The sequence below is a fragment of the Rhizobium sp. SRDI969 genome, from assembly GCF_025152725.1.
In the GTDB taxonomy this organism is placed as follows: domain Bacteria; phylum Pseudomonadota; class Alphaproteobacteria; order Rhizobiales; family Rhizobiaceae; genus Rhizobium; species Rhizobium leguminosarum_I.
In genome coordinates this window covers 2,811,520-2,923,968 of the sequence record NZ_CP104035.1, presented here as the reverse complement: position 1 = coordinate 2,923,968, position 112,449 = coordinate 2,811,520, and the positions used below count along the sequence as shown (strand labels likewise).

The 112,449-nt window shown below is 60.9% G+C and carries 114 protein-coding genes, 1 tRNA gene, 1 other RNA gene and 3 pseudogenes (1 of these 119 only partly in view); 79 read left to right on the top strand and 40 right to left on the bottom strand.

Annotated features, from left to right (window positions below):
* The 8 genes from N2A41_RS14765 to N2A41_RS14730 form a co-directional block, all read left to right on the top strand.
* Positions 1-1,002, top strand: the 3' portion of a protein-coding gene (locus tag N2A41_RS14765; protein ID WP_260111055.1) for a DUF930 domain-containing protein. 93 nt of this gene lie to the left of the window's left edge; 1,002 of the gene's 1,095 nt are visible here — the last part of the coding sequence; its start codon lies beyond the left edge, outside the window; it ends in the stop codon at positions 1,000-1,002.
* Entirely contained in the window at positions 986-1,273 is a 288-nt protein-coding gene (locus N2A41_RS14760) for a hypothetical protein (protein WP_260111131.1), read from the top strand. The genes N2A41_RS14765 and N2A41_RS14760 overlap by 17 nt, the downstream gene beginning before the upstream one ends.
* Before the next feature lie 105 nt (positions 1,274-1,378).
* Positions 1,379-2,176, top strand: coding sequence for an APH(3') family aminoglycoside O-phosphotransferase (locus N2A41_RS14755; protein WP_260109102.1), 798 nt, complete (start codon positions 1,379-1,381; stop codon positions 2,174-2,176).
* A gap of 78 nt (positions 2,177-2,254) precedes the next feature.
* Positions 2,255-3,061: an AraC family transcriptional regulator gene (locus tag N2A41_RS14750; protein ID WP_260111054.1), complete on the top strand. Its 807-nt coding sequence runs from the start codon at positions 2,255-2,257 to the stop codon at positions 3,059-3,061.
* Between the two features lie 83 nt (positions 3,062-3,144).
* Entirely contained in the window at positions 3,145-4,044 is a 900-nt protein-coding gene (locus N2A41_RS14745; protein WP_260109101.1) for a DMT family transporter, read from the top strand.
* Positions 4,044-4,736: a B3/B4 domain-containing protein gene (locus N2A41_RS14740; protein WP_260109100.1), complete on the top strand. Its 693-nt coding sequence runs from the start codon at positions 4,044-4,046 to the stop codon at positions 4,734-4,736. Before N2A41_RS14745 ends, N2A41_RS14740 begins: the two co-directional genes overlap by 1 nt.
* Positions 4,737-4,833: 97 nt before the next feature.
* The gene (locus tag N2A41_RS14735; RefSeq protein WP_260109099.1) at positions 4,834-5,232 is read left to right on the top strand and encodes a DUF427 domain-containing protein; all 399 of its coding nucleotides are present in this window, start codon (positions 4,834-4,836) and stop codon (positions 5,230-5,232) included.
* Positions 5,233-5,311: 79 nt separating this feature from the next.
* Entirely contained in the window at positions 5,312-5,545 is a 234-nt protein-coding gene (locus tag N2A41_RS14730) for a DUF6894 family protein (protein ID WP_162119555.1), read from the top strand.
* Between the two features lie 167 nt (positions 5,546-5,712).
* Here N2A41_RS14730 and N2A41_RS14725 read toward each other — a convergent pair whose 3' ends face one another.
* Positions 5,713-5,958: a DUF6894 family protein gene (locus tag N2A41_RS14725; RefSeq protein ID WP_162119554.1), complete on the bottom strand. Its 246-nt coding sequence runs from the start codon at positions 5,956-5,958 to the stop codon at positions 5,713-5,715.
* Between the two features lie 132 nt (positions 5,959-6,090).
* Between N2A41_RS14725 and N2A41_RS14720 the strand changes: the two genes are divergently transcribed.
* On the top strand, positions 6,091-6,810 hold the full coding sequence (locus N2A41_RS14720; protein WP_260109098.1) for a Crp/Fnr family transcriptional regulator: 720 nt from the start codon (positions 6,091-6,093) through the stop codon (positions 6,808-6,810).
* 78 nt (positions 6,811-6,888) lie between these two features.
* Positions 6,889-7,821 carry a LysR family transcriptional regulator gene (locus tag N2A41_RS14715; RefSeq protein ID WP_162119552.1) on the top strand — a complete coding sequence of 311 codons (933 nt, stop codon included), beginning with the start codon at positions 6,889-6,891 and terminating at the stop codon, positions 7,819-7,821.
* A 139-nt stretch (positions 7,822-7,960) separates the two neighbouring features.
* Here N2A41_RS14715 and N2A41_RS14710 read toward each other — a convergent pair whose 3' ends face one another.
* Both N2A41_RS14710 and N2A41_RS14705 read right to left on the bottom strand, forming a co-directional pair.
* Positions 7,961-8,887: an NADP-dependent oxidoreductase gene (locus tag N2A41_RS14710; protein ID WP_260109097.1), complete on the bottom strand. Its 927-nt coding sequence runs from the start codon at positions 8,885-8,887 to the stop codon at positions 7,961-7,963.
* Positions 8,887-9,354, bottom strand: coding sequence for an ester cyclase (locus tag N2A41_RS14705; RefSeq protein WP_260109096.1), 468 nt, complete (start codon positions 9,352-9,354; stop codon positions 8,887-8,889). Before N2A41_RS14705 ends, N2A41_RS14710 begins: the two co-directional genes overlap by 1 nt.
* 238 nt (positions 9,355-9,592) lie before the next feature.
* Between N2A41_RS14705 and N2A41_RS14700 the strand changes: the two genes are divergently transcribed.
* From N2A41_RS14700 to N2A41_RS14675, 6 genes and pseudogenes are all read left to right on the top strand, one after another.
* Entirely contained in the window at positions 9,593-10,813 is a 1,221-nt protein-coding gene (locus tag N2A41_RS14700) for an MFS transporter (RefSeq protein ID WP_170254893.1), read from the top strand.
* Between the two features lie 74 nt (positions 10,814-10,887).
* Entirely contained in the window at positions 10,888-11,487 is a 600-nt protein-coding gene (locus tag N2A41_RS14695) for a DUF922 domain-containing Zn-dependent protease (protein ID WP_260109095.1), read from the top strand.
* A gap of 115 nt (positions 11,488-11,602) precedes the next feature.
* Positions 11,603-11,950 carry a DUF1428 domain-containing protein gene (locus tag N2A41_RS14690; protein WP_260109094.1) on the top strand — a complete coding sequence of 116 codons (348 nt, stop codon included), beginning with the start codon at positions 11,603-11,605 and terminating at the stop codon, positions 11,948-11,950.
* 12 nt (positions 11,951-11,962) lie between these two features.
* Positions 11,963-12,163 (top strand): annotated as a pseudogene (locus N2A41_RS14685) (YjbQ family protein); the annotation flags it as partial.
* Between the two features lie 118 nt (positions 12,164-12,281).
* Entirely contained in the window at positions 12,282-12,587 is a 306-nt protein-coding gene (locus N2A41_RS14680; protein ID WP_162119546.1) for a hypothetical protein, read from the top strand.
* Between the two features lie 176 nt (positions 12,588-12,763).
* Positions 12,764-13,123 carry a hypothetical protein gene (locus tag N2A41_RS14675; RefSeq protein WP_017965188.1) on the top strand — a complete coding sequence of 120 codons (360 nt, stop codon included), beginning with the start codon at positions 12,764-12,766 and terminating at the stop codon, positions 13,121-13,123.
* A 490-nt stretch (positions 13,124-13,613) separates the two neighbouring features.
* Here the strand turns inward: N2A41_RS14675 and N2A41_RS14670 are convergent, their stop codons facing one another.
* Positions 13,614-14,354: an SIMPL domain-containing protein gene (locus N2A41_RS14670; protein WP_170276370.1), complete on the bottom strand. Its 741-nt coding sequence runs from the start codon at positions 14,352-14,354 to the stop codon at positions 13,614-13,616.
* A 188-nt stretch (positions 14,355-14,542) separates the two neighbouring features.
* On the opposite strand from N2A41_RS14670, the pseudogene N2A41_RS14665 reads away from it, so the two are divergent.
* Positions 14,543-14,988, top strand: a pseudogene (locus N2A41_RS14665) (GNAT family N-acetyltransferase).
* A 97-nt stretch (positions 14,989-15,085) separates the two neighbouring features.
* Here N2A41_RS14665 and N2A41_RS14660 read toward each other — a convergent pair.
* Complete coding sequence (locus N2A41_RS14660; RefSeq protein WP_003541569.1) at positions 15,086-15,232, bottom strand: hypothetical protein; 147 nt, start codon at positions 15,230-15,232, stop codon at positions 15,086-15,088.
* Positions 15,233-15,487: 255 nt separating this feature from the next.
* Between N2A41_RS14660 and N2A41_RS14655 the strand changes: the two genes are divergently transcribed.
* On the top strand, positions 15,488-15,679 hold the full coding sequence (locus N2A41_RS14655; protein ID WP_260109093.1) for a hypothetical protein: 192 nt from the start codon (positions 15,488-15,490) through the stop codon (positions 15,677-15,679).
* 73 nt (positions 15,680-15,752) lie between these two features.
* Here N2A41_RS14655 and N2A41_RS14650 read toward each other — a convergent pair whose 3' ends face one another.
* Positions 15,753-15,947, bottom strand: coding sequence for a hypothetical protein (locus tag N2A41_RS14650; RefSeq protein ID WP_017965184.1), 195 nt, complete (start codon positions 15,945-15,947; stop codon positions 15,753-15,755).
* Positions 15,948-16,282: 335 nt separating this feature from the next.
* Between N2A41_RS14650 and N2A41_RS14645 the strand changes: the two genes are divergently transcribed.
* Positions 16,283-16,987, top strand: a complete 705-nt coding sequence (locus N2A41_RS14645; protein WP_260109092.1) for an FkbM family methyltransferase — start codon at positions 16,283-16,285, stop codon at positions 16,985-16,987.
* Positions 16,988-17,354: 367 nt separating this feature from the next.
* On the opposite strand, the gene N2A41_RS14640 is transcribed toward N2A41_RS14645, so the two are convergent.
* Positions 17,355-17,498: a hypothetical protein gene (locus N2A41_RS14640; RefSeq protein ID WP_260109091.1), complete on the bottom strand. Its 144-nt coding sequence runs from the start codon at positions 17,496-17,498 to the stop codon at positions 17,355-17,357.
* Positions 17,499-18,068: 570 nt separating this feature from the next.
* Here N2A41_RS14640 and N2A41_RS14635 point away from each other — a divergent pair.
* Entirely contained in the window at positions 18,069-18,863 is a 795-nt protein-coding gene (locus tag N2A41_RS14635) for a hypothetical protein (RefSeq protein WP_260109090.1), read from the top strand.
* A 138-nt stretch (positions 18,864-19,001) separates the two neighbouring features.
* Here the strand turns inward: N2A41_RS14635 and N2A41_RS14630 are convergent.
* A tRNA-Ile gene (locus N2A41_RS14630) sits at positions 19,002-19,077 on the bottom strand.
* A gap of 199 nt (positions 19,078-19,276) precedes the next feature.
* On the opposite strand from N2A41_RS14630, the gene N2A41_RS14625 reads away from it, so the two are divergent.
* Positions 19,277-19,645: a response regulator gene (locus tag N2A41_RS14625; protein ID WP_260109089.1), complete on the top strand. Its 369-nt coding sequence runs from the start codon at positions 19,277-19,279 to the stop codon at positions 19,643-19,645.
* Between the two features lie 99 nt (positions 19,646-19,744).
* Here N2A41_RS14625 and N2A41_RS14620 read toward each other — a convergent pair whose 3' ends face one another.
* The 3 genes from N2A41_RS14620 to N2A41_RS14610 form a co-directional block, all read right to left on the bottom strand.
* A complete protein-coding gene (locus N2A41_RS14620) occupies positions 19,745-19,948 on the bottom strand; it encodes a hypothetical protein (protein WP_017965177.1) in 204 nt (67 codons plus the stop codon).
* Positions 19,945-20,610 carry an acyl-homoserine-lactone synthase gene (locus N2A41_RS14615; protein ID WP_260109088.1) on the bottom strand — a complete coding sequence of 222 codons (666 nt, stop codon included), beginning with the start codon at positions 20,608-20,610 and terminating at the stop codon, positions 19,945-19,947. Before N2A41_RS14615 ends, N2A41_RS14620 begins: the two co-directional genes overlap by 4 nt.
* Before the next feature lie 95 nt (positions 20,611-20,705).
* Entirely contained in the window at positions 20,706-21,431 is a 726-nt protein-coding gene (locus N2A41_RS14610) for a LuxR family transcriptional regulator (protein ID WP_017961376.1), read from the bottom strand.
* A gap of 123 nt (positions 21,432-21,554) precedes the next feature.
* Between N2A41_RS14610 and N2A41_RS14605 the strand changes: the two genes are divergently transcribed.
* Entirely contained in the window at positions 21,555-21,749 is a 195-nt protein-coding gene (locus N2A41_RS14605) for a hypothetical protein (protein WP_017965174.1), read from the top strand.
* Positions 21,750-21,920: 171 nt separating this feature from the next.
* Here the strand turns inward: N2A41_RS14605 and N2A41_RS14600 are convergent, their stop codons facing one another.
* The 3 genes from N2A41_RS14600 to N2A41_RS14590 all read right to left on the bottom strand — a co-directional run bounded on the left by N2A41_RS14600 (position 21,921) and on the right by N2A41_RS14590 (position 22,766).
* The gene (locus N2A41_RS14600) at positions 21,921-22,136 is read right to left on the bottom strand and encodes a hypothetical protein (RefSeq protein ID WP_222386329.1); all 216 of its coding nucleotides are present in this window, start codon (positions 22,134-22,136) and stop codon (positions 21,921-21,923) included.
* A 158-nt stretch (positions 22,137-22,294) separates the two neighbouring features.
* Positions 22,295-22,534 (bottom strand): DUF2934 domain-containing protein, encoded by a 240-nt coding sequence (locus N2A41_RS14595; RefSeq protein WP_017965172.1) that lies wholly within the window; start codon positions 22,532-22,534, stop codon positions 22,295-22,297.
* A gap of 25 nt (positions 22,535-22,559) precedes the next feature.
* Positions 22,560-22,766, bottom strand: a complete 207-nt coding sequence (locus N2A41_RS14590) for a hypothetical protein (protein ID WP_017965171.1) — start codon at positions 22,764-22,766, stop codon at positions 22,560-22,562.
* Between the two features lie 359 nt (positions 22,767-23,125).
* Between N2A41_RS14590 and N2A41_RS14585 the strand changes: the two genes are divergently transcribed.
* Positions 23,126-23,509, top strand: a complete 384-nt coding sequence (locus tag N2A41_RS14585) for a hypothetical protein (RefSeq protein WP_222386328.1) — start codon at positions 23,126-23,128, stop codon at positions 23,507-23,509.
* Positions 23,510-23,729: 220 nt separating this feature from the next.
* Positions 23,730-24,143: a DUF4174 domain-containing protein gene (locus N2A41_RS14580; RefSeq protein WP_017965169.1), complete on the top strand. Its 414-nt coding sequence runs from the start codon at positions 23,730-23,732 to the stop codon at positions 24,141-24,143.
* Positions 24,144-24,205: 62 nt separating this feature from the next.
* On the opposite strand, the gene N2A41_RS14575 is transcribed toward N2A41_RS14580, so the two are convergent.
* Entirely contained in the window at positions 24,206-24,916 is a 711-nt protein-coding gene (locus N2A41_RS14575) for a GntR family transcriptional regulator (RefSeq protein WP_162115916.1), read from the bottom strand.
* Positions 24,917-25,182: 266 nt separating this feature from the next.
* Here N2A41_RS14575 and N2A41_RS14570 point away from each other — a divergent pair, with 266 nt between their 5' ends.
* The 8 genes from N2A41_RS14570 (at position 25,183) to N2A41_RS14535 (ending at position 32,369) form a co-directional block, all read left to right on the top strand.
* Positions 25,183-26,271 carry an ABC transporter ATP-binding protein gene (locus N2A41_RS14570; RefSeq protein ID WP_170255222.1) on the top strand — a complete coding sequence of 363 codons (1,089 nt, stop codon included), beginning with the start codon at positions 25,183-25,185 and terminating at the stop codon, positions 26,269-26,271.
* 53 nt (positions 26,272-26,324) lie between these two features.
* Positions 26,325-27,623 carry an ABC transporter substrate-binding protein gene (locus tag N2A41_RS14565; RefSeq protein ID WP_222386327.1) on the top strand — a complete coding sequence of 433 codons (1,299 nt, stop codon included), beginning with the start codon at positions 26,325-26,327 and terminating at the stop codon, positions 27,621-27,623.
* Between the two features lie 262 nt (positions 27,624-27,885).
* The gene (locus N2A41_RS14560; RefSeq protein ID WP_017965165.1) at positions 27,886-28,800 is read left to right on the top strand and encodes an ABC transporter permease; all 915 of its coding nucleotides are present in this window, start codon (positions 27,886-27,888) and stop codon (positions 28,798-28,800) included.
* 1 nt (position 28,801) lies between these two features.
* Positions 28,802-29,623 carry an ABC transporter permease gene (locus tag N2A41_RS14555; RefSeq protein WP_017965164.1) on the top strand — a complete coding sequence of 274 codons (822 nt, stop codon included), beginning with the start codon at positions 28,802-28,804 and terminating at the stop codon, positions 29,621-29,623.
* A gap of 1 nt (position 29,624) precedes the next feature.
* Positions 29,625-30,368, top strand: a complete 744-nt coding sequence (locus N2A41_RS14550; RefSeq protein WP_170276380.1) for an aspartate/glutamate racemase family protein — start codon at positions 29,625-29,627, stop codon at positions 30,366-30,368.
* 4 nt (positions 30,369-30,372) lie between these two features.
* The gene (locus N2A41_RS14545; protein ID WP_222386325.1) at positions 30,373-30,984 is read left to right on the top strand and encodes a flavin reductase family protein; all 612 of its coding nucleotides are present in this window, start codon (positions 30,373-30,375) and stop codon (positions 30,982-30,984) included.
* A gap of 130 nt (positions 30,985-31,114) precedes the next feature.
* The gene (locus N2A41_RS14540; protein ID WP_017965161.1) at positions 31,115-31,612 is read left to right on the top strand and encodes a heme-degrading domain-containing protein; all 498 of its coding nucleotides are present in this window, start codon (positions 31,115-31,117) and stop codon (positions 31,610-31,612) included.
* Between the two features lie 133 nt (positions 31,613-31,745).
* Positions 31,746-32,369 carry a DUF2799 domain-containing protein gene (locus tag N2A41_RS14535; protein WP_260109087.1) on the top strand — a complete coding sequence of 208 codons (624 nt, stop codon included), beginning with the start codon at positions 31,746-31,748 and terminating at the stop codon, positions 32,367-32,369.
* A gap of 9 nt (positions 32,370-32,378) precedes the next feature.
* Here N2A41_RS14535 and N2A41_RS14530 read toward each other — a convergent pair whose 3' ends face one another.
* The gene (locus N2A41_RS14530; protein ID WP_222386323.1) at positions 32,379-33,638 is read right to left on the bottom strand and encodes an AGE family epimerase/isomerase; all 1,260 of its coding nucleotides are present in this window, start codon (positions 33,636-33,638) and stop codon (positions 32,379-32,381) included.
* 273 nt (positions 33,639-33,911) lie between these two features.
* Between N2A41_RS14530 and metH the strand changes: the two genes are divergently transcribed.
* The 3 genes and pseudogenes from metH to N2A41_RS14515 all read left to right on the top strand — a co-directional run bounded on the left by metH (position 33,912) and on the right by N2A41_RS14515 (position 38,552).
* Complete coding sequence (gene metH / locus N2A41_RS14525) at positions 33,912-37,685, top strand: methionine synthase (RefSeq protein ID WP_222386322.1); 3,774 nt, start codon at positions 33,912-33,914, stop codon at positions 37,683-37,685.
* 308 nt (positions 37,686-37,993) lie between these two features.
* Positions 37,994-38,218 (top strand): annotated as a pseudogene (locus N2A41_RS14520) (type II toxin-antitoxin system Phd/YefM family antitoxin); the annotation flags it as partial.
* On the top strand, positions 38,163-38,552 hold the full coding sequence (locus tag N2A41_RS14515; RefSeq protein WP_260109086.1) for a type II toxin-antitoxin system VapC family toxin: 390 nt from the start codon (positions 38,163-38,165) through the stop codon (positions 38,550-38,552). The pseudogene N2A41_RS14520 and the gene N2A41_RS14515, both read left to right, overlap by 56 nt.
* 3 nt (positions 38,553-38,555) lie before the next feature.
* Here N2A41_RS14515 and N2A41_RS14510 read toward each other — a convergent pair whose 3' ends face one another.
* Positions 38,556-39,320 (bottom strand): GntR family transcriptional regulator, encoded by a 765-nt coding sequence (locus N2A41_RS14510; protein WP_260109085.1) that lies wholly within the window; start codon positions 39,318-39,320, stop codon positions 38,556-38,558.
* Positions 39,317-40,201, bottom strand: coding sequence for an N-acetylglucosamine kinase (locus tag N2A41_RS14505; protein ID WP_222386320.1), 885 nt, complete (start codon positions 40,199-40,201; stop codon positions 39,317-39,319). The genes N2A41_RS14510 and N2A41_RS14505 overlap by 4 nt, the downstream gene beginning before the upstream one ends.
* A gap of 527 nt (positions 40,202-40,728) precedes the next feature.
* Between N2A41_RS14505 and N2A41_RS14500 the strand changes: the two genes are divergently transcribed.
* The 5 genes from N2A41_RS14500 to N2A41_RS14480 all read left to right on the top strand — a co-directional run bounded on the left by N2A41_RS14500 (position 40,729) and on the right by N2A41_RS14480 (position 46,079).
* Positions 40,729-41,988, top strand: coding sequence for an ABC transporter substrate-binding protein (locus tag N2A41_RS14500; RefSeq protein ID WP_222386319.1), 1,260 nt, complete (start codon positions 40,729-40,731; stop codon positions 41,986-41,988).
* Positions 41,989-42,206: 218 nt separating this feature from the next.
* The gene (locus N2A41_RS14495) at positions 42,207-43,154 is read left to right on the top strand and encodes a carbohydrate ABC transporter permease (protein WP_017965152.1); all 948 of its coding nucleotides are present in this window, start codon (positions 42,207-42,209) and stop codon (positions 43,152-43,154) included.
* 9 nt (positions 43,155-43,163) lie between these two features.
* Positions 43,164-44,003, top strand: a complete 840-nt coding sequence (locus N2A41_RS14490; protein ID WP_017965151.1) for a carbohydrate ABC transporter permease — start codon at positions 43,164-43,166, stop codon at positions 44,001-44,003.
* 47 nt (positions 44,004-44,050) lie between these two features.
* Complete coding sequence (locus N2A41_RS14485) at positions 44,051-45,067, top strand: Gfo/Idh/MocA family protein (RefSeq protein ID WP_245268406.1); 1,017 nt, start codon at positions 44,051-44,053, stop codon at positions 45,065-45,067.
* A 10-nt stretch (positions 45,068-45,077) separates the two neighbouring features.
* On the top strand, positions 45,078-46,079 hold the full coding sequence (locus N2A41_RS14480; RefSeq protein ID WP_170276384.1) for an ABC transporter ATP-binding protein: 1,002 nt from the start codon (positions 45,078-45,080) through the stop codon (positions 46,077-46,079).
* A 69-nt stretch (positions 46,080-46,148) separates the two neighbouring features.
* Here the strand turns inward: N2A41_RS14480 and N2A41_RS14475 are convergent, their stop codons facing one another.
* The 5 genes from N2A41_RS14475 to N2A41_RS14455 all read right to left on the bottom strand — a co-directional run bounded on the left by N2A41_RS14475 (position 46,149) and on the right by N2A41_RS14455 (position 51,138).
* Positions 46,149-47,210, bottom strand: a complete 1,062-nt coding sequence (locus N2A41_RS14475; RefSeq protein ID WP_017965148.1) for an ABC transporter ATP-binding protein — start codon at positions 47,208-47,210, stop codon at positions 46,149-46,151.
* A gap of 12 nt (positions 47,211-47,222) precedes the next feature.
* Positions 47,223-48,011, bottom strand: a complete 789-nt coding sequence (locus tag N2A41_RS14470) for an ABC transporter permease (protein WP_170262233.1) — start codon at positions 48,009-48,011, stop codon at positions 47,223-47,225.
* Positions 48,008-48,901 (bottom strand): ABC transporter permease, encoded by an 894-nt coding sequence (locus N2A41_RS14465; RefSeq protein WP_260109084.1) that lies wholly within the window; start codon positions 48,899-48,901, stop codon positions 48,008-48,010. Before N2A41_RS14465 ends, N2A41_RS14470 begins: the two co-directional genes overlap by 4 nt.
* A gap of 70 nt (positions 48,902-48,971) precedes the next feature.
* Positions 48,972-50,075 (bottom strand): ABC transporter substrate-binding protein, encoded by a 1,104-nt coding sequence (locus tag N2A41_RS14460; protein WP_162115931.1) that lies wholly within the window; start codon positions 50,073-50,075, stop codon positions 48,972-48,974.
* 190 nt (positions 50,076-50,265) lie between these two features.
* A complete protein-coding gene (locus N2A41_RS14455; RefSeq protein ID WP_017965144.1) occupies positions 50,266-51,138 on the bottom strand; it encodes a MurR/RpiR family transcriptional regulator in 873 nt (290 codons plus the stop codon).
* A 179-nt stretch (positions 51,139-51,317) separates the two neighbouring features.
* On the opposite strand from N2A41_RS14455, the gene N2A41_RS14450 reads away from it, so the two are divergent.
* The 6 genes from N2A41_RS14450 (at position 51,318) to N2A41_RS14425 (ending at position 58,961) form a co-directional block, all read left to right on the top strand.
* Positions 51,318-52,088 carry an N-formylglutamate amidohydrolase gene (locus tag N2A41_RS14450; protein WP_170276632.1) on the top strand — a complete coding sequence of 257 codons (771 nt, stop codon included), beginning with the start codon at positions 51,318-51,320 and terminating at the stop codon, positions 52,086-52,088.
* 120 nt (positions 52,089-52,208) lie between these two features.
* The gene (locus N2A41_RS14445) at positions 52,209-53,759 is read left to right on the top strand and encodes an amino acid permease (protein WP_017965142.1); all 1,551 of its coding nucleotides are present in this window, start codon (positions 52,209-52,211) and stop codon (positions 53,757-53,759) included.
* Positions 53,760-53,912: 153 nt separating this feature from the next.
* On the top strand, positions 53,913-55,277 hold the full coding sequence (locus tag N2A41_RS14440) for a glutamine synthetase family protein (protein ID WP_130669022.1): 1,365 nt from the start codon (positions 53,913-53,915) through the stop codon (positions 55,275-55,277).
* A gap of 207 nt (positions 55,278-55,484) precedes the next feature.
* Entirely contained in the window at positions 55,485-56,870 is a 1,386-nt protein-coding gene (locus N2A41_RS14435) for an aldehyde dehydrogenase family protein (protein WP_170276386.1), read from the top strand.
* Entirely contained in the window at positions 56,867-58,018 is a 1,152-nt protein-coding gene (locus N2A41_RS14430) for an iron-containing alcohol dehydrogenase (protein ID WP_170276387.1), read from the top strand. Before N2A41_RS14435 ends, N2A41_RS14430 begins: the two co-directional genes overlap by 4 nt.
* Before the next feature lie 229 nt (positions 58,019-58,247).
* Positions 58,248-58,961: a ParA family protein gene (locus tag N2A41_RS14425; RefSeq protein WP_162115935.1), complete on the top strand. Its 714-nt coding sequence runs from the start codon at positions 58,248-58,250 to the stop codon at positions 58,959-58,961.
* A 73-nt stretch (positions 58,962-59,034) separates the two neighbouring features.
* Here N2A41_RS14425 and N2A41_RS14420 read toward each other — a convergent pair whose 3' ends face one another.
* Entirely contained in the window at positions 59,035-60,435 is a 1,401-nt protein-coding gene (locus N2A41_RS14420; RefSeq protein ID WP_260109083.1) for a L,D-transpeptidase, read from the bottom strand.
* A gap of 355 nt (positions 60,436-60,790) precedes the next feature.
* Here N2A41_RS14420 and N2A41_RS14415 point away from each other — a divergent pair, with 355 nt between their 5' ends.
* The 3 genes from N2A41_RS14415 to N2A41_RS14405 all read left to right on the top strand — a co-directional run bounded on the left by N2A41_RS14415 (position 60,791) and on the right by N2A41_RS14405 (position 62,457).
* Positions 60,791-61,630: an aldose 1-epimerase family protein gene (locus tag N2A41_RS14415; protein ID WP_260109082.1), complete on the top strand. Its 840-nt coding sequence runs from the start codon at positions 60,791-60,793 to the stop codon at positions 61,628-61,630.
* Between the two features lie 71 nt (positions 61,631-61,701).
* Positions 61,702-62,040 carry a TIGR01244 family sulfur transferase gene (locus tag N2A41_RS14410; protein WP_017965135.1) on the top strand — a complete coding sequence of 113 codons (339 nt, stop codon included), beginning with the start codon at positions 61,702-61,704 and terminating at the stop codon, positions 62,038-62,040.
* 72 nt (positions 62,041-62,112) lie between these two features.
* Positions 62,113-62,457 (top strand): RidA family protein, encoded by a 345-nt coding sequence (locus N2A41_RS14405; RefSeq protein WP_018446572.1) that lies wholly within the window; start codon positions 62,113-62,115, stop codon positions 62,455-62,457.
* A gap of 114 nt (positions 62,458-62,571) precedes the next feature.
* Here N2A41_RS14405 and N2A41_RS14400 read toward each other — a convergent pair.
* The 5 genes from N2A41_RS14400 to N2A41_RS14380 all read right to left on the bottom strand — a co-directional run bounded on the left by N2A41_RS14400 (position 62,572) and on the right by N2A41_RS14380 (position 68,523).
* A protein-coding gene (locus tag N2A41_RS14400; protein ID WP_222282285.1) for an IS630 family transposase occupies positions 62,572-63,518 on the bottom strand; the annotation gives its coding sequence in 2 pieces (ribosomal slippage) (positions 62,572-63,177 and positions 63,180-63,518; 945 coding nt in all).
* A gap of 141 nt (positions 63,519-63,659) precedes the next feature.
* On the bottom strand, positions 63,660-65,318 hold the full coding sequence (locus tag N2A41_RS14395) for a thiamine pyrophosphate-binding protein (RefSeq protein WP_260109081.1): 1,659 nt from the start codon (positions 65,316-65,318) through the stop codon (positions 63,660-63,662).
* A gap of 13 nt (positions 65,319-65,331) precedes the next feature.
* Positions 65,332-66,534: a CaiB/BaiF CoA transferase family protein gene (locus N2A41_RS14390; protein ID WP_260109080.1), complete on the bottom strand. Its 1,203-nt coding sequence runs from the start codon at positions 66,532-66,534 to the stop codon at positions 65,332-65,334.
* Positions 66,535-66,607: 73 nt separating this feature from the next.
* Complete coding sequence (locus N2A41_RS14385; protein WP_260109079.1) at positions 66,608-67,564, bottom strand: DMT family transporter; 957 nt, start codon at positions 67,562-67,564, stop codon at positions 66,608-66,610.
* A 29-nt stretch (positions 67,565-67,593) separates the two neighbouring features.
* Positions 67,594-68,523, bottom strand: a complete 930-nt coding sequence (locus N2A41_RS14380; protein WP_260109078.1) for an alpha/beta fold hydrolase — start codon at positions 68,521-68,523, stop codon at positions 67,594-67,596.
* A gap of 158 nt (positions 68,524-68,681) precedes the next feature.
* On the opposite strand from N2A41_RS14380, the gene N2A41_RS14375 reads away from it, so the two are divergent.
* The 4 genes from N2A41_RS14375 to metF all read left to right on the top strand — a co-directional run bounded on the left by N2A41_RS14375 (position 68,682) and on the right by metF (position 73,313).
* A complete protein-coding gene (locus N2A41_RS14375; protein WP_260109077.1) occupies positions 68,682-69,422 on the top strand; it encodes a ribonuclease T2 family protein in 741 nt (246 codons plus the stop codon).
* Positions 69,423-69,520: 98 nt separating this feature from the next.
* Positions 69,521-71,170, top strand: coding sequence for an energy-dependent translational throttle protein EttA (gene ettA / locus N2A41_RS14370; RefSeq protein ID WP_162115944.1), 1,650 nt, complete (start codon positions 69,521-69,523; stop codon positions 71,168-71,170).
* 210 nt (positions 71,171-71,380) lie between these two features.
* Positions 71,381-72,406, top strand: coding sequence for an ArsR/SmtB family transcription factor (locus N2A41_RS14365; RefSeq protein ID WP_018494816.1), 1,026 nt, complete (start codon positions 71,381-71,383; stop codon positions 72,404-72,406).
* A gap of 1 nt (position 72,407) precedes the next feature.
* Positions 72,408-73,313, top strand: a complete 906-nt coding sequence (gene metF, locus N2A41_RS14360; RefSeq protein ID WP_017965126.1) for a methylenetetrahydrofolate reductase [NAD(P)H] — start codon at positions 72,408-72,410, stop codon at positions 73,311-73,313.
* 481 nt (positions 73,314-73,794) lie between these two features.
* Here the strand turns inward: metF and N2A41_RS14355 are convergent, their stop codons facing one another.
* The 5 genes from N2A41_RS14355 to N2A41_RS14335 all read right to left on the bottom strand — a co-directional run bounded on the left by N2A41_RS14355 (position 73,795) and on the right by N2A41_RS14335 (position 78,973).
* Positions 73,795-74,700 (bottom strand): DMT family transporter, encoded by a 906-nt coding sequence (locus N2A41_RS14355; protein ID WP_260109076.1) that lies wholly within the window; start codon positions 74,698-74,700, stop codon positions 73,795-73,797.
* 133 nt (positions 74,701-74,833) lie between these two features.
* A complete protein-coding gene (locus tag N2A41_RS14350) occupies positions 74,834-76,051 on the bottom strand; it encodes a lytic murein transglycosylase (RefSeq protein ID WP_222279943.1) in 1,218 nt (405 codons plus the stop codon).
* A gap of 81 nt (positions 76,052-76,132) precedes the next feature.
* On the bottom strand, positions 76,133-76,930 hold the full coding sequence (locus N2A41_RS14345; RefSeq protein ID WP_162115947.1) for a glycoside hydrolase family 25 protein: 798 nt from the start codon (positions 76,928-76,930) through the stop codon (positions 76,133-76,135).
* 127 nt (positions 76,931-77,057) lie between these two features.
* Positions 77,058-77,732, bottom strand: coding sequence for a class I SAM-dependent methyltransferase (locus N2A41_RS14340; protein ID WP_222279944.1), 675 nt, complete (start codon positions 77,730-77,732; stop codon positions 77,058-77,060).
* A complete protein-coding gene (locus tag N2A41_RS14335) occupies positions 77,729-78,973 on the bottom strand; it encodes a DUF3419 family protein (RefSeq protein ID WP_222386306.1) in 1,245 nt (414 codons plus the stop codon). Before N2A41_RS14335 ends, N2A41_RS14340 begins: the two co-directional genes overlap by 4 nt.
* Before the next feature lie 239 nt (positions 78,974-79,212).
* Between N2A41_RS14335 and N2A41_RS14330 the strand changes: the two genes are divergently transcribed.
* The gene (locus N2A41_RS14330) at positions 79,213-80,643 is read left to right on the top strand and encodes a serine hydrolase domain-containing protein (RefSeq protein ID WP_222279946.1); all 1,431 of its coding nucleotides are present in this window, start codon (positions 79,213-79,215) and stop codon (positions 80,641-80,643) included.
* A gap of 29 nt (positions 80,644-80,672) precedes the next feature.
* On the opposite strand, the gene N2A41_RS14325 is transcribed toward N2A41_RS14330, so the two are convergent.
* The 3 genes from N2A41_RS14325 to N2A41_RS14315 all read right to left on the bottom strand — a co-directional run bounded on the left by N2A41_RS14325 (position 80,673) and on the right by N2A41_RS14315 (position 83,616).
* Positions 80,673-81,596, bottom strand: coding sequence for a lytic transglycosylase domain-containing protein (locus tag N2A41_RS14325; RefSeq protein WP_222279947.1), 924 nt, complete (start codon positions 81,594-81,596; stop codon positions 80,673-80,675).
* A 115-nt stretch (positions 81,597-81,711) separates the two neighbouring features.
* The gene (locus tag N2A41_RS14320; RefSeq protein ID WP_260109075.1) at positions 81,712-82,347 is read right to left on the bottom strand and encodes a LysE family translocator; all 636 of its coding nucleotides are present in this window, start codon (positions 82,345-82,347) and stop codon (positions 81,712-81,714) included.
* Between the two features lie 57 nt (positions 82,348-82,404).
* Complete coding sequence (locus N2A41_RS14315) at positions 82,405-83,616, bottom strand: pyrophosphate--fructose-6-phosphate 1-phosphotransferase (RefSeq protein WP_222279948.1); 1,212 nt, start codon at positions 83,614-83,616, stop codon at positions 82,405-82,407.
* Between the two features lie 409 nt (positions 83,617-84,025).
* Between N2A41_RS14315 and N2A41_RS14310 the strand changes: the two genes are divergently transcribed.
* From N2A41_RS14310 to murB, 18 genes are all read left to right on the top strand, one after another.
* On the top strand, positions 84,026-84,733 hold the full coding sequence (locus N2A41_RS14310; protein ID WP_222279949.1) for a J domain-containing protein: 708 nt from the start codon (positions 84,026-84,028) through the stop codon (positions 84,731-84,733).
* Positions 84,730-85,491, top strand: a complete 762-nt coding sequence (locus tag N2A41_RS14305; protein ID WP_162115953.1) for an N-acetylmuramoyl-L-alanine amidase — start codon at positions 84,730-84,732, stop codon at positions 85,489-85,491. The genes N2A41_RS14310 and N2A41_RS14305 overlap by 4 nt, the downstream gene beginning before the upstream one ends.
* Positions 85,492-85,752: 261 nt before the next feature.
* Positions 85,753-86,376 carry a lytic transglycosylase domain-containing protein gene (locus N2A41_RS14300; protein ID WP_222279951.1) on the top strand — a complete coding sequence of 208 codons (624 nt, stop codon included), beginning with the start codon at positions 85,753-85,755 and terminating at the stop codon, positions 86,374-86,376.
* 99 nt (positions 86,377-86,475) lie between these two features.
* Positions 86,476-87,717: an NAD(P)/FAD-dependent oxidoreductase gene (locus N2A41_RS14295; RefSeq protein ID WP_222279952.1), complete on the top strand. Its 1,242-nt coding sequence runs from the start codon at positions 86,476-86,478 to the stop codon at positions 87,715-87,717.
* Between the two features lie 11 nt (positions 87,718-87,728).
* Positions 87,729-88,904 (top strand): NAD(P)/FAD-dependent oxidoreductase, encoded by a 1,176-nt coding sequence (locus N2A41_RS14290; protein WP_222279953.1) that lies wholly within the window; start codon positions 87,729-87,731, stop codon positions 88,902-88,904.
* 156 nt (positions 88,905-89,060) lie between these two features.
* An RNA gene (gene rnpB / locus N2A41_RS14285) (RNase P RNA component class A) lies at positions 89,061-89,458 on the top strand.
* Positions 89,459-89,867: 409 nt separating this feature from the next.
* On the top strand, positions 89,868-90,305 hold the full coding sequence (gene mraZ, locus N2A41_RS14280; RefSeq protein WP_024320776.1) for a division/cell wall cluster transcriptional repressor MraZ: 438 nt from the start codon (positions 89,868-89,870) through the stop codon (positions 90,303-90,305).
* Between the two features lie 17 nt (positions 90,306-90,322).
* Complete coding sequence (gene rsmH, locus N2A41_RS14275; protein WP_222279954.1) at positions 90,323-91,348, top strand: 16S rRNA (cytosine(1402)-N(4))-methyltransferase RsmH; 1,026 nt, start codon at positions 90,323-90,325, stop codon at positions 91,346-91,348.
* 1 nt (position 91,349) lies between these two features.
* Entirely contained in the window at positions 91,350-91,871 is a 522-nt protein-coding gene (ftsL, locus tag N2A41_RS14270) for a cell division protein FtsL (protein ID WP_026154234.1), read from the top strand.
* Complete coding sequence (locus N2A41_RS14265; protein ID WP_222279955.1) at positions 91,871-93,631, top strand: peptidoglycan D,D-transpeptidase FtsI family protein; 1,761 nt, start codon at positions 91,871-91,873, stop codon at positions 93,629-93,631. Before ftsL ends, N2A41_RS14265 begins: the two co-directional genes overlap by 1 nt.
* A 6-nt stretch (positions 93,632-93,637) precedes the next feature.
* Positions 93,638-95,158, top strand: coding sequence for a UDP-N-acetylmuramoyl-L-alanyl-D-glutamate--2,6-diaminopimelate ligase (locus N2A41_RS14260; protein WP_222279956.1), 1,521 nt, complete (start codon positions 93,638-93,640; stop codon positions 95,156-95,158).
* The gene (locus N2A41_RS14255; protein ID WP_260109074.1) at positions 95,155-96,588 is read left to right on the top strand and encodes a UDP-N-acetylmuramoylalanyl-D-glutamyl-2,6-diaminopimelate--D-alanyl-D-alanine ligase; all 1,434 of its coding nucleotides are present in this window, start codon (positions 95,155-95,157) and stop codon (positions 96,586-96,588) included. Before N2A41_RS14260 ends, N2A41_RS14255 begins: the two co-directional genes overlap by 4 nt.
* Positions 96,589-96,610: 22 nt before the next feature.
* Positions 96,611-97,711, top strand: a complete 1,101-nt coding sequence (mraY, locus tag N2A41_RS14250) for a phospho-N-acetylmuramoyl-pentapeptide-transferase (protein ID WP_017965105.1) — start codon at positions 96,611-96,613, stop codon at positions 97,709-97,711.
* Positions 97,712-97,718: 7 nt separating this feature from the next.
* Positions 97,719-99,131: a UDP-N-acetylmuramoyl-L-alanine--D-glutamate ligase gene (gene murD, locus N2A41_RS14245; RefSeq protein ID WP_222279958.1), complete on the top strand. Its 1,413-nt coding sequence runs from the start codon at positions 97,719-97,721 to the stop codon at positions 99,129-99,131.
* 1 nt (position 99,132) lies between these two features.
* Positions 99,133-100,287: a putative lipid II flippase FtsW gene (ftsW, locus tag N2A41_RS14240; protein WP_017965103.1), complete on the top strand. Its 1,155-nt coding sequence runs from the start codon at positions 99,133-99,135 to the stop codon at positions 100,285-100,287.
* 6 nt (positions 100,288-100,293) lie between these two features.
* Positions 100,294-101,418 (top strand): undecaprenyldiphospho-muramoylpentapeptide beta-N-acetylglucosaminyltransferase, encoded by a 1,125-nt coding sequence (murG, locus tag N2A41_RS14235; RefSeq protein ID WP_222279959.1) that lies wholly within the window; start codon positions 100,294-100,296, stop codon positions 101,416-101,418.
* Positions 101,415-102,830, top strand: a complete 1,416-nt coding sequence (gene murC, locus N2A41_RS14230; RefSeq protein WP_017965101.1) for a UDP-N-acetylmuramate--L-alanine ligase — start codon at positions 101,415-101,417, stop codon at positions 102,828-102,830. The genes murG and murC overlap by 4 nt, the downstream gene beginning before the upstream one ends.
* On the top strand, positions 102,827-103,801 hold the full coding sequence (gene murB / locus N2A41_RS14225; RefSeq protein WP_222386303.1) for a UDP-N-acetylmuramate dehydrogenase: 975 nt from the start codon (positions 102,827-102,829) through the stop codon (positions 103,799-103,801). The genes murC and murB overlap by 4 nt, the downstream gene beginning before the upstream one ends.
* Before the next feature lie 3 nt (positions 103,802-103,804).
* Here the strand turns inward: murB and N2A41_RS14220 are convergent, their stop codons facing one another.
* On the bottom strand, positions 103,805-104,734 hold the full coding sequence (locus tag N2A41_RS14220; protein WP_222386302.1) for a UDP-glucose 4-epimerase family protein: 930 nt from the start codon (positions 104,732-104,734) through the stop codon (positions 103,805-103,807).
* 186 nt (positions 104,735-104,920) lie between these two features.
* On the bottom strand, positions 104,921-105,676 hold the full coding sequence (locus tag N2A41_RS14215) for an SDR family NAD(P)-dependent oxidoreductase (RefSeq protein ID WP_222386301.1): 756 nt from the start codon (positions 105,674-105,676) through the stop codon (positions 104,921-104,923).
* A 230-nt stretch (positions 105,677-105,906) separates the two neighbouring features.
* Here N2A41_RS14215 and N2A41_RS14210 point away from each other — a divergent pair, with 230 nt between their 5' ends.
* The 6 genes from N2A41_RS14210 (at position 105,907) to N2A41_RS14185 (ending at position 109,867) form a co-directional block, all read left to right on the top strand.
* Entirely contained in the window at positions 105,907-106,494 is a 588-nt protein-coding gene (locus N2A41_RS14210) for a L,D-transpeptidase (RefSeq protein WP_026237152.1), read from the top strand.
* 165 nt (positions 106,495-106,659) lie between these two features.
* Positions 106,660-106,779, top strand: coding sequence for a hypothetical protein (locus tag N2A41_RS14205; RefSeq protein WP_026171022.1), 120 nt, complete (start codon positions 106,660-106,662; stop codon positions 106,777-106,779).
* Positions 106,780-106,935: 156 nt separating this feature from the next.
* On the top strand, positions 106,936-107,520 hold the full coding sequence (locus tag N2A41_RS14200; RefSeq protein ID WP_222386300.1) for a hypothetical protein: 585 nt from the start codon (positions 106,936-106,938) through the stop codon (positions 107,518-107,520).
* Between the two features lie 49 nt (positions 107,521-107,569).
* Entirely contained in the window at positions 107,570-108,163 is a 594-nt protein-coding gene (locus tag N2A41_RS14195) for a protein-S-isoprenylcysteine O-methyltransferase (RefSeq protein ID WP_222386299.1), read from the top strand.
* Between the two features lie 10 nt (positions 108,164-108,173).
* Positions 108,174-108,959 carry a hypothetical protein gene (locus N2A41_RS14190; protein ID WP_222386298.1) on the top strand — a complete coding sequence of 262 codons (786 nt, stop codon included), beginning with the start codon at positions 108,174-108,176 and terminating at the stop codon, positions 108,957-108,959.
* Positions 108,956-109,867: an SDR family NAD(P)-dependent oxidoreductase gene (locus N2A41_RS14185; RefSeq protein WP_222386297.1), complete on the top strand. Its 912-nt coding sequence runs from the start codon at positions 108,956-108,958 to the stop codon at positions 109,865-109,867. Before N2A41_RS14190 ends, N2A41_RS14185 begins: the two co-directional genes overlap by 4 nt.
* Before the next feature lie 131 nt (positions 109,868-109,998).
* Here N2A41_RS14185 and N2A41_RS14180 read toward each other — a convergent pair whose 3' ends face one another.
* On the bottom strand, positions 109,999-111,312 hold the full coding sequence (locus N2A41_RS14180) for an MFS transporter (RefSeq protein ID WP_260109073.1): 1,314 nt from the start codon (positions 111,310-111,312) through the stop codon (positions 109,999-110,001).
* 220 nt (positions 111,313-111,532) lie between these two features.
* On the opposite strand from N2A41_RS14180, the gene aqpZ reads away from it, so the two are divergent.
* Positions 111,533-112,219, top strand: coding sequence for an aquaporin Z (gene aqpZ, locus N2A41_RS14175; RefSeq protein WP_162115966.1), 687 nt, complete (start codon positions 111,533-111,535; stop codon positions 112,217-112,219).
* Positions 112,220-112,449 lie beyond the last annotated feature (230 nt).

The following is a 112,449-nucleotide window of genomic DNA, read 5'->3' as shown; positions in this document are numbered from 1 at the left end:
CAGCGGCCTGAAATCCGCTGGGGCGTCGTCGCGTCCGTTGTTGCGCATATTCCTATCCTTGCTCTTCTGATTTTCGGGCTGCCGACGATCGAGCCGAAGCCTGTTGAAGACGAGAGCGTGAAGGTGGAGCTCGTTCCGCCGCCGGAGGACAAGAAACCGGAGCCCAAGGAAAAACCACCGGAGCCGAAGCCGCCGGAAGAGGCCAAGAAGGAACCACCTCCGCCTCCGCCGCCTCCACCACCGCCACCACCGGCCGGCAAGACTCCCGAGCAAGCCAAGCCGAAGCCTATGCCGACTCTGAGCCCTGTCATCGAGTTTGGCGACAGAAATAGCGGCCCCGAAAAGTCGTTGGCGGGAAACTCTCCTCAGGGCGAAACCAAACCCGCAACAACTCCGCCGCGGCACGATGCCGAACCGGCGCAGATGCCGACAAAGGCTGCTGCAGAAAAACCAAAAACTGAGGAGCCTCCTTCAAAGCCGGTGCCGGACGATGTGAAGCTTCCTGAGGTCGCGACGACTGAGGTTTCCCCAGAGCGTAATGGGCCGCCGACAGGCGTCTCTGGCGAAGCCAATACAAGTATCGAGCGGGCCAAGCCGCCGGAGCAGCAGACCGCTGAGAAACCGAAAGTGATAGCTAAAGATGATCTGCCCAAGGCAAAAACTCTGTTTTCACGGACGGAAGATGGCAGTTTGTTTGCGCAAACTGCGGTCAGCGGTCTTCCGCGCAAAGAGCGAGTGGCCACGCTTTGCGCCACCGAGCTTCAGGGCCAACTCGTTCACGGTTCGCCGCGTTATTTCCCATCCGCATTGCCTAGTTTTGGATTGCGAACCGGTACCATCCTTGATGTGAGAGATGCCGCCTTTGGCACAGTCAAGGGCTGGTACCAGGTTCGTTTCCGCTGCGAGGTGAATGAGGACGCGACGAAAGTCGTGTCGTTTGCCCACGAAGTTGGCGGATTGATCCCCCGCAGTCAGTATGCGAAATATGAAATTCGTGAATAGTCCTAGCAATCCTGGATTGCCTATCATTCGGGAACAAGCCACGCGCAAGGAACCGCACCTAGCCTCTCCCCATGGCCGTGATGATTCCGGTGAAGAAGAGGACAATGATATGTCGAATGAGATCGAGCGTTTTTTTGAGCGACAGGACGAAGCCGTGAGTGCGGTGTTCCTGGAAAACAAAGGCGATGAGCTGACCGATATTTTGGTGGCTGCTCTGGAAGAGGCTTTCGAAATCCTTCTCGAAGCCGCGCCCACCGAAACCGTTCATTGAGGTCGAAGAAGGCTCGCTCAGTCTGCCAATGTGTGCTGACCGATCGCGCCGCTTGCGGTCCCCGCCTTGTCGGGACAATGCGCCAGCATCAATGGCCTAGATATCATGTCGATTTTCCAAGAGGATCAACCACCATCAGCGGGCGCGCTTGATGCCCGTCTGGCCGGTTACCGGTTCGAACGCGATGCGCTCGGCCGTTCCGCCGCGCGCGTCTTCCGGCTGGAAGCTCTCGGGTTGTCGAAGCTTTATCTGAAGGTCGAAGAGGCTGGCGATTTCGGCGAACTCGCCGACGAGGCAGCCAGGCTTCGCTGGCTCAAGGCTTGCGGTCTGCCATGTCCCGATATCATCGAAGAGGACAGCGACGGTGTGCACAACCGGTTGCTGATCAGCGCGCTGTCCGGGAGTGACCTCGCCAGTGCATCTGTGCTGACGCGGCTTGCGCGGGTCGAGCTACTGGCTGCAGCACTTCTTGACCTGCATCGCCTGCCGATCGCATCCTGCTCCTTCGACCATCGGCTGGAGACGCGTATCGCGGCGGCGAAAGCACGGATGCAGGCCGGCATAGTCGACGAGACCGATTTCGATGAGACGCGGCTTGGAAAGAGTGCCGAAGCTCTGTTTGCCGAACTCCAAAGCGGGAGGCCGGACCGCGAGGATCTCGTCGTTACCCATGGTGATGCCTGCCTGCCGAATTTCATCGCTTCGGAAGACGGGTTCTCCGGCTATATCGACTGCAGTCGTCTCGGCGTCGCTGACCGCTATCAGGATATTGCACTCGCCTGCCGCAGCGTCGCCTATAATTTCGGCGAGGCGCTGGTGCAGCCCTTCCTCGATCGCTACGGCATGCCGGCCACGGATCTGGCGAGACTTGATTATTATCAGCTGCTCGACGAATTCTTCTAGGCAGCCAGTCTGGCCCCATGATTGCGTCATCTCACGGCGGCTGGCAGAGTGGCCGGCGATCGAACCTGCGGACAGATGATGGCGAAAAACCAGTTCAGGATGTTGCGCTCGGCGCTATCAGGCGTCGAAGCGGTGGAGGCGGAAACGCATCACAGCTTTCCGCGGCATACGCATAAGCAGTTCGGCATCGGCCTGATTTCCGCCGGGGCGCAGTCGTCGCTTAGCGGCCGCGGCATGGTGGAGGCTGAGGCCGGCGACATCATCACGGTCAATCCGAACGAGGTGCATGATGGCGCCCCGATCGGCGAGGTGCGGTCGTGGCGCATCCTCTATTTCGATCGCGGCATCGTCGGCGGCCTGTCGCAAGAGATCAGCGAAGGCGGGGGGAGGCGATCGGAAATCCCGCATCCGGTCATCCGCAATGCGGCGATCGCCGCCCGTTTCGAGACGCTGTTTGACGCGGTGACCCGCGGCCGAGCGGCGGATCGGCTGCTTCGCGAGGAACTGATTCTGCAACTCGTCGCCGATGTCATGCGGGAGCGCTGTGATGCCGAAGAGCGACCACCGGTGCCGGCGTCGATCCGTGCGGCCCGAGATCTGATCGATGACGATCCGCTTGCCGCCGTCTCCCTCGCCGATCTCTCCAGGGAAAGCGGGCTCAGCCGTTTCCAGGTGCTGCGCGGTTTTGCCAAGGCGACCGGATTGACGCCGCATGCCTATCTCGTCCAGGCCCGCATCCACATCGCTCGCCGGCTGATCGCTCAGGGCATGCCGCTCGCGGAAGCGGCCTTTGCCAGCGGCTTTGCCGATCAGAGCCACATGACGCGCGTCTTCGTGCGCAAATACGGCCTGTCGCCGCGCCTCTATGCCGGCGCCTTTCTCTGAGCGCCTACTTTGCACCTGCAATTTCGTTCAAGACCCTGATCTAATCCTGCTGTTTTCTCGGCGCATCCAACAGGAGGCGCTGAATGTCGAGGCAGGTTCAAGGTTATGTCTATCTGGCGCTGGCGATGCTGACTGTCGGAAGCACGGTGATCGCCAGCAAGCTGATCGCGTCGGGTCTGCCGCCGTTCAGCGCCACCGCGTTGCGCTTTGCCATCGCCTTTCCGGTCTTACTCCTGCTGATGTGGGCGACCGGCGCGCGGCTGCCGAGGTTTTCCCGACATGACCGGCTCATCCTCATCATCCAGGCCGGGGCGGGCAGCGTCGGTTATACGACACTGCTGATCTCCGGCCTCAGCCTGACCTCGGCGGCCGATGCCGGCGTCATCATCGGCACGCTGCCAGTGGTTTCGGCCGCAATCTCCATCCTGCTGCTTCGCGAACGCCCGCAGCGCGCCCTGCTTCTCGCGGTGTCGCTTGCGACATCAGGCGTGCTGTCGATCGCCTCCACGCCGGATGCGGCAGGCGGATCATTGGCCGGCAATGCGCTGATCTTCCTGGCCGTCGTCTGCGAAGGGCTATTCATCCTGCTGAACAAAAGATTGAAGACGGAGATAGCGCCGCTTGCGCAGTCGACGCTGATGGCCGGCATCGGTTTTATCGTCGCCGCCATCCCGGCCATGTTCGAAGTGCCTTTCGCACATGGTATTTCCGCAAGCGCTGTCGCCGCCGTCGTATATTATGCGCTGGTGCCGACCGTCGGCGGATTTCTGCTGTGGTATGCGGGGGCAGAAAGGGTGAGTGGCACGGAGGCCGCGCTCTTCACCGCGCTGGCGCCGATTTCCGCCGTCATGTTTGCGTTCATCATTCTTGGCGAGCCGGTCGGGCTCAACCAGATCGCCGGCATTGCCTGTGTGCTTGCGGCCGTGCTCGGGCTTGCCTTTGCCGGGAGCCGTAGAATGAAGCTTGCCAGGGGAGATAGGTGATGCAGTTCAGCCATTCCGATGCCATATGGCAGGCCTTTCCGGAGCTCCGCGCCGGTGTGCTGCATGTGGGAGGGATCCATGCGAATGCCGATGTCGAGGCGGCGATCGCAGACTTCAACGCGATCGCCGAGGCCCGGCTGACGCGAGCGCAGGAAGGCGAATTCCCCGAAATCCAGGCCTGGCGGCGCGGCTTTTCCCGTATGGGGCTGAAGCCGACGCAATACCGCTGCGCTTCCGAGGCGCTGCTGCGTCGCTTCCGCCACGAACATGCGCCGCCGCGCCTGCATCCGCTCATCGATCTCTGCAATGCGATTTCGCTCGCCTTTGCCATTCCGATCGCCGTCTTCGACACTGAAAAGATCGTTGGCGATCTCGAAGTCCGGCGAGCCAAAGGTGACGAGACCTATCTCACCTTCGCCGGCGAGAGCGAACATCCGGAGCCGAACGAAGTGATCTTCGCAGATGGCGGGGAGAACGCGCATGCGCGGCGCTGGACGAACCGGCAGAGTGGGTTTTCGGCGGTGCGGGAGACCACGCGCTCGGTGCTGATCGTTGCCGAGGCCCTGCACGCCTCGACCGGCGATGACATCGCCAGGCTGGTCGAAACAGTTGCGGATGCGCTTGCACGGCACTGGCCGGCGACGCCGAAAACGGCGATGCTAAGTCCGGTATCGCCGCGTTTCGAATTCTAAGGACGCAGCGTTTCAGGGATAGCTGCGTTCGGGGCCTTGGGCCGGCCGCATGCCCGCCCTATCTCTATGCGATCGATAGCTTCTGGAGACGAACCCGATGTCAGATAAGTCGATCAAGATTCCGGGGCCGGATCATCCGATCACCGTCGAGCACAATCCCTCCCGTGTCGTCGTCATGCTCGGTGGCAAGACGATTGCCGATACCCGCAATGCGCTGACGCTGCGCGAGGCCTCCTATCCGCCGGTGCAGTATATTCCGCGCAGGGATGTGGACATGTCGCTGCTTCAACGCACCGACCACAGCAGCCATTGCCCTTATAAGGGCGACGCCTCCTATTACAGCATCATTCCGGGCGGCGAGCGCTCGAAGAATGCCGTCTGGACCTATGAGGCGCCGAATGCCGCGGTCAGCAGCATCAAGGACCATCTCGCCTTCTATCCCGACCGTGTCGATGGCATCGAGGAGATGGCCTCTCCGGAAGCCGGCGCCTTCTGACGATACGCATGACACGGAAACCCGTTTCGGCGGAACTTGTGTGCTGCCAGCCCGTTAGGCTCATTTAGCGGGGTGCGTCGTGCCGAAATTCTACTTTCAACTTTTCGATCGTGATGGCGCCGGGACGACCGAGACGGCCTATGATTTTGAATCCATCGAAGCCGCGAAAGCGGAGGCACGGCGCGTGTTGGCTGAGATGGCCGCCGAAGGCCTGCCTGCTGCACCTCTGAACATGATGTCGGTGGAACTCTTCGATGAAAGCCGTACGCCGCTTGCGGAAATACGACTGATTCTCGAAGAAATTCCGAAGTAGCCGTGATCGGTTTGCTGGGCTGTGATCCCCCTCGATCCAGACCAAAGCATTCGGAAACTATGTCAAATTTAATTGCCCGCGGTGAAGGCGGGACTTAGCGTCGCGCTAATCGACCGAGTCGGATTGGTGCGTATGTGTAATCGGCGGCAACCTTTGAACGGCCGCCGCTATCGTAAGACGTCGAGCCATTCATTGCTGAAGACGAGACTGGCAACCGTGACCGGCTCGCCGCTTTCGTCGCGAACGGTGACGGCGATGGTCATGCGATCGCCCGCCGGCAGTTCGTCACGGGCCACATCCAGCAGGATGCGGGTCACTTCTTTCGGAATGTCTTCGCGAGATTTGAGCTCGGTGCCGTGCTCGTCGCGCGTGGGACCTTCGCCGTTGTGTAGATCGAAATAGTAGCGAGCCATGTTTCTTCCTGCGCGTCACAGGGAGAAATCACAGAGAAGACAATTGTTCCGAGGTTAGGCATTGATTCTTAAAGAAAATATGGGTCGCATCGAAATGATCGGGAGACTTTTCCTACATCGGCAGACAAGCCCGTGATCGAGCCGCTGCTGCTGAACCTTGCAAGTCGCGATGTGTTGTCGGCTGAGGAGGAAAGTCATCTCAGAGCGATCATCGTCAAGGAGAGGCACTTCCTTGCCGGAGAGGATCTCGTCTCCGAAGGAAGCCGTCCGACCTACAGCACGCTGCTGCTCGATGGTTTTGCGGCCCGCTACAGGGTGATGGCCGATGGCAGTCGTCAGATCACCGCGCTGCACGTCGCTGGCGATTTTGTCGATCTGCACGCTTTCCCAATCAAGAAGATGGATCATGGCGTCGTTGCGATGTCGTCCTGTCGCGTCGCTTTCGCCGATCACGCCGACCTCAGGGCGATCACCGAAAGCATGCCGCATCTGACCCGGCTGCTCTGGCTCGACACGCTGGTCGATGGCGCCATCCACCGCGAGTGGATCGTCGCCATGGGCCGGCGCTCCAAGCGCGCCCATATCGCCCATCTCGTCTGCGAGCTCTTCGTGCGGCTGCAGGTGGTGAAGCGGACGCGCGGCCCAAGCTTCCAGTTTCCTTTGACGCAGATCGAGATGGCCGACGTGCTCGGCGTCTCCGTCGTCCACCTGAACAAGACATTGCAGGCCCTAAGGCGCGAGGGCGTGTTCACCTGGGAGTACCGAACGATTACCATCGTCGACTGGGAACGCCTGCAGGAGATCGCCGAATTCGATCCCGGCTATCTCAGCATCTCCAGGGAGCCGCGCTAAACGTCAACGGCTCTTGCACATAAAGAGGGTTTTCAACATGCTGCCAGTCTATAGTAGTTGACGGGCATCATCCACATCATGAATAGTCTTCAAGCGGTCGATCTCAACCTCCTCGTCGCCTTCGACGCGATCATGGCGGAGCGCAGCGTCACCCGGGCTGGCGCCCGCATCGGCCGCACCCAGCCGGCAATGAGTGCAGCACTTGCCAGGTTACGGCAGCTTTTTCAGGATGAGCTCTTCGTGCGCAGCCCGAGCGGATTGGAGCCGACACCGCGGGCGCTCGATCTGGCCGAGCCGATCGGAAAATCTCTGCGGCATGCGCAAGAGGCGCTGGCTTTCAGTGGCGTCTTCGATCCGCGGTCGTCATCGGCTTCGTTCCGGCTCGGTCTTTCCGAACATCCAGCCTTCGTGCTTCTGCCGAAACTGCTGGCGGCGATCAGGCAGGCCGCGCCAAAAATCAGCGTCGACGTCAAGGGTTTCGTTGCCCGGGAAAGGGCGGTGGAGATGCTCGACGCCGGCGAGGTGGATGCGGCGGTCGGCGTGCCGGTCTCCTCGTCGCCACGCATCCTTTCCCGGCTGCTTTTCGAGGAGAGCTTCGTTTCGATCGTCCGCGCCGATCATCCCGCGGCAAGAGGTCTTGATCTCGAAACCTTCGTCGCTCTCGACCACCTGCTCGTATCACCGGAAGGCGATCGTTATGGCCATGTCGACCGGAAGCTTTCGGAATTCGGTCTGCGCCGCAGGCTCGGCCTGACGTTGCCGCAAATGTATGCGGCGCCGGCGATCGTCGCCGAGACCGATCTCGTCGCCACGCTGATGCGCGGCGTCGTCGAGGTCTCGGACAGCCGCGCCCGGCTGTCGATCCACAAGCCGCCGATCGAACTGCTGCCGGTCTCCTTTGCGCTGTCATGGCATCGCCGCAACGATTCCCATGTCGGGCAGCAGTGGTTCCGCGAACTGATCCGCTCCGTCGCGGCCGCGAAGCAGGATCAATCCGAGGAATTGCGCTGATCCCGCTTTTGGCATCAGCCGCCTCGTTTAGAGCATGATGCCGAAAAGTGTGAGCGGTTTTCGGACGACATCATGCTCTAACTCTTTCATTGAGAACAGATTCAGACTTTAGGCCGAACAGGCCTAAAATCATCCTGTTCTAGGGTCTCACCACGGTCTTGCCGCGGGCGCCGCCCTTCGAAAGGTACCGCAAAGCCTCGACCGTGTCCGCAAGGGCGAACTCCTGGCCGATGACGCTTTGGAGACGACGATCTGCGGCGAGTGCTGCCACTGCGGCCAGGCGGCCGGCATCGCTCTCATGAAAGAGAAACTGCGCATCGATGCCGCGCGCCTTCGGCCCTTCGGTGTCGAACGGTGCGGAAAGGCCGATGAGCTTGCCGCCGGGGCGGATGACGCCGAGCGAGCGCTCCAGCGTTTCGCCGCCGACCGTGTCGATCACCAGGTCGACGGCCCCAGCGACGGCAGTAAAATCCTGGTTGCGATAGTCGATCACCTGGTCGGCACCGAGCGAGCGGACGAGATCGAGATTGGCCGCAGAGGCTGTCGCCGTCACATGCGCGCCGGCACGCTTTGCGAGCTGAACGGCGAAGCTGCCGACGCCACCAGCGCCGGCATGGATGAGCACCGATTGGCCGGGCTGGATGGCTCCGGCCTCGAACAGCGCCTGCCAGGCGCTGGCCGCAGCCGTCGGCAGGCCGGCAAAGTTTAAGAACGGCAGATCGCGCGGAATTGGAACAACCAGTCGGGCGGGCACGGCCGCCAGTTCGGCGAAGGCGCCGCCGCTCGTTGGGTCTGTGCGCGCGATCACTCTTACACCTGGCCTGACGGTGGCGACGAGCGGACCTGTTGCCACCACCGTTCCAGCGAGATCGGTTCCGAGCGTATAGGGGAAGGCGAGGGGGAAGAAGTCCTTCAGATATCCGGCAAGCAGCTTGTTATCCATTGGATTGAGGGCGGCTGCCTCGACGCGGATGAGCACCTCGTCGAGGCCGGGTACCGGCTCCGGCACATCCTCGATCCGGATATCGTCGATTACACCGTGGGCATAGATACGGGCGGCCTTCATCACGCGCTCTCCGGATGCAGGGACACCGCCTTCGGCAGCCAAGCGCCGAGTTGGTGCAGCATGCCGAACCAGTCCTCGAGGTGCCAGGTATGGGAGATCCTGTCGCCTTCGAAGCGGTGGAATTCATGGAGCGCGATCTCGATCCGGCGGTTCGTGGCCGGAATGCCGAAGAGCGCGCCGCGCTGGGTGCCGACAATACGGGCGCGAACGCCGGCGCGATCGTTGAAACCGATCACTTCGTCGACAACGATCTCCACATCCGGCAGGGATTCGATGAAGCCGAGGATGATCGGCTTCAGCCCAGCTGGGCCGGGACCCTGGCCGGGGGCGAGCGGAATATCCTGCCAGCCCGATGTGACGGCTTCGTCGAGAAGATCGGGGTTCTTGCGGGTGAATGCGCCGTAGAAGGTTTCAAGCGTTGCATGCTGACCTGCAGTCAGTGCGCTTGCGGTTGTATCAAAGGTCATCGAGAGCCTCTTTGTTTATGACAAGAGGAGATTAGGGCATGCGGCTGTCATATCGGAAATCGATATCCGATATAAGCGATCATTGATAATTGATATGCTGACGAGGTGAGACCAGTACAAACCGGCGGCGGCTGCGCCTTGCGATTGACAAATCGCCCATTCGGGCAGAACACCGCTCCGACCTCTTAAAAACTCCTTATAAAGGCTGGCGCGACCGTAGCCGGCCGGTGACATCGCAATGGATATATCCCAAGGACCGGGGAGCGTTCTTCGCCACCCCGGCTATCTGAATTTCGCTGCCTCCCGCGTTTTTTCCTCGCTCTCCTTCCAGTCCATTGGCATCGCCATGGGATGGATGATCTACGACCAGACGCACAGCGCCTTTGCGCTCGGCCTCGTCGGCCTCTGCCAGTTCCTGCCGATGGTGGTGCTGACCTTCGTCGTCGGCCATGTCGCCGACCGGTTGGACCGGCGGCGCATCGGGCTTGTCTGCCAATTGATCGAGGCGGTGACGGCGCTGGTGCTGGCGATCGCTACCTGGCAGCAATGGCTGACGCCGGCCGGCATCCTCGCCGCCGTCACGGTGCTCGGCGCCGTCGTTGCCTTCGAGCGCCCGACCATGGCGGCGCTGTTGCCGAACATCGTGCCGGCCTCAATGCTGCAGAAGGCGGTTGCAACCTCGACCTCGATGATGCAGACGGCGCTGATCATCGGCCCCTCGCTCGGCGGCCTGCTTTACGGCCTCCATCCCGTCGCGCCCTTTGCAATTGCCGCGCTGCTTTTTGCCGTTGCGAGTTTCAACGTCATCTCCATCCGGATGCAATGGAGCCCTGCTAGGCGCGAGCCGGTGACGCTCGCTTCGGTCTTTGCCGGCGTCTCCTTCATCCGCAGCCGGCCGGTGATGCTCGGCACGATTTCGCTCGATCTCTTCGCGGTGCTGCTGGGCGGCGCGACCGCGCTGCTGCCAATGTTTGCCCGCGATATCCTGCAAGCCGGCCCCTGGGGGCTCGGCCTTTTGCGCGCCGCGCCGGCGATCGGCGCGCTCGTGATGTCGATCGTGCTTGCGCGCCGGCCGCTCGAAAGCAATGTCGGGCGCAAGATGCTTGCCGCCGTCGCCGTGTTCGGCGTCGCCACCATCGTCTTCTCGCTTTCGACCAATATTGCACTTTCCGTCGTAGCGCTGTTCGTCGTCGGCGCGTCCGACACGGTAAGCGTCGTCGTGCGCAGCTCGCTGGTGCAGCTGCTGACGCCGGACGAGATGCGCGGCCGAGTCAGTGCCGTCAACTCGCTGTTCATCGGTACCTCCAACCAGCTCGGCGAATTCGAATCCGGCATGATGGCGGCAGCCCTCGGGCCGGTCGCCACCGGCGTTGTCGGCGGGCTCGGTACGATTGTCGTCGTGCTCCTGTGGATGCGGCTCTTCCCGGATCTCACCAAGGTCAAGACGTTGCAGGGCTAGCGGATGCATGACGCGTTGAAAGCGGCGAGTGCTCCCGTTAGGTTCTCCCCAAACAACATTCGGCGGAGCCGTCCGTGACGACAAATTTTCTATCCTATGTGCTTGCGGCGTTTTTCATCTCCGTGCCGGCCGTGGCGCTGGCCGAGTGGCAGGCGGTCGAAGAGGTGCGGCCCTATTCGATATCAGGCACGTCGGGGGCCGGGCTCTATGCATCGATCGGCGAGCGTGGGCCGGAGGCGGGCGGCTTCGGCCGGGCAATCGCGCATACGACATTCAAGCTGACCTGGACCAGGAAATACGAAGCGCAGGGAAATGCCTGCGTTATCGTGACCAACCGGCCGAAGCTCATCATCACCTATACGCTGCCGAAACCATCTGCTGCGCTGCCAGCCGCCGTGAAGAGCAGCTGGGAGGCCTTCATATCAGGCGTGCAGGCGCATGAGCGGGTGCATGGCGAGACCATCAAGGAGATGGTCAATGAGATCGAGACGACGAGCGTCGGCCTCACCATTGCCGACGATCCCGATTGCAAGAAGATCAGGATCGAGCTGACCCGGCGGCTCGGCGAGATCTCCCAGAGACAGCGCCAGCGCGGCCGTGACTTCGACAAGATCGAAATGGGTGACGGCGGCAATATCCAGCAGCTCATCCTCAAGCTGGTCAACGGGCCCTGAATGCCAGGAGGCTGACAAGGGCGCGGCTAACCGCTCGGCAGCGAACTGGACCCGCTTGGCAAGTCTCCTATCTCTTCCGTGATAACCGGGCGCAGACACGCAAAGGAGGAGCGAGATGTCCTATGTCGATGGTTTCATCGTGGCGGTTCCGAAGGCGAATATCGAGGCCTACAAGGAATTCTCGACCTTCGCCGGCTCGATCTGGAAGGAATATGGCGCGCTCGAATATGTCGAATGTCTCGGCGACGACGTGCCCTATGGCGAGCTGACCTCCTTTCCCCGCGCCGTGCAGGCGAAGGAGGATGAGGTGGTGGTGTTTTCCTGGATCGTCTACGGCTCGCGCCAGGAGCGCGACGATATCAAGGTGATGGCCGATCCGAGGCTCAAGGGCGACCAGTGGCAGATGCCGTTTGACGGCAAGCGGATGATCTATGGCGGCTTCGAGACGCTGCTCAAGCTCTGATGCCCCAGGCAGCCCTGCCTTGGCTGGGTCGTGCATAGGGCCGAGGGGCCAGACGACATGCCGGCGCATATCAAGGCGGCGCTGACCCAGGTCTCGACGGGCATTCCCGTTGCGGAAGGGCGGCTGATGCTCGGCACATGGCAGGGCCTTTATCTTTTCGAACATCGCGACCGCCCGCACCGGCGCGAAATCGTCCTGCATCTCAGCCCGTGAGAGAGTTAATCCTTGTGAATGAAAACTGAATGGGTGGTTCGAACACCGTTCAGTTTGCAGCGTTTACTGTCGAGACAATCCCTGAAGGGAGAGCCTATCAAACCGACGGAGACACTCCATGACGCATTTCCTGGCCAAGGCCTCGCTGGCCGCATTGCTCGCCCTCTGCTCCATGCCGGCCACGGTTTCGACAGCGGCGGCCGCCGGGCCCCAGACGAACTTCGTCGTCGAGGCGCAATATCATCGTCCGATCCGCGGCTGCTCGCCGATCCATGCGGTGAACAAGGCGCGTGATTTCGGTCTGCGCAGAGCCCATATCACCCGCATGTCGCCCCGGGTCGTTGTCGTAGCCGGGCGCGACCGGCGCGGCTGGGACAGGATCATCTTCGCGAATGTCCGCGGCTGCCCGCTGATCCGGCGCTGAGGACAACGGCCGGAGGCGCCGCTGCGGCGCTTCCGGTCCGTTTCTGCCTTGACGCTGACACTTTCAGCCGTCTCTTCTCTCACCTGTATGACTGATTCCCAAATGACGCTTCGGCGTAATGCGGACCAATGGGGAGGGCGGCTCGACCGCCCGACTTTCAAACGAAAAGGTTTTTGATGATGCAGTTTCTGGCAAAGGCGGGTCTTGCCGTCATGCTGACAGCCGGCACCCTGGCCGGCACGGTGGCCCCGGCCGCCGCCCAGTTGAATATCATTATCGGCGAGCCGGACCGTGGTCCGCCGCAGGATTACCGCCGTCCGCCGCCGGGTTTTGATCGTCCACCTCCGGGCTACGGCCGCCCGTCGCGCGGCTGCAATCCGCAGCTCGCCGAAAACCTCGCCCGGGATTACGGCTTTCGTCGCGCCCGGGTCGTCGACATCACGCCACGCCGGGTGATCGTCCAGGGTTGGACGCGTCGCGGCCCCGATGAGATGAGCTTCGCCAATGTCCGCGGCTGCCCCGCTCTGCGCCGCTGATATCAAAGTAGAATGCCGCCTCGTCTCCCCGATGCAGCGGCCACAACCGCCTTTGCCAGTCTCCCCGGATCGGCAAGGGCGGTTTTCTTTTTGTGAAAGTCCTTTTTACAGCGCCGCGCGTCTGGAAAGACGCGCGGCGTTCAGTTTTATGACAACCTCGCTCTTTCCCCGGCGTCATCCTCGGCCCTGTCCACGCCCGTCTGGTTCGCGCCAAGGGCTGCCCCTCACCCTAACCCTCTCCCCGTAAAACGGGGAGAGGGGACGTGCCCTGCGAGGGGCTGGTGGGGAACGGATAGGTCGCGGCGGGGTCCCTTCGCCCCGCGAGCGGGGAGAAGGTGGCGGCAGCCGGATGAGAGGCTGGTCTCGCCGATTTCCAGAGCCAAGATGTCGCGACACTGAACTCTGTTTGTGTCTCAATCCGCAGGAAGTCGGTAGACACTGTCAGCAGTTCGGTGGCCGCGCATCTGAAAAGATGCGCGGCCCTTTCATTTTACTGCTCGATGGCGAAGGTCACGGTGACGCTGACATTGTAGTTGTTCTCGCCGCCCTGGACGGGAACGGCAGCGTCGGAGGCTTCCTTCATCATCGTGGCGCGATAGACCGGCTGCGGCATCGCGCGCGGCATATTCTCGTTGATCTCGAGAATGCGGCCGAGCTTGACGCCGGCGGCTTCACTCAGCGTCTTCGCCTTCTTGACGGCACTGGCGACAGCATCCTTGCGTGCCTCGTCGATGACGGCGTCCGGCTTGTCGTTGGTAAACTGGATATCGCCGCCCTGGTTGATGCCGAGGCTGACGGACTGGTCGATCACCGCGCCGAGCTTGGCGAGGTCGCGCAGGCGGATGGTGATCGAATTGATGGTCTGGTAGCCGATCAGCTGCGGCTGCTGCTGTTGGCCGTCGACCGGCTGCGGATAGTTGTATTGCGGCTGGATGGAAAAGCCCGAGGTCTGCAGGTCGCGCTCGGCGATGCCGCCGCTCTTCAGCGCGGCAAGCACGTCGTTCATCGCCTTGTTGTTCTCATCGAGCGCTTCGCGGGCGGTTTTCGCCTGTTTGACGACGGCGAGATTGACGACGGCCGTATCGGGAGCGATGGACGATTCGCCGTCGCCGGTCACCGAAATTACCGGCTCGCGCGGTTTTGCCTCCTGCGCGAATGCGGGCGCTGCGGCGGCGGGCGGCAGCGCCAGAAGGGCGGTCATCAGGACAGTTCTGGTATAGTTCGGCGCCATGTTTTCATTCCTTGGTTGTTGTTTCCCTGAACAGCTTTCTGTCGGTTGATTGTGAAGCTATTGCGGCGGAAAAGACAGGCGCATGCGCAGCGAGAGAAAAATGTGTGAGATGCCCGCGTTGGAGCCTAAGCCCCAAGGACGTCCGCCGAGCCGAAACGGCTGGACCGGAACCGACGGCTCGCTATCATATGGCGACCATCGACGACGAGGAGGCACTGTTCGAAACGTTCGATCCCGTCCCGGCCGAGATCGCCACCGCGATTTCCGACGGCATAAGTGCCTTCAACGAGAGCGCTGAGATCAGACGGGGGGCCTTCGCCATCGTCTGGCGGGAGAGTGGAGAGCTTGCCGGCGGGATAACGCGGCTGTTTCCATCTCGGTTCTTTTCATCGGCAATCTGTGGGTCGCAAAATCGCTGTGCCTGAGCGGCATCGGCAGGAAGCTGATGGCGGCGGCGGAAGAAGAGGGCCGCCGCCGCGCCGCCCTCATGGCCTGCGTCGACACGCTCTCGACCCAGGCCCCGGACTTCTATCCGAGGCTCGGATATGTCAAATTCGGCAGGGTCAGCGGGCATGCGGGAGGCCGGCCCGTTGACCGGATTTGGTTCCGGAAGGAATTTTCCGCCGCGGACTGATCAGGAGCCGCAGACGGCTTCAACATCTGATGTCATTTGGGGTGACATGTGAGATCGCTATCGCGGGACGCGGGTCAGCTGATCGCCAATCGTCCGACTAGGCGCCGAAATCGTCCATGAAAGATGGATGGATGGCGGGCTTGCGCTCTTCGCGGGCGTTCCGAATACGCTGGGGAACAGCACCGAGACCGGCGACGAAACGGGTGAGGAGATTGCGGTTGAAAAGTTTCTGTATGGCACTCATGGCAGTTTACTCATTCTTTTTTTTGTTAGCCGGCAGCATATATTTTGCCCAGGCTGCCATAACAATGTGCAATTTTGCATGACAGTTATGTGACGGTGCATGGCTCGGGCGGGGCTGGCCTAAAAGGTGATCACATTGGCGTTAGAAGGGGCCGCCGAGAGCGTCGGGCGCTATAAATCCTCGTCTGTATCCGCCCTGGCGTGGTAGATTGCCCGCTTGGGGTAAAACTATGCCCCTTCCGAAGGAGAAGCTCAGATGAACCGATTTTTCGCATTTATCGCGACCGGAACGCTGATCATTCTTGCCACGATCATTTCGGCTTGCACTTCGTCCGGAAGCCTCGACCAGACGTCGTCGATCGGCGGCGGTTACTATGAGAGCCAGCCGCTTAATCCGGCCTGTGGGGGTGGGTTCAGGCCGAGCGATGGACGTTCTTGTAGCTATTAGAAATCTGCGCCGATCGGGCATGATGCCGCCGGACGAAGCCGTGTGATTCAATCAGACTTCTAATTTCCCGGCGCTAGTAGCTGCATGGGCGATCATTGCCGAATCCATCGCGGCAGGCGGGCCGAAGGGCAAAGTCAGCGCTATGAGCGGTATAGCCGATCGAGCCCGTTTGCATCGAGTCGTTTGGGCTCGTGCTGCAGGCCGATGCCGACATGGCAATGACGAAGACGGCGGTCATGGCCTCCAATAGTTTGCGAGTTTGAAGCATTTCCTCACCCCTCACTGTCCAAAGTGTCCGTATAATCCTGGCAAGTAGGGCCATGGGACGTCCTGATCACTATCGTTGTCGATCAAGATTTTGTTATTGGCTGAAACCCCCTTCGTCAGCGCTCGCTGCCGCGATCATGGTTGCATGGCAACGCCTACAGAAGGGATCCACGGCTAAGTCGGCTTCACCTAAAGAACTAGGCGTGGCGAAATGGCCGCGCAAGGCATCAACTATCGATGATCTAGCCACTGGTTGCCAATTCACCGAAGATGGAAAAATGGGTCACGCCGCTCGACGAGCGGATAGCGCATGCGTTCGAGTTACCGGGAGCCTACATGCTTCATATCGCCAATATTGCTCCACCTCGGTTCAGGCTATGGACGCGCGCTTCACGAGAATGGCGCCATGGTGAGCCCGAGCTTCGGATCCTCGATAGATTATGCCGTCGGGGCCAGACTGCAATCGATATAGGTGCGAACTACGGTGTCTATTCTTGGTTCCTGTCCAAGTATGCGCGCGATGTCGTCGCCTTCGAACCCCAGCCTAACATGGTCGCTTTTCTGAAGGCTGCGCTTGGTTCGTCGGTTCGGGTCGAGCAGGTCGCACTGTCCGACAGCGCTGGCGTTGCAACGATGCGGATCCCCAGTGATCAGCTCATGGATGGCTGCGCCACGATTGAGGAGCAGAATACGCTATCGACGCAAAGTGTCGAAGAAATTTCCGTTCCAACCCGGCGCTTGGATAGCTATGAGTTCGACACTGTAGGCTTCATTAAGATCGACGTTGAAGGGCACGAACTAAAAGTGCTCGAAGGCGCGGAGGCTATATTGCACCGGGATCACCCAAACCTGCTCATCGAAGCGGAAGACCGGCATCGACCCAACGCCGTCGCCAGTGTGATCGATTATCTTAAGCCGTTCGGATATTCTGCCTATTGCCTGAAAGATCGAAAATTTCGTTCCCTGTCGATCGACGAGGTCCAGAAGGGCTCTTCCGGAACGCCTTACAACTACGTTTTTTCTATCCGCGAGGATCTATAAAGCGCCTTTCGCGTGCCCGGTGCCCACCACCCCTTCATCAGATGCTGTCATGGCGGCAGCCGATGTTTTGCGCCATATCGCCCCTATGGCCCAATCCATGCTGGCCTTCCATAGACCGAGCGAGCGGAGATTGCAGTTGGGCGATTGCGGCCAACTGCCTGCAGCCGGCGGCTCCGCTCTCCCTTCTGACACGCCGTGCCGAAAGATGCGGATCAAGGTTGCCTCGGCCACGCCTACAGATGTCGTTTGATTGGACAACGACGATATGGGGAGCCGCAGCCTGTCGAAGGAGTCCCATTCACCCGGTCGATTGCCGATCTGGAGCAGTAGGAGGCTCATGGGTGCGGCCATCAATCCAGAGCGAAGGTCAAGCCCGGCCGGCGACGAATTCGCCGAGGTAGTAGCCTTTCGCAAGAGATAAGGCGGCCGAATAGGCACTCTGCTCGAGGACATCCGCCATCGGCGCCAGCAGCTTGCATTGGCAGAAGGCGCCGTCAGGCTCGGATGCCATATCCGGCGCGCACGGGGTTAGGTCGCATTGAACCCCTTGGGTTCCACGGCAAAAGAACAGCAAGCGGCAACGAACAGGGCTTTGGAAAACAAGGCAGAAGGCCTGTCGCAAGTCCTTCCAACCAGTAGAGAACTTGAGTTTATGGGGAGAACAACCTGCGACAGGGAAATTCTGCAGATATCAGTGGATGCTAAATTACGCCCGTCGAATTGACCTATTACACTTCCAGCGGAGTTGGTACAACGCGAAAGAGTTGATCTTTGAGGGTAATTACGCGTTAGCGGGATATCGGGGTTTTGGCCGTCGCGTTATCAGTATGGAGCAGTGAGGCAGCGGCCGATTGGACCTTACGGACAGGAACTTGCTGGCGGCCTCGCGCAGATCATCGCTCATGCTGACCCCTGCGCTTACGGTATCGACCAGAATGCTTTGGAAAAGTACGTTGACAAATAAACTATTGAATCCGGAGGCACTGCAGTTCATTCGTACTAGTGTGACGTTGATGGCGAAATTGAACGCGCCGCTGTGCACGATCACAAAGGCCGCAGCTAAGTCGCTCGGGTTGCTTCAATGACAAAGGTTACAGCCGCACGGCTCGTCGAAATGGACGATGAGATAGCACGCCTGCAGGCAGCACTCCTAAAGCACGCAGAACGTTTAGCGCGTGGTGAAGAAAGTGAGCAGCCTCAGCCGCCAATCTGGTCGATTGAAGAGCAAAGGGCTTGGTCTGAAGCACTTCAAGCCAAAGTAAGAAACGCAATGATCGTGGCCTGGGGAGGAGAGGCAGCCTACGATGCAGTCGTCTCTCAAGGCGAAGCGATGAGACAGGCTCGCCGCGAGGCGGACCGCTCGATTGCTATTGTTCACGTAACCGTCGTCGAGGAGCTCTTGCGTTCGGCAATTGAACGCTATTTCCCTGGGCGGCATTCTGATCCAGAGATTATTGATCGTCTATTCGACCCGATGCGGTATGGGCCGCTCAACACTTTCACTGCAAGAGTGGATATCGCTTTTGCGTTGGGCATAGTCGGATCAGGCGCCCGCAAAGCCTTGAAGCTAATAGCTGAGATCCGGAACAAATTTGCCCATAAGCTCGAGATACATTCATTTGACCATCCCGATGTGACGAAGTTGATCGACAAACTTAAATATATTGACTTCGCGATTACCGGACCGGACGCCGAAGGCCTAATGCATCTGTGGAATCGGTCACCGAACTCGGAGGTGACGTCTGGAAGCGGATGGCGTGCATCCGACAATCCTTTCGACCATCGGGGAAAGTTTGAGAAGACCTGTGGGTTTCCGCAGCATTCCTTGCGAACGAGCGTGCCGGGATCGACGCACCCAGATCTTCACCAGAAATGAGTACGCCCGGCGAAGGGCGGTTTGTGCGGCTCAGGACAAGACATTCGAATGCTTTTTTGAAACGGAAAATTCCGAAACCTGGTATCAAAATTCCGGGATTTGCGCCCGGCTACACCGGCTGGATTGATACAAGAGGAATGGTGGGCCCGGAGGGACTCGAACCCCCAACCAAGCGGTTATGAGCCGCCGGCTCTAACCATTGAGCTACAGGCCCTTGGCGCCGTGTGCGGCGCTTGGGTGCCGGGGCAATGGTTCCCGCAGCACGGTTTCCGCTCTAACGCAAATCCGGGGGAGCCACAAGCGGGGAGCGCAAGCATCTGTGGACGATGCATATTTCGTGGGCAGCCACTGGAACCTTCTCGACCGGGCGACACTTATTCAAGTCACATTCCGCATGAAGAGGGCGATCGCAGATGGTGGCTTTGAACAGCGCAGTTGTGCTCATCGTGGAGGACGAGCCGCTGATCCGGTTCAATATCCTCGATGTGCTGGAGGAGGTCGGCCATGTGGCGCTGGAGGCGGCGAATGCCGACGAGGCTCTGGTGGTGCTGAAGGGCAGGCAGGATGTCGATATCCTCTTCACCGACGTCAATATGGCCGGTTCGATGGACGGTCTCCAGCTTGCCAATCGGGTGAGGGCGATGCGTCCGAATATCGGCATCATCATCACCTCGGGCATGGTGCGGCTCGATCCGATGGCGCTGCCCGCGAATACCGCCTTCCTGCCGAAGCCCTACATGCACGACACGCTGATTTCAACGATCGATGCCCTGATGGCGTAAGCACGCCGCGCAGCCGCAAAACGGGGACTGTTTCTGCGGCTGCGCGCGAGGCGCCGGGAGACATGCTCGTCTTCAGGCAGGGCGGAGGGGACCACACCCTCAGCTGAAGCTGCTCCTCAGCGCCTCGTTCTCATGATGGGCCTTCTTCTCGTAGATCGTGAACAGCGCCATCGAGAGGAGATAGGAGAGGAAGGGATCCCCTATCTGCGTGGCGATCTCGCGGGATGCAAGAACATGGCGCTCCAGCGCGCCGATATCCTTCTGCATTGCGGTCTGTGTGGCGGTTTCAGCGAGGCGGTTCATGCTGCCATCTCCAGGAATTGGGTCACGACCGAGCGGGCCGGCACGTGCCTGACATAAAGGGGTAGGGTGAGGCCGAGGGCGGCGCGCATCTTGCGCAGCACCCGGTCCGATACTTCGAAGGCGCCACAGCAGACGGGATATTTGCCGTAGCCGTCTGCACGGCCGAGTTCTTCCACTTCGGCGCCGGCGCGCTTGTAGACGCGCTTGAGGTAAGGTTCGTAGTTGGAAATCATCGTATGGATGCCGTGATCGAGCGCGCATTCGCAAAGCGCGAGCAGCATCATTGAGAAGGCGCGGCCGGCGTCGACATTGGAGAAATCCTTGGCGATCGCCTCCTCGTCGATGCACATGCGCGTGCCTTCCCAGATGCCGGGGGCGATAAGATTGGCGGCATCGGGAAACGTCTCGCGGAAGACGTCGTAGAGAAGGGTCGGGCCTGTCGTCGGCATCAGACGCATGCCGCCATAGAGCCGGGTGCGGCTGTCGTTGCACCAGACGAGATAGGCGGGGGCGATCGAATCGTAGCTGTCGCGTTCGTAGGGGCCGATGACGGGAACGTCCCAGCCGAGCGTATCGGCGAAGACCTTCTTGCGCAGGCGAAACATCTGGTCGAGTACGGCAGCGTATTTCTGATACTCATGTGCCTGAACGATAACGAACATTTTGCCCTCCAGCGTTTTCAAGTTCGTGGAAAGCAGAATGGTTCAGGCTGGCCGGATCGGAAATTCCCTCAGATGGGCCCCCTCAGATGAGGGGATCAGGGATTGATGATGCGTAGCTGCACGGCCCGCGAGGCGGCGGCCGAGATCGTGGCGCAGCCGAGCTTGAAGCGGGCGGTCTTCAGATAATCGCGGGTGGTGTGCTCGGATATGCCAAGGATGACCGAAATATCCTTGTAATCCTTGCCCAGCGCCGTCCAGTGCAGACATTCGATCTCACGCGGCGACAATGCCGGCACCGGATCGTTTTCGCCATGCAGCTCGTAGACGGCCTTGCGGTGGATCAGGTGGGCGATCTCGATCCATTCATTGCGGCAGCGGCGGACGAGCTCGGCCCATTCCTCGGCCGGTATGCGGGCATTCAGCGACAAGAGCGCACGACGTTGCGCTTTGTCGGCGACGGGAATGGAGTAGCCGTTGCCGCCGATGCCGTGCTTCTGGGCGTCGACCAGCATGGCATAGGCCTCGGGCGTCGGCTCGACCTCACTCCAATCGAAGGGCAGCTGGCGTTCGAAGCCCTGTTTGACGATGGGATCGACCTTCACATAGCTGTTTAGGAGGTAGCGGGAGACCCAGGCATCCGGATAGGTGGTGCGTACGAAGGGCGAATCGATCTTGGCCGCGATCGTCTGGGCGAGATGGTAGGTTACGAAATCGAGGCCATATTCCGCCTGGAGAATGCGGATGGCGGCATCCACATTGGCCGCGGCCTTGATCTGTTCGAAAGCGGACTCGAACTTTTCGCTGTAGGTATTCTCAATCATTTCCACTGCCCCAATTCCCTCAATCCTACCGTGAGGACCGTCATAAATACAAGGCATCCCCACATATGCGGGGAATGACAGTTTGGCCCCCATCTGCTAGCGCCTGTCATGAGGAGACCTCATATGGACAGCAAGAGACCATTCGCGATTGCCGAATGCCAACAGGCCGCCAAGGGCCTGAAATCCAGCTGGCAGGACATGGCAGGCTCCGAAGCGCTGATCCGCGCCCTCGTTGCCGAACGCAACGGCGACACGCCGCTGGCGCTGTTCTGGACCGAGGTCCACCGGGCGCTCTGCCAGGAAAGCAACGCTTTCTGACGATCGCCTTCCCGAGGGCCCAGGCTTTTCTCCGCAATTTAGACAGGGCGATGATGCCAGTCGCCAGGAAAATCCCACCGCCATCTACCAAATTGCCGATGAAGACGTCGTCATTCATGTCGTGATTCGATTTCGCGGCGAAAGGAGGGACGTAGCGTTCTGGATCTACGGTTAAGAAATCCGCATTATTTCATCGATTTGTTCCAAAATGGTTGACGGAGCGTTTGCGGCAGGAGCAATGGTGCTTGTGGAAACGGTTACATTCCGCCGCGCCTTTGTAGCGCTGGCAGAATTTCGGATATCATCACCGATGTGTGGAATGGAATGACTGAAAAGCGTGTGAATCTGGTCTTCAAGACACATCTCGATATCGGCTTTGCCGATCATGCCGAGAAAGTCTGCGGCAATATCACGAGCGCTTCATTCCGTAGGCGATCGAGACGGGCAACCCCAATAAGTGGGGAGCGAGTTTCCCGATGTGGTGGCAGGGAGATTTTCAGGCGCGCCTCCGGCTCAGCCTGGGCTGAGCCGGAGACAGGGAAGGCCTAGCCGACCTTTGTCGAAGGATTGACCCAGTCCTGACGCGGCACTTCTGGCCGCTGCGGTTTCGGACGAAACTTCACCAGCACCTCGCGACCATCGACAGAGGCTTGCGTGCGTTCCAGCGCATCGCGTTCGGAAACGGCCTGGCGCCAATGCTCGTCGTCGCGGCCATCGGGCCGGCCCTGTTCTTCCCAGATCGCGTAAGCTCTCTTGCTGATCCATTCGTGGCGTCTGTCGCTCATCGATCCATTCCATTCATCAAAAGCGTTATTCGGCAATTCTGTCCTGCAGGACCGGTGGCCGGCGCTTGGCTGCCATCAGCAGGTCGAGCTCGATCGAGGAGGGCCCGAAACGGGTGAACAGGCTCTCAGCCTGGTCGTTTCGGAGGCCGTATTTGGAGGCGAATTCATCAAGGCTGTAGGGACGGCCGCGCAGGATTCTGCTCCGGCGCTCCGGTTCACGTATTTGCGTCATTGGTGGTAACCCCAGTCGGTTTGGCGGATGCGGGAACAAAACAGATTACAATGCCAAAAGTTCCGTGATTTCCAGCGATCTCTGCCCTTTGTCCCATTCCGGACCGATCTCAGGCGGGAGGCAAAAATATTTGACGAATGGCGCACGCCAAGAAAATTTCCACTAAAACATGCAAGAATATCATGGCGTTATGGAATTTGCTTCCATGCGCTGGGATAAATGGGCTTTACCCCAGCGCGTTACCCTATAGAATCAATCGTGTTATTCGGTTCGCAGGGGCAGCAAAACGTTCCGTTCCCCGCGTTTGGCGCGACCGATACCGGAGGACTTTGGCTTCAATCCATCAAGAGGAGACAGACATGATCAATGCACTGCCGCCACTTCATGACGGCCATGCGCCGTTCGACCTCCAGCAGCTGTTTCGCGAAGCGCTCTATGCCTTCGAGGAATGGGACAGTGAATTGACCGAACCGATCGTGACCTACGAAGGACGGGTCATGCCCATCAGCTTCGTTTTCGAAGCCATGCGCGAATGCACCGACATCGTGCCGATGAACATCGTCGGCGCCGTCACCGAACGGCTGACCAAGCCGTGGGAAGGCGAAGGCCCGCTCGACCAGATGACATTCTCGACGGCGGCGCGTGTCATGGGCGTTTTGGTGCGCAAGCGCCTTCACGTCACCGGGGCTGCGGATATCGTCGCCGTTTCGGCCCACGCGTCGGAAGACCAGGGCCGCGACTGATAGAGTGAGGACCGCGGCCATGGCTGCGATCCTTTTTCGCTTTTTGGCGGAACCTCGCTTATTCCCAGCCGTTTAATTCGGCAGGCATAGCCCGCCACTACAGCGCCCTTTCCGAGAGTCGCAAAGGGCGCTGTAGCACGTGGAATTGCTGCATAATCCATCCCTAGATCGATGCCGATTTAAGAATTATGCAGTGGTGACGGGCGAGGAATGAAGCACCATGCTAAAATCTATTGTTCATGAAATCATCGGTACACCCAGGCGTGAGCCTGAGCTTCCGCAATCGCTCGAGCAGTTTCGCGACAGGAAACGGGTGCTGATCATCTTTGCCGATGCGCAAGATGACCGCGCGCTTATCCAGGACGAATGGCTGCGCAAGGCGCATATGCGCCTGATCGAGGAAGACGTCGAGGTGTTCAGCATCGCCGGCGGCGGCGCGTTTGCGCTGTTTGACGATGACTGGGAACTCGATGCCGACGATATTCGCGAGCGGCTGCAGGGGCCGCCGTCCGGCGAGTTCGGGCTGATCCTGATCGGACGCGACGGAACCGTTAAGCTGCGCTCGAGCGAGCCGATGAGCGCCGAGGATATCTTCGCTGCCTTTGAGATGTTGCCGAAGAAGACGCCTTGGTAGCGTTTCGAAAGCCATTTGAAGCGGGCGCGGTGAAGCATCCGCGTCCCGCGTCTTTTGCATGTTCAGAGTTCGAAGGCTTCCTTGAGGCCCAGGCTCTTGCGTTCGCGCAGGTCGAGATCGGCCTCGATATGGGCGATGTGATGCAGCATCAGCTGGCAGGCGCGGTCGAGTTCGTCGGCTTCGATCGCCGAGATGATGTCACCGTGTTCGGAATGGCCGCAGCTCGATGCGGTCGACTGCCCGTAGAGCGCAATCACCAGAGACGAGCGGGCGACAAGCTCTTCCATGAAGCGCTGCATGATTGAGTTTCCCGATAAGGCCGCCAGCATCAGATGAAAATCGCCCGATGCCTTGATTTCGGCGCGGCGCGCCGTCTGGCCACGCTCGCTCATCAGGCGGCCTTCTTCCAGCAGAAGCTGTCGCAGATGGGTAATGTCATCAGGCGTGATCCGCGCCGCTGCCTCGCGCAAAATGCCGGGTTCGACCAGCCGGCGGGCGGAAAAGATCTGACGAGCCTCTTCCGGCGAGGGATAGGCGACGAAGGCGCCGCGGTTCTTCTCGACGCTGACAAGACCTTCATAGGACAGCGCCTGCAGGGCGGCGCGGGCAAGCGTGCGGCTAACATTGAAGAGATTGCCGACGTCGCCTTCCGAAAGCTTGGTGCCGGGCGAGAGCCTGCGCTCGACGATCGCTTCGCGAATGGCATCGCGGATCTGTTGCGCGCCTGTTTCGGCGGAGTCTTCGGCCTGCTGAGCCTTGGCGGCGGATTTCATGAAATTTATTTCCCGATGGTCGGCAAAGCATAGCCATGTTCGCAGCAAAAGTTAAACAGATTTTGTCCCGGAATTGGTGGTCAGATTGTATACGATATTTTGCACAAATTGCGCACGATAGCCTAAATCATGTGCAGATAGCGCTGCGCCTATAATTTGCTCTCTCAATGGCGCTTTTGATAAAGTCATTGTGTTGCAATAGCTTACCTCAAGACACGGAGTCTGGCACGGCAGATGCATCGTCTTTTCCGAACAGGGGAACGCAGATGTCGAAAGCGGCAGAGATCGATATAGTATCCGTTTCGAAGGCCTACGGCGCGACGACGGCGGTCCATGCGATCAGCCTGAAGATTCCGGCCGGCTCCTATTGCTGCTTCCTCGGTCCGTCGGGCTGCGGCAAGACCTCGACGCTGCGCATGATCGCCGGCCATGAGAGCATCTCGTCGGGCGACATCAGGCTCGGCAATGTCGTCGTCACCGATTTTCCGCCGGCCAGGCGCGGCACGGCGATGATGTTCCAGTCCTACGCGCTCTTCCCGCATCTCGATTTGATCGACAACGTCGCCTTCAGCCTCAAGATGAAGGGCGTCGACAAGCAAGAGCGCCGGGCCAAGGCGCTCGAGATGCTGAAGCTGATGCAGATGGAGGGTTATGCCAACCGGCGTCCGGCCCAGCTTTCCGGCGGCCAGCAGCAGCGCGTGGCGCTGGCGCGCGCGCTGATCACCGATCCGGAAGCGCTGCTGCTCGACGAGCCACTGTCGGCGCTCGATCCGTTCCTGAAGATCCGCATGCGTGCCGAACTCAAGAAACTGCAGAAGACGCTCGGCATCACCTTCGTGCACGTCACCCACAGCCAGGAAGAGGCGATGGCGCTCGCCGACGTCATCGTCATCATGAATGACGGCCGGATCGAGCAAGCGGCGGCACCGCGCGAGGTCTTCGAGCGGCCGGCGACGGCCTTCGTCGCGCGGTTTATGGGCGATCACAACGTGCTGTCCGGCCGGGTGACCTCGAGCGAGAACGGCGTGCTCGTCATGACCGTACCGGAAGGTCAGAGCTTTTCCGTGCGCGGGACGGGCAGGGAGGTCGGCGAGCCGGTCGATATCGGCATCCGCACCGACCGCGTGCGGCTGCAGGTGGCGAGCGAATGGACACTCGGCTTCGATGGCATCGTCTCCAACATCGAATATCGCGGCTCTTCCGTGAAGATCACCGTTCTCGGCGCCGGCAGCGACGACTTCACCGTCATCGCTGACGACGCTGAATATTTCGCCCGGCCGGTTGCCGTCGGCGACACCGTTTCGCTCAGCTGGGCGCCCGAAGATGCCGTGCTTCTCGGCCGACCTTCTGCATAAACCATCACCATCAAGAACCATGAACCTTCCATATCAAGAAAAGGGGAACTGACATGACGACTGAAACGACATCGACCAAGGCGGAGAAGGGTCTTTCCCGCCGCACGCTGCTGAAGACGGGTGCTGCCGCCGTCGGCGCCATCGCCGGCTCCGGCGCGATTACCGGCTTTCCCACCATCTGGGCGAAGACGAACATCACGCTTCGCCAGTTCGGCACCGGCGTTTCCAACATCAATGCCATCGCCGAGAAGTGCAAGGCCGATCTCGGCATCACGCTGGAAATGACGGCAACCGATTCCGACGCCGCCGCCCAGCGTGCCGTCACCCAGCCCGACAGTTACGATATTGCCGACATCGAATACTGGATCGCCAAGAAAGTGTTCCCGACCGGCGTCATGCAGCCGATGGATGTCAAGAAGCTGAAATATTACGACAAGATCGTACCGCTGTTCATCAATGGCAAGCTGAAGGCAGACAGCGTCATTGCCCAGGGCACGGCGCCGCACACGGTCGGCTTCGTCGAGGCGCAGGGTTCCAAGAAGTTCGCCAAGGAGCCGACACAGTGGATGACGATGGTTCCGACCATCTACAATGCCGACACGCTCGGCATCCGCCCCGACCTCACCGGCCGTCCGATCACCAGCTGGGCCGATATTCTCGATCCGGCCTTCAAGGGCAAGACCGCGATCCTCAACATCCCGTCGATCGGCATCATGGATGCGGCGATGATCATGGAAGCCTCGGGCAAGATCAAATATGCCGACAAGGGCAACATGACGAAGGAAGAGATCGACAAGACGATCGAGTTCCTGATCAAGACCAAGGGCGACGGCCAGTTCCGCGCCTTCTGGAAGTCGTTCGACGAAAGCGTCAACCTGATGGCCTCGGGCGAAGTCGTCATCCAGTCGATGTGGTCGCCGGCTGTCGCCGCCGTCCGCTCCAAGGGCATCGCCTGCACTTTCCAGCCGCTCAAGGAAGGTTACCGCGCCTGGGGCGGCGGTCTCGGCCTTGCCTCGCATCTCAAGGGCGCCGAGCTCGATGCCGCCTATGAATACATCAACTGGTACACATCGGGCTGGGTCGGCGGCTACCTCAACCGCCAGGGCTATTACTCCGCCTGCATGGATACCGCCAAGCAATTCATGTCGGCCGACGAATGGGGCTACTGGATCGAAGGCAAGCCGGCGCAGGGCGATATCCTGTCGCCTGAAGGCAAGGTGATGGAGAAGGCCGGCGCCGTTCGCGACGGCGGCTCCTTCGAGGCTCGCATGGGCGCCGTGGCCTGCTGGAACTCCGTCATGGACGAGGACCGCTACATGGTCCGCCGCTGGAACGAGTTCATCGCGGCCTAAGGCAGGTCGAGAGGGCGGAGAGCTACTGTCTTTCGCGATGCTCAAGACGTCGCTTCGCGCCGCCCCTCGTCCGGCCCTTCGGGCCACCTTCTCCTCGCTGGGGAGAAGAGGGAGTCCGTGGCCACGTCGTGAGACAAAATCAAGGTTCGCGGTGGCCTAGGCGCTGCCGCGAATCTCTTCTCCCCAGCGGGGAGAAGGTGCCGGCAGGCGGATGAGGGGGCGGCACGCACCTTCGTTCCAAATCAGAACGGAGAACCGGATCATGGCGACCATCGCAGCGGAAACGGAGGAGGATGGGCAGGGCGCGCGCGGCGGGCGTGGGCTGAGGCTTTCTCCATCGGCGATATCCTATCTCCAGGCGACGCCGCTGTTCGTCATTCTCGGCTTCTTCTTCCTGCTGCCGATCGCCATGATCGCCGTCGTCAGCTTCTGGGACTACGACTTTGCCGGCCTCTATCCCGATTTCCTGACGATGAACTACACCGAGACGCTCGGTTCGTGGGTGACGTGGAAGACCTATCTCAACACGCTGAAATTCACGGCGATCGTCTGGTCGCTGACGCTCGTCATCGGCTTCTGGGTCGCCTATTTCCTGGCCTTCCACATCCGCAAGACCTCGACGCAGATGATCCTCTTCCTCGTCTGCACCGTGCCGTTCATGACGTCGAATATCATCCGCATGATCTCGTGGATCCCGGTGCTCGGGCGCAACGGCCTCGTCAATTCGACGCTGATCGAGATGGGCATCATCCCCAAGCCGATTGAATGGCTGCTCTATTCCGATTTCGCCGTCGTGCTCGCCATGGTGCATCTCTATACGCTGTTCATGGTGACGCCGATCTTCAACACGCTGATGCGCATCGACCGGTCGCTATTCGAGGCGGCGCGCGATGCCGGCGCCTCCGGCTGGCAGGTGTTATGGAATGTCGTCATCCCGCTCGCCAAGCCCGGCATGGCGATCGGCACGATCTTCGTCGTCACGCTCGTCATGGCTGATTTTTCGACGGTGCAGGTGATGTCCGGCGGCCAAAGCGCCTCGGTAGCGCTGATGATGAAAAACCAGATGTCGCTGCTGCAATATCCGGCCGCTGCCGCCAACGCCGTGGTGCTGCTCGCCGTCGTGCTGTTGATGGTCGCGGCCATCCTGCGTGTTGTCGACATCCGCAAGGAGCTTTGAGATGAGCCACGAAAAACGCGGCCTGGAATTCTACCTGCTGGCGCTCTTCTTCGTCATCTTCGTGCTGTTCCTCTACGGCCCGCTTTCGGCGATCCTGATCCTCTCCTTCCAGGGGCCGGATGGCGGCCTGACCTTCCCGATGAACGGCGTTTCCACCCATTGGTTCTTCAACCTATTCGAGAAGCAGGCGGTCGGCGATTTCGGCGCCTCCTTCCGCCGCTCCTTCACCCTCGGGCTGATGGTGATGGCGGTGACGGTCGTCGTCTCGCTGCTCGCCGGCCTTGCCTTCCGGCGCCGTTTCCCCGGTTCGACGGCGCTGTTTTATGCCACGGTCGCAAGCCTCGTCGTGCCGTCGATCATCATCTCGCTCGGCATCGGCGTCGTCTTCCAGGAGGGTGGCCTCAAGCCTGCCTGGTATTCGTCGGCCTTCGGCGCCCATCTGACCTGGACGCTGCCTTTCGGCGTGCTGATCATGTTTGCCGTCTTCAACCGCTTCTCGCCGGCTTATGAAGAGGCGGCGCGTGACCTTGGCGCCAGCTCCTGGCAGACGTTCTGCCATGTCGTGCTGCCTATGATCGCCCCCAGCCTGATCGGCGTCGGCCTGTTCGGCTTCACGCTCTCCTATGACGAATTCGCCCGCACGCTGATGACATCAGGCACCTACAACACGCTGCCGCTCGAAATCTATGGCATGACGACCAACGTCACGACGCCGGTGCTCTATGCGCTCGGCACGGTGACGACGCTGTTTTCCTTCACAATCATTCTCCTTGCGCTCGGCATCATGACGATGCTCAGCCGGCGGCAGGCAAAGATAAACTGACATGCGCATCCTCATCGTCAATCCGAACACCACGGCCTCCATGACCGACAAGGCCGCGACCGCCGCGCGTGCGGTGGCGGCATCCGGTACGGAGATCATCGCCGCCACCTCGCGCATGGGGCCGGTTTCCATCGAGGGACATTACGACGGAGCCTTAGCGATCCCCGGTCTGCTCTCCGAACTCAAGGAGCGACAGGCGGCGGGTTATGACGCGGCCGTTATCGCTTGCTTCGACGATACCGGGCTCGAAGCGGCGCGAACCTTCGCCGATGTGCCGATCCTCGGGCTCTGCGAATCTGCGGTGGTGACGGCGGGCTTTCTGGCGCAGCGCTTCACCGTGGTGACGACGCTGGAGCGGTCGCGGGTGCTGATCGACAATCTGGTGCGCCGCTACGGCATGGGCGACCGCGCCAAGGTGCGCGCCTCCGACATCCCGGTGCTGGAGCTGGAAGATCCGGCCTCGGGTGCGATCGGCAAACTCAGGGCCGAGATCGAGCGGGCGCTTTTGGAAGACGGCGCCGAGGCGATCGTGCTCGGCTGCGCCGGCATGACCGATCTGGCGCGAGAGCTGCAGGAAATCTACGGCGTGCCTGTCGTCGATGGCGTTGCCGCCGCCGTCAAGCAGGCCGAGGCGCTGGTATCGCTCGGACTTTCCACCAGCAAGCGCGGCTCCTATGCCTCGCCGCTGCCGAAACCTTTTGCCGGGGCGATGAGCGGTTTCTCGCCGGTCCTCAAGGTCGGCTGAACCGATGTCCGTCTCTTTCGATTTCAAGCAGCTCACCGAGCGCCAACGCTACAAGCTGATGATCGGCACGATCATCCCGCGGCCTATCGCGCTGGTGACGACGGTCGACGAGAATGGCCGGATCAACGCCGCACCCTTCAGTTTCTTCAACTGCCTTTCGGCCGATCCGCCGATCCTTGCGATCGGGGTCGAGAACAATGCCGACATGTCGTTCAAGGACACCGGCCATAATATCCGCATGACCGAGGTGTTCACGGTCAATATCGTCTCCTTGGCCATCGCCGAGGCGATGCATGTCTGCGGCGCCAAATATCCGCGCGGCGTCGACGAGCTGAAGGAAGCCGGCCTGACGGCGATGCCGGGCGAGAAGGTCGCCTCGCCCTTCATCGCCGAGGCGCCCGCCGCTTTCGAATGCCGGCGGCATGTGACGCTGGAGCTCGGCCGCTCACGGCAGATCGTCATGGGCGAGATCGTCTATGCGCATTACCGCGACGGGGTCGTCGATCCGGAAAGGCTGCATGTCCATCCGGCTGCGGTCGATGCGATTGCGCGGCTCGGCGGCGATACCTGTGCCACCATCCGCGACCGTTTCGAGATGCTGACGCCGAAGCTTTGAGACAGAGCATTTCCGTTTGCGCAGTTTTGCTGGAATTGCTCCAGGGATAGGTCCAAGTTTTTGCTTTACTTTTTTGCTCCTCGCGAGAATGGTCGGCTACGGATCATCGCGGCAGAGGAGCGCTTTACCCATGATAATCGAGGACGATCTCAGCCGGATCGCGGAGCAGGAAAAAGTGCTGAGCTTCGATGCCTTCGACCTGACGACGGCATGGCAGCTCGGCAAACTCCTGCAGGAACTCGCCACCGAGCGCGGCCTCGGCATCGCGATCGACGTGACCCTGCATTCGATGCCGGTCTTCTATGCGGCACTGCCGGGTGTAACGCCTGATAACGTCAACTGGGTCCGGCGCAAGCGCAACATGGTACTGCGTTATTTCCGCAGCAGCTATGCCTGCGGCCTGAAGCTGCAGAAGGATGGCAAGACGGTCGAGGATAACGGGCTTTCCGGCGCCGACTATGCGCCGCATGGCGGCAGTTTCCCGATTAACGTCAAGGGTACCGGCTGCATCGGCGCGGTCACCGTCTCAGGACTGCCGCAGCGTGACGACCACAATCTCGCGGTCGAGGCGCTGGCGCTGATGCTCGCCAAGGATCTGGATACGCTGCGGCTCGCCCCGACGCTTTGATGCGGCCTGTCCCGCCGTAATTTTGACAGAAAAAAGCCATGAAAACTGCAGATTCGCGTCGCCGCTCCGGTGACTCGGGCTTGTCCTGCGGCTAGGATGCGGCATCGCCCTCCTTCATCCTACCCGGGACGCCGTGATCGGTTTGTTTCTTGCGCTTGCCGCCACCATCGGCCTCGGCCTTTTCCTTGTCTCCTGCAATACGCTGTCCAAGGAGGAATGCGTCGCCGCCGACTGGCGGGTGATCGGCGAGAGCGACGGGGCGGCAGGCTACGAGCCGCAACAGCGCTTCGCCGCACATGCGAAATCCTGCGAGCGGATCAAGATCGTGCCCGATCAGACGATCTGGTTTCAGGGATATCAGACGGGGCTGGTGCGCTACTGCACGCCACTCAGCGGGCTTGCGCGCGGCCAGGCGGGCAGCGGCTACGCCAATGTCTGCCCTAAGGAGACCGCGCCCGGTTTCCTGCGCGGCTTCGGCCTCGGCAGCAAGCAGCACGAGCTGCAATCACGCCTTAGCTCGATGCAGAACGATTATAGTTCGAAGGAGACTGATATCGACGATCTTTCCGACAAGCTGCGGGATGCCAAGGATGGCGACCGCACGGAACTTCGCCGGCGGATCGAGGATCTGGAAGACGACATGCACGACATCCGCCGCGATCAGCGCGACGTGCAGGAGGAACTCGACCGTATCAGCAGTGACGTCGGATGGTTCCAGCGGAACCCGAACGCCGAACTGCCGGCGCCGGGTTACTGATCCCCGACCTCAGAGCTTCCCGCCGGCCTCGGCGATGCCCTTTGTCAGGCTGCCCGTTGCCGGGAAAAGCGGAATGAGGCAGGCCTGCAGGGCGTGATAGATATCGCCTTTGCCGGGGAACAGCGAGTGGGCGGGAACGAGATCTTCCGTCAGCTCCTCGTGCCAGCCGCCGTTCTTGTGATCGATGAAGGCGCGCTCGATCACGTTCCAGATCTTGCGGTAGCTCTCCTCATGGAAATCGCTCGGCAGGTGCTCGTTGAGGAAATGTGCGGCAGCCGCACCTTCGCAGGCTGGCCACCAGAGCTTGTTGCGCTTGGCGGGCTTGTCGTCCCAATCGAGCGTATAGAAGAAGCCGCCCTTGTCGTTGTCCCAACCGAGCGCCATGGATTGGGCGAACAGCGCCTTGGCCGCATCCGGCATCCATTCGATCCGTTTGCCGCCGAGCGCCCAGAGCTGCAGGATGAGGCGGGCCCATTCCAGCCAGTGGCCGGGCGTCGTGCCTGCCGGGCGGAACATTTCGTTCGGATGATAGTAAGTCTTGTCGAGGTTCCATTCGGCGTCGAAATGCTCGGCAACGCGCCAGTCCACCGAACCGGCGGCGCGGCGGATGACGAGATCGGCGATGCTTTCGGCCTTGGTCAGGTATTCCCTGTCGCCGGTGGCTTCGAAGGCGGCCATCAGTGCTTCGGTCAGGTGCATGTTGGAGTTCTGGCCGCGATAGGCGCCGCCGTCGAGCGGCTGCCAGTCGGCGGTGAATTCCTCGGCGATGGCGCCGTGCTTCGCTTCCCAGAACTTCGTGTTGAGGATCTTGGTGATATCGGCGAGCATGCCGTCGGCAAGCGGATGGCCGATGGTCTTTGCCGCTGAGGCGGCGAGCAGCACGAAAGCATGGCCATAGCCCTGCTTGTTGGAATCGACGGGACCGTCATTGTTGAGCGACCAGAAATAGCCGCCGTTTTTCCGGTCTCGATGATGGTTCCAGATATAGTCCATGCCGTGGTCGACGACGTCGGAGGCTCCGGGGCGGCCGAGCAGCGCGCCGATCGAGAAGCAATGCACCGCGCGCGCAGCGATATGGATGCCGCGAACCTGGCCCTCGGCGTCGAGAGGCCTACCTTCGTCGTCGAGATCGTAAAAGCCGCCCTTGGGATTGACCGAATTGTGCTGGAAGAAATCGAAGAGACCGTTCGCTTGGGTCAGCAGCCAGCTGCGGTGATGGGCGCGGCTCGCCCAGTTCCCAAGGACGGCGTTGCCGATTGCGGGTGCCATGATACTCCTCCGATTTCGTGCACAAAGCGTTGTAAACGCCTATATAGGGGTCGGACGAGTCTGTCATCCGGCTATCGCATTGGCCCGCAAAGCGGGATCGTTCTTCGGAGGCACGATGCGTCGATTCAAAACTATTACAACGTCCTTTGCGCGTCTGAAAAGACGCGCGGCGCTGTAGGCTTACAAAGCACGAAATTGACAGGCATATATTGACATAAAGATATCTTTATGTGATTTGGACTGTCTGGTCTTACGACGTCAAGGAGCCTTCCCGTGTTTGATAATCTCTTTGGTCCGGAAACGGGCAAACGTGACGGCAGTGAAGTTTTCGCAGCTTTGAGACAAGCCGCGAGCGAGCGCATCCTTGTTCTCGACGGCGCCATGGGCACGCAGATCCAGGGTCTCGGCTATGACGAAGACCAGTTTCGCGGGACGCGCTTCATCGGCTGCGCCTGTCACCAGAAGGGCAATAACGACCTTCTGATCCTGACCCAGCCGGACGCGATCGAAGAGATCCATTACAGATACGCCAAGGCCGGCGCCGATATTCTCGAGACCAACACCTTCTCTTCGACCCGCATCGCGCAGGCCGATTACGAGATGGAAGGTGCCGTCTACGACCTCAACAAGGAAGGTGCCGAGATCGTGCGCCGGGCGGCACAGCGCGCCGAGCGCGAGGATGGCCGCCGCCGTTTCGTTGCCGGCGCCATCGGGCCGACCAACCGCACCGCCTCGATCTCGCCCGATGTCAACAATCCCGGTTTCCGCGCCGTCACCTTCGACGATCTGCGTTCCGCCTATGGCGAGCAGATCGACGGTCTGATCGACGGCGGCGCCGATATCATCCTGATCGAGACGATCTTCGACACGCTGAACGCCAAGGCTGCGATCTTCGCCTGCGAGGAGCGCTTCGAGGCCAAGGGCGTGCGCCTGCCGGTGATGATCTCGGGCACGATCACCGATCTTTCCGGCCGCACGCTGTCCGGCCAGACGCCGTCGGCCTTCTGGAACTCGGTGCGTCACGCCAATCCCTTCACGATCGGCCTCAACTGCGCGCTCGGCGCCAATGCGATGCGCCCGCATTTGCAAGAGCTTTCGGGTGTTGCCGACACCTTCATCTGCGCCTATCCGAATGCCGGCCTGCCAAACGAATTCGGCCAGTATGACGAAACGCCGGAGCTGATGGCGGCGCAGATCGACGGCTTCGCCCGCGAGGGCCTCGTCAACATCGTCGGCGGCTGCTGCGGCTCGACGCCGGAGCATATCAAGGCGATCGCCGAGACCGTTGCGAAATACAAGCCGCGGCCGATTCCGGAGCATCGCCCCTTCATGTCGCTGTCGGGCCTCGAACCTTTCGAACTGACCAAGGACATCCCCTTCGTCAATGTCGGCGAGCGCACCAACGTCACCGGCTCGGCCCGCTTCCGCAAGCTGATCACCAACGGCGATTTCACTGCAGCGCTCGACGTCGCCCGCGATCAGGTCGAGAACGGCGCCCAGGTGATCGACATCAACATGGACGAAGGCCTGATCGATTCCGAAAAGGCGATGGTCGAGTTCCTCAACCTGATCGCCGCCGAGCCTGACATCGCCCGTGTGCCAGTCATGATCGACTCGTCGAAATTCTCGATCATCGAATCCGGCCTGAAGCGCGTCCAGGGCAAGCCGATCGTCAATTCGATCTCGCTGAAGGAAGGCGAGGAGAATTTCCTCACCCAGGCGCGGCTGCTGCACAATTACGGCGCTGCCGTTGTCGTCATGGCCTTCGATGAGACGGGGCAGGCGGACAGCTACCAGCGCAAGGTGGATATCTGCACGCGCGCCTACAAGCTGCTGACCGAAAAGATCGGCTACCCGCCCGAGGACATCATCTTCGACCCGAACATCTTCGCTGTCGCCACCGGCATCGAAGAGCATAATAATTACGGCGTCGACTTCATCGAGGCGACGCGGACGATCCGCGAGCGCATGCCGCTGGTGCATATTTCGGGCGGTGTCTCCAACCTTTCCTTCTCGTTCCGCGGCAACGAGCCGGTGCGCGAGGCGATGCACGCCGTGTTCCTCTACCACGCCATCCAGGCGGGTATGGACATGGGCATCGTCAATGCCGGCCAGCTTGCCGTCTACGACAACATCGATCCCGAGCTGCGCGAGGCCTGCGAGGACGTGGTGCTGAACCGCCGTCCCGACGGCACCGAGCGGCTGCTCGAAGTGGCGGAGAAATTCCGTGGCGGCGCGGCACGCGAAGGCCGCATCCAGGATCTTTCCTGGCGCGAATGGAGCGTCGAGAAGCGTCTCGAGCATGCGCTGGTCAACGGCATCACCGAATATATCGAGGCCGATACCGAGGAGGCGCGCCAGCAGGCCGCGCGGCCGCTGCACGTCATCGAAGGGCCGCTGATGGCCGGCATGAACGTCGTCGGTGACCTGTTCGGCTCGGGCAAGATGTTCCTGCCGCAGGTGGTCAAGTCGGCGCGCGTGATGAAGCAGGCGGTGGCCGTGCTGCTGCCTTACATGGAAGAGGAAAAGCGTCTCAATGGCGGCGAGGAACGCCGGTCGGCCGGCAAGATCCTGATGGCGACGGTCAAGGGCGACGTGCACGATATCGGCAAGAACATCGTCGGCGTCGTGCTTGCCTGCAACAACTACGAGATCGTCGATCTCGGCGTTATGGTGCCGGCGACGAAGATCCTCGAAACGGCCATTGCAGAGAAGGTCGATGTCATCGGCCTCTCCGGCTTGATCACGCCGTCACTCGACGAAATGGTGCATGTCGCCGCCGAGATGGAACGCCAGGGCTTTGAAATCCCGCTTTTGATCGGCGGGGCGACGACCAGCCGCGTTCATACGGCCGTGAAGATACATCCCGGCTACAACAAGGGGCAGACGGTCTACGTCACCGATGCGAGCCGCGCCGTCGGCGTCGTCTCCGCACTGCTGTCGCCGGAAACGCGCCAGAGCTATGTCGACGATATCCGCACTGAATATGCCAAGGTGGCGGCCGCCCATGCGCGCAGCGAGGCCGAGAAGGTGCGCCTGCCGTTGCCACGGGCTCGTGAGAATGCCCACAAGATCGACTGGTCTGCCTACCAGCCGGTGAAGCCGCAGTTCTTCGGCACGCGGGTGTTCGAGGATTACGATCTGGCCGAGCTTGCCAAATACATCGACTGGACGCCGTTCTTCCAGACCTGGGAGCTGCGCGGCCGCTACCCCGCCATTCTCGACGACGAGAAGCAGGGTGAGGCAGCGCGCGCGCTCTGGGTCGATGCGCAGGCCATGCTCAAGAAGATCATCGACGAGAAGTGGTTCCGCCCGCGCGCCGTTATCGGCTTCTGGCCGGCCGGCGCCGTTGGCGACGATATCCGACTGTTTACGGACGAGAGCCGCAAACACGAGCTTGAGACCTTCTATACGCTGCGCCAGCAGCTTTCGAAGCGGGACGGGCGGCCGAACGTGGCGCTCTCCGACTTCGTGGCACCTGTCACAAGCGGTGTTCAGGATTATGTCGGCGGCTTCGTGGTGACGGCGGGGATCGAGGAAATCGCCATCGCCGAGCGTTTCGAGCGGGCGAACGACGATTATTCGTCGATCCTCGTCAAGGCGCTGGCCGACCGCTTCGCCGAAGCTTTTGCCGAGCGCATGCACGAGCAGGTGCGACGCGAATACTGGGGCTATGCCAAGGACGAGACGCTCAGCAAGGAGGATCTCATCACCGAAGCCTATGCCGGCATTCGCCCGGCGCCCGGTTATCCTGCTCAGCCCGACCACACCGAAAAGGCAACGCTGTTCAAACTGCTAGACGCCGAAAAAGCAGCCGGCGTGAAGCTGACGGAAAGCTATGCGATGTGGCCCGGCTCCTCGGTCTCCGGCCTCTATATCGGCCATCCCGACTCTTATTATTTCGGCGTCGCCAAGGTGGAGCGCGATCAGGTGGAAGACTATGCGGCCCGCAAGGGCATGCAGATTTCGGAAGTCGAGCGCTGGCTCGGACCGGTGCTGAACTATGTGCCGCGAAAGGCGGACGAGCAGATCGAGGACGCGGCCTGATTGCCGAGTCTTCGCGGTCGCTTAGAGCATGATGCCGAAAAGTGTGAGCGGTTTTCGGACGACATCATGCTCTAACTATATAATGTAGAACAGGATTCAGATTTTAGGCCGACCCGGCCTAAAATCATCCTATTCTATGGCGGCGTCCTCAGAGATTGGTTCAATAAATGAAAAGCCGGAAGGGGGTCGCCTTCCGGCTTTTATGATTTTGATGCAGCTGATAATTACCCGCATTCAGGCTATTTGAATTTGATAGCGCAATTGACGATGCGGTGGCATGCTTAGCCAAGTTAGCTAATGAGGCGACGATGCAAGTTACCATCCATGCTGCAAAGACCAATCTGTCGAAATTGATCGACGCTGCCCTTTCCGGTAAGGAAGTGGTGATCGCCAAGGGACGCAAGCCTGTCGTGAAGATCATTCCGATTGTGCAGTCTTCCTTCAAGATCGGGCTGCTCAAGGGACAAGTTGTTGGAAATGGCCCCGACTTTTTTGAGCGCATGGATCAGGACGAGCTTGCGCCTTGGGAAGGCCAAGGCAATTGCTCTGATCGAAAAAGCGGAGACGATTTTCGTCAGCCCAATATCGCTATTTGAAATCGGGCAGAAGGTTCATCTCGGCAAATGGCCGGAGATGGAGCCTTTCATTGGCCGGTTGCCGGAACTGCGGCATGAACAGGGTGGCATTGCCGCGGCATTGACACCGGAAATCTGTCTGACCGCAGCCATGATGGGCTGGACACATCGCGATCCGTTCGACCGGTTTCTTGCCGCGACCGCCATGCAGAATGGGATACCGCTTATCTCCGCCGATGCGATCTTCGATGATCTTGTCGGAAATCAGCTCTGGATCGCCCGCTTCTGGTAGGGCTTACGTCACTGCTATCGTCAGTTCCGCGACAAAATCATAGGCATCGCCGCGATAGAGCGAGCGGGTGAATTCGACGGCGCGGCCAGAGCCCAGGTAGGAGATACGCTCGATCGACAGGCCGGCCGCGCCGACGGAGACGCCGAGAAGCTGGGCGTCGGCCTCCTTCATATTGGTTGCCGAGATACGCTGCACGGCGCGCACCGGGCGGACCTGGAGGCGTTCGAGCTCGGCATAGAGCGAATTGGTGACGGCTGCGGGATCGGGAAGGAACTCGCCGGAGACGCTGGCATTCTCGATCGCCAGCGGCTGGTCGTCGGCGATGCGCAGACGGGAGAGACGCGAAACCTTGACGTCGGTACCGAGGCCAAGGATCATCATCTCGTCGGGCGAGGGGGTGTGGATGCCCTTATGCAGCCATTCGGAGCGCGAGGACATGCCGCGGCGCGCCATATCCTCGGTAAAGGAGGTAAGCTGCGACAGGCGCTGCTCGACCTTGGAGACCGGCTTGGCGACGAAGGTGCCCGAACCGTGACGGCGCACCAAGAGGCCGTCGGCGACGAGTTCGTCTATCGCCTTGCGCACAGTGACGCGACTGACGGCGGCGAATTCGGCGATGTCGCGTTCCGGCGGCAGCGCATCGCCGTGACCAAGCGTGCCGGTGCGCACGGCTGCTTCGAGCGTGCGGCGCAGCTTGACGTAGAGCGGCCCCTTGCCGGCTGCCTGCAGGCGCTCCAGAGAAAGGAGGGTGGCGAGGTCATCGGTCATGCCGCACCCCTCTGGCCGTCGTTCATGAGCTTGACCGCAAGCTCCACTGCGCCCTGCAGGGCATCGCCCTTCGGTCTGGCAAGCAAAGGCTTGTAACGTTCAGAAAGCCACGGCTCATAAGCTTCGGCAAGACCGCCGAGCAGGCAGATCGACGGGCATTCGGGCCAGAGCAGTGCTTCGAGACTTTCGCCGATCGCCGTTGCCGCCTCCGTGACGATGGCGACTGCCACGGCATCGCCCTTAGCCGCATGTTCGAAGACGGTGGGGGCGTAACGGGCAAAATCCTTCGGTCTTGCCGAATGGGCGAATTCGGCGATGCGCTCGGGATCGTTGCCGTATTCGGCCAAAGTCGCGTCGGTGATCGGCGATGCCGGGCGCACCCCGTCATGGGCGAGCAGCGATCGTTCCAGGAGATCGCGGCCCAGACGGGCACCGCTTGCCTGGTCGCCGACAACGAAACCCCAGCCGCCGATGCCGTTCAGCCGGCCGTCCCTACGGGCATTATAAACCGAGCCGGTGCCGAAGGCGCCGACGATGCCGTCGGCATCGCCGAGCGCGCCCTGCAGGGCGATCAGCGCATCGGTGACAACGCGGCCTTCGGCAAACGGCAGGGCCTTTTCGATTCGCCTGCCGTAATCGCCGACATTGGCGCCGGCGACGCCGACGACGGCTGCGACGGCGGAAAGGGTTTCATCGGCAAGCCCGGCATCGCCGAGCGCCTGCCGGGCGGATTCGACGATATTGAGAAGGGAGTTTTCCAAATCCGACAGGATGTTGGCAGGGCCGGATCTGCCGCGGCCGATGACATTGCCGTTCCTGTCCGCGACTGCGGCCCGGCAGCTCGTTCCGCCGCCGTCTATGCCGATTGCAAGCTCCGTCATCGGGCCTCCGAATATGCCGTTCCCCACGGTCTTCAATACAATACCAAAAAAATACCATTTACCAAGTGGGAATGATGGGAGAAAATTCATCTTTTTATCGTGTTGATTTTGCTTCATAAAATTTTTAGATCGATTTTATCTGGCCAAAAGGTTAAATTCGGCTGGACAATTGGTATTTTTTTGGCCTTAATTCGGTAACAAGGGAACAGCACTTCGAGGCCCACGAAAATCGGCAGTTAAGCCGAGCCGGAACCGCTTCGAGGATGGATCAAGAGAACGACCTGCCGGCCCGTCAAGCTGGTGGCGAAGCTCAGGCATCCATTGGCTTTCCCCATCATTTCGCCGCTCCCGGTGTAGCCGGGAAGGCGCGCAGTTCGGCCGCAGGCGTCCGCCTTCGTGTCCGTCGAGCTTTCGGGACCGGCATTGCTGACGGTCCTCCAAGGGGCGTTGGGTGTTGCCTCAGACACACCAATTGCTTGTTCCAGATCGAAAACAGCGCCTAGCGGCGCTTAAAACAGGAGAGGGAAATGAAAAACACTGCTCTGAAAAGCCTGCTGCTTGCCTCCAGTCTGCTGACTTCAGTGGGTCTCGTCCACGCCGCCGACGTCACGCTGACGGTCGAAAGCTGGCGTAACGACGACCTGCAGATCTGGCAGGAGAAGATAATCCCGGCCTTCGAAGCGAAGAACCCGGGCATCAAGGTCGTCTTCTCGCCGACCGCGCCGACCGAATACAACGCCTCGCTGAACGCCAAGCTCGATGCCGGCTCCGCAGGCGATATCGTCACCTGCCGTCCGTTCGATGCCTCGCTCGAACTCTTCAACAAGAAGCAGCTCGTTGACATCACCAGCCTGCCTGGCATGGAGAACTTCTCGCCGGTCGCCAAGGCCGCTTGGAGCACCGACGACGGCAAGTCGACCTTCTGCGTGCCGATGGCTTCGGTCATCCACGGCTTCATCTACAACAAGGATGCCTTCGACAAGCTCGGCATCTCGGTGCCGAAGACCCAGGACGAATTCTACGCAGCGCTTGACAAGATCAAGGCCGACGGCACCTACATCCCGCTCGCCATGGGTACGAAGGATCTCTGGGAAGCCGCCACCATGGGCTACCAGAACATCGGCCCCAACTACTGGAAGGGCGAGGAGGGGCGCAAGGCTCTGATCGAAGGAAAGCAGAAGCTGACGGATCCCGAATGGGTCAAGCCCTTTGAAGAGCTTGCCAAGTGGAAGCCCTATCTCGGCGACGGCTTCGAAGCCCAGACCTACTCCGATAGCCAGAACCTGTTCACGCTCGGCCGGGCCGCGATCTATCCGGCTGGTTCATGGGAAATCGCGCTGTTCAACAGCCAGGCTCAGTTCAAGATGGGTGCTTTCCCGCCACCGGTTCCGAAGGCAGGTGACACGGGCTACATCTCCGACCACCCGGATATCGGTGTCGCCCTGAATGCCAAGAGCACCCATGCCGAAGAAGCCAAGAAGTTCCTCAGCTGGGTCGCTTCGCCGGAGTTTGCCGATATCTACGCCAACTCGCTGCCGGGCTTCTTCAGCCTGAACTCCACCGCGGTCAAGATGTCCGATCCGCTCGCTCAGGAATTCGTTTCCTGGCGCGGCCCGTACAAGTCGACGGTGCGCTCGACCTACCAGATCTTGTCACGCGGCACCCCGAACCTTGAAAATGAGACCTGGGTCGAATCGGCCAACGTGATCAACGGCACGGATACGCCTGCGGTTGCTGCCGAAAAGCTCCAGAAGGGCCTCGACAGCTGGTACAAGCCGGCCAAGTGATGTGATCAGGGGCGGCGTTTGCAGCCCCTCATCCGGCCTGCCGGCCACCTTCTCCCCGCTGGCGGGGAGAAGGAGACCTCGCAGCGACCTCCCAGCCCGATATCGTTTCTCAGCAGGGGCGTTTCCTCTCTTTCCAGGTGGCAGAGAGTTAGGGTGAGGCGCAACCGTTTCCACCTGTGCTGCGCCTTGCGGCCAGTCGACAAGAACAGGCAAAAGCCATGAGCGAAACCGACAACGCGGTCGATATCGTCCCGATCAGGCGCCCGGTGCGCTGGCACATCTTCGTCTTCATGTTGCCGGCCTTGATCGTCTATTCCGCCGTCATGGTGCTGCCGCTCATCGAAACGCTCAGGCTTTCGCTCTACAATACGGTCGATGGGCAGCCGGCCTTCGTCGGACTGGCGAATTTCAAGGTGCTGTTCGGCGACGCGCGCTGGGCGCGCGATTTCTGGAATGCGCTGGTCAACAACCTGATCTTCTTTGCCATCCACATGTGCGTGCAGAACCCGATCGGCGTGGCGCTTGCCGCCCTGCTTTCTGTGCCGAAGCTGCGCGGCGTCGCCTTCTACCGCACGGCAATGTTCCTGCCGACGCTCTTGTCGTTCGTCATCGTCGGCTTCATCTGGAAGCTCATCCTTTCGCCGATCTGGGGTGTAGCTCCCTGGCTGATGAGCCTTGTCGGCATGAAGTGGGCCTTCGCACCCTGGCTCGGGCAATCCGGTCCTGCGCTGATTGCCGTGTCGCTGATCTCGAACTGGCAATATATCGGCATTCCGATGATGCTGATCTATGCCGCATTGCTCAGCATCCCCGAAGAGGTGATCGAGGCGGCCGAATGCGACGGCATTACCGGTTGGGCCCAGTTCTGGAAAATCAAGCTGCCGCTCATCCTGCCGGCGATCGGCATCATCTCGATCCTGACCTTCGTCGGCAATTTCAATGCCTTCGACCTGATCTATACCGTGCAGGGGGCGCTTGCCGGGCCTGATATGTCGACCGACATTCTCGGCACGCTGCTTTACCGTACCTTTTTCGGTTTCCAGCTTCAGCTCGGCGACCGCTCGATGGGTGCGACGATCGCCACGGTGATGTTCCTGATCATTCTCGCCGGCGTCTCGCTTTATCTCTTCGTCATCCAGCGGCGCATGCGTCGCTACCAGTTCTGAGGAGCGGGCATGTCCAAGGCACGCACATCTCCAATCCGCACCGGCCTCGTGCATCTGGCGCTCAGCGCCTATACGCTGGTCGCGCTGTTTCCGGTCTTCCTGACCATCGTCAACTCGTTCAAGGATCGTGCCTCGATCTTCCGCGAGCCGCTGATGATCCCGACGCCGTCGACCTTCAGCCTCGTCGGCTATCAGACGGTGCTCGGGCAGGGCGATTTCGCCATCTATTTCCAGAACAGCTTCATCGTCACGATCGTTTCGATCCTGCTGGTGCTGCTGTTCGGCGCCATGGCGGCCTTTGCGCTCTCTGAGTATCGCTTCCGCGGCAACATGCTGCTCGGGCTCTACATGGCGATCGGCATCATGATCCCGATCCGTCTCGGCACGGTGGCGATCCTGCAGGGCATGGTGGCGGCCGGCCTCGTCAATACGCTGACGGCGCTGATCCTCGTCTATACCGCGCAGGGCATACCGCTGGCGATCTTCATCCTGTCGGAATTCATGCGCACGGTTTCGGACGACCTGAAGAATGCCGGGCGTATCGACGGGCTTTCCGAATATGCGATCTTCTTCCGCCTGGTGCTGCCGCTCGTGCGCCCGGCCATGGCGACGGTCGCCGTCTTCACCATGATCCCGATCTGGAACGATCTCTGGTTCCCGCTGATCCTCGCACCCTCCGAGGCTACCAAGACGGTGACGCTAGGCTCGCAGATCTTCATCGGCCAGTTCGTCACCAACTGGAACGCGGTGCTGGCGGCGCTGTCGCTGGCGATCCTGCCGATCCTCGTCCTCTACGTCATCTTCTCGCGGCAACTGATCCGCGGCATCACGTCAGGAGCCGTCAAGTGAGCCAATCCGAAAAGCCGATCCGCGTCCTCGTTGCCGGCCTCGGCAACATGGGCCGCAGCCACGCGCTCGCCTATCACAACAATCCGGGCTTTGAGATCGTCGGTCTCGTCAACCGCTCGACGCCGTCGCAGCTTGCGCCGGAGCTCGAGCAGTACCCGATCCATCCCGATTTCATGACGGCGCTCGCCGAGCTGAAACCGGAGCTCTGCTCGATCAATACCTATTCCGACAGCCATGCTGATTACGCGGTCGCCGCCTTCGAGGCCGGCTGCGACGTCTTCGTGGAAAAGCCGCTGGCAACCACGGTCGCCGATGCCGAGCGCGTCGTGGCGGCTGCCAGGACAGCCAGGCGCAAGTTGGTGGTCGGTTATATCCTTCGCCATCATCCTTCCTGGATGAAGCTGATCGAGGAGGCGCGCAAGCTCGGCCCGCCTTACGTCTTCCGCATGAATCTCAACCAGCAGTCCAACGGCCCGACATGGGAGACGCACAAGTCGCTGATGCGCACGACCTCGCCGATCGTCGATTGCGGTGTGCATTATGTCGACGTCATGAGCCAGATCACCGACGCGAGGGCTGTCGAGGTGCGCGGCATGGGGCTGCGCATGTCGGAAGAGATCGCCGCCAACATGTATAATTACGGTCACTTGCAGGTGCTGTTCGAGGATGGTTCCGTCGGCTGGTACGAGGCCGGCTGGGGCCCGATGATCTCGGAAACCGCCTTCTTCGTGAAAGATGTGATGTCGCCAAAAGGCGCCGTGTCGATCGTCATGGATCCGAACGCCAAGTCCGACGATATCGACACGCACACCAAGACTTCGGTGATCCGTCTGCACACGGCCGAGACCGGCCCGGACGGCAAGTTCATCCGGCCCGACCAGGACATGACGATGGAAGGCGAGCCCGGCCATCAGGAACTCTGTAACCTGGAGCAGGCTTTCATGCTGAGGGCGATCCGCGAGGATATGGACCTCGACCGCCATATGGCCGACGCGGTGGCATCGCTGCGCATCTGCCTTGCCGCCGACGAGAGCGTGCGTACCGGCCAGCCGGTCAGATTGTAAGGGAAAGATAGTGGGATCGCTTCAACTCAAATCCATCCGCAAGACCTATGGCACGCATGAGGTGCTGAAAGGCATCGACCTTGAGGTCGAGGACGGCGAATTCGTCATCTTCGTCGGGCCCTCGGGCTGCGGGAAATCGACGCTGTTGCGCAGCATTGCTGGCCTCGAAGACGTCACGTCGGGCGCCGTCGTCATCAATGGCCGCGACGAGACGCTGACGCCGCCGGCCAAGCGTGGAATCGCCATGGTGTTCCAGTCCTATGCGCTCTATCCGCATCTGACGGTCAAGGACAATATGGGGCTTGGCCTCAAGCAGGCCGGCACCGGCAAGGACGAGATCGACAAGCGTGTCAGCAAGGCGTCCGGCATGCTTTCGCTGGAACCCTATCTGGCGCGCCGGCCGGCCGAGCTCTCCGGCGGCCAGCGCCAGCGTGTGGCGATCGGCCGTGCCATCGTGCGCGAACCGGAACTCTTCCTGTTCGATGAGCCGCTGTCGAACCTCGATGCGGCGTTGCGCGTCCAGACCCGCCTCGAGATCGCCCGACTGCACCGCAGCCTGAAGGCGACGATGATCTATGTCACCCACGACCAGGTCGAGGCGATGACGCTTGCCGACAAGATCGTCGTTTTGAATGCCGGGGCGATCGAGCAGATCGGTTCGCCGATGGAACTCTACAAACGACCGGCCAATGTCTTCGTCGCCGGCTTCATCGGCTCGCCGCAGATGAATTTCATCGCGGCCGAGAAAGTCGGCGATCACAGTGCCAAGACGATCGGCGTTCGTCCCGAACATATGACGCTGTCGCGCGAGCAGGGGACTTGGGCTGCGAAGGTCGTGCATGTCGAGCATCTCGGCGCCGACACGATCATCTATCTGGAATCCGACCAGTGCGGCCTGTTGACGGCACGCCTGTTTGGCGAGCACCAGTACGAGCCGGACGAGATCGTCTATGCGACACCGGACCAGGCGCATGTCCATCGCTTTGACGTCGACGACCAGGCGATCCGCTGAACGATCCAAATTTCCGACAACAAAAGGCGCCGTTTTGCGGCGCCTTTTGCATGAGTGGGATTGGCGAAATCAGTCGCGGATGATGAGCAGGTCGGCTGCCATGAAGCGCAGCGTTACCGTTTCGCCGGCCTGCGGCGGGGTAGTGCCCGGGCTGTTGAACATGTCGAAGGAGATGACGTTGCCGCCGACATTCATGCGGGTGCGGATGACCGACCCCAAGAAGTGGGCCGAAACGACCTGGCCGGTCAGCGCCGTGTCGCTCTTGACGCTGTCGGAGAGCGAGCCCGCTTCCGGGCGTAGCGCCAGCGAGATGGTTTCTCCGGCCTTGTGGGCAGCGACCGATTGCTTCAGCGTTATACCCTGATCGCCGATCTGGATGCGGTTGGTATCGGGATCGACGACCTTGGCCTCGATGAGGTTCAGCGTGCCGACGAAGGAGGCGACGAAACGCGTTGCCGGCGTATTGTAGATCTCGAAAGGCGAACCGATCTGGTCGGCCTTGCCGGCATTCATGACGACGATGCGGTCGGAAATCGACAGGGCTTCTTCCTGATCATGGGTGACGAAGACCGTGGTGATGCCGAGCTGCTGCTGGATCTGGCGGATTTCCTCGCGCAGCGACACGCGGATCTTGGCGTCGAGTGCGGAGAGCGGCTCGTCGAGCAGCAGCACCTGCGGCTTGACGGCAAGCGCACGGGCAAGGGCTACTCGCTGCTGCTGGCCGCCCGACAGTTGATAGGGGAAGCGGTCGGCCAGGTGATCGAGCTTGATCAGGCCGAGCATTTCCTTGACGCGGGCGTCGATTTCAGGTTTTGGGGCGCCGGCGACCTTGAGACCGAAGGCGACATTGTCGTGTACCGTCATGTTGGGGAAGAGCGCGTAGGCCTGGAACACCATGCCGATATTGCGCTGGTTCGGCTTCAGCGCGCTTTGGTCCTTGCCGTTGATGGTCAGCGTGCCGCCGGTTGGCGTTTCGAAGCCGGCGATCATGCGCAGAACGGTCGTCTTGCCGCAGCCCGACGGTCCGAGGAAGGAGACGAACTCACCCTTCTCGATCGTCATGTTGAAGTTCTTGACGACCTGAACCGGGCCGAAGGATTTCTGAATGTTGGTCAGCGTGAGAAAAGACATGAGCCAGATACCTTAAGCCTTTGCCGGGCGGGCTTTGCCGACGCGGGAAACGATGTTGAGCAGGCCCATGCTGAGCCAGGTGATCGAGAAGGCGATGACGGCAAGCGCCGAAGGCTCATAGGCCTTGTTGGCGCCGACGAGCTGCAGGTAGGGACCGAAGGCCGGACGGTTCAGAAGTGCGGCAAAGGTGAATTCGCCCATGACGATCGCGAGCGTGATGAAAGCGCCTGAGAGCACGCCGCTCATGACGTTCGGGAAAATGCATTTGAACATGATGGTCGTCCATCGGGCGCCGAGGCTTTCGGCCGCTTCCGTCAGCGTGCGGACGTCGATGGCGCGCATGGCGGTATCGACGGCGCGGTACATATAAGGCAGAGACAGGGTGATATAGGAGAAGACCAGCAGGACATTGGTGCCGGTCGTCGAACCCGTCAGCGGCAGGTAGGACGACGAATTATACATCCTGAGGTATCCGAAGACAATGACGATCGCTGGAATGACAAGCGGCAGCAGGGTGATGAATTCGACGACCGGACGCATCTGCGGCAGCCGCAGCCGCACCCAATAGGCTGTCGGCACGACGAGCAGCATGCCGAAGACGATGGTGAGCAACGCCATCAGCATGGAATAGCCGAAGGTCTCCCGGAACTGAATGTCGGAGAATACCGACTTGTAGGCATCGAGGCTGTATTCGCCGCGACGCATGCGCAATGAAAACTCGATTGTGCCGATCAACGGAATGACGAAATAGGATGCACCTAGAATGACGGCGATCCAGGCTCCGAAACGCTGAGCTTTCATTTCTGCCACCGTTCTGCGCGCATGCGCAGCATGAGATAAAGGACGTTGGAGACGCCGGTGATGACGATCATGCCGAGCGCGATGGCGTAACCGAGATTGGCATTGTGCAGAACATCGCCGCGGATCTGCGCATAGAGCAGGATCGGCACGATGTTCAGCGAGCTGCCGGTCAGCGCGAAAGCGGTGGCAATGGCGCCGAAAGCGTTGGCGAAGAGCAGCAGCGTCGTGCCCAGCAGGCTCGGCCAGAGGATCGGCAGCGCGACCATCGTCCAGTACTGGCGGTTGGTGGCGCCAAGGATCTGTGAGGCTTCGCGCCATTCCTTCTTCATGCCGTCGAGGGCGGGCGTCAGAATCAGCACCATCAGCGGGATCTGGAAATACATGTAGGTGATGGTGAGGCCGAAGAAGGACAGCAGATTGAAGCCGGTGCCGTAGAGATTGAAGCCGAACCATTCGCGCAGGAAAATCGTCACAAGCCCGGTGCGGCCGAGCGTTGCGAGAAAGGCGAAGGCGAGCGGCACGCCGGCAAAATTCGAGGCGACGCCGGAGAAGGTCAGGAGCGTCGAGCGGACGGAGGCGGGCAGGCCGCCGAGCACGACGGCCCAGGCGAGGAAGAAGCCGATCAGCGCACCGCCCAGAGCCGACGCCACCGACACACGGATGCTGATCGAGTAGGCGCTCATGATGGATGGGGTAAAGAGATCACCGATATTCTTCAGCGTCAAATCGCCCTCGGGCGCCAGGAATGCGCCCGCCACAAGATAAAGCGTGGGGATGATCAGGAACAGCAGCGAGAAAATGATGAAGGGTGCAATGCCGAGCCAGTCGATCACGCGATCTCTGTTGATCAAGGGGGCGCTGCGCACCATAGGCGTTGAAACGGTGCTCATGGAAAAGCTCATCCTGGGGCGTCGGAGTGAGAAACCTCCCCGCCTTGCGGCGGGGAGGCAGGATCAGAGGTTACTTGACGGCGGCGCCGACGACGGAATCCCAATTCTTGGTGATCGCTTCCTTGCCGGCAGACTGTTGTTCGAGCGTCGGGAAGACAGCCTTTTCATAGGATGCAGCCGGCGGCAGCTTGTCGAGCAGTTCCTTCGGGATCTTGTTGTTCTTGGCAAGATCGTTGAAGCGGATCGGGTGGCAATAGCCCTTCAGCCAGCCGAGCTGACCTTCGTCGGAATAGAGGTATTCCATCCAGAGCTTCGCAGCGTTCGGGTGCGGAGCGAAGGCGGAGATAGCCTGGACGTAGACGCCGGCAACGACGCCGGTCTTCGGAACGACGACCTCGAAGGGAGGATTGCCCTTCAGGCTTTCGCCCCAGGAGAGGGCGTTGTAATCCCAGGCAATGATGATCGGCGTCGAGCCCTGGGCGAACGGAGCCGCCTTGCCGACGACCGGCACGAAATTACCGCTCTTGTTCAATTCGGCGAAGAACTTCAGGCCCTCTTCGCCTGCCTTGGCCGCGTCACCGCCGGATGCGGAAAGACCAGCGGCATAAACGCCCTGGACAGCCTGGTTGGCGGCGCGCGGATCGCCTGCGAGGGCGACGCTGTTTGCGTAGTCGCTCTTCTTCAGATCGGCCCAATCGGCCGGCGATTCCTTGACGAGATCCTTGTTCACGAGGAACGAGAGGACGCCATAATAATCGCCGTACCAGTAGCCGTCGGCATCCTTGGCGGTATCCGGGATGGAGTCCCAGGTGGAGACCTTGTAAGGCTGGATCAGGCCGTCTTTCTTGGCGGACGGGCCGAAAGAGAGGCCGACGTCGATGACGTCAGGAGCCTGCGGGCCGGTGTTGCCCTTGTTGGCCTTGATGGCTTCGACTTCGTCGCCCGAACCCGCATCCGGGTTGAGCTCGTTGACCTCGAGGCCATACTTGGCCTTGAAGCCGGCAATGACCTCGCCGTAGCCGCACCAGTCGTGCGGAAGAGCGATCGTCGTCAGGGTGCCTTCCTTCTTGGCGGCGGCGATAAGTTCAGCGCTCGGCTCGGCAGCGGCAATCGCGGTCGAAGCCACGATCATCGCAGTAGAAAGCGACAGTAGTCGAGAAATGTTAGAGATCACTGTTGTTCTCCTTCGGGTTTTCAGTGTCTGGCGATGCTGTTAATGAGATTACATGAAGCTTGTGTGACAGTTGGATGACGTTAATTCTGCTGCGAATAGCGGAGGTTGCAGCAAATGTTTTATTTGCGACAACGCCGTCTGCCTTCGCCAAAATCCGTCATTGTTTTTCTTCTGTTTTAGTCTTGTCCTCCTAACCCGGTTTGCGGAAAAGCCTGGTCTGCTCGAACAGGCCTTCCAGTGTCTTCATGCGTTCCTTCGTCTCGTCCCAGGTCGAATTCTGAACGGCCTCGATCAGCGCTTCGACGATGAAAAGGGTGACGACGGAGGAATCCCAGGCCGACGGCGCCTCGATCCGGACGCGGAAGGCATGCCTGGCGAGCTTGGCGGCCGGCGAGCCCCACTGGTCGGTGAAGACGACGATTTCGGCGCCGCGCTTGCGGGCGGCGGTGGCGAGGCTCACCATCTCCTGCTCGTAGCGGCGGATGTCGAAGATAATCAGGATGTCGCCCGCATTCATGTTGAGGGCATATTGCGGCCAGCTGCTGGAATTCGAAGATAGCAGCGTCGTTGCCGGCCGGATCACCTGCATGTGGGTGAAGAAATACTCTGCAAGCGCGCCGGTGATGCGGCCACCGACGAAATAGAGGCCACGCTTGCGGTCGGAAAGCAGCGCGGCGACGCTGTCGAAAGTCGCGGTGTCGAGATCGGTCAGCGTCTGGCGCAGATTGCCCATGATAGCATCGGCGAAACGGTTGAGAATATGGGTGCCCGGGGCATTCTGCGCCCAGCGGTCGTGCTTGGCGATCGGGTTCGAGATCGTCGCCTCGACTTCCTGATGCAGATGCGCCTGAAAGTCCGGATAGCCCTTGAAGCCGAGTTTCTGCACCATACGCACGACGGTTGGCGTCGAGACGCCGGCGTTCTCGGCGATCGTGGTAATGCTGCCGAGGCCGGAGACCGGATAATTGTCGAGCAGGCTTTCGGCCAGCTGCTTCTCGGCACGCGTCAACACCCCCAAATGCGAGTGTATGACGTCCGAAACCGTCTTCGACGCAACTGTCACGTAACTATGCTCCCCGGGATGGTCTGGCGCCACTTTCCCACTCAAAGTTAACAACGCTGTCACAATCCATGTCAACTACTGTCATGAAAAGAAATTTTCAGCAGATGCTTGACACCGGCCGAAACCTGAAGAATTCTTTTCTTCATCAAGAATTTGTTAAGGGAAAAGGAGTGGCGCCTTTGGTGCTGGCCCGGCCGAAAATCCTCAGTGAAGCGGACGGTGACTGCGTCGGGATCGAACGCATCCACGGCCGGAGCCCGGTGCTTCTGATTTGCGAGCACGCCTCGAATGCCCTTCCAGCCCTTTTCGGCGATCTCGGCCTGCCCAGCGAAGCGCTCTCCAGTCACATCGCCTGGGACCCGGGCGCGCTTGCCGTCGCCCGCAACATATCGCAAGCGCTCGACGTGACGCTCGTTTACCAGCGGTTCTCCCGGCTTATCTACGACTGTAACCGGCCGCCCAGTTCACCCGGCGCCATGCCAGATACCAGCGAGATCTACGCCATTCCCGGCAATAAGAATTTGAACCCCGAAGAACGGCTTGCGCGCACCGACGCGCTCTATGTGCCTTTCCACGACGCCATTCGCGGGCTGATCCGCGATCGTCGGGCGAGGGGGCAAGACAGCATCATCGTGACAATGCACAGCTTCACGCCGGTCTATCACGGCCACGAACGCGCCGTCGAACTCGGCATATTGCACGATGAGGACAGCCGGCTGGCCGACCGCATGCTGGAGGCTGCGGCCGAGGCGCCGCTTTACAGAACGGAACGCAACGAGCCTTACGGGCCTGAGGACGGCGTCACTCACACGCTGATCCTGCACGGGCTTTCGAACGGCTTGCGCAATGTGATGATCGAGGTCCGCAACGACCTCATCGCAGACGATATCGGTCAAGGGGTCATGGCCGACTATCTGACAGGTCTGCTCCAGCAAAGCCTGGAAGCCTGAGATAAAAAGAAGACCCGAGGGAGCAGTTTAACTGCGGACGTCCGGATGGCGCAAATGCCGCGGACAATTGGCACTGAACCGGCCGCAATTCCGCGGCCCGGTCGTGAACAGGGGGAAGTCATGTCGGACTATACCGAACTGGACAAGAAGCAGGATGTACACATCCTGCATTCCATGGGTTATGCCCAGGAACTCGAACGACGCATGAGTTCGTTCTCGAATTTCGCAATCTCGTTTTCGATCATTTGCATCCTTTCCGGCGGCATCAATTCGCTCGGGCAGGCGACTTCGGGCGCCGGTGGTGCTGCGATCGGTATCGGCTGGCCTCTCGGCTGCTTAATATCCTTCATCTTCGCCCTCGGCCTCGCACAGATCGGCTCCGCTTATCCGACGGCCGGCGGGCTTTATCACTGGGGTTCGATCCTCGGGAATCGCTTCACCGGCTGGCTGTCGGCCTGGCTCAACCTGCTCGGTCTCGTCACCGTGCTTGGCGCCATCAATGTCGGCACTTTCTACTTCTTTTTCGGCGCTTTCGGTCCGCAGTTCGGCATCGAGGACACGCTTCTTCACCGAGTCGTCTTCGTGGCGATCATCACGGCTCTGCAGGCCGGCATCAACCATTTTGGCATTGGTCTCACCGCCAAGCTCACCGATTTTTCGGGGTATCTGATCTTCGCGACGGCGCTGCTGCTGACGATCGTCTGCCTGGCGGCTGCTCCTAGCTGGGATATTTCGCGCCTGTTCACCTTCGCTAATTATACCGGCACCGAAGGCGCATCGCTGGTTTGGCCGGGCACCGTCTCGACCGGCATGGCATTCCTGCTCGGCCTGCTGCTGCCGATCTACACCATCACCGGCTACGATGCCTCGGCGCATACCTCGGAAGAGACCGTCAAGGCCGCCGTCTCCGTACCGCGTGGCATGGTTTCGGCGGTACTCTGGTCGGCGCTATTCGGTTACATCATGTTGTGCGCCTTCGTGCTGATGATCCCGAACATGGACGATGCGGCAAAGCAGGGCTGGAACGTGTTCTTCTGGGCGATGGACGCTCAGACGAACCCAACGATCAAGAGCATTCTCTACTTCCTGATCTTCGTCTCGCAGTTCCTCTGCGGGCTTGCGACCGTCACCTCGGTTTCGCGCATGATCTTCGCCTTCTCGCGCGACAAGGGCCTTCCGGCATCGTCGGCCCTCGCCAAGGTCAGCCCAAATTTCCGCACGCCGGTCGCCGCCATCTGGACGGGCTCGATCCTTTCGGTCCTCTTCGTTTGGTTCACCTCGGCAATCACCATTGCCGGCACGCCGGCCTATTCGATCGTCGTGTCGTGCACGGTCATCTTCCTGTTCCTGTCCTTCGCAGTGCCGATTGCGCTCGGCCTTGTTTCGATTGGAACGGCGAAATGGCCGACGATGGGGCCGTGGGATATGGGGATCGGGCTGTATAAGGTGATCGCGGTTCTTGCTATTATTTCGATGATCCTGATCTTTTATATCGGCATCCAGCCGCCGAACGACTGGGCGCTGGAGATTACCGTCGGCTTCCTCGTGCTGACAGGCATCGTCTGGTTCGCATTTGAAAACCGCCGCTTCAAGGGCCCGCCGATCGGCGACGATATCGCGAAGCGTCAGGCTGAAATCGCCGCGGCTGAAGCGGCGGTCGGCGAAGCCTGAGAAACAAGCTTCCCTCTCAAATGGCGGGGCCGCACTCTGCGGCCCCATCACCGGTCCAACGAAAAGGCATCCGGCCGGCCAATTCCGGCGATGGCATGCCGTTTCGTTGCCCCGATTTTCGATTTTCCCATTTCTCTTTCAGGCGGGTCAATAATGAGCAGCTACACGATAGACGATCTCAGGAAAGATGTTGCCGAAGGGCGCATCGACACGGTTCTGGCCTGCCAGGTGGATATGCAGGGCCGGCTGATGGGCAAGCGTTTTCAGGCGGAATATTTCGTCGAGAGCGCCTGGAAAGAAACACACAGCTGCAACTACCTGATCGCCACCGACATGGAGATGGAGACCGTGTCCGGCTACAAGGCGACGAGTTGGGAGAAGGGCTACGGCGACTACACGATGAAGCCAGATCTTGCGACGCTGCGTCGTATTCCCTGGCTCGAAGGCACCGCGTTGGTGCTCTGCGATATGCTTGACCACCATACGCACGAGGAGGTCGCCCACTCGCCGCGCGCGATCCTGAAGAAGCAGGTGAAACGGCTCGAGGATATGGGCATGAAGGCCTACATGGCCTCCGAGCTCGAATTCTTCCTGTTCGACCAGAGCTACGAAGCGGCGCAGGCTTCCGGCTACCGCAACCTCAAGCTCGTCAGCGCCTACAACGAGGACTACCACATCTTCCAGACCACCAAGGAAGAAGAGGTGATGCGGGCGATCCGCACCGGGCTGCAGGGCGCCGGCATTCCGGTTGAGAACTCCAAGGGTGAGGCATCGGCCGGCCAGGAGGAGATCAACGTGCGCTACGCCGATGCGCTCGCCATGGCAGACCGGCACGCGATCATCAAGAACGGCTGCAAGGAGATCGCCTGGTCGAAGGGCAAGGCCATCACATTCCTGGCCAAGTGGAATTACAATGCCGCCGGCAGTTCCTCCCATATCCACCAGTCGCTTTGGAGCCTGGAGGAAAAGCCGCTATTCTTCGACCATACCGGCAAATACGGCATGTCGCCGCTGATGCACAATTACGTTGCCGGCCTTCTCGCCCATGCGAGCGAGATCACCTATTTCCTGGCGCCCTACATCAACTCCTACAAACGCTTCATGGCCGGCACATTTGCGCCGACCAAGGCGATCTGGAGCAAGGACAACCGTACCGCTGGGTACCGGCTCTGCGGCGAGGAGACCAAGGGTATCCGCATCGAGTGCCGCGTCGGCGGCTCCGATCTCAATCCTTATCTCGCCTTCGCCGCGCTGCTTGCCGCCGGCATTGACGGGATCGAAAACAAGCTCGAACTCGAAGCCCCTTTCGTCGGCGACGCCTATGGCGGCAAGGGCGTTCGCGAAATCCCACGCACCCTGCGCGCGGCCACGACTGAAATGACGGAATCGGCTATGCTGCGTAAAGCCTTCGGCGACGACGTGATCGATCATTACACCCGTGCTGCCGAATGGGAGCAGGAAGAATACGACCGCCGCATCACCGACTGGGAAGTGGCGCGCGGTTTCGAAAGAGCTTAATAGGCATTTGCGGGTTTGCTTGCCCCTCACCCTAACCCTCTCCCCGTAAAAACGGGGAGAGGGGACGTGCCAAACGCAGCGTCAATGTTGGGGAATACCGGTGCGGTATGTCCCCTTCGCCCCGTTTACGGGGAGAAGGTGCCGGCAGGCGGATGAGGGGCCACGGCTTCACGCAAATTTTGAAAGTACGAGGACAGGAAACAGATCATGGCAATGATCCAATGCATTTCACCGGTTGACGGGTCGGTCTATGCCGAGCGCGCAGCCCTTTCTCTCGATGCCGCCAAGGATGTGGTGGCGCGCGCCCGCAAAGCGCAGAAAGCCTGGGCGAAACGGCCGCTCGAAGAGCGTGTGCAACTGGTGCTGAAGGGTGCCGCGCGGTTGAACGAGATGGCCGACGTCGTCGTGCCGGAGCTTGCCTGGCAGATGGGCCGGCCGGTTAAGTATGGCGGCGAATATAAGGGCTTCAACGAGCGCTCCAACTATGTCGCTTCGATCGCGGCGGATGCGCTGGCGCCTGTCGTCGTCGAGGAGAGCGAGCGTTTCGAGCGCCGCATCGAGCGCGAGGCGCATGGCGTCGTCTTCGTCGTCGCGCCGTGGAACTATCCCTATATGACGGCGATCAACACGATTGCGCCGGCGCTGATGGCCGGCAATACCGTGGTGCTTAAACATGCCTCGCAGACGCTGCTGGTCGGTGAGCGACTGGTGCAGGCCTTCATCGAGGCCGGCGTTCCTGAGGATGTGTTCCAGAACGTCTTCCTCGATCATGAAACGACGTCTGCGCTGATTGCCGCCGGCAGCTTCAATTTCGTCAACTTCACCGGATCGGTCGAAGGTGGGCGGTCAATGGAGCGGGCGGCTGCCGGCACCTTCACCGGCCTCGGCCTCGAGCTCGGCGGCAAGGATCCTGGTTATGTCATGGAGGACGCCGATCTCGAGGCGGCCGTCGACACGCTGATGGACGGCGCGACCTACAACTCCGGCCAATGCTGCTGCGGCATCGAGCGTATCTATGTGCATGAATCGCTCTACGATGCCTTCGTCGAGAAATCGGTCGCCTGGGTGTCGAACTACAAACTCGGCAATCCGCTCGATCTCGAGACATCGCTCGGGCCGATGGCGCACAAGCGCTTCGCCAAGGTGGTGCGCGAGCAGATCGCCGATGCTGTTTCCAAGGGCGCCAAAACTCTTGTCGATCCCAAGCTTTTCCCCCAGGACGACGGCGGCGCTTATCTCGCCCCGCAGATCCTCGTCGATGTCGACCACTCCATGGCCTTCATGCGCGAAGAGACTTTCGGTCCGGCAGTCGGCATCATGAAGGTGAAGAGCGACGAGGAGGCACTCGCTTTGATGAACGACAGCCAGTACGGGCTGACGGCCTCGCTCTGGACCCAAGATGTCGAGCGGGCAGGGCGGCTTGGGCGCGAGATCGAAACCGGCACCGTTTTCATGAACCGCGCAGATTATCTCGATCCGGCGCTTTGCTGGACCGGCGTCAAGGAGACCGGCCGCGGCGGCTCGTTGTCGATCATCGGCTTCCACAATCTGACGCGCCCGAAATCCTTCCATCTGAAGAAAGTCACAGCATGAGCAGCAACATCACCGCAAACTGGAGCTATCCGACATCGGTCAAGCTCGGCCGGGGCCGCATCGCGGAACTGGCCGACGCCTGCAAGAGCCTCGGCATCAAGAAGCCGCTGCTCGTCACAGACCGGGGCCTTGCCTCGATGGCGATCACCAAGACTGCGCTCGATATCCTCGAAGATGCCGGTCTCGGCCGGGCGATCTTTGCCGATGTCGATCCGAACCCGAACGAGAAGAACCTCGAAGCCGGCGTCAGGGCTTTCAAGGACGGCGGCCATGACGGCGTCGTTGCCTTCGGCGGCGGCTCCGGCCTCGATCTCGGCAAGTGCGTCGCCTTCATGGCCGGCCAGACGCGGCCAGTATGGGACTTCGAGGATATCGGCGACTGGTGGACGCGTGCGAGCCTTGAGGGCATCGCCCCGATCGTTGCGGTGCCGACAACGGCAGGCACCGGTTCCGAAGTTGGGCGCGCCAGCGTCATTACCAATTCCGAAACCCATGTGAAGAAGATCATCTTCCATCCGAAGTTCCTGCCCGGCGTCGTCATTTCCGATCCGGAACTGACGGTCGGCATGCCGAAGATCATCACGGCCGGCACCGGCATGGATGCCTTCGCCCATTGTCTGGAGGCCTATTCCTCGCCCTTCTATCACCCGATGTCGGCTGGCATCGCGCTCGAAGGCCTGCGTCTCGTCAAGGAGTTCCTGCCGCGCGCCTATCGGGAAGGCACCGATCTGGAAGCCCGCGCCAACATGATGGCCGCTGCCGCCATGGGAGCGGTCGCCTTCCAGAAGGGGCTCGGCGCCATCCACGCGCTATCGCACCCGATCGGCGCCGTCTACAACACCCATCACGGCATGACCAATGCGGTGGTGATGCCGGCGGTGCTGCGCTTCAACCGCAAGCCGATCGAGGAGAAGATCGGCCGAGCCGCCGCCTATCTCGGCATTTCGGGCGGTTTCGACGGGTTCTACGACTATGTGCTGAAGCTCCGCTCGGAACTCGGCGTGCCGGAGACGCTGTCGGCGATGGGAATCGCTGCCGACCGCATCGACGAATTGTCGGCCATGGCGATCGAAGATCCGAGCGCGGGCGGCAACCCGGTTGCAATGACGCTGGAAAATACCAAGGCCCTTTTCAAGGATTGCTTCTGACAAGATAAGAGCGGACCAACAGACTGGCCTGGAAAGCCTCGGTTTTCCAGGCTTTTTTCGTTACGGTGGCATCCCTATTTTTAGGGATGTGAAAAATACCGGCTGCAATTTCGCCGCGCGTGTTTCGAATTCGTTAACCATGATTAGAAAGGATGCATTAGCCGCACAATGCTCCGATGGTGCGTAAAAGAGCGATTCCGGCTCGCACCATCCCTTCCGAGGACCGAACATGCCTGTCATCACATTCGCAAATACCAAGGGCGGCGCCGGCAAGACGACCGCTGTTCTGCTGCTCGCGACCGAGCTTGCCCGCAAAGGCTATCGCGTCACCATTCTCGACGCCGACCCGCAGCACTGGATTTCGCGCTGGCACGAAATATCAGGTCATGTGGCCAATCTTTCGGTGATCGATTTCGTCACGACTGCGTCGCTGCCGGTGCATATCAGCGAGAACAAGCACAATACCGACTATTTCATCGTCGATCTGCCCGGTGCGCGCAATCCGTTGCTTGCCACCGCCGTCGGCCTTTCCGATCACGTGCTGATCCCGATCCAGGGCTGTGCGATGGATGCGCGGGGCGGCGCGCAGGTGCTCGAACTGCTGCAGTACCTGGATGAGAAGGCCGGCATCAAGATCGGCCATTCGGTGGTGCTCACCCGCGTCAATTCGATGGTGACGACGCGGGCGCTGCAAGTCGTCAAGTCGCTGCTCAGCGAGCGGCATGTGCCGGTGCTGGATACGGCTATCATCGAACGCTCCGCCTTCCGCGACATCTTCGACTGTGGCGGCACGCTGCACACGATCGATCCGATGCGTGTCAGCAATCTCGACAAAGCACGGGAAAACGCCACCTGTTTTGCCGAGGAAATGATGCGCAAGTTGCCGGTGAGGCTGACGGCATCCGCCCGCGTGACGAGCCCGATGGTCCGCTCCGCCGCCTGAATATCTCCTGAATGAAACGACAAGGCCGTCGGAGCGATCCGGCGGCCTTGTCGTTTCTATCGCGAGAATGATTTCAATCGACGAATTCGACCGTCACTCCCGGCTTGACCATTTTGGCAAGCTCTGTCGCATCCCAGTTGGTCAGACGGATACAACCGTGGCTCTGGGTGCGGCCGATCTTCGAGGGTTCGGGCGTGCCGTGAATGCCGTATGTCGGCTTGGAAAGCGCCATCCAGACGGTGCCGACGGGGCCGTTCGGACCGGGCGGGATGTTGAGGATCTTGTCGTTGGCACCCTGCTGGAAATTGATCTTCGGATTATAGGTATAACCGGGATTGAGGGCGACGCGCTCGACATTTACCAAGCCCGACGGAGAAGGGGTGTCGGTGGAGCCGATCGATGCCGGATAGGCGGCGAGGAGATTGCCGGCGCCGTCGTAGGCGAAGACCTGCTTGCGGCCCTTGTCGGCGATGATGCGGGCAACTTCGCCGCTCTTCGGCTCGCCCGGATTGACGACCTTGATGATGGTGCCTGCAACTGTGAAATCGGCGCCGGGGTTCATCTCTTTGAGAAAGGCCTCATCCATGTGGAAGCGTTCGGCCAGCATTTCGGTCGTCGAGGTGTAGGCGAGCGACGGCAGCAGCGCCTTGTGCGAATAATCTTCCGGGATCTCAGCGACGAAGGGACCGGCGGCATCGGCCGGCGTGATCGTGTAGCTGACGACGGGCAGGCCGCCGTTCATGCGCAGCTCTTCCAGAATGGCGTCGGTGTCGTTCGGATCGAGCTTCGAGCCGGTCATCTGGTCATAGGCATAGATGCCCTTGGTGACGTTCGAGCCCATATGGCCGTCGATGACGCCCGGAGAGATGCCGGCGCGATCGAGGAAGACCTGCAATGCGACGATCTCGGGCTTCGACTTGTTCTTCAGCGTGATGACGGGCTCATCAGGCGCGGCCCTGGGCTGATCGGCGGGCGGGATCTGCTGGTCGGGGTCGATCGAGGCATAGTCGCCGCCAGGCTGCGGATTGCCGATGCTGTTGTCATCGGGATAGGGCTCGTCGCCGAGCGGCTGACGTTCGATCGCCGCATCGCGCGGAATACCGCCGGTGACGGCGCCGCGCTCGGAATAACGTGTATCGCCATCGGGATTGTTGTCGGGATAATAGGGATCGTTGCCGTACTGGTCGTTATAGACTTCCCGCGGGCCGGGCCGCGGCGGATAGTAGCCGCGGGCGCGCATCTCGGTGGCGACGACATTGCCATAGTCGTCGATCAGCACGCGATTGCCGCTACGGTCGCGGGCGTAGATATAGCCAGCTGGAACATAATCGAGGATTTCGCCGCTTGGCGTCACAAGCACGATATCGCTCTGGCGGCGATCACGGAACTGCTGTGCGCCTGCCTCCGGCGCTGTAGCCGCAAGGGCAGCCAGGACGGCCGCGAAGCAGAAGGCCGACTTCAAAAAGCGATTCACGTCTCATACCTCGAACAGTGACTGGCAGACACACACCTGCGAATTTTGACGCTAGTATGGAATTTATGAAAGCGTACTGAACAAAATATGAAAATCACTAAGATTTCCTTTTACTCATAAACGTTTGCGTCCTTGTGGCAGTTCCGCAAAATCCACGATTGCTGCAAAAGCACAAGATGGAGACGACGCCGATTGACGAATGGCGACGCGAAACCTAACGCTAGCGCATCCTGCTTTCCGAAAATCGGATTGGATTTTCGGAAAGCAGGATGCGTCGATTCAAAGTGTTAGCGTCCTTTGTGCGTCCGAAAGGACGCACGGGCTCTAAAAGCGACAATTCCCCGAGGAGACTGTGATGATCGAATTTGCCGCCGCAAGCGGGCCGCGCCTGATGCTGGACGAAACATCGGTGCTGGATATCGGCGGATGTATCGTCGACGGCGTCGACATCGCGCCGAAACGCGCCATTCCCGACGACGGTGATACGCGAATCGATCACTCGCTCGAGGGCTTTCTCTTCACCTGCGGGCCGGATCATATCCGCCACCGCCAGCCGATCCCGGGCCGGGATGATGGCAAGGTCTACCCGCTGCACGGATCGGCCGCCGGCCATGCTGCAAAGGTGCTGTGGACGAAATTCGAAAACGGCGATGCCGAATGCCGCGCCGATATCGACATCACCACCATCGAGGGATTGTCGCAGCGCATCGAGCGGCTGTGGCGGATCGATGGGGCGACCGGCGAGGTGCGGCTCGAGGATCTGGTCGTCAATACGAGCGATCGGACGGTGCCGACGTTCCTGATGTATCACATGAACACTGGCGGTAAATGGCTGGACGAGGGCACACGGCTTGAAGGCCGGATGCTGGAGAATGGCGGTTTCCCCTGGGCATTCGGGGAGGAGCCGGGTGGCATCTTCTGCGTCGCGGCGCCGGCTGCGGAGGAGGGTTTTGCGGAGGTCCGCCTCGGACCGATCGCCGCAATCGGCGGCAGGACGCTGCTCGTGCGCTTCCGCGCCGACACGCTGCCCCATCTGCAGGTCTGGCGGAACCAGAAGGCGCCCGCCGATATCATCGGCATCGAGCCGGTTTCGCATCGCTGGATATCGCGCGACGAGCTTCAGGCAGCCGGCGAGTTCCACATGCTGGCGCCAGGCGAGAGCCGCAGCTATGCGCTGACCTTTGCTTTCCTATGAGAGAAGTGTTGTTGACGCTGGCAGACCTCCGTCGTAGACCTTCAACCCACGATTTTTGAGGAGACAAGACGATGGATATTCGCCAGATCGACGATGAATATTCGGTTTCAGGCCAGATCACGCTGGAGGAGCTCGACGAGATCAAGGCGCTGGGGTTCAAATCGATCGTCTGCCACCGTCCCGACCACGAAAGTCCCGACCAGACGTCGTTCTCCGTCATTGAGGCGCGCGCCAGGGAGCTCGGCCTCGAGATCGCCCATGTGCCGGTTGGACCGATGGGCGTGACCGAGGAAGCCGTACAGGGCATGGTCGACGCGCTCGATGAATTCCCGCGGCCAATGCTCGGCTATTGCCGCTCTGGCGCACGCTCGACGGCGATTTACCAGAAGACCCACCATATCCGTAGTTGAGCCCGTTCCGGGGGCCGATTTTCCGGCGTTGAACCTCAGCGCCGCCACCTGCCATTCACTCAGGAGACTATAATGAGCATCAAGCGTATCGACGTCGGCTCGCGCATGAGCGGCGCCGTCATTCACGGCAACACGGTCTATCTCGCAGGCCAGGTCGGCGAGGGCGAAAGCGTCACCGATCAGTGCAAGTCCTCCCTTGCCGAAGTCGACCGCCTGCTGGCTGCATCAGGCAGCAGCAAGTCGAAGATCCTGCAGACGATCATCTACCTGTCCGATATCGCCGATTTCGCCGAGATGAACGCCGTCTGGGAAGGCTGGATCGATCCGGCCAATCCGCCGGCCCGCGCCACCAGCGAAGCCAAGCTCGCTGCGCCGAAATACAAGGTCGAGTTCATCATTACGGCAGCACTCGACTAAAGCAACTCCAGGAAAAGTGCAAAGCGGTTTTCCGTCCGGAATTGCGCAAAAGCAAAAGGTTAGAGCGGCTCTGCGCTTCTATGAAAAGCTGAACCGCTCTAGAGCGGGATTGTTTTATGTCCGTTCATATCCGGCTTCCTTGAAGTAGTTTTGGCACTCTTTCGGCGAGACGGTTTGAAGGGTGGCTGCCAGCGCGTCGTCGATGGCCTGTCGGGTTCGAGCCTGCGCCTTGCGCAGCTCGTGCTTGATCTTGGCGAAGAGTTTTTCGATCGGATTGAGATCGGGGGAATACTGCGGCAGGAAGAACAATCTGGCGCCGGCCTTGCGGATGGCGGCACGGATAGCGCCGGCCTTGTGCGAGCCGAGATTATCCATGACGACGATGTCGCCGGGTTTGAGCTCCGGTACCAGCACCCTCTCGACATAGATGCGAAAGCGTTCGCCATTGATCGGGCCGTCGATGATCCACGGTGCGCTGACGCGGTCGGCCCTGAGGGCTGCGACAAAAGTCATGGTATTCCAGTGGCCGAAGGGCGCATGGCCCAACAGCCGTTCGCCGCGCGGCGCCCAGCCCCTGAGCGGCGTCATATTCGTCTTCGTCCAGGTTTCGTCGATAAAGACAAGGCGAGATGGATCGATGCGATGGCGATGCTTCAGCCAGCGCGCCCGCCGGGCGGCAACATCGGGCCGCTCGCGCTCGCTGGCGACCAACGTCTTTTTTTATAACTCAGCCCTTCCTCATGCACGAAGGTCCGGACGGCGCTGTAATCCACTTTCAGGCCGCGCTCTCCGAGTTCCGCCACCAACCCGCGCAAGGTGAACGCCTGCATGTGGCAGCGATCGATCAACCAGACCCGATGTTTACCTGAGATCGCCCGTGGCTTGTGCCCGCCCATCTGGCCGGGAGCCGCGCTGCCCGTCTCACGCAAGCGCCGGACCCAGTCGATCGCGGTGCTGATGCCAATGCCGAAGCGCTTTGCCGCCGCTCGACACGACAGGCCCTCGCGCGTTACTGCGCCAACAACGCGTTCCCGAAGATCATCCGAAAAAGGTTTCGCCATCCAGACCGGCCTCCTGCACCGGCCAGAATGGTGAATCTGATTTGCACCAGAAAGGGAATCCCTGTTCCGATTCCGACTAAAACAATCCCGCTCTAAGTCGCACCATTTCGATCGCCGGAAGCCGGTGAGCGCGGCGCGTGCTCACCGGCTTTTTGTTTGCGCGATTTCGGAAAGCGTGCGTGTCGGCGTGATCGCTTCGGGATCGAGCTTGACCTCGATGATTGCCGGCTTGCCGCTGGCGCGTGCTCGCTCGAAGGCCGGGGCGAAATCCGCCGTGATTTCCACCGTCTCGCCGTGGCCGCCATAGGCGCGGGCAAGGGCCGCGAAGTCGGGATTGGTCAGGTCGGTGCTGCTGACGCGGCCGGGATACTCGCGCTCCTGATGCATGCGGATCGTGCCGTAGATGCCATTGTTGACGACGACTGCGATGATCGGCAGGCCATAGCGGATGGCGGTGGCGAATTCCTGGCCGTGCATCAGGAAGCAGCCGTCGCCGGCAAAGCAGATAACCTCGCGCTCGGGAAACAGCCGCTTGGCGGCCACCGCCGCCGGCAGGCCGTAACCCATTGACCCGGAGGTGGGGGCGGCCTGAGTGTTGAAGCGGCGAAAACGATGGAAGCGGTGCACCCAGGTGGCGTAGTTGCCCGCACCGTTGGTGAAGATCGTCTGCGGTCCGGTATTGGCCCCCAGCCATTCCATGATCGGCCCCATATGGACGGCGCCCGGTCCACTCAAGGGCGGCTTCGACCAGGCGAGATAGGCCTGGTGCAGGCGCGCGGTGCGCTCGGTCCAATGTGGTTTGGCCGGCGCTTCCAGATCGGCGAGTGCGGCGACGAAATCGGCAGGTGCGGCGCAAATGGCAAGATCCGGACGGTAGATGCGGCCGAGCTCGGAAGGGTCGGGATAGATATGCACCAGCGATTGCTGGGGGTAGGGGATATCGATCAGCGTATAGGACGAGGACGGCATTTCGGACATGCGGCTGCCAAGCAGGATCAGCAGGTCGCTCTCCTTGATCTCCTTTGCCAATGCCGGATTGATGCCGATGCCGACATCGCCGGCGTAGCAGGGATGGAGATGATCGAACAGCATCTGCCGGCGGAAGGAGCAGCCGACAGGCAGGTGGAAACGCTCGGCGAAGCTCTGAAAATCGGCGACCGCATCGGCATCCCAACGTGTGCCGCCAAGGATGACCATCGGACGCTCGGCCTTCAGCAATCTTACGCAGAAATCGTCGATCTGGCGGCGGCCGGGATGGGCCTCAACATTGGCATAATGCCTGGCGCGGGGTGCTTCGACCTCATCGCGCAGCATGTCCTCCGGCAGCGTCAGCACGACAGGGCCGGGCCGGCCGGACGTTGCGACCGCAAAGGCGCGGGTGACGAACTCGGGAATGCGGGCGGCATCGTCGATCTCGCCCACCCATTTGGCGAATTCGGTAAAGGCGCGGCGGAATTCGACCTCCTGAAAGGCCTCGCGCTCGCGTGCTTCCCGCTGCACCTGGCCGATGAACAGGATCATCGGGATCGAGTCCTGCCTTGATATATGCAGGCCGGCGGAGGCGTTGGTGGCGCCGGGGCCGCGGGTCACCATGCAGATGCCGGGTTCGCCGGTCAGCCTGCCCCAGCAATCCGCCATCATCGCCGCTCCGCCCTCCTGGCGGCAGACGAGGACGTCGATATCGCTGTCGCGCAACGCGTCGAGCACGGCGAGGAAGCTCTCGCCGGGCACGCAGGAGAGACGTTTGACACCGTTCGCCTTCAGCGCCTCGACGATCAGTTCCCCGCCCGTCTTCTTCATGACGATGCCTTCCTCATGACGACGCCTTTCTCTCGCGCTCGGCGAGTTCCGCCAGAATTTCTGCCTGGTGTTCGCCGAGACGCGGGCTCGGCCTGATATAATGCAGCGGCGTCTCCGACAGCACCACGGGCGTCCTGACACCGGGGATCACGGTGCCGACGCCATCCTCAAGGTTGATGCGCAGGCCGCGGGCCCGCACCTGCGGATGGGCGAACATTTCCTCGATCGTGTTGATTGCGCCTGATGGAACCGCGTTCGCTTCACAGGCCTTCAGCAGATCCGCCTTCTGCCATTTCAGCGTCTCGGTGGAGATGAGGCGGTGCACTTCGCCGCGATTGCCGACGCGCGCCTTGTTGGTGGCAAAACGCTCGTCACCGGCGATGGTCTCCAGGCCGAGGACGCTGCAGAGGCGGCGGAATTGGCCGTCATTTCCAACTGCGAGAATGAGATACCCGTCAGCCGTCGGCACGACCTCATAGGGCGAGATATTGGGATGGGCGTTGCCGAGGCGGGTCGGTGCCTCGCCGGAAACCAGGTAATTCATGTTCTGGTTGGCGAGCACGGCCGATTGCACATCGAGCAGGGCCATGTCGACCAACTGGCCTTCGCCTGACTTCAGGGCGTGGATCAGGGCGGCTTCGATCGCCGAGACGGCATAGATGCCGGTGAAGATATCGGCGATGGCAACACCTGCCTTCATTGGCTGGCCGTCCGGCTCACCGGTGATCGACATGAAGCCGGACATGCCCTGGACGATGTAGTCGTAGCCGGCGAAGCTGGCGTAAGGGCCGTTCTGGCCGAAGCCGGTGATCGAACAATAGACGAGCTTCGGGTTCGCCTTGCGCAGGCTGTCATAATCGAGCCCGTATTTGACGAGGCCGCCGACTTTGAAATTCTCGATCACCACATCGGCGGTGGAGACGAGGCGGCGGACGAGATCCTGGCCTTCGGCGCTCTTCAGGTCGGCGGTGACGGAGCGCTTGCCGCGATTGGCGGCGTGGTAATAGGCGGCCGAGAGGTTGTTGCCGTCGGCGCCCTCGACGAAAGGTGGCCCCCATTGGCGCGTATCGTCGCCGCCGTCTGGATTTTCGACCTTGATGACGTCGGCGCCGAGATCGGCGAGCATCTGTCCCGCCCAGGGGCCGGCGAGCACGCGGGCAAGCTCGATCACCCGGATGCCGGCAAGCGGCGGTTTTTTCGTCACGGTCTCCGTCATGTTCCTCCGGCAGGTTCAGAGCATAGTGCCGAAAAGTGTGAGCGGTTTTCGGAATTGTACTCTCATTCTAGATTTACGGCGTCCACGTCGCCTCTGATGTATCGGATACCGGTTTCGATGCAAAGCGCCGCTCGCGCCAGAGGATATAGAAGCCAGACGCCATGATAATTATGATGCCGAGCCATTTGAGCGCGTTCGGGAAGTCGCCGAAGACCAGCCAGGCGAAGATCGTTGCCGAGACGATCTCGAAATATTGCAGCGGCGCAAGCGTTGAAGCCGGTGCTGCGCGATAAGCATAGACGCCAAGGATGCCCGATATCGCGGCCATGGCGCCGACGCCGGCGAGATAGAACCAGGCGCGGCCTTCCGGCATGACCGGATCGAAGATGTCGGAGCCGGTTCCCCGGCTGAGATAAAGCAGGATGATGCAGAAGAGCAGGCCCCAGATGCCCATCTGGAACTGCATCGACCAGGGATCTTCCCTATGCGAGAGCACGCGGGTCATCAGCACGAAGATCGCAATACAGAAGGCGCTGACGACAGGCAGAAGAGCGATGTAGCCGACCTCTTCGAAACTCGGCTGGATGATCAGCATCGCTCCGAAGAAGCCGACGCCGCAGGCCGTGTAACGCCGCCAACCGATCATCTCCTTCAGGAAGATACCGCCGAGGATCGTCAACATGATCGGTTCGACGAAGAAGATCGCTATTGCGTCAGCGACTGCCATGTATTTCAGCGTAGTGACAAAGGAGATCATCGAGATCGTGATGATCGCGCCGCGGATCGCGTGGAACAGGCTCTGGCGCCAGGAAAAATCGGCGAAGCTGCGCCGCCACACGACGATTGGCAGCATGCAGAGCGCTTGCACGGCGAAGCGGGCGGCGGTGATTTCGGCGGACGGGACGGTGAGGATGGCAAGCTTGGCGAAGATATCGATGATCGGCGATAACATCACCGAGATAAACATCAGCGCAAGCCCCATCGTCACGTCGGAGGCGGACGAAACAGGGCGGGCGGAGGTGCTGTTCATGATGAAATCCCTGTCAGGATATTGGTCGCTCAGGATCCTGCGACGGCCCTGTCGCACCAGTCCGCGAAGGCTGCGATCGCCGCATCCGCGCCGATCTCATTTAGTGTTTCGTGACGCATGTCCTGATATATCTCAGTGCTGATACGGGAGAAGCCTTGCCCTTTCAAATGGTTTGACAGCCAGAGCAGGGCTTTTCCACGCTCCGTCGCAGGATCCTCCCCGCCTCCGACGAGATGGATCGGCATGTCCCGCGGCAGCCGGTCGAGGTGGATTTTCTGCGGCGCGCGGAAGGTCAGCTCGAAGAGATCGAGCCAGAGAGAGACTGAGGCGTCGAAGCCGCAGAGCGGATCGGTGACATACTTGTCGACTTCATCGGGAAGACGCGACAGCCAGTCGAACTCGGTGCGGCGGCCGGGAATGGATTTGCCCCAGGTGCCGAAGGTAAGCTTCGGCAGCAGGCCGCTCGGCACGTCGGAGCCCTTCAGCATGCGCTCGGCAAGCAGGATCGCCTGGGCGGCGCGGCCGGCAAGGCCGACGGCGAAATTCGAATTCCAGATCGCGACGGCGTCGAAGTCGGCCGGAGCCGTGACGGCAGCGTTGAGGGCGATGAGGCCGCCCATCGAATGGCCGAAGAGGATCACAGGCAGGCCGGGATGGCGGGAGGCCGCATAGCCGCGCATAGCGATGACGTCGCCGGCCACCTTTTCGACCCCACCCCGCCAGGCAAAGCGACCGATCGGCGCATCGGGTGCCGTCGTCTCGCCGTGGCCTCGGTGATCATGGGTATAGACGTGATAGCCGCGCGCCGCCATCGCCTCGGCAAAGGAGCGGTATCGTTTCGAATGTTCGGCCAAGCCGTGCGATATCAACAGGATGCCACGAGCTGCAGCTTCGGCCTTGGCATGGTGATAGGCCAGCGACGCCCCAGGCACGGCCAGCCTTTGCGTTTCAGCAAACATATGGATCCTCCCGGCGGCAACAGACCAGATCGCTGGGTAATTGCAACATGGGTGCTTGATTATCCGACAATAAATTGCGGCCCTGTTGCGATTCAGGGTTGCGGCCTTTCGATCTTCGTGCTTATTTGTTCCTGTATTGTTCTTTTTTGGGGGTTGAAATGAGCAGCATGCAGTTGCGTACCTTGACGATTGCCTTGTCGATGGTTGTTGCCAGCGCCGCCGTGGCGCAGGAGGCTGGCGGGCGCACCCGCTTCATTCTGGCGGCGAGCTGGCAGCCGGCCTTTTGCCAGACGAACCAGAAGAAGGCCGAATGCGCAAGCCAGACCGGCGAGCGCCCCGACGCGACGAACTTCTCGTTGCACGGGCTTTGGCCGATGCGGGAGGATTATTGCGGGGTGAGCGCCGAGCAGAAGACCGCCGACAAGGATGGCGACTGGAACAAGCTGCCGGAGGTCACGCTTGCGGCCGAGACGAAGACGGCGCTGGCAAAGGCGATGCCCGGCACGGAATCCGGCCTGGAACGGCATGAATGGGTGAAGCATGGCACCTGCACGAAGATGAGCGCCGACGACTATTTCGGTGTCGGTGTGCATCTGGTGGGCGCACTGAACGCGTCGGCCGTGCGCGATCTCTTCGCTGCCAATATCGGCAAGCCGGTCAAGGCCGACGCGATCAAGGCGGCTTTCGACAAGAGTTTTGGGCCGGGTGCCGGCGACCGCGTCAAGATGAGCTGCCGGCGGGCCGGCAATATCAGGATGATCAGCGAGCTGACGATCGGGCTTTCGGAAGCCGCCGGGGCGGCATCGGCGAAAAGTGCCGGGCTTGCCGATCTGATCCAGGGTGCGGGAAAAACGTCGTTCGGCTGCGACGAGGGCGTCGTCGACGCTGCGGGCTTTTGACCGGAAATCCTGAGTAAACCGGGTTTCGGCGTTGCCCGCAGGCGCTGTTTCGCCTACATAGCGGCACAATCGAAGTTTCCCGCCCGGAGCAGCGCAGCATGGCACGTCAGTTCATCTATCATATGTCCGGCCTTAACAAGGCCTATGGCAACAAGAAGATCCTGGAGAATATCCACCTTTCGTTCTACCCGGATGCCAAGATCGGTATCCTTGGTCCGAACGGCGCGGGTAAATCCACCGTGCTGCGCATCATCGCAGGCCAAGACAAGGAGTATACCGGCGAAGCCTGGCTAGCCGAAGGTGCGACCGTCGGCTATCTGGAGCAGGAGCCGCATCTCGATGCAAACAAGACGGTGTTCGAGAACGTCATGGAAGGCGTTGCCTCGAAGACGGCTGTCCTCGATCGCTACAATGAATTGATGATGAACTATTCCGATGAGACGGCGGAAGAGGGCGCCAAGCTTCAGGACGTCATCGATAGCCAGAACCTCTGGGATCTGGAAAGCCAGGTCGAAATGGCGATGGAAGCGCTGCGCTGCCCGCCGCGCGACGCCGATGTCACCAGCCTTTCGGGTGGTGAGCGACGCCGTGTCGCGCTCTGCCGCCTACTGCTTTCGCAGCCGGACCTGCTGCTGCTCGACGAACCGACCAACCACCTGGACGCCGAAACCATCGCCTGGCTCGAAAAACATCTACGCGACTATCCGGGCGCCGTGATGATGATTACCCACGATCGCTACTTCCTGGACAACGTCACCGGATGGATCCTCGAACTCGACCGCGGCCGTGGCATTCCTTACGAGGGCAACTATTCGGCCTACCTGCAGGCGAAAGCCAAGCGCATGCTGCAGGAAAGCCGCGAAGACGCATCGCGCCAGAAGGCGATCAGCCGCGAACAGGAATGGATCGCTTCCAGCCCGAAGGCCCGTCAGGCCAAGTCCAAGGCCCGTATCAAGTCCTACGAGCAGTTGGTGGATGCCGCCGAGAAGCAGCGTCCCGGCGACGCGCAGATCATCATCCCGGTCAGCGAGCGCCTCGGCCAGGTGGTCATCGAGATGGAGGGCGTCACCAAGGGCTTCGAGGGCCGCACGCTGATCAACGACCTGTCGATCAAGCTGCCGCCCGGCGGCATCGTCGGTATCATCGGCCCGAATGGCGCCGGCAAGACGACGCTATTCAGGATGATCACCGGCCAGGAAAAGCCGGATGGGGGTTCGATCCGCATCGGCGAAACCGTGCATCTCGGTTATGTCGACCAGAGCCGTGACACCCTTGCGGCCGACAAGACGGTATGGGAGGAAATTTCCGGCGGCGCCGAAATCATCAAGCTCGGCAAGTTCGACATGAACTCCCGCGCCTATTGCGGCGCCTTCAACTTCAAGGGCGGCGATCAGCAGCAGAAGGTCGGCAATCTCTCCGGTGGTCAGCGCAACCGCGTTCACCTTGCCAAGATGCTGAAGGCCGGCGGCAACGTTCTGCTGCTCGACGAACCGACCAACGACCTCGATACGGAAACGCTGGGTGCCCTTGAAAACGCGCTGGAAAACTTCGCCGGCTGCGCCATCATCATCAGCCATGATCGCATGTTCCTCGACCGGCTGGCGACGCATATTCTGGCTTTCGAAGGCGACGGCCATGTCGAATGGTTCGAAGGCAACTTCGAGGATTATGAACAGGACAAGGTTCGTCGTCTCGGCCCCGACGCCCTCAACCCGGGCAGCCAGGCCCATAAGCGTCTGACACGCTGATTTCACCCATTTTTCGTTTGTGAGACCCGGTTCTGAACTGGCCCCCGAAAGTTGGACATCCAACCTCGGGGTTCAGTTCATTCGCTGGGGCTTTTTCATGTCGGGCTCTGTCGCAATCTGAGCAGGCAATTTCGTGGAGAGAGCGAATTGCTGCTTGCCACTGCTTTTCAAATCACATAAAGATATCTTTATGTCTTGATTGGATTAGAGATGAGCGAACCGTTGAAGCTTGGACTGGATGCGCTGGTGGACGTCTTGAAGGCGGCCGGCGAGCCCACGCGCCTGCGTCTTCTGGCGCTTCTTGACGGCGGCGACCTGACGGTTACCGATCTTACCGAAATTCTCGGCCAGTCCCAGCCGCGCATCTCCCGCCATCTGAAGCTGCTCGGCGAAGCCGAACTGATCGAACGATATCAGGAGGGCGCTTGGGCCTATTTCCGTCTGAAGCAGGATGGCAAGGCGGCCATGCTGGTGCGGGCCCTGCTCAAGCATGTCTCCGAGAACGATCCGACCATCCTTCGCGATGGCGAGCGGCTGTCGCAAGTCAAGCGTCAGCGCGCCGAGCGGGCGCAGGCCTATTTCAGCCGCAACGCGGCCGAATGGGACGAGCTTCGCCGCCTGCATGCGGCTGATGAGGAGGTCGACGCTGCCGTCATCCGGCTGCTCGGTAACCAGCCGATCGATTCTCTGCTTGATCTCGGCACCGGCACCGGCCGCATCCTCGAGCTTCTGTCCGGCCTCTACCGCCGGGCGATCGGCGTCGATGCCAGCCGTGACATGCTGAGCGTGGCGCGCGCCAATCTCGACAAGTCCCGCATCACCAAGGCCACCGTGCGCCACGCCGATATCCTGAACCTGCCGTTCGAGGGACAGGATTTCGACTTGGTGACGATCCATCAGGTGCTGCATTTCTTCGATCAGCCGGAAATTGCGATCGCGGAAGCGGCGCGCATGCTCCGGCCGGGCGGTCGGCTCGTGGTCATCGACCTGGCGCCGCACACGCTCGAATATCTCCGCGACGAGCATGCGCATGTCCGTCTCGGCTTTTCGCACCAGGCGATGTCCGACTGGCTGCGCAAGGCCGGGCTCGACGTCGAGCAGGCCGTCGATCTTCATCCGGGTCAGCAAAGCGGGCAAGGCTTGACGGTCACCGTCTGGCTCGCGCGCGATCCGAGGCGCCTGATGGCTTCGCAGACGAGCGAGGGCGCTGAACCTACATTTGCCGGGAGGGTATGACATGGCTTTGAAAAACGAAGCACGCGGCCGCAACGACATTAGAGTCTCTTTCGAATTCTTTCCGCCCAAATCGGAGGAGATGGAAGGCCAGCTCTGGCACGCCGTCGGCCAGTTGCAGGACTGGGACCCGGATTTCGTGTCGGTGACCTATGGCGCCGGCGGCACCACCAAAGCGCCGACACTTTCCACCGTCACGCGGTTCCTGTCGCAGACGCCGCTTGCCACTGCTTCGCATCTCACTTGCGTCGGTGCGACGAAGGAAGAGACGCACCAGGTGGTCGACACCTTCCGCAAAGCCGGCGTGACGCATTTCGTGGCGCTGCGCGGCGATGCGCCAGGCGGCGCCGGCGCGCCCTACCAGCCGCATCCAGGCGGTTATGCCAATGCCGCGGAGCTGGTGGCCGGCCTCAAGGAAATTGGCGATTTCGAGATTTCGGTCTCCGCCTATCCGGAAAAACACCCGGAGAGCCGCGATACGGCGGCCGATATCGACATGCTGAAGCGCAAGGCCGACAATGGCGCCGACCGGGCACTGACGCAATTCTTCTTCGACAACGACAATTTCGAGCGCTACCTGGAACGGGTGCGCGGCGCCGGCATCTCGATCCCCGTTGTGCCCGGCATCATGCCGATCCAGAACCTGACGCAGCTGAAACGCTTCGCCGGGGCCTGCGGCACAATCATCCCCGCCTTCCTCGACGAACGCTTTGCAGGATTCGACGACAAGCCCGAGGAGCGGGCGAAGGTCGCCGCCGAGGTCGCCGCCGAACAGATCGAGGATCTCGTCCGGCGTGGCATCCATGATTTCCATCTCTATACGATGAACCGCGCGCCGCTGGTTTCCGCCGTGCTCGACAATCTCGGCCTCTCCCGCCCGGCGGCAAAAAGTGCGGGCGCAGCCGCCTGATCTTTGCGCGTCTGAAAGACGCGCGGCGCTGTAGAAGTGAAAAGCGCATGTCGGGCGGGACATGCGCTTTTTCGTTGGCGGATTGATCAGCTATTCAGGAGTTCAGGCACTATCAGTCGTCACACCTTCGCCGGCCGGCTTCAGATGAAGAGCATGGACAAGACGAAAGCAAACGCAGCACTGACCAACAGAACATTCAAGGATTGCGTGAGTCCCATGTCTGTCTCCTCGCGTTAACCGGCCGATAATATGTCTGAAATATGTCGGTTGGGAAGCAGATCTTATGCTGCGCTGCAGAACGGTTCGGTGGATAAGTCGAATGGTGCTCTTGCAAACCTTTGAAATAAATAGATAATTTTCAACAGTTTTTTGTTCACACAATTTAACATGCCGTTAAATCAGGCGATTGTGGATTTACCTATGCGTCTAAAACATGGCGGATCGGCAACCGGTTGAAAACATACGAAATTCGCAACCGGTGTCAAACAGCTTTCGCCAGCAGGCGATAGGCGCGGCCATCGAGAATGATGAGGCCGAAACCGATCAGCGCCATGCCGGCCAATTCGCCAAGTGCGAGCCTTTCGCCGAGGAAAAGCACGCCGAGAAGAATGGCGCTCGGCGGCACCAGCAGCGTGACGAGCGAGGCGTTGGTGGCGCCGGCGGTCGCCATGATCCGGAAATAGAGGATGTAGCCGAAGGCCGTCGACAGTAGCGCCAGCGCCAGGATGGCCAGGAGCGCATCCAGCGGCGGTGCGGCAAGCGCCCAGGGACGACCGGTCAGCAGCGACAGCGGCAGCGCAATCAGCGAGGAGGCGGTCAACTGGCCGGCTGCGGTGACAGGGGCAGGAACATCCTTGAAGCGTTTGCCGTAAGTGGCGGCGAAGCCATAGGAGATGGCGGCAAGCACGGGAAGAAGCAGTGCCCAGAGCTGGGCTTCACCGCCGGCCGACATGCCGGGTCCGATCAGCACGATCGTTCCGATCAGGCCAACGAGGCAGCCGGCGATCTTTGCCGGCGACAGCTTCTCGTCTGAGGTGAAGTAGTTGGCGATCAGCACGGTCCAGATCGGTGTCGTTGCATTCAGGATCGCCGCAAGACCGGCGCCGATGCGGGTCTGGCCGAAGAAGATCAGCGCGTGCGGCAGGGCATTGTTGATGAGCCCGAGGATCAGGAATTCGCGCCAGCGGGCCTTGAGGATCGCATAGAAGTCGAAACGGCCGGCGATATAGATATGCAGCGCCAGCGCCGCGAGCAGCAGCCTGAAGAAGACGAGGGTCAGCGGCGGCACATGCTGGACGGCGATGCGGGCAAAGAAGAAGGAGCCGCCCCAGATCAGGCCGAGCAGGACCAGCAGGCCCCAGGTCCAAGCATTCATCCTGCTGTCCACGTCGCTTCCTCCACCGTGAGCCGCTCGTCTTGCCGAAAGCCGGCACCGGATTTCGACTTGATCCTTTAGCGCAAGCAGCGGATCGCGCCACCCGTTTCTTGCGAAGCGGGCGGCGGTAAAAAGTCAGCGGAGATCAGAGAGCGTTGAGAAGGGCAGGCGTCGCCCAGCCATCGGCGGGCATGCCGAGGCGCTGCTGTTCCTTCTGGATCGCGACACGCGTGCCGGAGCCGAGGATGCCGTCGATCTCGCCGACATCATGGCCAAGCGACTGCAGCTTGGTCTGCAGCGCCTTCATCTGGTCGCTGGCGAGCCCCTGTTCCGGCACGCCCTTGAGATAGGGCTCGGCGCCCGAAAGGCGCGTCCCGAAATAGGCAGCCGAGGTCGTGTAGATGAACGACTTGTTCCATTCGAGATAGATCTTGAAATTGGGATAGGCGATGAAGGCCGGCCCCATGCGGCCCTGCGGCAGAACGAGGTCGCCTTCGAGGTTGCCGAATGCGGTATTGCCGTCACGCGGCTTGACACCGAGCGCGAACCACTCTCCCGCTTTCATCGTGCCGCCGAGGCCGGATTTTTCCCAGGGCAGATTATCGGGCAGAGTCACTTCCTGCAGCCAGGGCTGGCCGCGCTCGAAGCCGAGATGCTGGATGAATTTCGCCGCCGTCAGGATGGCATCCGGGCTGCTTTGCTTCAGGCGGATATGACCATCACCGTCGCCATCCATGCCATAGGCAACGATGTCGCGCGGCAGCATCTGCACCTGGCCGATCTCGCCGGCCCAGGCGCCGGTATTGGTGGCGGGGTCGAGGTCGCCGTGCTGAACCATCTCGACAAGGGCGATCAGTTGCGGGCGGAAGAGTTCCGGGCGGCGGCAGTCATGCGACAGCGTCACCAGGGCGTTGCGGGTGTTGAAATCGCCCTGGACGGCGCCGAAATCGGTTTCCATCGCCCAGAAGGCGGTGATGACGCCCGGCGGGACGCCGAACTCCTGCTCGGCGCGGGCAAAGACGTCGGCATATTGCTTCATCTTCTGGCGGCCGATGTCGAGGCGGGCCTGGCTGACGGTGCGCTGGGAGAATTCGAGGAAGGTCTGCTTGAAGACGCCCTGAGCGCGATCACGGCTCAGGACCTTGGGGTCGATCTCGGCGCCGGCGAAGGCCTCGTCGGCGGCTGCCGCACTTGCGCCGGCTGCGACCGCATCTTTCTTGACGCCATCGAGGAAGGCTGACAGATCGTCGCCGCAGGGCGCTGCCGGGGCTGCGTCTGGCGCCTGCTGGGCGGCCGCGCCGCCTGCGAGGGCGAGGGCAAACAGAAGAGCGAGTGCAGAGCGGCTTGCGAGCGAGCGGTGCATGGATGCGGTCCTTATATCAAACAGATTGCCGTCGCTTTCACAGACGAATGTGACGGAAGCAAGAAACATCGCAAGACGTTACTAAGAATTTCTATCCTTGGAAACGGCCGCGACCCAATTGTTCCAGTTCTTTGCGCTGCCGGCGAAGACATTGATATCTGTGGGACCATTGATGCCGGGAATAACGCCGGTCGAGGTATATTGCCAGAAGGCCCAGCGGCGGTCGGAGTAGGTCACCTCGGGATGTTTTGCGACTGAACGGACCCAGAAATGATAATCCTGGAAGTAGCCGGCGAGATTGTCGCGATGGAAATCCACCGAGGTATAGATGATCGGGCGCTTGCCGTAATAGGCCTCCAGCCGATCCATGAAACGCTGCATTGCGGCACGCACCGTTTCAGCGTCGGGGCGGTAGCGGCAAGTCTTCGATTCGGCGTTCCATTCGACGTCAAGCACCGGCGGCAGGCGCATGGCCTCCTTCGGCACATTGCGGATGAACCAGTCGGCCTGCTCGTCGGCGGAGGAGCAGAAATAATAGAAATGATAGGGAGCGTGCGGGATGCCGGCGGCGCGGGCCTCGCGCCAGTATTCGTCGAAGCGCGGATCGACCCTGTCCTTGCCTTCCGTCGCCTTGATGAAGGCAAAGGCCACTCCGGAATTCTTCACCGTGCCCCAGTCGATATCGCCCTGCCATTTGGAGATGTCGATGCCGTGGATCGCGTTCTCCTGCGGATGCTTCGCCCCGAAATCCTGCGGATCGGTATCCTTGAAGCGTGTCTTCGGTTTGATCGACGCCGTTTCGAGATAGTCATGACCGGAAGAGCTGCAGCCGGCCAGCAGGATGGCCAGGGGCAAAACGCAAAACAAAAACCGGCGCATGGGCGTCCTGTCGTAACTCGAATGATCTCTTTGCCCCACAGCCTGACCTTCGAAGATGACGAGCCCAGCAGAGGAATAATCCTCTTTTCACCATATCAACGTAAAAAATCGGTTAGTTTCAAGCGAATTATAAGCGCTTGCTGATAATGGCAGCCCGCCAGGCATAACCGCCGCCGACGGTATCGAACAACAATATCGCGTTGTTTTCATGGGCTTGCGCTTCCAGAACCTCACGCAGATCGGCGCGCGGGGTGACGTGGAATTTCGCAAGCCAGGACTGCAGCATGCGCCGGAACCAGCCCGGCAAACCTTCTTGCTGGCCGAAATCGACGATGTGCAGCTGGCCGCCGGGATTGAGCGCGGCGATCGATGCATCGACGGCGCGCTCCCAGTCCGGGATCATCGACAAGGCATAGGAAATGAGGATGCGGTCGAAGCCGCTGACGCCGAATTCGCGCGGTGTGAACGCCGTGGCATCGGCGATGCGGAATTCCGGGATCGTCGCCTTGGTGGCGAAGGTCCTGCGCGCCGAAATCAGCATTTCCTGTGAAATGTCGAGGCCGAACAGTTTGGCGGTCGGGAAATGCCTGTGGGCGAAGGCCATGTTGCGCCCGGTGCCGCAGCCGACTTCAAGCAGAGTGCCGCCTTCGGGCACGTCGAGATGGCGGATCGTGCTGTCGCGGCCGAGAAGGTAATATTTGCGGGTCAGGTCGTAGATATGCCGCTGGTAGCGGTACATGCCATCCATCAGGCTGGCATGTTCATTGCTCTTTCCCGCCGCCTCAGTGCCGACCTTGCTCACGCCTTCTTCCCGTAAATGTGGAAGCCGCCGTAGATTGCCGAACGATCGAGCGCGGTCAGTTCACGCGACTTCTCCTCGAAGTAATCCCACTGGTCGCGGATCACAGGCGCCAGGCGGCCTTCGATAATGCTTTTTTCTGCGGCGGTGCGGAAGATCACGCGGGCGCCTTCGCGCGCCGTGCGGGTGATTTCAATCCAGACGTCGTTCAGTTGCTCGTCGGTCATCCAGTCCTGTGCGTCGAGCAGGATGTAGCGGTCGCGCGAGGCGGCCGGCTCGCGAGCGAGAAGCTCGGTAAAGCTTGCGTGGTGGACGTTGACGCGGTCGACGTTGGCACGGATCACCTCATAGTGCTCCGACTTCAGATAGGTCGGCAGCGGGCCTTCCGCTTCGGTGCCGTAGCGGCGGCCGAAGGCCTGCCAGGCGAAATAGTTGTCGCTCATCGGGAAATGACAGGCGAGCTTTTCCAGGCGGTGCTTCAAAACCGGCGCGATCGAATGATCGGCCGCAAGGCTTGCGAGCTCGTCATATTGCTGCGGCGGAATGCCGAGGCCGAAGAGCGAGCTCTTGCGACCGGTGATCCAGCGCACGACCGGCTTTTCGAAGAGCGGCGCGATCTGCTCGTCGAAGAACTGGCGCTGCTCGCGGATCGAGCGGGTCTTGGTCATCTCGCGCAGCTTGACGCCATGCAGGCGGGCAAGAAGATGGGCCGCGCCGATGAAGCGGCCGAGCAGACCGGTTTCGTAGATGTTGCGGTCGAAGACGGTGACACGGCGGCGGCCGAATTTGCGGCCGTTCCAGTAGCTGCGGGTCGCCTCATCGAGGCGGGCGGCGAGATGCTGGTCGTAGGCGCGGCTGTTCGACTTCTCGTTCGGCATCGCCAGGAAGCGGACGAGATCGGCATGGCCGGGAAGGTGTTTGAAGGCGGCAAGCTTCAGGCGGTTCAGGGCGATGTGATGCGGGTTGAGATCGACGACGTCGATTGAGGCCGGCGCCTCGGAGAGATAGGCGAGCATGTTGCAGCCGCCAGAACCGATGGTGACGATGCGATGATTGGGCTTCAGCTCCATCGCCTGCATGTCGAGATCCGGATCCTCCCAGATCTGCGGATAGACGAGGCCGGAAAAGAGAAGGCCGAAGAGACGCTCGGAAAAGCCATCCTTCGAAAAAGCCTTGTGGCGGAGAAGGGCGTCCTTGAGTTTCCGGTTCTTGCGGAAGCCGGCATCCGGTGCAAATTCTGACATGAGTCTGTCACCTTTTTAGCGTTCAGGGCGTGTAACGCGCCTCTGCTACAGTTTGATGACGCGGGCTGTGGGGCACCGTTCTTCGGAGACTTCGACCTCCTTGGGAGAGCGATCGTTTGCTCTCGCGAAAATCGATTGCCCGCACTCCTGGGAAAGTGATCGCAATGACGAGCCTTCTTCGTTCCGGCCCCTTTCCGGCGCGTGCGATTCCTGCTTCTCTCCCGGCAGGGAGGAATGCCATGCGATTTGTCCTGCGTATCCTGAAGGCGCTCGCTCTCCTTCTCGTTCTCGTCGTCATCGCTGCTGCCGCCTGGCTCTTCATCCGGCCGCCGGAATTGCTGCGCGTCGGCGACGGTTATGCCGCCAAGATCGTCTGTTCCAACGTCTTCATTGCTGGCCGAGAGGCTGAGGATGTGCTCCATGACGATGTCCAGGCGCCCGGAAATCCGTTGCTGCGGCTGGTGCGCGTCAGCGTCGACCGCGACAACGACCGTGTGACGGCGCGCTTCATGGGGCTGTTTGCGCCGAGTTATGCGCTCTATCGCGGCGCTTTCGGCTGCACGAGCGTGCCGGACGGCAATTTCGAGGCGGCGGCGAATGCGGTGCCCTTCGATCCGCCGGCCAAGGTGCAGGCGAACGATGCATTATGGCCGGAGGGTGAGGGCACCGGCGATCGGCAGGACGGAAAGATCGCCGCGCTGCTTGCCGATACCGGAGTTGCCGGCCCGGCAATGCGGGCGATCGTGGTGGTGCGCGATGGCCGCATCGTCACTGAGGCCTATGGCCCCGGCTTCTCGGCGAAGACGCCGCTGATCGGCTGGTCGATGACGAAGACGGTGAATGCGACGATCCTCGGCCGGCTGATGCTCGGGGGCAAGATCTCCTTCGACGATGATAAGCTGCTGGCGCAGTGGAAGAACGATGCGCGCGCCAGGATCAAGGTTTCCGACCTGCTTGGCATGGAGAGCGGCCTTGCCTTCAATGAGGACTATGGCGACGTCGCCGATGTGACGCGCATGCTCTACCTCAATCCCGACATGGTATCGCTGCCGGCCAATGCGCCGATGGAGGCCGCACCCGGTCAACGCTTCCGCTATTCGAGTGGCACGGCCGTGCTGCTGTCGCGCATCTGGATGGACAGGGTCGGCAATACTCAGGCGGCCTTTTCTTATCCGCACGATGCGTTGTTTTCGCCGCTCGGCATGACGAGCGCCGTGTTCGAGCTCGATGCGCGCGGCACCTTTGCCGGAAGCTCCTATCTCTATGCGACGGCGCATGACTGGGCGCGCTTCGGGCAGTTCCTGCTCCAGGACGGCGTCTGGAATGGCCAGCGGCTGTTGCCGGAGGGTTTCGTCGGCGCCATGCGCACTCCGACGGCGGCTTCGAACGGGCGGTATACGCAAGGTCAGGCCTGGCTGGCTGGCCCCGGCGACAACTCGAGCGCTGAGGCCGGGCTGCCGGAGGATACGTTCTGGCTGACGGGACATGACGGGCAGAGCATGGCGATCGTCCCCTCCGCCAATCTGGTGGTCGTCAGACTTGGCCTGACGCCGAGCCGGCTCAACTATCAGCCGCAGGTGCTGCTGAAGGCGATCCTGGCGGCCCTGCCGCAATCGGGGGCGCCGCAGCAGCAGGCCGGATCGCAACGACAAGCTCAGCCACTGCCATAGGCAAGGGCTTCAGCCGTTATCTCCAGATTTCAATAATTTCCTTGGGCGATGTCGGTCATGCCCTTGCGCTTGGCGTCGTAATAATAGCCGCGCGCATACAGGCGGACGGCATCGTCTTCCTTATTGTCGGAGACGAGCCAGGCGCCGCGCAGATATTTCGCGGCATATTTGATGTTGGTCTCGGCATCAAAGAGGCCACCCGGGGCACCGTCATAACCCATGGACTTGGCGGTGTTGTACTTGATCTGCATGAGGCCGAAATAGCCGCGCTTGTTGTAGGCCTTCGGATTATAGCGGCTCTCGCGATGGACGATGCGGTGGAGCAGCGTCTCGGGAATTTCGTAGAGCTTCGAATATTTGGCAATGAGCTTGGTGACGAAGCTCTTCTCGACCGTCGGCGCATCGTCTTTGTCGTCATCGCTGAACATCGGTGGCGCCGTCGGCGGATCGATCGGCCCGGATTCGTCGAAACCGTAGTCCATGCTGGCGCGCGGCGTGGTGTCGACTGCGGCCAGTGCTGCAAGCGCGCTGTTCTGCGGTGTGGCGGCAAAGGCAAGCTGCGTCGTCGGCTGTGCCGGCGTTCCCGGACGCGGCGTCGGCACGACGGACTGGATCGCCGTCATCTCGGGCGTCAGCGGGATCTGCGCATAGGCTGCCGGCGGCATTGTAAGATCGCCAGGCTGAGAAGCTGTCACGGCCGGCATCGCCGTTGCGGTCAGGGAGGAGGGTGATGCCTGGGGAATGGTGGCGTCGGCCACGGCTGCACCTTCGGCTGTCGGGATCGCGGCGAGTGTTGCATCTTCGCCGGGTTTCGGCATCGGCACGACGGTCTGGACAGCGGTCAGTTCGGTCTGGGACGTGTATTCGACGCTCGCACATCCCGTCATCATGCCGCAGAGTATCGTGGAAACGACAAGACTGCGTTTCAGGCCGCATAATCCGATCGCTACCATTCCGCCACTTTCGTGAAATCGCGCCGCCCCGGCAGCGTATAAAAGTTACCAAAAACCTTAAGCCCTGGTGACCCCATTAACCTATTCGTGACATTCCGGCAACCACGGAATATTTCTAGGCTGCAATACGGCGATATCCGGCCGTTACGGCACCTGCAGCGATCAGCAGAGTGCCTCCGGTGCGGTTTACGGCGCGCTGGATGCTCGCCTTGCGAATCAATCCGCGCGCGGTATGGGCGAGAAAAGCGTAGGTGGAGGCGTTGAGGATCGCCAGTACAAGGAAGGTCGCTTCCATGATCGCCATCTGCCCGACAAAGGGCAGGGCCGGATTGAGGAACTGCGGCACGAAGGCGACGAAGAAGATGATGCTCTTCGGATTGAGGGCGGTGACGACATAGGCGTGGAAGAAGATCTTGAGCGACTTCTCCTCCGGCAGATTGTCGTTGTCGGCAACCGGTTCGCCGATGATGGGAGCCCGCCAGAGCTTGATTCCCAGCCAGATCAGGTAGGCGCCGCCGATCCACTTCAAGACGGTGAAGAGGGGCGCGGAGGCGGCCAGAACGGCGCCGAGACCGAAGAGAGAAGCCGTCATCGCCGTGAAGTCACCAAGCGCCACGCCGCTCACCGTCGCAAACGCCGTCCTGCGTCCATGACCGAGCGCATAGGAAACGACGAGCAGTATCGTCGGTCCCGGTATGGCCAGCATGATGGCGGATGCAGCCGCAAAAGCGAGCCAAGCTTCAAGTGACATGGTGTCTCCTCCTATTCCTCGGGAATAAGCAAAGACATCATATTAACCATCCGTCAATCACGCTTCTTTGTATTTCTGGCCTATATTGTCCATGACTTCGGCAAACCATCCCGTCGAAAGATCAAAAGTCTTGCCGCCCTTGATGCGCGGGAATTCTATAGTGCGCAATTTACCGTTCTGGCCTTCGTCGTGGCCGGTGACGCCGGAGATTTTATTGAGAGCGCTTTCGACGGCGAGATCGACCATGCTCTGGATCAGCCTGAGGTCGTCGCCGTTGGCAGGCGCGGAGCGAGCGAAATAGCCCGATTTCTGCACGAGGGAACGCTCGGCGTTCAAGAGATTGGCGAACTGCTTCTGGAACCAGGCGCCGACATTGATCGTGTCGATCTTCACATGGCCAAAGGCGTCGCGCTTGACGGTCTCGCCGGCGGCTTCGCGCTCGGCGACGATGGCGTCGAGGCAGGCGCCTTCCGAGACGAAGACGGTAGCGTGGCCGTTGCGGTCCATGCTCTCCTTCAGACGGGCGGCCTCAGCGTCGAGGTCGAAGGCCATCTCAGGAAGGTAGACGGCGTCGATGCTCTTCAGATGTGCGTTCATCATCAGGCCATCGACATACTGGTTGCCGCTGGTGCGCTGGAGATAGGCGCGAGCGGTGGCGGCCGTCAGCCAGCCAGAATGGCGGCCCATCACCTCGTGGATGACGAGAGTGCGCGGCGCGGCCGTCTGCTCGTTGCCGACATTGTCGAAGAAATGCGCGCCAACTTCGGCGGCCGTCCAGGCGCCGAGCGACCGGCGGATCGGTACGACGTCATTGTCGACAGTCTTCGGCAGGCCGACGACGGTCAGATCGTAGCCGTTGGCGGCGAGGTAGGCCGCAAGGTCGGCGGCCGTGGTGTTCGTGTCGTCGCCGCCGATCGTGTGGAGAATGGTGATGCCGTCATTGGCAAGGCGTTCGGCGGCGACCCGCAGCGGGTTCTCGCCTTCCTTGACCAGGCCGCGCTTGACGCAGTCGGCGGCATTGGTGAGCTTGACGCGGCTATTGCCGATCGGCGAGCCGCCGTAGCGGTGCAGCAGCGGCGCTTTTTCGCGCATCTCGCGGGTGATCTCGAGGCTGTCGCCGATGAGCACACCCTGGTAGCCCGACTTGTAAGCGACAATATCGAGATCGGGCGCGACGTCGCTGTAGCGTTCGATGAGGCCACCGACAGCGGAAGAGAGACAGGGCGCCAGGCCTCCGGCGGTCAGCATTGCGACTTTCTGCTTGGCCATGATTCCCTCCTATGGCGTTTCGGTGCGGCGGCGTTACCTAGCGCATGGATGCGGCAGGGAAAGGGGCCTGTAAAGTAAAGAATTTACGAAAAACGCGCCTTTCTGCCGCGTTGGACTGCAAAGGCGACTGGAAGTGCGATATAATCGTTTCAAGCCCGATCTGCTCGCCGAGAACTGTTGTGGAAATTTCCGTCGCGCGCACCGGAGCCCACGTGCCGGGCGATCCGGCGACTGCCGGTCAGTCGCCTGATACGAGATGAAGCGGGCGCGATGAAACGTTTGCTGCGGTGCGACAATTACCAAATCGTGAAAACTGTGTTCGGCCCTACGACCAATAGTCGCCTTGCAAAGGCTGCGATTCTTTGGTCAAGCTGTTTGCCTATAAGTTGACAAGTGTGTGAGATTTTCGATGTCCTTCTGGGAAAAACTGTTGAATGCCATTGGCAATACTGCAGGCAATGCGCTGTCTGCGGTGGTCGAGGCTATCCGCACGGTTTTCGAAGGCGATCCCGAGACCCGGCGTAAGGTGGCTTTCTCCGTGGCGATCATCGCGCTGTCGGCCAAGATGGCCAAGGCCGACGGCATCGTCAGCGAGAAGGAGGTCGAAGCCTTTCGCGAAATCTTCGAATTCCCGCAGGATCAGGCAAAGAACGTCGCCAGGCTTTATAACCTCGCGCGCCAAGACGTTGCCGGCTACGAAGCCTATGCCGAACGACTCTCCACGCTGTGCGTCACCTGTGCGGCCAATTGCACGGTGCTGGAAGACGTGCTCGACGGCCTCTTCCACATCGCCAAGGCCGACGGGCTGATCCACGAGAAGGAACTGAATTTTCTGCGCCATATCGGTGAGATCTTCCAGATGAGCGAGACCCGCTTCGAGCAGATTGCCGCCCGCCACGTCTCGTCCGGCGGCGATCCCTACAAGGTGCTCGGCGTCTCGCCTTCGGATGATTTCCCGTCCATCCGCCGCCGTTACTACGGCCTCGTCAGCGAACATCATCCCGATCGGCTGATCTCGCGTGGCGTGCCGAAGGAATTCCATGTGATCGCCAATGAGCGCATGGCGGCGCTGAACGCGGCCTATGAGGCGATCGAGAAGGAACGCCGCGCCGCATGACCTCTTTCGAGGCCGACTGCAGAAGCGCCCGCGTGCAGCCTTCGCCGAACCATGGCGAACGGGCGGATGGGCGCCGTCCCGACATGATCCTGCTGCACTATACCGGCATGCCGACGGCAGATGGTGCGCTCGACTGGCTCTGTCGCGCCGAGAGCCAGGTTTCCAGCCATTATTTCGTGCATGAGAACGGCGAGGTGGTGCAGCTCGTGCCGGAAATGCAACGTGCCTGGCATGCGGGAAAAAGCAGTTGGCACGGCGAGACCGATATCAATTCGCTGTCGATCGGCATCGAGATCGCCAATGCCGGCCATCCCGGCGGGCTCCCTGATTATCCGAAAGAGCAGATCGCCGCGGTGATCGAATTGTGTCGCGACTGTGTCAAACGTTGGTCGATCGTGCCGGAACGGGTGCTCGGGCATTCCGATGTCGCCCCGATCCGCAAGGTCGATCCGGGTGAGAAATTCCCCTGGGCCGAGCTCCACCGGGCAGGCATCGGCCACTGGGTCGAGCCGGCAACGATCACCGGTGGGCGCTTCTTCCAGCGCGGCGATACCGGCCAACCTGTGGAAGCGCTGCAATCGATGCTGTCTCTTTATGGTTACAGCACTGAAATCACGGGTGAATTCTCCGAAAAAACGGCAGGCGACGTGGAAGCTTTCCAGCGCCATTTCCGGCCCGAACGGGTGGATGGCATTGCCGATTTCTCGACGATCGACACGCTGCACCGGTTGCTGTCGGCGTTGCCGCATTATTCCTGACCGGAAGAGCCGGATATCAGGACGGTTTTTTGGCGACCGGCGAGAAAACCGCCTCGCCACATCATTTCCCTATTATCTCCGCATTACGATGGTCTAAGAACGCCGCTAAGCGGTGCCGGGGGTTGTTTTCAAGTTAAACCACGGGCGCTATATGAAACGATAAGAATTACCGCGAATCCAGATCCATCCTTGATCTGGTATTCATTATGACAGCGAGGCGCGCCGTCCGGAAATTCTTTGGGTCGGAGTGTTCAAGACTACATGAGAAAACTGATTGTTGTTGCTGCAACATGCGTTGGCATGGTGCTGGCGGGAAATAGCTTTGCCTTTGCGAATGGTTGGGGTGTGCGAGCCGATGCGCCGGTGAAGAAAGTCGAGCGTCCTTCGAAGAAGACAGAGCGTCCGTTGAAAAAAGCGGAGCGTTCGGTCAAGCCCGCGAAGCGTCCGCTCAAGACGGCGGAACGCCCGCTGAAGACGGTCGAGCGCCAGAGCGGCTATCCCGTCGCCGATGTTTCCGGCAATTTCTATTCCGCACTGATCAGCAAATATGCGAACCAATATAATGTACCGGTTGCGCTTGCGACCGCGGTCATCCGCATCGAAAGCAATTTCAATCCGAATGCGCGCGGCAGCCACGGTGAGATCGGCCTCATGCAGATAAAGCCTGCCACTGCCCGCATGATGGGCTATTCTGGCAGCGCCAAGGGCTTGTTCGACCCGGAAACCAACATCAAGTATGGCATGAAATATCTGGCTGCCGCCCATGATCTCGGTGGTGGCGAGACCTGCAACACCATCCTAAAATACAATGCCGGTCATGCCGCCACGCGCATGAACCCGGTGTCGAAGACCTATTGCGGCAAGGTCCTAGCGATGCTCGACTGAGCATAGCCAGTCGCGTCGGGACGAAATTCCCTTGCGGCATTTTTACGGATATGAATCAGCACGCTTGCCGTGATATCCCGCCTTGAAACGAGGTGGGATATGGCAGTCGATTTCAGGTTCATCATCATCGGATGCGGCATGATGGGTGCCGCCGCCGCACGGCATCTCTCCTCGATGGCCGACGGCATCGCGCTGATCGGCCCGCATGAGCCGGACCAGCGCAAGGCCCATCACGGCGTCTTCGCCAGCCACTACGACGAAGCGCGCATCACCCGCACTTTCGACGGCAATCTTGCCTGGGGAACCTTCGCCGCCCGCGCGCTCGACCGCTACGGCGAGATCGAGGCAAGGAGCGGCATTTCCTTCCATTCGGAGGTCGGTTGCCTCTTTGCCGGTCCGACCCCGACGGACGAGCAGGACTATATCAACCGGGCACTGGCCGTCAGCCGGTCGCTCGGCAGCGATATCGAGACCATCACACCGCCGGAGCTTCCCCAACGTTTTCCCTATCTTGCCTTTGACCCTGATTTCAGCGGATATTTCGAGCGTAAGCGCGCCGGCCACATCAATCCGCGGGCGCTGGTGCGGGCGCAGATCAAGCTTGCCGAACAGGGTGGTGTCTCGCTTATCGAGGCAACCGCGACATCCGTGCACGACGCCGGTTCCCATGTCGAGGTGACGGCCGGCGGCAGAAGTTACAGCGCCGAACGTGTGCTGGTCGCCGCCGGCGGTTTCGGCAATTTCCATGCCCTGCTGCCGCGTCCCGTCGATACCAGGGTTATGGCGCGCACCGTCGCTTTCTACGAAATCGGCGAGCGCGAGATGGCGATTTTCGGCGATATGCCGTCGACGATCGTGCTCGGTGACCGGGAAGAGGATCACATCTATATCCTGCCGCCGGTGCGTTATCCCGACGGCAAGACCTATCTGAAACTCGGTGGCGACACCGAGCCGCTTTGCTTCGAGAGGTTGGAGGATGCCGGCGCGTGGTTCCGTTCCGACGGCAGTGCTGCCGAGCGCGATCATCTCTCGCGTATTGCCTTGCAGCTGATGCCGGAGCTTGCCGGCTGCCGCGTGACTTCGGCGCCCTGCGTGGCCAATTTCACGCCGACCGGTTATCCCTATGCCGGATTTACGCAGTCGCCACGCGTCGCTGTGCTGACTGGGGGCAATTTCGTCGCGGCCAAGTCCTCCGACGAACTCGGGCGGCTGGGAGCGGTACTTCTGGCGGAAGGACGGCTCGGCGATCAGGATTTCGGCGGCGAACTGACGCCGGTCTTCGCAGCAATTCAAGATGATGCAGCGTCCTTTGCGGGTCTGAAAAGACAGGCGGCGTCGTAGAGACGAAAAGCATGGCAGTCGATTTCAAATATATCGTCGTCGGCCGCGGGCTCATGGGGGCAGCGGCGGCGCGGCATCTGGCGCGGCAAGTGGACGGTGTCGCAGTGATCGGTCCGGACGAGCCTGATGACCGCAAGGCGCATCAGGGCGTCTTCGCCAGCCATTACGACGAGGGGCGCATCACCCGTACCATCGATCCCGACCGCAATTGGGCGCTGCTCGCCAACCGTTCGATCGGCCGTTATGGCGAGATCGCTCGCGACAGCGGCATCGACTTCTATCGCGAGGTCGGCTGTGCCGTCGTCGCGCCGACGCAGAGCGATTATCTCGAGAGAACCCGACAGGCCGCCATCTCGCTCGGTGTCGAGACTCGCCTTCTCGATGGGGCCGGCCTGAAGGCCGCTTTTCCCTTTTTCGCCTTTCCTGATGGTGGCGCCGGCGTCTTCGAGGCGAAGGGGGCGGGCCACATCAGTCCGCGCAGCCTGGTCAAGGCGCAGTCGCTGCTCGCCGAAAAGGCAGGCGCCACCGTCATTCGTGACTATGTCGTTTCGATCCGCAGCGAGGGCGGCGTGGCTGTCGTCGAAACATCAGGCGGCCGGACCTGCCGCGGTGAAAAAGTGCTGCTGGCAGCGGGCGGATTTTCCATTGCGGAGAATCTGTTGCCGCGGCCCCTTGCCATGACGGTTTATGCCCGGACCGTGACGCTTTTCGAGGTAAGCGAGGCCGATGCTGCGCGCCTGGCCGCGATGCCGTCGCTCATTCTCCGGGCGCCCGGCATCGAAATCTACCTGCTGCCGCCGATCCGGTATCCCGACGGCAAATTCTACTTGAAGATCGGCGGCGATCCTGACGATATGGCACTCAGCGACAACGCCGATATGCGCGCCTGGTTCAAGACCGAGGGCCGCGATACGGTGCGCGCGCATCTCAAACGCATCGTTGAAGGTCTCGTGCCCGATATCGTGCCGCTCTCGATTTCGACGGCGGCCTGCGTCGTGTCGCATACGGAAAGCGGCTACCCGATGATTGGCTACACCTCATCGCCAGAAATCGCGGTGCTCACGGGCTGTGCCGGAACGTCGGCCAAGAGCTCGGACGAAATCGGCCGGCTTGGGGCCGAGCTGCTTTTGTCAGGCGGAATCGGCGTACAGGGCTATTCCACGGATTTCACACCGCAATTTCGCTAGAGCATTTCCGTTTTTCTCCGAACCACGGGGGTGCTCTCTTTTTTGTTGTTCCGCAATTCCGAACGCAAAACCGATGCGCAGTGTTGCTGGAATTGCTCTGAGCGATATCGTTTATTTCGATAGCAATTGCGATCCCTCTCGTTTATGGGAGCCGTGCCAGTTGGCTGGGCAGCCGCGCTTTACCAATGCCGAAAGGCGGTAGGGTGAGGAAAGTCCGGGCTCCACGGAAACACGGTGCCGGATAACGTCCGGCGAGGGCGACCTCAGGGAAAGTGCCACAGAAAGCAAACCGCCTGTCATGACAGGTAAGGGTGAAAGGGTGGGGTAAGAGCCCACCGCATCTCCGGCAACGGAAATGGCACGGTAAACCCCACCGGGAGCAAGACCGAATAGGGATGACGTGGCAGGCCGAAAGGCCTTCCGGCCGGTTTCCAGGCCAGTCATCCGGGTGGGTTGCGTGAGGCAGCGTGCGAACGCTGTCCCAGAGGAATGGCTGCCACGTTCCGGTTCACGCCGGAGCCATACAGAACCCGGCTTACAGGCCAACTGGCGATTACCATCTTAACGGCGCGGCAGCCGGATTTCCGCGTAAGTCGCTGAAACCGACTGTTTCAAGCGAATGTTTATGCATCCATAGGATGGATTTTGCTTGTGGCTTTACCAATGCGTGTCATTTGTAGGGTAAGCTGCTAACCCTTTGTTAAACTTAACGGCTTATAAATTTTTGATCATGCGTCCGTTGCAAAATGGGCGTATCCCATTGACGCCCATATGGTCCCATGCTATCCCAAATGCGCACTGCACCAGGGCAATCATCTGCCCATTCATCGCAAAGCAAAGGCGTCTTCCTCTCCGGAAGCGTCGGAAGGGTTTTTGCTCATCCGGCTTGCGAAGCTGTGCCTGATATCGGGAGTTTCGGGCGTTTTTTGGTCCGGATCCCTGCGGGAACGGATGTTTCGTGTGATGAGCCGCTTCCTTTCGAACGCGACCAACAGGATCGACGCCAAGGGCAGGGTTTCCGTGCCTTCGGCTTTCCGTTCCGTGCTGGCGCAGCGCAACGTCCAGGAGCTCTACTGCTTTCAGGACTTTGTGTTTCCGGCGATCAGCGTCGGCGGTCCGGATCTTCTCGAAAGATTCGAACGGCAGATTGCTGCGGAGGATCCGTTTTCGCCGGATGCGAACGAGATGTCGCTTCTCATTCATGGAGGCGGGGTCTTCATGAAGCTCGACGCCGAGGGGCGGCTGATGGTCACGGATTTCATTCGGGGCTTCACTGGCATCTCGGACGAAGTGACCTTCGTCGGTCGGGCGGATCATTTTCAGCTCTGGCAGCCGCAGGCTTTTGTGGCTGCACAGGCGCAAGCACGAGGGGAGCGCAAGCTGGCGGGCAAGCGTTCCTGAAAGAACGAGGGAACGGAATGGTGGCGAATCCTGGCGGAGGTTCAACTGATGCCGGTGGCGGACCGGTTCGCCACATTCCGGTTCTTCTCGTCGAAGTCCTTGCGGCGCTGGCGCCCGCGCCCCGCAAACTCATCCTCGACGGCACATTTGGTGCGGGCGGCTATAGCTCGGCCATCCTGGCGACCGGCGCCGACGTGATCGCGCTCGACCGCGATCCGACGGCAATTGCGGCGGGCCAAGCGATGGTCGCTGCCCATGGCGGTCGGCTCAGGCTCGTTCATTCGCAATTCTCGCATCTTGGCGATTACGCGCCGCCGCGCGGGCTCGACGGCGTCGTGCTCGATATCGGCGTCTCTTCCATGCAGATCGACGAGGCCGAGCGCGGCTTCTCCTTCCAGAAAAACGGTCCGCTCGACATGCGGATGTCGGCCGAAGGCGTTTCGGCCGCCGATGTCGTCAACCGTGCCAAGGTCGCCGATCTCATCCGCATCTTCCATTTTCTCGGTGAGGAAAGCCAGGCGCCGCGCATCGCCCATGCGATCGAGAAGCGCCGCGCCGAAAAGCCGTTCGAAACGACACGCGATCTCGCCGGTCTCGTCGAGCTCGTCACGCCGCGCAAGATGAAGGACAAGATCCATCCGGCAACGCGCGTCTTCCAGGCATTGCGCATCTTCGTCAATGACGAGCTCGGCGAGTTGGCGCAGGCGCTGTTTGCGGCGGAGGCGGCACTGAAACCCGGCGGGCGGCTCGTCGTCGTCACCTTTCATTCGCTCGAAGACCGCATCGTCAAGAAATTCTTCTCCGACCGCGCCGGCAAGGCGTCGGGTTCGCGGCACCTGCCGGTCGCACATGAGCGGGCCGCAACCTTTGCGGTCATCGGCAAGCCGATGGTTTCGGCAAGCGAGGCGGAGGCGGAGATCAATCCGCGTGCCCGCTCCGCCAAGCTTCGCGCTGGCCTGAGGACCGACGCTGCCGCCGAAGCCGCGGATATGTCGCTCTTCGGGTTTCCCAATCTTGCCAGCCTCGGAAAGCTTGGTGGTTGATATGCTGAAAACGTTTGATCTCGTGCTCATCGGCGTCATGACGGCCACTGCCGCCGTAACCTACACGATCAAGCACCGCGCCGAATTGAAGCTCGAGGAGGTTCACCGCCTCGAAGCCGAGATCAAGCTCGAGAAGGACACGATCGACCTTCTCAAGGCCGACTGGGCGCTGCAATCGCAGCCGAACCGGCTGGAGCGACTGGTCAGAGCCTATAATGACGAATTGAAGCTGCAGCCGACGGAATCGACGGCGCTGGTGCATGCCAAGGAATTGCCGATGCTGAAATCCGAGGTTCCCGTGCCTGATGTGACGGAGGCCAAGGTCAGCGCCAAAAGCGCGACCGAGGCCAGCGCCAAGACCGAGGCCAGCGCCAAAGGCGCGACCGTGGCCAGTGCCAAGGGCGCGCCAGACACCGCCAAGGGCGCGCAAGCCATCGCCAAGGCACAACCCATTCCAACGCCTTCGCCGCGCGGTGAGGCAGAGGATGCAGATCAGATCGAAACCGGATCGGTGGAGGAATAATGTCGTTTCTTTCCCGCATCATGGTTTTGAAGAGCCAGGCGCATTTCTCCGCCGGCGTCTATAACCGCTTCGGTGGTCCTTCCCCCGCCGGCTTGGCGATCGAGGGATCGCGCAAGAAGAAATCAGGGCAGGCAAAAAGCCGCGTCGGCCTGCTGATCCTTGGCTTCATGGGTGTCTACGCGGTCATCGGCGGCCGTCTCGTCGAATATGCAATGAAGGACCAGGAGGTCGTCTCCAGCATCCTGCCGCCCGACCGGCTGATGGCCTCGCGCCCCGACATTCTCGACCGCAACGGCGAGGTGCTGGCGACGGACATCCGTACCGTCTCGCTGTTTGCCGAACCGAACAAGATCGTCGACGCCGACGAGGCGGTCGAGAAGCTCGCGACGGTGCTGCCCGAGCTCGACGTCAAGGACACCTACAAGAAACTCTCGGTCAAGACCTCGCATTTCGCCTGGCTGCGCCGGCAGCTGACGCCGAAGCAGCAGAGCCAGATCCTGGCGCTCGGCATTCCCGGGATCGGCTTCCGGCCGGAGAAGCGCCGCTTCTATCCGGGCGGCTCGACCGCCGCGCATATCCTCGGTTACGTCAACATCGACAACCGCGGTGTCGCCGGCATGGAGAAATTTATCGACGACCAGGGGCTTGCGGATCTCGCCTCCGTCGGCATGACCAGCGACCAGCCGCTCGAGCCGGTGCGGCTATCGATCGACCTGCGCGTGCAGAACATCGTGCGGGACGCGGTCGTCAACGCCGTCAACAACTTTCAGTCCAAGGGCGCGGGTGCTGCGGTCATCGACGTGCATACGGGAGAAGTGCTGGCGATGGCATCGGCGCCGGATTTCGATCCGAACGATCCGCAGGAAGGCGCCAAGGAGGGTTGGCTCAACCGGATGACCAACGGCACTTTCGAAATGGGTTCGACCTTCAAGACCTTTTCGCTGGCCATGGCGCTCGACAGCGGCAAGGTGAAGATGACCGATAGTTTCGATGCCAGCAAATCGATCTATATCGGCGGTTTCACCATCCACGATTTTCACGGGCAGCGCCGCTGGCTGACTGTTCCCGAGATTTTCCAATATTCGTCGAATATCGGCACGGCGCGCGTCATCGACATCGTCGGCATCGATGCGCAGAAGGACTATCTGACCAAGTTCGGCCTCTTGACGAAGATGCAGACCGAGCTGCCCGAAGTGAAGATGCCGAGCCAGCCGCGCGTTTGGAAGAAGATCAATTCGATCACGATTTCCTTCGGCCATGGCGTCTCGACGACGGCGCTGCAGACAGGGGTGGCGGCTGCCGCTCTCGTCAACGGCGGCAAGCTGATCGAGCCGACATTCCTGCCGCGCACGCGCGAGCAGGCCGATCAGATCGCCACGCAGGTGATCAAGAAGTCGACCAGCGACGAGATTCGCTATCTCCTTGACTTCAACGGCTACAAGGGATCCGGGCGCGTCGCCCGCGTGCCGGGCTTTTCCGTCGGCAGCAAGACCGGCACGGCTGACAAGGTGGTGAACGGGCGTTATTCGGCGACCCTGAATTTCAATTCCTTCATCGCCGCATTCCCGATCAACGATCCCAAATATGCGGTGATCACCTTCTGCGACGAGCCGAAGACCGGTGAGAAGGCCTATGGCGGAACGATCTCGGCCGGTACTGCCGGTCCGATCGCCCGCGAGATCATCAGCCGCGCGGCCCCCATTCTCGGCATCGAGCCGAAATTCGGGGAGGGCGGATCGGCCTTGCTGGTGTCTTATTGAGTGTGAATGAATATCGACGCCGATTCGCGAGGGGTGAACCGGATTCAAGAGAGAAAAGTGCGTGCGATGAAATTGCGAGACCTGGCCGGAGATCAGTTTCCGGAACTTGAAGCACAGCTCGAAGGCCCGGCAGGTTTGCTTGATATTTCAGGCCTGTCTTCGGACAGCCGCAAGGTGGCGCCGGGCAATGCTTTCGTCGCGGTCGCCGGCACCAAGGCGGACGGCGCAGGCTTCATCGCGGATGCCGCCGGCCGCGGCGCTGCCGTCGCGATCGCCTCCCAAGCCGTCGCTGCTGCGATCCCGGTGCTTGCAGTCAAGGAGCCGCGGCGTTTCCTTTCCATCGCCGCCGCGCGTTTCCATGGCAGGCAGCCCGATACCATGGTCGCCGTCACCGGCACCGCGGGCAAAACCTCCGTCGCTTCTTTCACCCGGCAGATCTGGGCGCATGCCGGCCACGCGGCCGCGATGATCGGCACGACGGGCATCGTCTCGCCGACGCGCAACGAATATGGCTCGCTGACGACGCCCGATCCTGTGTCGCTGCATGAGCTGTTGGCGGAACTTGCCGGAGAGGGCGTGACGCATGCCGCTATGGAGGCCTCCAGCCACGGCCTCGACCAGTGCCGGCTCGACGGCGTGAAGCTTGCGGCAGCCGCCTTCACCAATCTCGGCCGGGACCACATGGATTATCATCCGACGATCGAGGCCTATATGGCCGCCAAGATGCGGCTTTTCGATACGCTGTTGCCGAAGGGATCGCCGGCGGTGATCTTCGCTGACGATCCGTGGTCGGCGCAGGCGATCAAGGCCGCGACCGATGCCGGTCACGATGTTCGTACCGTCGGGCGAAAGGGTGACTACCTCTCGTTGAAGCGGGTCGAGCACTTCCGCCACAAGCAGACGGCCGAGATCCATATCGGCGGCGAGATCTTCGAGGTGGACATTCCGCTGGCCGGCGACTTCCAGGTCGCCAACGCACTGGTCGCGGCGGGGCTTGCCATGTCGACCGGCGTTGAGGCGAAGGTTGCGATGGCCGCGCTCGAGAAGCTCGTCGGCGCGTCCGGCCGTCTCGAACTTGTCGGCCATACAAAAGACGGGGCGCTCGCCTATGTCGATTACGCCCACAAGCCGGACGCGCTGGAAAACGTGCTGGGCTCGGTCAGACCCTTCACCACCGGCCGCGTCATCGTCGTCTTCGGCTGCGGCGGCGACCGTGACCGCGGCAAGCGGCCGATCATGGGCGAAATCGCCTGCCGACTTGCCGACGTCGTCATCGTCACCGACGATAATCCGCGTTCGGAGGAGCCGGCCTCGATCCGGGCGGAGATCATGGCGGCAGCAAGCTGCGCCTCGGAAATTGCCGATCGCGCCGCGGCGATCCGCGAGGCTGCGGGCATGCTGAGATCCGGGGATACGCTGATCGTCGCCGGAAAGGGGCATGAGGAAGGGCAGACGATCGGCGACGTCACCCTGCCGTTTTCCGATCATGCGGAGGTGCGCAAGGCCTTGGAGGACCTGAAATCTTGAGCTGGCTCTGGACGACCGAAGACATGATCGCAGCGATGGCGGGGCGCCCCTTCGGCACTCCGCCCGAAGGAATCACCGGCATCTCCATCGACAGCCGTTCGATTTCGCTAGGCGAAGCCTTCTTCGCGATCAAGGGCGACCGTGTCGACGGTCACGACTACGCATCGATGGCGATGGCGAACGGTGCCTCCCTTCTCGTCGTCAGCGAGGCGCGGCTTCCCGCCATGGGTCGGCTGACGGTGCCGATGATCGTCGTGGAAGACGTGCTCGCGGCACTCGGCCGGCTTGGCCTTGCCTCGCGCGAGCGCTCAAAGGCCCAGATCATCGCGGTGACGGGATCTGTGGGAAAGACGACCACCAAGGAAATGCTGCGGCATGTGCTGTCGCCCTCCGGCAAGGTGCACGCCTCCGTCGCCTCCTTCAATAATCATTGGGGCGTGCCGCTGACGCTGGCACGCATGCCTGAGGATGCGGATTACGGCGTCTTCGAAGTCGGAATGAACCATCCCGGCGAGATCCGGCCGCTGGTGGCGATGATTCGTCCCGATGTCGCCATCATCACGACGATCGCGCCGGCGCATCTCGGCAATTTCAAAAATATCAAGGAAATCGCCGCCGCCAAGGCCGAGATCTTCGAGGGGCTCGAACCCGGTGGTCATGTCGTGCTCAACCGCGACAACGACCAGTTCAATTTCCTCGACCGCACGGCGCAATCACACGGCATCGAGCATATCCATTCCTTCGGCCAGCATGCCAAGGCCGAATTCCGGCTCGCAGAATTCAATGGCTCCGACGAGAATTCGACGCTGTGGCTGACGATTGGCGGCCAGACGCTGGAAGTTGCGCTCGGCGCGCCGGGCCGCCATATCGCCGAGAATGCGCTCGCAGCGCTCGGCGTCGTCAGGATCGTCGGCGCCGATATGCAGAAGGCGATCGAAGCGCTCGCGACGCTGAAGCCGGAAAAGGGCAGGGGCAAGCGCCACCGACTTTCGATCGGCAGCGGCAGCTTCACGCTGATCGACGAGAGCTACAATGCCAATCCGGCCTCGATGCGCGCGGCGATCGCGCTGCTGGCGGCCTCCGAGCCGACCGGCCGCGGACGCCGTATCGCCGTGCTCGGCGACATGCTTGAGATGGGCGACTATGCGCAGAAGGTCCATACCGACCTTGCGGTGCCGCTGCTGGCCGCCGGTATCGAACATGTCTGGCTGGCCGGAGCCGAGATGGCAACGCTCAAGGAATCGTTGCCGGAAAGCGTCCATGTCGAATATCGCGAGAACACGAGCGAATTGACGGACTATGTATTGAACTCGGTCGCGCCGGGCGACGTGTTGATGGTGAAATCGTCTCTGGGCATCGGTTTCGGCAAGATCGTCGCCGCGCTCCTTGACAAGTTCCCGCCATTTGCCGACACGCAACGCGAATTTTGATCGGGTAAACAAGGGGCCCTGAATGCTGATCTGGCTTGTCGAACTGTCGGAATATTTCAAATTTCTGAATCTGTTCAGATATATTACCTTCCGCACGGGGGCCGCTCTCTTCACCTCAGCGCTGATCGTCTTCCTGTTCGGGCCGACGATCATCAATTCGCTGCGCATCCGCCAAGGCAAGGGCCAGCCGATCCGCGCCGACGGGCCGCAGACGCATTTCAAGAAGGCCGGCACGCCGACCATGGGCGGGCTGATGATCCTCGCCGGCATCATCGGCGCATCGCTGCTCTGGGCCGATCTTTCCAACGTCTATGTCGTCGCCACGCTGCTGGTGACGCTGGGCTTCGGCGCGATCGGCTTCTACGACGATTACCTTAAGGTCACGAAGCAGAGCCATATGGGCTTTTCGGGCAAGGCGCGTCTCGGCATCGAATTCGTCATCGCCGGCATCGCCGTCTATTTCATGATGCGCACCGCTCTTGCCTCGGGGATTGCCGGCTCGACCTTCGGCTCCTCGATCGCCTTTCCTTTCTTCAAGGACTTCATGATCAATATCGGCATCATGTTCGTCGTCTTCGGCGGCTTCGTCATTGTCGGCGCCGGCAATGCCGTCAATCTGACCGACGGTCTCGACGGGCTTGCCATCGTGCCTGTGATGATCGCCGCCGCCTCCTTCGGCGTCATCGCCTATCTCGCCGGCAACGTGGTGTTTGCGAACTACCTGCAGATCAATTTCGTGCCCGGCACCGGCGAGCTCGCCGTCGTGCTCGGCGCCGTCATCGGCGCCGGCCTCGGCTTCCTCTGGTTCAACGCGCCGCCGGCCGCCATTTTCATGGGCGACACTGGATCGCTGGCACTCGGCGGCACGATCGGCACCGTCGCCGTCGCCACCAAGCACGAGATCGTCATGGCGATCATCGGCGGCCTCTTCGTCATCGAGACGCTGTCGGTCATCATCCAGGTCGGCTTCTTCAAGATGACCGGCCGGCGTGTCTTCTTGATGGCGCCGATCCATCATCACTTCGAAAAGAAGGGCTGGACCGAGAGCCAGGTGGTGATCCGCTTCTGGATCGTCGCCGTCGGCCTTGCAATGCTCGGCCTTTCGACGCTGAAGCTCCGGTGAGGCAGCGATGATCCCGGTCACGACGCTCAAGGATAGGAAGGTCGCGCTCTTCGGGCTCGGCGGCTCCGGCTTTGCCACCGCCCGGGCGCTGATATCCGGCGGTGCCGATGTGACCGCCTGGGACGACAATCCCGACAGCGTTGGCAAGGCCGTGGCTGAAGGCATCAGGACGGAGGACCTGCACAGTATCGACTGGAGCCAGCAGGCGCTGTTCGTGCTGTCGCCCGGCGTGCCGCTCACCCATCCGAAGCCGCACTGGACTGTCGATCTTGCCCGCGCGGCCGGCGTCGATATCGTCGGCGACGTCGAGCTCTTCGTGCGCGAGCGCCGCGCCCATGCGCCGGATTGCCCTTTCATCGCCATAACAGGCACCAACGGCAAGTCGACGACGACGGCGCTGATTGCCCATATCCTGAAATCATCAGGCTACGACACGCAGCTCGGCGGCAATATCGGCACGGCGGTGCTGACGCTCGATCCGCCGAAGGCCGAGCGCTATTATGTCGTCGAATGCTCCTCCTATCAGATCGATCTGGCGCCGACGCTGGACCCGTCTGCCGGCATCCTGCTCAACCTGACGCCCGATCATCTCGACCGTCACGGCACCATGCAGCATTATGCCGATATCAAGGAACGGCTGGTCGCCGGCAGCGATGTCGCAATCGTCGGCATCGACGACAGCCATTCGGCGCTGATTGCCGACCGCGTCGAGCGGGCGGGCGTCAAGGTGATCCGCATCTCGCGCCGCAACGTCGTGGCCGACGGCATCTATGCCGAGGGCACCAAGCTCATCCAGGCTGCCGGCGGCGCGATGCTGCCTTTCGTCGATCTCGACGGCATCCAGACGCTACGCGGCAGCCACAATGCGCAGAACGCCGCCGCAGCCGTCGCTGCCTGCCTCGCCGTCGGAGTTTCCGCCGAAGACATCCGCGCCGGCCTTGCCTCGTTCCCCGGCCTCAAGCACCGCATGCAGCCGGTCGGGCAGCGTGGCCGCGTGGTTTTCGTCAATGATTCCAAGGCGACCAATGCGGATGCTGCGGCGCCGGCCCTTTCGAGCTATGATCGCATCTACTGGATCGCCGGCGGCCTGCCGAAGGCTGGCGGCATCACGACGCTCGCTCCCTATTTTCCGCGCATTGCCAAGGCCTATCTGATCGGCGAGGCGGCGGCGGAATTCGCCGCGACGCTCGGCGAGGCTGTTCCTTACGAAATATCGGACACGCTGGAGCGCGCCGTCGCGCATGCGGCCGCCGATGCCGATCGCGACGAGAGCGCCGCTTCGGCCGTGATGTTATCCCCGGCTTGCGCAAGCTTCGACCAATATAAGAATTTCGAAGTCAGGGGCGAAGCCTTCGTCGGCCACGTGGCGGCGCTTGACGGGATTGCGATGCTGATCGGTCCGGCAACAGGAGAGAAATGACATGGTAAGCCGCGCGGAACGTGGGCCTCTGGCCGATTGGTTCTGGACCATCGACCGCTTCTTCCTGGCAATGTTCATCTTCCTGATGGGCATCGGATTCATGCTGTCGTTTGCGGCATCTCCTGCGGTCGCCGAACGCATCGGGCTCGAGCCTTTTCACTTCGTCAAGCGCCATGCGGCCTTCATGATCCCCTCGATCGGCGTCATGCTCGGGCTGTCGTTTCTCACGCCGCGCCAGGTGCGGCGAACCGCGATCCTGATCCTGATCGTCTCGGTCGCGATGATGGTGCTGGTGCTCTTCGTCGGGCAGGAGGTCAAGGGTGGCAGGCGCTGGATCTGGATCGCCGGCCTTTCCATCCAGCCATCGGAATTCATGAAGCCCGCCTTCGTCGTGGTCTGCGCCTGGCTGTTTGCCGAACATGCGCGCCAGCCGGAGATCCCCGGCAATCTCTTTGCCATCATTCTGTTCGGCATCGTCGCAGCCCTTCTCATCGCGCAGCCGGACCTCGGCCAGACCATCCTGACCACGGCCGTCTGGGGCGGGATGTTCTTCATGGCCGGCATGCCATGGATCTGGATCATGCTGCTCGGTATCGGCGGCGCCGGCGGCCTGCTCAGCGCCTACTACGTCTTCCCGCACGTTGCGTTGCGCATAGACAAATTCATGACCGGCGAAGGCGACACGTTCCAGATCGACACCGCGCGCGAGGCGATCATCCGCGGCAGCTGGTTCGGCCAAGGACCGGGCGAGGGGATCGTCAAGCGCATCATCCCGGATGCGCATACCGACTTCATCTTCTCGGTCGCGGCCGAGGAATTCGGCATCGTCTTCTGCATGGCGCTCGTTGCGCTGTTTACCGTGCTGGTGCTGCGCGGCCTGTCACATGCCTATCGCGAGCGCAACGACTTCAACCGTTTCGCCGTCGCCGGCCTGGTGCTGCAGATGGGCATTCAGTCGATCATCAATATCGGCGTCAATCTCGAATTGCTGCCGGCGAAGGGCATGACGCTGCCGCTGATTTCCTACGGCGGCTCGTCTATGGTCGCGATCTGCGTCACCGCCGGCTTCATTCTGGCGCTGACGCGCCATCGACCGGAAAAACGGGCGCAGGACCGGAGCCTCTTCCGCGTCCCGCACGGCATGCCGGCGGAGTAGAAGACTATGAGCAAAGGCATCGTGCTGCTTGCCGCCGGGGGAACCGGCGGCCATGTGTTCCCTGCGGAGGCGCTGGCCTTCAAGCTGAAGGAGCGCGGCTATTCGGTGCATCTCGTCACGGACAGCCGGGCTGAGCGCTATGCCGGCAAGTTCCCGGCCGAGGAAATCCATGTCGTACCGTCGGCGACGATCGGCTCGAAGAACCCGGTTGCTGTCGCCCGCTCGCTATGGACGCTCTGGAGCGGCATGCGGGCGGCGAAGAAACTGATCCAGCGGTTGCGGCCGATCATCGTCGTTGGTTTCGGTGGTTATCCCACCGTGCCGCCGCTGCTTGCCGCCACCCGGCTCGGCGTGCCCTCGATGATCCACGAGCAGAATGCGGTGATGGGGCGCGCCAACAAGGCCCTGGCAACCCGCGTGCAGGCCATCGCCGGCGGGTTCCTGCCGGAGGGAGGCGCTGCCTTTCCAGACAAGACGGTGACGACGGGCAATCCGGTCCGCCCGGCGATCATCGCTGCGGCCGAGGTGCCGTACACGCCGTCGCATCCCCGCGAGGCCTTCAACCTCGTCGTCTTCGGCGGCAGCCAGGGTGCGCAATATTTCTCCAAGGCGCTGCCGACGGCGATCAGCCTGCTCGACGAGGCGCTTCGCGTGCGCCTGCGCATCACCCAGCAGGTGCGTCCCGAGGATATGGAAATGGTCAGCGGCTGCGTCACCAAGCTGGAGATGGGAGCCGATATCGCCCCCTTCTTTACCGACATGGCCGAGAGGCTGGCGAGGGCGCATCTCGTCATCTGCCGTTCGGGCGCCTCGACGGTTTCGGAAATCTCCGTCATCGGCCGGCCTGCCGTGCTCGTGCCTTACCCGCACGCTCTCGATCACGATCAGGCGGCGAATGCGGCGGCACTTGCTGCGACCGGCGGGGCAAAGGTGATCGCCCAGTCGGAGCTTTCGCCGGAGAAGATCGCAGCGATCCTGACGGCTGTCATGAACGATCCGGAAAAGCTTTTGCACATGGCGGCGGCGGCGAAACGCGCCGGGAAACCCGATGCAGCGAACTTGCTTGCCGACATGGTTGAGGCTATTGCCGCCAGACGGACAATTGCAGAATTCAAGAGGACACGCGCATGAAACTGCCGAAGACGATCGGCCTCGTCCATTTCATCGGCATCGGTGGCATCGGCATGAGCGGCATTGCCGAGGTGCTGCACAATCTCGGCCACAAGGTGCAGGGATCGGATCAGGCTGACAGCGCCAATGTCCAGCGCCTGCGCGACAAGGGCATCGAAGTGTTTGTCGGTCACCGAGCCGAAAACCTGGGTGAGGCCGAAGTCGTCGTCGTCTCGACGGCGATCAAGAAGAGCAATCCGGAACTCATCGCCGCGCGCGAAAAGCTGCTGCCGGTGGTGCGCCGCGCCGAGATGCTGGCCGAGTTGATGCGCTTCCGCAATGCGATCGCCATCGGCGGCACGCATGGCAAGACGACGACCACGTCGCTGGTTGCCGCGCTGCTCGAAGCCGGCGGACTTGACCCGACCGTCATCAATGGCGGCATCATCAATGCCTACGGCACCAATGCCCGCATGGGCGAGGGCGAGTGGATGGTGGTCGAGGCCGATGAATCGGACGGCACCTTCCTGAAGCTTCCGGCCGATGTCGCCGTCATTACCAATATCGACCCGGAACATCTCGACCATTACGGCAATTTCGACGCCGTGCGCGCCGCCTTCCGGCAGTTCGTCGAGAATGTGCCGTTCTACGGCTTCGGCGTCATGTGCCTCGACCATCCCGAGGTGCAGTCGCTGGTCGGCCGCATCGAGGATCGCAAGATCATCACCTATGGCGAAAACCCGCAGGCCGACGTGCGTTTCATGAATGTGCGCATCGACGGCACGCGCTCGATCTTTGACGTCCAAATCCGTCGCCGCCGCACCGGCCAGGTTATCGAGCTCAAGGGGCTGGTCATGCCGATGCCGGGGCGCCATAATATCTCCAACGCGACGGCGGCGATCGCCGTTGCCAACCGGCTCGGCATATCGAGCGCCGATATCGCCAAGGGGCTTGCCTCCTTCGGCGGCGTCAAGCGCCGCTTCACGCTGACCGGTGAGTGGAACGGGGTGCAGATATTCGACGATTACGGCCACCATCCCGTCGAGATCAAGGCAGTGCTGCGCGCCGCCCGGGAATCCTGCAAGGGGCGTGTCATCGCCGTCCACCAACCGCATCGCTTTAGCCGTCTTGCGAGCCTGTTCGAGGAATTCGCCGCCTGCTTCAACGATGCCGACAGCATCTTCCTGGCACCCGTCTATGCGGCGGGCGAGGATCCGATCGAGGGTATCGATTCCGTGTCGCTGGTATCGCGCATCAAATCCGGCGGCCATCGCGACGCCCGCTTTCTAAGCTCGGCGGAGCTTCTGCCGCAGATGGTCGCGGAGGTTGCAAAGCCTGGCGATTTCGTGGTTCTGTTGGGGGCTGGGAGCATCACATCCTGGGCGGCGGCGCTGCCCAAGCAACTGGAAGGCCTATCGGGAAAGTCCGTATGAAACAGGTGAATGGGGAAAAGCTTCTCGCGTCTCTCGGAGACGGTGTAAAGGATATCCGCGGCCGTATTACGCCGGATGCCCCTATGGACCGTGTCACCTGGTTCAGGGCTGGCGGCCTGGCCGAGCTGATGTTCCAGCCGCATGACATCGACGATCTCGTCGCCTTCCTGAAGATATTGCCAGAAGAGGTGCCGCTGACGGTGGTCGGCGTCGGCTCCAACATCCTGGTACGCGACGGCGGCATTCCCGGCGTCGTGCTGCGCCTGTCGGCCAAGGGGTTCGGCTTCGTCGAGCTTGCCGGCGAAAACCGGATTCTCGCCGGCGCCATCTGCCCTGATAAACACGTGGCGGCGATGGCGATGGACAACGGCATCGGCGGCTTCCATTTCCTCTACGGCATTCCCGGCGGCGTCGGCGGCGCGGCGCGCATGAATGCCGGGGCCAATGGCGTCGAGACGCGCGAGCGGCTGATCGAAGTCCATGCGGTCGACCGTAAGGGCGACAAGCATGTGCTTTCCAATGCCGAGATGGGCTACTCCTACCGGCATTCGACCGCATCGACAGATCTGATCTTCACCTCCGTGCTGTTCGAGGGCTATCCGGAAGAGCGCGCGCAGATCCGCGCCGAGATGGACGCCGTGCGCAACCACCGCGAGACGGTGCAGCCGGTGCGCGAAAAGACCGGCGGCTCGACCTTCAAGAACCCGGCCGGCCATTCGGCCTGGAAACTGATCGATGAGGCAGGCTGCCGCGGCCTCGTCATCGGCGGAGCGCAGATGTCGTCGCTTCACTGCAACTTCATGATCAACATGGGGCAGGCAACCGGCTACGACCTCGAATATCTCGGCGAACAGGTGCGTCGCGAAGTCTTTGAAAAAGACGGCATCAAGCTCGAATGGGAAATCAAACGCCTCGGCGTCTTCATGCCCGGCCGCGAGGTGCGTCCGTTCCACGGTGTGACGAGCGAGTAACGGTTACGTCACCGCAAGCTTCAGGCCCTCGCGCGGCGTGACGACGGGCGACCAGCCAAGCACGTCGCGGGCATGGGATATATCGACCCGCAGGGAACCGCAAAGACGCTGGTAGACGGCGGCCTTTCCGGTGATCCTCGCGCCCATCTGCAACAAGGCGGGGGGGAAGGGGAGCAGCATCGGTTTGACGCCCAATCCTGCGGCAATCCCTTCGATAAGCCCGGGAGTCGAAAGATCTACTCCATCACCCGCGAGAAAGGTCTGGCCGACTGCGCCGGGATGCTTCATCCCGGTGATGATCAGATCGACGAGATTTGGAAGCGCGACCAATGTCCGGCGGTTCTTCAGCGACGCGAAGGGGAGCGGTATCTTCTTCCTGACAAGTCCGACGAGCAGGGCGAAATTGCCCCTCGCACCGCGTCCATAGACGAGCGGCGGGCGAATGATCACGACTTCCATGCCTGTTCGGGCGGCAATTTCATGCAGCCCGATTTCAGTTTCCAACTTTGAAATGCTATAGGGATCGATCGGCATTGGCGTATCGTCGTGCCGGAAGGGTCGAACGTTTTCCTCGCCATTGACCTTGATGCTGCTGATGAAGACGAACCTTTTTGCGCCCGCGCGGGCGGCCTGCTCGGCGAGGTTCAACGTAGCGGTGGTGTTGATCCGACGAAATTCCGCAAGCGGATCGGCTGCGCGGTCGTTCATGATGTGAACACGAGCGGCGAGATGGACGATGACATCGATACCCTCGAGAACCGCTGTCCAATCGGTTTCGCTTGTTATCTCGATGGGGAAATGCCGCACAGATGTCGGGAAGCTGGCGGCTGCAGATCGCGTCGTTACCGCAAGCTCGCATATCCGCTCTCCATCCAGTCTTTCGACGAGAGGCCCACCGACAAAGCCGGCCGCGCCGGTAATGAGGCATCGCATGATCTGTTCCCCGTTTTGCCGTGAGTGTTCCGGTTAACCGGAAGTGCCCACGGCATCAATAAAAAGCCGCCACGTTGGAGCGCCGTGCGTCCTTTCGGACGCACCAAGGACGCTCTAACACTTTGAATCTACGCATCGTGCTTTCTGGGGCAGAACACCGGTCCCTCACTCAGCAGCACAGCCCCTTCAGTGAGCGGTATAGGCCCCGTCCACCAAATAGTGCACCCCAGTGATGAAACTGGCCTGCTCGGACAGGAGGAAACACACAAGAGTTGCGACCTCTTCCGGTTTTCCACGCCTGCCCATCGGTTGCAGTGCTGCCATGCGTCGCGTGCTCGCCGCCTCAAGATGCGCTGACAAAAGTGGCGTTTCGATCCAGCCGGGACCGACGGCATTTATGCGGATACCCAATCTGGCATACTCCATCGCAGCGACTTTCGTCAGTCCAACGACCCCGTGCTTCGCTGCGGTGTATGCCGCCGCGGTGGGTAATCCAACGGTCCCGAGAGTGGAAGACATATTCACGATTGCGCCGCCGCCCAGCTTGAGCATCGCGCCAATTTCGGACTTCATGCAATAGAAAACGCTGTTCAGATTGACGTTCATCACCTTATGCCAATTATCGAGCGGATAGTCTGCGACCGCTGCGCGCACCCCATCGATTCCCGCATTATTGACCGCCAGATCCAAGCCGCCACATGTCTCGACGGTAAAATCGACAAGTCTCTGCACACCGCCACTGTCACTGACATCGACGACAAATTCATGGGCGCGGCCTCCCTCTGATCTGATCGCGGCGGCAATCGTGTGTGCCGCGTCAGCATTGATATCGGCGACAACAACCTCCGCACCCTCGTCAGCGAGTTGACGGGAAACGGCGGCACCAATACCGGAAGCCCCACCCGTAACGATCGCGATTTTTCCTTCCAGGCAAAGCTTCATCGTCTCCGTCCTTGTTGATATGCTAATATTCGATCGGCGCGATTGTTGATGCAAGGGGTTTGACGGATAAATAGAGGGGCATGGTATTGCGCAGCTTCAGATGTTGCCAGTGTTGCGAACTCATCCTCCACAGAGTTGAGTGTCTTTATCAAACGATGTCGCAATCTAATTTGGAATGAACGGGCTAATTTGGAATGAACGGGATCGAGGGAGTTACTTGGCAGGTGGAAATGGACAAACAGCATATTACACGCCGTGGGCTCGTGCTGGGGAGCCTGGCTCTAATGCTTTTTGGATGTACTTCGGGCGATGGGCCGCCACTGGGCTACCGATTCGCGAGGGATCCGGATTCCGATCCCCGCTATCGACGACAGGAGGTCGCCTATACGGGGAGTGAACCGCCCGGAACTATCGTCGTCGATACGGCGAGCCGCTACCTTTACTTCGTAGAGGCAGACGGACTGGCGACTCGCTATGGCGTTGCCGTCGGAGAGGAAGGACTGAGTTTCAAGGGCGAGGCCACCATCGGCTATAAGGCAGAGTGGCCTTCGTGGAAGCCCACCAATGACATGATTCAGCGCAAGCCCCGCCTGGCCAAATATGCCGATGGGGTACCGGGAGGACCGCTCAATCCTCTCGGTGCAGCGGCCCTCTACCTCTATCAAGGCGGACAAGATACCCTGTTCCGGTTGCACGGAACGAATGCCCCCTGGTCGATAGGCCGTGCTGTTTCGAATGGGTGTATTCGCTTGACGAACGCAAACATCGTCGACCTCTACTCCCGTGCACGCGTAGGCACGCGCGTAGTTGTCATCTGATGGTGTTTACCATTTGAAATCGTGGGGTTGGCCATAGCATTATGTATCTGCTAATGTAGATTCGTTGCATGTTGCATCATGTCTGCCCTATCCAGGGTACTGAGTGTCGCTAAACTTTAAGGTGTAGCTTAGAAGGCTATGCCATGATGAGGAGAGGACTTCTTGATGAGCAGAATTCTAATCGTAATCCTTGCGATGTTTGCGGTGGCCAATCTGAGTGCTTGCGGGTCGATTGGCAAAGGCAAGGGGAAAGCCCCACCGCCGGCAGAAGCAGTCTACAAGTAGCATATCGCGTCTGATTCTTAGGAAGGGTCACATAGACCCTTCCTCTTCTTACATAAACCGCCAAGCTGCGCTCCTTCGTAACTCACAGCGCAAGAGTGGCATTTTATTGCTGACTTCGGGCTCGCATTCGTCAGGGCCTGCATATGGAGCTTAGTGATGGCGCTTGGAAGAGGCGGTGTGTCGCTAGTTGTTATGTTGGCGTTCGTGGCATCGTCATGCCAGACAGAAGACAAAAGGCCTTTACCGCATTATACATCCAACGGCAGAGGCGTAGCTCCAACCAATACGGCTGAAAACAAATCAAATCGGCATTTCATCGAATTCCGCTCACGCTATGCGCTGACCTACGGCCACACGTATGTCGTTTTTGGGCAGGCGGATAAAAACGGAAATATGATCAATCCCGAAGTTGCAGGGCTTGCCCCAGCTTCTCCCGATGCCGCGCAGTATGTAATAGGCCACTTCATACCGGTTCCGGCCACGACCGGAGCGACGGACGGTGACCTGGAAGAGCAGTACAGATCAGCAAGCTGGCGTGTGATGCTGAGTGACAATGAATATAACGACACAGTTGCGTATATACGCAAACTGCAGGCAACCTCTCGTCTCTGGGAGGCATCGATATACAACTGCAATGCCTTTGTGGCGGATATCGCACGGCACATGGGTTATAAGGCGCCCAGCATTTGGCTAAGGCCGCAACAATTCATTACAAACCTTCGGGAGATGAATACAGGTTGATTACCGGGTCTCCAAGAAGCAGATCATGGAAAGGTTCTGGTGACTTGATTTGAACTTATCAGCAGCCGTCGTCGGCGAGGTCGTCTGGGTTCTCGGAATTGTTGCATGGTGCATCATTCGATACCCATTTGAGCGTCGCGCAAAGCGAGTGCCGGTCGTCAGTAATCGCCGTACCGGTTCAGAGGCGGTCGGGCTTGCAGCAGCCCTCGCCGGACTTGCGATCGTGCCGGGATTTTACGTGGCGACCGGCATGCCTGAGGCAGCCGACCATACCGCCCATTTGTGGGCCGTCGTGATCGGGGCAATACTGTTCTGCGCCGCGATGTGGGTCTTTCGAAGGACCCACAAGCAATTAGGACGAAACTGGTCGATTACACTGGAGATCCGCCAGCAGCACGAATTGATATGCGCTGGACCGTACGCCCTTGTCCGCCATCCGATGTACACGTCGTTTCTTCTGATGGGGCTTTCACAAGCGTTTCTGCTGCCCAACTGGGTGGCAGGCATGGCAGGCCTGATCGGCTTCGCCGTTCTATTCTTCCTAAGGGTGGACAAGGAAGAACGTATGATGCTGGAAGTTTTCGGCCCGCAATATCAAGCGTATATGGCGAAGACCAAGCGCATCATCCCTTATCTTTATTAGAGGTGGCAAGATGAGAGGCCGAACGATCAAGCTCTCGGCATCGCGACGCCTTGTCGGAGATCTGATGAGATTCTCGATTGGGGTGCCGCGTGTGACGGTCCAGCGGCAAATGAACCTTCGGCCCCTCCTGGATGCAAGAGACGGAGCGGATGCCCGGCCGTCCTGGACAGTGCTTTTTTTGAAGGGATACGCCCTGCTCTCTCAAGAAATTCCTGAATTGCGGCGTGCTTATATCAAGTTTCCGTGGCCACAGCTCTATGAATATCCGGCCAGCGTGGCCTCCATTGCCCATGAGCGCGAGCATGACGGAGAGCGGGTCGTTCTGCTGAGCACCATCAAAGGTCCCGAGCAACGCTCAATCACCGAGCTGGAGACGCTGATCCGTTCAGCGAGGTCACTTCCGGTTCTGGAGATCAAGGAGTTTCGGCGCTCCCTGAAGCTCGCTCGCGCACCTGCCCCTGTGAGGTGGCTGCTCATGTGGCTCGGACTCAATATAGGACGGAAGCGAGCGCGTTATTTTGGCACCTTCCAACTGTCTGTCTATTCGGGTCTCGGAGCAGAGTCTCTCAACCCTCTCAGCCCGTTGACCACACTTTTCAACTACGGCCCGATCGGCGAGCATGGATCGGTTGCTGTCCGCATCCACTACGACCACAGGGTCATGGATGGAGCGAATGTCGCACGAGCATTGGAACGGTTCGAAAGGATCTTGAACGGCGAGGTCGCCGACGAAGTAAAAAGCCTCGCCCAGATCGGAGCCCCTACCATCGTGACGGTAGTAGGAACATCGAAGTGACACCGCACAGTGAGCCCCGGTTGACTGTCGTCGTGGTTGGCGGTTCCCGCGGCATCGGACGAGCGATCGCAAAGGTTGCGGCACGCGAACACAATGTCGTCGTGCTCGTCGCGCGTTCGCCGGAAGGCCTCGCCGCTGCGGCGGCCGACGTACGGCAGGCCGGCGGTGAGGCGTTTACGCTGGAGCTGGATCTCTTCGCAGCCGATGCGTCGGGGCGTCTTGAGGCTTTTCTAGTTGCCAACGATTTGGTCTGCGGCGTCCTGGTCAACAGTGCCGGGTATGGTCTGCGAGGCGCAGCAACGTTACTCCCTGTCAAAGATCAGATGGGGATTATCGATGTCAATATACGCGCCCTGACCGACATGACCCTTCGCTTCCTGCCTGGAATGCTGGCGCGCGGACGTGGCGGCGTGATCAATCTCGGCTCCGTAGCGGGTCTCGTTCCCGGGCCGTACATGGCATTGTATTACGCAAGCAAGGGTTTTGTGCGCTCTTTTTCGGACGCGCTCCATCAGGAAGTGCGCCGTTTTGGCGTTACCGTGACATGTGTGGCGCCAGGACCGGTATCCACCGAATTCCTTGAAAAGGCCGGCGCGAACCGGGCGGCTCTCTTCAAGATATTGCCCAAGCTGGACGCTGAATATGTCGCTGAGCGGGCCTGGAGCGGTTTCAACTCCGGCCATCGCCGCGTCGTTCCCGGCATTTCAGCCAAGTTGTTTACTCTTGTCGCCGCATTCTTGCCGACCGCAGTTATTCTCCCCCTGATCGGTCGCCTGCAGCGCAGGAGCAAAGATCCATGTCCTTGCGGTTCAGGGAAAAGCCTCAAGGAATGTTGCGGTAGCCGCTCCCCGGCACGGAGCAACATGCAGAAAATAATGCCTGTCGACGAGGGTGAAGCCGACCGATGATGCCAGCCACGCAGAGATCCGCCGTATGATCTTCCTCGCGATTGCCAGGCTATAAACGCACAAAGCACGCTGGATAGCCGTCTGAAGCCGCGACGAGTGCCGCGGCTTTTTTTGCTTGCACGGCAGATGGCTCAGACTTCCTCGCGGCCCGACAGCCGGATGCAGACCAGCGAGATCACCGCCGAGGCGGCGAGGTAGTAGCCGACATAGTCCAGGCTGTAATGGGTGGCGAGCCAGGTGGCGATATAAGGGGCGAGCGAAGCGCCGAAGATGCCGCCGAGGTTGAAGGTCATCGAGGCGCCGGTATAGCGCACCATGGTCGGGAAGGGAGCGGCAAGGGCAGCGCCGATCGGACCATAGGTGAAGCCCATCAAGGCGAGGCCGATGATCGAGCACAGGAAAGCGCCGGTCAGACCGCTGGTCAATAGCGTCGCGTAGAAGAAGCCGAAGATCACGATGGCAATCGTCGTCAGCGTCAGGATGAGGCGGCGCGAGTAGAGGTCGGAGAGCCAGCCGGAGAGTGGGATCGTCAGGCCGAAGAAGACGACACCGACAAGCTGGACGACCAGGAACTGCTCTCTCGTATAACCGAGCCCGCCCTTTTCCAAGGGTGTCGTGCCCCAGGAGAGCGTGAAGACTGTCATCAGGTAGAACAGTACGAAGGTCGCGACTGCAATGAAGGTGCCGAGGATCAGGCTGCGCAGATGACCGCGGAAGACCACCTCGATCGGCACGGCGACGCGCTCGTGCTTTTCGACGGCTTTGCGGAATTCCGGCGTCTCGGCGATCTTGAGGCGGACATAGAGGCCGACGGCGACGAGGGCGAGGCTAGCGATGAAGGGAATGCGCCATCCGTAGTCGAGGAAATCCTCGTTGCTCATCGTTTCCGCCAGGATGAGGAAGAAGCCGGAGGAGAGGATGAAGCCGATCGGCGCGCCGAGCTGCGGGAACATGGCGTACCAGCTGCGCTTGCCGGGAGGAGCGTTTTCGGTGGCAAGCAGAACGGCGCCGCCCCATTCGCCGCCGAGGCCGAGGCCCTGACCGAACCGGCAAAGCGCCAGCAACAAGGGTGCTGCGATGCCGATCGCATCATAGCCCGGTAGCATGCCGATCAGGACCGTCGAAAGCCCCATCGTCATCAGCGCGGCGACGAGCGTCGCCTTGCGGCCGATGCGGTCGCCGAAATGACCGAAAATGACGGCGCCGATGGGGCGGGCGAAGAAGGCGATCGAGAAGGTGACGAGCGACTGCAGCGTTGCGGCGTTCGAATCGCTTGCCGGGAAGAAGAGATGCGGGAAGACGAGGACGGCTGCCGTCGCGTAGACGTAGAAGTCGAAGAATTCGATGGTAGTGCCGACAAGGCTGGCGATGAGGACGCGAGCCGGAGAATTGACTTGCGCGCTGTTCGAGGCGGGAGTCGGCGATGCGGAGATCGCGTCTGTCATTTTCATTCCAATCAATATTTCTATGGAGCGCCCTGGGAGGCTGGCGGGTCTTAGCGCAATTTCAGATCTGAGAAAACGTCTCCTGACGCCGTAGGTATCGCATGTCGAACACGTTTCTCGATCCTTGCGTGAAGCTTGCCACAGCAATGTCCGCGAGCTTGACCGGAATCAAATTGTAACGGATTCATCTAAACTCTTGGTTGGAGTTAAGGAGGCGCGCATGCAAAAGAGTCTAGTTGCCGAATTTCTCGGCACGTTCTGGCTGGTCTTCGGCGGATGCGGCAGCGCCGTGCTGGCGGCCGCCTATCCCGAGCTTGGAATCGGTTTTGTCGGCGTGGCCTTTGCGTTCGGTCTGACCGTGCTCACCATGGCCTATGCCGTGGGCGGCATTTCGGGCGGTCATTTCAATCCTGCCGTCTCGCTTGGCCTTACGGTTGCCGGACGGTTTCCGGCGGCGCGTCTCGTTCCCTATGTCGTCGTGCAGATTGTCGGCGCCATCGCTGCGGCGGCGCTGCTTTATCTCGTCGCCAGCGGCAAGGCGGGGTTCGAGCTCGGCGGCTTTGCCGCCAACGGATATGGCGATCATTCTCCGGGTGGTTATTCACTGCTTTCGGCGCTGCTGATCGAAGTGTTGCTCACCATGTTCTTCCTGATCATCATCCTGGGGTCGACCAGCAGCCGGGTGCCTGCGGGCTTCGCGCCGCTTGCGATCGGCCTCGGGCTGACGCTGATCCATCTCGTTTCTATCCCCGTGACGAATACCTCGGTCAATCCGGCGCGTTCCACCGGCCAGGCGCTTTTCGTCGGTGGCTGGGCGCTGCAGCAGCTCTGGCTGTTCTGGATTGCGCCGCTTGCGGGTGGGGCGCTCGGCGGACTCGTGTGGAAAATCCTCGACGATGCCGACTGACTGCAAGACATGATCTATCCCATTGAGCCCGCGCGGTTTTTCTGCGCGGGCTTTTCTGTTTTCGCGGGTCGGCGGGCATCTTCGCTCCGACACTCCCGAAGAAGCGAAGGTTAAAAAATCAAGGGCGCGGCAAGACGGAGTTAACGAAAGTAAACACTTCATTAACCATAATGATGCTCTAATGCACCCAGGTCGGACAAAGGCCTGAAACGGCGCAGACAGCTTCGCGC

Coding starts and splice junctions, on each gene's coding strand:
- rsmH (WP_222279954.1), top strand. CDS start 90,323: ATGGTGGCGAATCCTGGCGGAGGTTCAACTGATGCCGGTGGCGGACCG.
- ftsW (WP_017965103.1), top strand. CDS start 99,133: ATGGTAAGCCGCGCGGAACGTGGGCCTCTGGCCGATTGGTTCTGGACC.
- N2A41_RS14495 (WP_017965152.1), top strand. CDS start 42,207: ATGAGCGAAACCGACAACGCGGTCGATATCGTCCCGATCAGGCGCCCG.
- N2A41_RS14755 (WP_260109102.1), top strand. CDS start 1,379: ATGTCGATTTTCCAAGAGGATCAACCACCATCAGCGGGCGCGCTTGAT.
- ftsL (WP_026154234.1), top strand. CDS start 91,350: ATGCTGAAAACGTTTGATCTCGTGCTCATCGGCGTCATGACGGCCACT.
- metF (WP_017965126.1), top strand. CDS start 72,408: ATGGCTTTGAAAAACGAAGCACGCGGCCGCAACGACATTAGAGTCTCT.
- N2A41_RS14550 (WP_170276380.1), top strand. CDS start 29,625: ATGCGCATCCTCATCGTCAATCCGAACACCACGGCCTCCATGACCGAC.
- N2A41_RS14700 (WP_170254893.1), top strand. CDS start 9,593: ATGGATATATCCCAAGGACCGGGGAGCGTTCTTCGCCACCCCGGCTAT.
- N2A41_RS14200 (WP_222386300.1), top strand. CDS start 106,936: ATGGCGCTTGGAAGAGGCGGTGTGTCGCTAGTTGTTATGTTGGCGTTC.
- N2A41_RS14650 (WP_017965184.1), bottom strand. CDS start 15,947: ATGCTTCAAACTCGCAAACTATTGGAGGCCATGACCGCCGTCTTCGTC.
- N2A41_RS14290 (WP_222279953.1), top strand. CDS start 87,729: ATGGCAGTCGATTTCAAATATATCGTCGTCGGCCGCGGGCTCATGGGG.
- N2A41_RS14575 (WP_162115916.1), bottom strand. CDS start 24,916: ATGAAATCCGCCGCCAAGGCTCAGCAGGCCGAAGACTCCGCCGAAACA.
- N2A41_RS14635 (WP_260109090.1), top strand. CDS start 18,069: ATGACAAAGGTTACAGCCGCACGGCTCGTCGAAATGGACGATGAGATA.
- N2A41_RS14600 (WP_222386329.1), bottom strand. CDS start 22,136: ATGATCGGCAAAGCCGATATCGAGATGTGTCTTGAAGACCAGATTCAC.
- N2A41_RS14595 (WP_017965172.1), bottom strand. CDS start 22,534: ATGAGCGACAGACGCCACGAATGGATCAGCAAGAGAGCTTACGCGATC.
- N2A41_RS14425 (WP_162115935.1), top strand. CDS start 58,248: ATGCCTGTCATCACATTCGCAAATACCAAGGGCGGCGCCGGCAAGACG.
- murC (WP_017965101.1), top strand. CDS start 101,415: ATGAAACTGCCGAAGACGATCGGCCTCGTCCATTTCATCGGCATCGGT.
- N2A41_RS14375 (WP_260109077.1), top strand. CDS start 68,682: ATGAGCAGCATGCAGTTGCGTACCTTGACGATTGCCTTGTCGATGGTT.
- N2A41_RS14670 (WP_170276370.1), bottom strand. CDS start 14,354: ATGGCGCCGAACTATACCAGAACTGTCCTGATGACCGCCCTTCTGGCG.
- N2A41_RS14260 (WP_222279956.1), top strand. CDS start 93,638: ATGAATATCGACGCCGATTCGCGAGGGGTGAACCGGATTCAAGAGAGA.
- N2A41_RS14490 (WP_017965151.1), top strand. CDS start 43,164: ATGTCCAAGGCACGCACATCTCCAATCCGCACCGGCCTCGTGCATCTG.
- N2A41_RS14565 (WP_222386327.1), top strand. CDS start 26,325: ATGACGACTGAAACGACATCGACCAAGGCGGAGAAGGGTCTTTCCCGC.
- N2A41_RS14465 (WP_260109084.1), bottom strand. CDS start 48,901: ATGAGCACCGTTTCAACGCCTATGGTGCGCAGCGCCCCCTTGATCAAC.
- N2A41_RS14675 (WP_017965188.1), top strand. CDS start 12,764: ATGATGCAGTTTCTGGCAAAGGCGGGTCTTGCCGTCATGCTGACAGCC.
- N2A41_RS14220 (WP_222386302.1), bottom strand. CDS start 104,734: ATGCGATGCCTCATTACCGGCGCGGCCGGCTTTGTCGGTGGGCCTCTC.
- N2A41_RS14725 (WP_162119554.1), bottom strand. CDS start 5,958: ATGGCTCGCTACTATTTCGATCTACACAACGGCGAAGGTCCCACGCGC.
- N2A41_RS14645 (WP_260109092.1), top strand. CDS start 16,283: ATGCTTCATATCGCCAATATTGCTCCACCTCGGTTCAGGCTATGGACG.
- N2A41_RS14320 (WP_260109075.1), bottom strand. CDS start 82,347: ATGTCACTTGAAGCTTGGCTCGCTTTTGCGGCTGCATCCGCCATCATG.
- mraY (WP_017965105.1), top strand. CDS start 96,611: ATGCTGATCTGGCTTGTCGAACTGTCGGAATATTTCAAATTTCTGAAT.
- N2A41_RS14445 (WP_017965142.1), top strand. CDS start 52,209: ATGTCGGACTATACCGAACTGGACAAGAAGCAGGATGTACACATCCTG.
- N2A41_RS14485 (WP_245268406.1), top strand. CDS start 44,051: ATGGGCCGCAGCCACGCGCTCGCCTATCACAACAATCCGGGCTTTGAG.
- N2A41_RS14435 (WP_170276386.1), top strand. CDS start 55,485: ATGGCAATGATCCAATGCATTTCACCGGTTGACGGGTCGGTCTATGCC.
- N2A41_RS14590 (WP_017965171.1), bottom strand. CDS start 22,766: ATGACGCAAATACGTGAACCGGAGCGCCGGAGCAGAATCCTGCGCGGC.
- aqpZ (WP_162115966.1), top strand. CDS start 111,533: ATGCAAAAGAGTCTAGTTGCCGAATTTCTCGGCACGTTCTGGCTGGTC.
- N2A41_RS14395 (WP_260109081.1), bottom strand. CDS start 65,318: ATGAAGAAGACGGGCGGGGAACTGATCGTCGAGGCGCTGAAGGCGAAC.
- N2A41_RS14335 (WP_222386306.1), bottom strand. CDS start 78,973: ATGTCAGAATTTGCACCGGATGCCGGCTTCCGCAAGAACCGGAAACTC.
- N2A41_RS14350 (WP_222279943.1), bottom strand. CDS start 76,051: ATGCACCGCTCGCTCGCAAGCCGCTCTGCACTCGCTCTTCTGTTTGCC.
- N2A41_RS14530 (WP_222386323.1), bottom strand. CDS start 33,638: ATGGCACCCGCAATCGGCAACGCCGTCCTTGGGAACTGGGCGAGCCGC.
- N2A41_RS14505 (WP_222386320.1), bottom strand. CDS start 40,201: ATGACGGAGCTTGCAATCGGCATAGACGGCGGCGGAACGAGCTGCCGG.
- mraZ (WP_024320776.1), top strand. CDS start 89,868: ATGAGCCGCTTCCTTTCGAACGCGACCAACAGGATCGACGCCAAGGGC.
- N2A41_RS14620 (WP_017965177.1), bottom strand. CDS start 19,948: ATGAACCGCCTCGCTGAAACCGCCACACAGACCGCAATGCAGAAGGAT.
- N2A41_RS14305 (WP_162115953.1), top strand. CDS start 84,730: ATGACCTCTTTCGAGGCCGACTGCAGAAGCGCCCGCGTGCAGCCTTCG.
- N2A41_RS14390 (WP_260109080.1), bottom strand. CDS start 66,534: ATGACGGAGACCGTGACGAAAAAACCGCCGCTTGCCGGCATCCGGGTG.
- N2A41_RS14385 (WP_260109079.1), bottom strand. CDS start 67,564: ATGAACAGCACCTCCGCCCGCCCTGTTTCGTCCGCCTCCGACGTGACG.
- N2A41_RS14760 (WP_260111131.1), top strand. CDS start 986: ATGAAATTCGTGAATAGTCCTAGCAATCCTGGATTGCCTATCATTCGG.
- N2A41_RS14325 (WP_222279947.1), bottom strand. CDS start 81,596: ATGGTAGCGATCGGATTATGCGGCCTGAAACGCAGTCTTGTCGTTTCC.
- N2A41_RS14470 (WP_170262233.1), bottom strand. CDS start 48,011: ATGAAAGCTCAGCGTTTCGGAGCCTGGATCGCCGTCATTCTAGGTGCA.
- murB (WP_222386303.1), top strand. CDS start 102,827: ATGAAACAGGTGAATGGGGAAAAGCTTCTCGCGTCTCTCGGAGACGGT.
- N2A41_RS14380 (WP_260109078.1), bottom strand. CDS start 68,523: ATGTTTGCTGAAACGCAAAGGCTGGCCGTGCCTGGGGCGTCGCTGGCC.
- N2A41_RS14585 (WP_222386328.1), top strand. CDS start 23,126: ATGATCAATGCACTGCCGCCACTTCATGACGGCCATGCGCCGTTCGAC.
- N2A41_RS14640 (WP_260109091.1), bottom strand. CDS start 17,498: ATGGCATCCGAGCCTGACGGCGCCTTCTGCCAATGCAAGCTGCTGGCG.
- N2A41_RS14410 (WP_017965135.1), top strand. CDS start 61,702: ATGGATATTCGCCAGATCGACGATGAATATTCGGTTTCAGGCCAGATC.
- N2A41_RS14210 (WP_026237152.1), top strand. CDS start 105,907: ATGGACAAACAGCATATTACACGCCGTGGGCTCGTGCTGGGGAGCCTG.
- N2A41_RS14310 (WP_222279949.1), top strand. CDS start 84,026: ATGTCCTTCTGGGAAAAACTGTTGAATGCCATTGGCAATACTGCAGGC.
- N2A41_RS14710 (WP_260109097.1), bottom strand. CDS start 8,887: ATGAAGGCCGCCCGTATCTATGCCCACGGTGTAATCGACGATATCCGG.
- murG (WP_222279959.1), top strand. CDS start 100,294: ATGAGCAAAGGCATCGTGCTGCTTGCCGCCGGGGGAACCGGCGGCCAT.
- N2A41_RS14430 (WP_170276387.1), top strand. CDS start 56,867: ATGAGCAGCAACATCACCGCAAACTGGAGCTATCCGACATCGGTCAAG.
- N2A41_RS14415 (WP_260109082.1), top strand. CDS start 60,791: ATGATCGAATTTGCCGCCGCAAGCGGGCCGCGCCTGATGCTGGACGAA.
- N2A41_RS14315 (WP_222279948.1), bottom strand. CDS start 83,616: ATGGCCAAGCAGAAAGTCGCAATGCTGACCGCCGGAGGCCTGGCGCCC.
- N2A41_RS14345 (WP_162115947.1), bottom strand. CDS start 76,930: ATGCGCCGGTTTTTGTTTTGCGTTTTGCCCCTGGCCATCCTGCTGGCC.
- N2A41_RS14605 (WP_017965174.1), top strand. CDS start 21,555: ATGGACAGCAAGAGACCATTCGCGATTGCCGAATGCCAACAGGCCGCC.
- N2A41_RS14540 (WP_017965161.1), top strand. CDS start 31,115: ATGATAATCGAGGACGATCTCAGCCGGATCGCGGAGCAGGAAAAAGTG.
- N2A41_RS14735 (WP_260109099.1), top strand. CDS start 4,834: ATGTCAGATAAGTCGATCAAGATTCCGGGGCCGGATCATCCGATCACC.
- N2A41_RS14510 (WP_260109085.1), bottom strand. CDS start 39,320: ATGACCGATGACCTCGCCACCCTCCTTTCTCTGGAGCGCCTGCAGGCA.
- N2A41_RS14300 (WP_222279951.1), top strand. CDS start 85,753: ATGAGAAAACTGATTGTTGTTGCTGCAACATGCGTTGGCATGGTGCTG.
- N2A41_RS14545 (WP_222386325.1), top strand. CDS start 30,373: ATGTCCGTCTCTTTCGATTTCAAGCAGCTCACCGAGCGCCAACGCTAC.
- N2A41_RS14405 (WP_018446572.1), top strand. CDS start 62,113: ATGAGCATCAAGCGTATCGACGTCGGCTCGCGCATGAGCGGCGCCGTC.
- N2A41_RS14625 (WP_260109089.1), top strand. CDS start 19,277: ATGGTGGCTTTGAACAGCGCAGTTGTGCTCATCGTGGAGGACGAGCCG.
- N2A41_RS14330 (WP_222279946.1), top strand. CDS start 79,213: ATGCGATTTGTCCTGCGTATCCTGAAGGCGCTCGCTCTCCTTCTCGTT.
- N2A41_RS14365 (WP_018494816.1), top strand. CDS start 71,381: ATGAGCGAACCGTTGAAGCTTGGACTGGATGCGCTGGTGGACGTCTTG.
- N2A41_RS14680 (WP_162119546.1), top strand. CDS start 12,282: ATGACGCATTTCCTGGCCAAGGCCTCGCTGGCCGCATTGCTCGCCCTC.
- N2A41_RS14475 (WP_017965148.1), bottom strand. CDS start 47,210: ATGTCTTTTCTCACGCTGACCAACATTCAGAAATCCTTCGGCCCGGTT.
- N2A41_RS14265 (WP_222279955.1), top strand. CDS start 91,871: ATGTCGTTTCTTTCCCGCATCATGGTTTTGAAGAGCCAGGCGCATTTC.
- N2A41_RS14660 (WP_003541569.1), bottom strand. CDS start 15,232: ATGAGTGCCATACAGAAACTTTTCAACCGCAATCTCCTCACCCGTTTC.
- N2A41_RS14740 (WP_260109100.1), top strand. CDS start 4,044: ATGCAGTTCAGCCATTCCGATGCCATATGGCAGGCCTTTCCGGAGCTC.
- N2A41_RS14610 (WP_017961376.1), bottom strand. CDS start 21,431: ATGATTGAGAATACCTACAGCGAAAAGTTCGAGTCCGCTTTCGAACAG.
- N2A41_RS14205 (WP_026171022.1), top strand. CDS start 106,660: ATGAGCAGAATTCTAATCGTAATCCTTGCGATGTTTGCGGTGGCCAAT.
- N2A41_RS14655 (WP_260109093.1), top strand. CDS start 15,488: ATGAACCGATTTTTCGCATTTATCGCGACCGGAACGCTGATCATTCTT.
- N2A41_RS14745 (WP_260109101.1), top strand. CDS start 3,145: ATGTCGAGGCAGGTTCAAGGTTATGTCTATCTGGCGCTGGCGATGCTG.
- N2A41_RS14215 (WP_222386301.1), bottom strand. CDS start 105,676: ATGAAGCTTTGCCTGGAAGGAAAAATCGCGATCGTTACGGGTGGGGCT.
- N2A41_RS14555 (WP_017965164.1), top strand. CDS start 28,802: ATGAGCCACGAAAAACGCGGCCTGGAATTCTACCTGCTGGCGCTCTTC.
- N2A41_RS14500 (WP_222386319.1), top strand. CDS start 40,729: ATGAAAAACACTGCTCTGAAAAGCCTGCTGCTTGCCTCCAGTCTGCTG.
- N2A41_RS14560 (WP_017965165.1), top strand. CDS start 27,886: ATGGCGACCATCGCAGCGGAAACGGAGGAGGATGGGCAGGGCGCGCGC.
- N2A41_RS14295 (WP_222279952.1), top strand. CDS start 86,476: ATGGCAGTCGATTTCAGGTTCATCATCATCGGATGCGGCATGATGGGT.
- N2A41_RS14190 (WP_222386298.1), top strand. CDS start 108,174: ATGAGAGGCCGAACGATCAAGCTCTCGGCATCGCGACGCCTTGTCGGA.
- N2A41_RS14440 (WP_130669022.1), top strand. CDS start 53,913: ATGAGCAGCTACACGATAGACGATCTCAGGAAAGATGTTGCCGAAGGG.
- N2A41_RS14690 (WP_260109094.1), top strand. CDS start 11,603: ATGTCCTATGTCGATGGTTTCATCGTGGCGGTTCCGAAGGCGAATATC.
- N2A41_RS14750 (WP_260111054.1), top strand. CDS start 2,255: ATGGCGAAAAACCAGTTCAGGATGTTGCGCTCGGCGCTATCAGGCGTC.
- N2A41_RS14570 (WP_170255222.1), top strand. CDS start 25,183: ATGTCGAAAGCGGCAGAGATCGATATAGTATCCGTTTCGAAGGCCTAC.
- murD (WP_222279958.1), top strand. CDS start 97,719: ATGATCCCGGTCACGACGCTCAAGGATAGGAAGGTCGCGCTCTTCGGG.
- N2A41_RS14705 (WP_260109096.1), bottom strand. CDS start 9,354: ATGACCTTTGATACAACCGCAAGCGCACTGACTGCAGGTCAGCATGCA.
- N2A41_RS14580 (WP_017965169.1), top strand. CDS start 23,730: ATGCTAAAATCTATTGTTCATGAAATCATCGGTACACCCAGGCGTGAG.
- N2A41_RS14615 (WP_260109088.1), bottom strand. CDS start 20,610: ATGTTCGTTATCGTTCAGGCACATGAGTATCAGAAATACGCTGCCGTA.
- N2A41_RS14715 (WP_162119552.1), top strand. CDS start 6,889: ATGAATAGTCTTCAAGCGGTCGATCTCAACCTCCTCGTCGCCTTCGAC.
- ettA (WP_162115944.1), top strand. CDS start 69,521: ATGGCACGTCAGTTCATCTATCATATGTCCGGCCTTAACAAGGCCTAT.
- N2A41_RS14180 (WP_260109073.1), bottom strand. CDS start 111,312: ATGACAGACGCGATCTCCGCATCGCCGACTCCCGCCTCGAACAGCGCG.
- N2A41_RS14515 (WP_260109086.1), top strand. CDS start 38,163: ATGGCCCCGACTTTTTTGAGCGCATGGATCAGGACGAGCTTGCGCCTT.